We start from the raw sequence: 115,343 nt of genomic DNA on the forward strand, positions 1-115,343 counted from the left end.
ACGGCAAACTCGAGGTACGCTGAGCAGATGCTGTTACTATTGGCAATGCAGGGCGGACCTAACATACACGACGTCTCACCTTTAGGTCCAGACGGCTATTGTTGCAACTTCAACGAGGACCGGGGGTCGATACTGCGCAGTTAGCAGTCTCCATGAAAATCATGCAGGTTGCTTAGGAAATGACGTAAAAGTACTTGGTCGCCAGCCAATTGTGCGTGAATGCGCGACAGGAAGTCCTCTCGATCAACGCGCATTCCCGCTATTTTGCGCTCAATTGCCGCCTCAATTTCCGGGTCATTATGGCGTTCGGTCCGAGCAAAGCTGACAGAGGGCGCACTATCCGCCGCGACTCTTCACGTTCAGATCCGGACTCTTCCAGCAACCGGCCCAGTCTCTCAACGTTTTGCTCATATAGCTCTCTAAAACGAGGGTCTTGTTTTTTAATTTCAATCTCTTTGGTCGATTTGGCGAAATCAAACGCAGCTTCGATGATGGTTCGCTCAGCAAACAAGTCTTTCTCAAGCTCGGACGTCGAAACTTGAAGAGCTTGTGCCCGAGTAACGTAGTCATTCAATTGTGATACACCATCATTGATAGCTTTGAAGAATGATCTAACCGAAAAGCGCTGCTTGTTCGGCATACCGGTCACCTCCTCTGCGAGAGTCGAGTTTGACTGGCTCGCCGAACTTATTGAAGACAACCCTCTCGGAAGGGCCGAGGATGTCTCAGACTTTAGCGCCGAAGTCGCGCTTATCGACCGGGAGGAAGTGGGCGCCGTGCCCCGATCAGTGAGAGTCTTCGAAATTGACGCCCGCTTTCCTGGCTTGTAGGTACAGGTAAAGAAGTTGGAACAGGACCGAAACTCGCCGTACGGCCCTGTTCGCATGACCAGCACTCCTTGCTTGCACCAAGGACAATGCTGTTCCTTAATAGCATTGCCATCCGAGTCTGTGATTGATACGAAGCCTTCATCAGCCAACTCCTGCAAGAAGCTGGAGCGGGAACCGCTGACCGTGAACATCGCGACGCTTCGCCGGGCCCGAGTCAACGCGACGTAAAACAGGCGCCGTTCTTCCCCTTGGTCGCACTCGTCGCCTGTGGGCATGGCAAGCGTCAAAACCGGATCGTCAGCGCGATTGTTAGGAAAACTTCGACTCTTCGCCACGCTTATCATCTCAGGCAAAATGACGTAGTCTGCTTCATTGCCCTTGGACCGGTGAATTGTGAGGAAGGAAAGGTCTACCCAACGCTCGAATCGAGCCTTGCGTGACGGCACGTAATAGCGGTGAACGTTGTAGCGGCCCAGCACGTAAACTGACACCTTCCCTTCACGCCCTGGCGGGATGCTCCCGTCTTTTACTCCCGCTGCCAGACGCATGACAAACTGGTCAATCGCATCGGTTAGTTTGTCTTTATGCGTCACCTGAAACCCCTGAAGCACGTCTCCGACAGCCGGCGTTACTGATTTCACCTGCTTGCGAATCTGAGCTGGATTCTTCAAAATATACCGACTCGACACGTCACAAAGCCCTTGGGGGCAACGAAATGTTTGTTCGAGCTTTAGGACCTGTCCATGACCGAACCAGTCACGAAAACCGGTCATGACTGAAACGTCAGCTCCTGCGAAGCGATTGATGGATTGCCAGTCATCACCGACTGCAAAAAAATATCGGCCAGGCTTCTGAACCAGGGCACGACACAAACGAGCACGGGCTAGAGAGGCATCCTGAAACTCATCGGCCATGACCAGCTCGAACGGCGTCTCGTGGCGCCCGCTCTCCAGAAGCTCGGCGGCCTGGTTGAGCATGTCCTCAAAATCGATGCCTTTCTCAGCCGCCAAAGCAGCATTCCACGCGTCAAGCACTGGCTCCGCGAGAGAAAGGAACTTGTCGTGGCGATAAATGAAGGTATCTACGGGCAGGGATTTCAATCGCGCCCGCATCGCGGAGAATGTTAAACAGTTGCTTTTGACATGACTGATGAACGTTCGCATGAGTCCGACTAGCTCAGCGGACGCCACCGGATTCTGGCCGCCAAAAGGAACCGGACGATCGGGATTGAAATTGAGCTGGATACCTCGGCTACTCAACTCGGCTGCCAGATGATCGAATGCCTCGTCGATAAGCATTTGGTGCGAAGTCGTCTCGATTAGTTCGGTCCCACGCTCCTTGTGCAGTTGGCGCTTCCACTCCACGCCCTCAACATAGTTTTTGAAAAGTGAGCCGGGGCCTTTCCATCGGCGTCCAACGCAAAGTGCTCATGGTAGAGGTCGACATCCGGGTAATAGAAATCCGGTCGATATTGACGGTGGTCCTCGTCGGCGGTTGGGAGACGGTACTGCTCTTCATATCTGTAGTTGACGCCATTAAAGAAAAGCCAGTTCGCGAGGAAAAGCTCCTCTTGGCTGCGCACCCGCTTTCCGTTAATTGTGTCCCAGCGATCATTGCCGTTAAACGTCGATGTTTGCAAATCCCGCGGAGTGACGCATCGGAACATGTCCCAATTGGTCCGAAAGCTCGGGGAGGCGTCTTTGAGCTCGTCGATAATCTGAGTGAGCTTTCGGAATCCCGCGGTCGTGTCAGTGGTCCAATCGGGAATGTCTGGCTTCTGGCCGGTGGCCTTGCCGATGATGCCAAGGCCAAGAGCGTGAAAGGTGGACGCCCTGACCGAGACATGAATCATGCCCAGCCGTTCGAAGGACTTTGTCGTTCGCTCCTCCAACTCCTCGGCCGCGCTTTCGTTGAAGGCCAAGAGGACGATTCGTTCTGGTGCAACAATACCGCGGTCGATTGCATAAGCTGCCTTCGCAACCATTGTGGATGTTTTGCCTGACCCGGCAGAAGCAACAACCTGAACTCTATTATCAAAACAGATCACTGCCCGGGATTGTTCCTCGGTCAGAGGCTTGCTTTCGACTTTATCAAACAAATTTTTGCAGTCAACCAGTTCGCGCTCTGTATGCGCAGCGTTGAGAGAAGCCCAAAATGTGCGATGGTCGACAGCCCATTGATCAAGGGAGCCCTCAATGCCTCCCGCGGCTTCGGCCAGGAATGCTTTGACAGCCGGCTTCTGCATGCGCGCTCGCACGTCCGCCGCGTCGATTGTGGGCCGCGCCTGTATAAGGGCCGTCTGCATTTCACTCGTGAACCACCGTCGATCGGATTTGGCGCTCACCTCCTGCGCGGCTTTGCTATCAAGCCACTGGCTTATGGCCTGTCGAGCGCCTTGTATATGAGCGACGTCTTCCCGCGTTCGCTTATCGAACAAAGCAGTTTCCAGAGCTTCGGACAGAGAGGCTGCCTGAGCATTGGGAAGACCATCAGCCTTAATCTCCCGTCGATGCCCCGGATAGAACGTCACATCCGTCCACAGCAGACCCTGTTTGATGCGGTACGCAGTCTCTTCCTCCACGTTGACTCGATGAGTCTGTCCATTTAGCGCCAGTGACAATTGAAGCCCCGAAAGCTCCAACTGCCAGTCGACCGATCCCGTCAGTTTCCGGCCAAGCATGGATGGAGCCCATTGCTTTGTCATTCTTTTTCCCGTGGTCTCGTCGAGGTCCTCTTCGTTATAACGAGAAGCTCAACTCGGCATGATAGCTTGACAAACTCGCGGACACGGTGCTCGAGGACGCATTTGATGTGATCTGTTTTTTGGACGTCACAACGAACGCAAGCGCACGGGCAAAAACAGCCGGTGCGCTTGCGAGAATATCTAGTTCAGCGGGCACAAAAAGTTGCTAACGCGCCCCGACACAACCATAGCCCTAAAGGTTCAATCTTCAATGGACTGTTCCAGACGCACGTTCAGCTAGAAAATCGGAGGACATTGACACGGACATATGGTGAACGACCTTCTTGATGTGGTTTGTCATCAAGATGTTGACGGCCTCTCGATTGTTCGAAATACCTAGCTGTTCAGCGCCCGCATCTTGCAACGCATTGCCAATCGCGATGATGGCCTTCAGGACGTCCCAGGTATCCGGAGACTTGCCTTCGCGACTTCCAGGCAGCACCGACTTTGGCTCGAACGAGCTTTGTAGCTCGAGCGTTCCAAAAAGACAATTAGATGGCGCACCGTCCGGTAGCCACAAGGCGAACGCTGCCTTACCTGCTCGGTTCCATTCATCCATCGCCAGGCGAAGTTCCCGCGCGCTCGCGTCCGCCAGCCAGTGCACGTTGAGCGCGCCCACTTGAAGAGAGATTTGCAACAAGTTAGCTGACTCGTGCGACACGGCCTCAAACGCGAGAGACCCTGCCCCTTCGCTTTCGGATTCAATTGCACGGTACTCAAAATGACTGAGCGCTGCCGTCAACACTGGGAACGTGGGCGCTACCGTCTGCGCCATTGCGAACCCGCTCCGGAACTGCTTCGCCTCAGCAAGCTCGCCCACCGGAAAAAAGCCGCTATCTTTGTTGTTGCCAAACATCATGTCGACATGCCCTATGTAAGTGTGAACATCGCTTTGGATAGCGACCTTCGATTTGTTCGCAGCAGCACGGGCGTCCAATTGCGATTAACCCATGCTTACCTGTCACATATAGCGATGCTTGCACAACGTGTATTTTCTAAATTTTAGAATCAGACTTTTTCTTCGCGATCCGCCAAAGACTGCCAGATGCCTTTCCTTCTCACTCGCATGTCGGATTCGACGCGAACAGCCCGGACCGAGCGCACTCAAGCGCAGCGGCGTTGGCTCGCAGATAGAGCCGTTGTTGAAAGCAGAACGTAGTTGATCCGTGGATAACGCACAGGCTCACTGAATCGCCAGCGTATGCGCCGCGGAATTTAGGCACTCCGCCGTAGACCATCCGCGTGCCGATCTGTCCTCGACCAACTACGCGACGAATTCATGCCGTGTCGTCCCACGATTCTCCGAATGCCGCGAACTCGACCTGTTTGCCACGGCGATTCGTCGATGGCAGTGAGCCATCTACAAAAGTCAAAATTCCGAAGCCGTTATCTTGACCTCACGAGATGCCGAACACTGATAGATACGATTTTACGGAGGTCATTTGACAGCCTTCCATCACCGTGAGATGACATAGCTCATCACGCTCGATGGCTCCTCTTGACGGCCATCGCCAAGACACACCGATCGCCTCTCTTGCCAGCAGCTTCCGCCACCACTATGTCGCGCGCTGAGAACTTATCAGCAAAACGAGTGGGCTCTCTCCGCAGCTTCTGGCTCGTGCCCAACAGCTATCGTCGCTATCTACCCAGACGGCGAACTAAATCTTCATACGAATTATGCCTAGCGAAGCTCATTCTGCGGGAAATTGGTATCGCCGAGCGGGACGAGGCTAATGCTGCCTACCATCGCTGTATATACTGCCTTTCTCCCACTCCTAAGCACACGACGATGAGACTCCTGGACGGCGCGACCACCGATTTTTTGCTAATCGACGAACGACATACAGGCTTACAAGTCAACGAGTTACTTCGAGCAAGCGGCGCCACAAATGTGGTCGCTCGCGTGAATCAAGAACAAGGCTTATGGTGGCGAGCAGATGAGCTTTCCGAACTACTTTTTTCGGGAGCAAACTCTCCTCTACTTCATGCCCTCAAGCGTCTGTCGACGGGAGCGCCGAATGAAGCCAGCGCGTCTGAAACCCAAGAGGATGTGGAGGATCTGACCGCGTCGTCCTTGCATGTGCTCGTTCCGTTGGTAGATGGTGACCTTCCCATTGACGCTGTCCCAGCGCAATGTATCGCGATCGACGGCGATGTCATCGCGGGTATCTGGGACGCAGACGACCCGGCCTTTGCGGCTCGCCGGCGCGCCGGTGATGTAACTGCCGGTAGCCGACATGTGCGCGGGGAACCGATTAACGTTCCCTTCGCTGACGTACAGTCAGGAGCGTGCGTGCTCAGTGTCGACTTTCCCTCACGGCTCGCGGCTGGCGAACAACGGTCAATGCTTGTAAGGCTGGTTCAATCGACGGTCGAAGACTCGAGCTTCGGGTCGGCGAGCAATGACACGTTTGACGTTGTTGTGCAGCCAATTGCAAACGTAGAAATCGTCGGCTCATGCGAGCTACAGATGCGCGTCGCAACAAGCGACAACTCACCGCCCATTCGCTTTTTGACGTTAGCAAAGAATGCCGGAACTGCCCGAATAAGAGTATTTGTGTTCCGAGGGGGAGAAGCGGTTGCACAGTTGACCGTGGCCGCTCAAGTAACTAACGACGGCCCAACGTCGTCGACACGCACACAGGTAGCGCTGCAAGCTCAGACAGAGCGCGAATTCGGGCATGGAAATGATTTGACGATGCTCGTACTTGAGCAAAAGACACCCCCGTCGTACACCATCTTCCTGAATGCAGCAGATGCCAGCCATAAAGTAAACTTTATGAAGTTCGGGCCGATCCCTGTCGAACAGAATCCTCAACAACTATTCGACGATTTTTTCGCTGATTTTGAGGCCCTCGCGGACGCTTCAACCGGGACGTACTCGCACATTGAACTGCACTTGGCACAACGAGGGAGCTGGCTCCTTGAGACGGTCTTTCCCCGCGACCTACGCGAACTCGTTTGGACCCTTAGGACTCGCATCAAGACGGTTTTGATCCAATCTGACGAACCCTATATCCCTTGGGAGCTATGTAAGCTTCAAGGCCTTGAGGATGGCACGATTGTAGAGGGTCCATTTTTCTGTGAGGCTTTCCAGCTCACTCGATGGATGCCCGGCGTTCCGCGCCGCTCGGTTCTCACGCTTGATTGCATGGCGGTTGTGGCGCCCGTCGATTCGGGGCTTCGAGCCACCGAAGAGGAAACAGAGTTTCTGCGGTCGCAGAATGGCACGCAGCGCAGAGTCGAAGGCCTTAACGCGGATTACGCGAGGATCATCCGCGCGTTCGCAAATGCTCAATATGATGGGTTTCATTTTGCGGGTCATGGCGCGTTTGGTGGAAGCGCGGGGCGCTCAGAGATTGAGCTGGACGCAGGATTGTGTTTGCGCAGCACAGATATCTCAGGATCCGCTCGCAATCTTGGAAAACGGAAACCGCTTATCTTCCTTAATTCGTGTCAGTCAGGACGCGCAGGTTTATCTTTGACCAATGTTGGTGGCTGGTCGGCACAATTTCTTCGAGCTGGCGCAGGCGCTTTCGTCGGCACATATTGGTCAGTCTTCGACGATGGTGCTGCGCTGTTTTCGCGTACGTTCTACCAAGGTCTTTTTGATGGACTGTCAATCAGCGAGTCAACGCAGTTGGCGCGCGCTGCTGTCAAAGCGACCGGGGATCCGAGCTACCTGGCGTACACCGTGTTTGCCGAGCCCGGAGCAACTGTGGATGTCATCAACGATCGCGACGCCGGGCTAAGCAATGACGAGAGTAACTGACAACTTTCTCCTAACCCTACCTAAAACGGCGATAGAAATCGCTGGTGGGGGGGACATCACGCTTGCTCGCGTCCTACTTCAACATTGCCGGGAAGCCGCTGAAGACTCCGGTGACCCGATCTTGATTGAAGAATCTGTTCAGGCTGTCCAAGCGCTCGGCAGCATGATTGACAGCATGGTGGCAGAAGTGAGCGCAAGCAACGATCCTGAACTCGAAAATGCCGATTCCGAGGTGACTGAGCTCCAGGCCCTTCTGATACAGAGCATGGAAGCGCTCAAGCATGCGCAATGGAAGGTTGCCGAGATTGGTTTTTCCGCAGGAAGCGAACGAGCACTCGACCTCGGCGCTTCTTCGGAGCATATGTTTGCCACGGTTGGACTCTTGACGGCATTGTCGGCGCTTAGGAAATCGGCGGTCGCTAGACAAACGGGCCTCGCTGCGTTGGACGAGGTGCTGCGAACACCCGAGCCTTTGGCCCAAGAGCCGCAACTTTCAGATGACACTTCCGAATTTCTAGCGCGACAAAACCTTTATCACCGAGCGCAGCAGGCTTCGAGTGAGGGCAATCTACAGCTTGTTGACGCGACATATACCGAGTTGTTGAAGTCGCTGCAGCGGTTTCCGGAGTCAAGAGATCATATCGTTGAACAAATCAGTGTCCTCATAAATAGAGGCATTCTTCTCGATTCAATGTCGCGTAGCGCCGAAGCCGAAGAATGTTTCAACGACGCTCTCTTACTCATCAGCCGACTTCCCGACGAGTACGTGACCCAGGAATGCCGCGCTTTTGTGCTGATGAACTACGCCGTGACGCTCTCCTCTTCAGGGGACACAGACCGATCAGACGCGTTTGCGCAGGAAGCACAAGATATTTTTGATCACTTTGCACCGTACTCGGCGGATTCGCGTCGAAACGCAGTGACCGTCAGAATCAATCGAGCCAAGTCCTACCAGCAAGCCGGCCGTTCACTAGAGGCGGATACACTGTATGAGCAAGCGTTGTATCTGCTAAATGCATTGCCTTCAGGAGAAAGAGATGCCGCACAATCCGATTTGGCAAGCATAAGCCTAGGGCGGACGAATAGCGCTCTTGATCAAGGCCGCCTTGATGAAGCGGAGCAACTTGCGCAACAGACTGAAAGGTACTACGAGCAGTTGCCTGAAGGCCCAGAAAGGACCTACAAGCTAGTTGGCATCCGCCAGAACCGTGCACTCATTTTGCGGAGACTTGGCCAACTAAAGGATGCCGAAGACCAGTTCAAGTCGTTGCAGGCACTGGCAGATCAACTTCCCGACGGGCCGCCTAAGCTGGAACAGCAGGCATTAATATCCCTAAATCGTGGCGAGAATCTTGACGCGATGGGTCGCTACGACGAAGCCCAGTACTGCCACCAACAATCCAATGCCTTCTATGACCAACTGTCAGGACTTGGTGCGGAATTAGGTGGCATTAGCGCGCGCATTAACTATGCGATGACGCTCAACGCACAGGGGAGATTCGATGACGCTGAACACGCGTTCTGCCTCGTCGATGCTCGGATTGCACCGCTTCCGCAACTAGCCGAAGTTAGAGAAATGCGATTCTTGCTGCGTCTGAATCGGGCCAGAAATTTCCTGCACTTGAAGCAGCTCAATGCAGCAGCAAACGAACTTGACCGTGCCGCTGCTGTCCTTGGGGAGTTTGGGCAGGAAGCAGAATTCCCTTTTGAATATGTCGACGTCCTTGTGAATCAGGGCGTTACTGCGATGCTTGCTCGAAAACATACTGAAGCACGCGAACATCTCAGCCACGCCCTTAGAATCGCAGACCAGCTTCCCGAATCTGATCGCTCATTGTCGCATCGAATCGTAGTGCGGCTCAATCTCATCTCCAACGCTTTGGCCGCCTCCGGCGTGGCTTACGTTGTGACCATGTGGCCAAGATGTTTCGAACTCTTGCAGTCACTTCAAGGTAACGCAGACGCTCAGTTGCCGGAAGTCGCAACCTCGCTAATGCAGGCATTGATTGAGCTTAGTGATGCTTCTGCAATCGGTGTTAGCGAATGCGCCGAGCGCGCCATGATGCTATGCGACTGGTCACTCGATTGGCTCGATATCGTCAATGACCCACTTGATGAGAAGCCCGCTGGAGCCGGACAGATGGCCACCGTCCTCGGACTCGCGTTGGGATGGTTGTGCCAAAACAAAGTCAGACTTGTACCGGCATTGCTGTCGAATCAATTCGGACGCTTCGCGGCAGCTCTTCGAGAAAGTTCAAACTTGCCTTCAGAGAATGGAGCGGGTGTGGCAAGCTCGGTACGAGTGCTCCGGCGAGCAATTCGACAAATCGGTGGAGAGCTTCAATCGCTCGAAGCCCGAGCTCAGGACCTCAGTACGCCAAGCTCTACGCTACGTGAAGCAGAGATCCATATATTCGATTTGCGTGCACGTCGAGAACGCACCATTTCAGAGTTGCGTACCGCCTTGAGGGCTACCCGTGCGGGAGATGAGCAAACGGACGGAATTAACATTGACCGTTTAATGAGGGCAACAGCCTCGCCTAGCACCGACCACCATCGCGCATTTGTAGTTATTTTTCGATTTCTGATGACTGAAGCATCTGGTGGAGATGGTCGCACAATCCTGCGTCCAGCAGCCGGCGCGCTCATCGTTCAGTCGGTCGCTCCCGAAGTCCAAGTGGTAACTCTGCCACCACTCGTGCTGGATGTGGCATTGCACGGAAGAGCAACGCGGGCATGGTCAGACGTGACATTAAGCGGGCTAAGTGCCGGCTTTCTGACGGGGACGCCGTCGCTAAATGGAGCACATGTCGACTCGCACCCTGTGATTGCCGACGGCGAGTTTCTTCGCAAGGCCGTGGAAGCAGGCTGGGCGACGATTCAGCCTTACGTTACCCCCTCTGTAGAAAACATTTTCTTCGCGACGCATCACGAACTCGGACATCTTCCTTGGCAGATCCTGAATGACCGCGCACCGATACGGGTCTTTCACGGCATTCAGTTGGCGACACAAGCCGCCGAGCGTCTGGAAGAGACGCACGTAATTCGTCCTCCGAACCCCGACCGATTGCTCGGAGTGTTGGCTCATTCACCGCGTCACACTGGTGCGCAGCTCGACAATGTCCATCGGGATACTGCGATGGGAGCGATTCCGGGCGTCTACGCAGACTTGCTTGTCACCAGAGAACAGTGGCGCAACTCAAGTGAATTACTTCTCGGCAAAGAAGCATTGCTTCAACGCACACCGACATTGGTCCAACTGTCGTGCCACGGGACTGCGCGGACAGCCGTCACAGGGCTTGAGGATGCTTCGACTTCTGCATATGAGCTTGCGAGAGCCATCGCAACTCGGCCTGAAAGCGGGCGAATTGAAGCGCTAATCACCGTTGCCTGCGCCAGCGCGCAGGCAGGGACTAACGCTTTTGGCGAGGCCGGAGGCTGGTCTGTTGTATTGCACGGCCACGCTGATGTTGTCTTGGGCGCACTTTTCCCTGTCGACGATGTACTGTGTTCTTTGTTCGTGCTTCTGTTACATCGCTCGTGGAAACAATGTGGTGACCTCCGACTTGCCCTCGACGCGACACGCAAGTGTCTCCGCGGCGGTGAATGGGCGAACAGTCTCGAACAGGAAATCGAAATCTACATGCAATGGGCGAAAGCACTCGCCGACGCGCTTACAAGAGCGTTAGCGCCGCCTGCGCACACTGTTGCGGTCATGGAACGCGCGAGAGATCACTTCGAACATCGCAAGTCACTGTATCTCGACGACGAACGGCTGCGCCTCATAGCCGAGGCATTCGTCATCTTAGGATGATTCAGACAAACGCATTAGACGCCTGAGATCACGACGGATCTGTCTCAAAGAGCTCCCGAATGCACAAACCATGTTTATCGGCGCAAGCCGTCCGCCTGTGCCCCACTTTTTGACGGAGACTGCCTTTAGATCAGTGCAATACCTTCAAGACTGCATCCGCCATACCCGCATAGCCTTGTCCATTCGGATGGAACGTGCCATCGATGCCATCTTGACGCCCCGTATCACCTGGCCACTGCGTCAGAAACGAATCGTTCCCGGTACGAATTGCCCTCGTGTTGTTGGCGTAAGGGTGCCATGAATGGGCATCCTTTGGCGATAGCAATGTTTGCGCATCGCCTGTACACCACCCTTTTCGGTTCATAACTCCGTCCATTGAGGCGGCTGTCCAGCGAAGCTCCGCCGCACTATCTTCAATCGCTTTGTTCAAAGCAGGTAGAACTGCGCGGTTCACAGTCTTTGCCTCATCCTCGGTAAGGTTAATTTCCCATTCAACAGGAACCAATGCTCGTGGAATGAGAGTTCGGGCCGCATACCACGCGTTATTATAATTTTTGTGAGGCGGATTGCCACACAACTTCCCACCCATGTCGTGGAGCGAGTTTGGGTATTCGTTTGCCACGATCTTCTCAGGCTCGACCTGCAACAACTTCGTCAACGCCATATCCAGCGCGAAAAGTCGTGTCCGCAATTCTGCGATTCGCTGAATCGCAGTGAGTTTTTTTAGAGAGCTACAGTCATCGGAGGCTCCAGCGTATGGACAAACTACCCCGCCTCCTTTTCTAGCGACGCCTGTAATGAAGTTGCTCCAAACCACCTGTGGAGGAATCCCCAATCTACGACCGGACGGCAGCAAACCCCACGCAATCACGCCGCTAAATCCCAGATCATTACCGCCAATCGAAAGTAAGACTAGGTCAGGGCGGCGAAATTGAGCAGCAGGACACTCGACGAGATCCTTAATCCAAGGCGGCTCATGAGTCGCGTATCTAGTGCCCGTAAATCGCCCAATAAGGCTTCGCTTAAAACCGCTTTCGATCGGGCTGGGACTTCCGGCACACAATGCCTTGACAGTTGCGTTCAACTGAGAGATCGGCACGTCACACTCCGGATCTAATTCGTCGACTGAGGAGCGCTGGAATACCGGTTTGCAATTTCTCGCGGGGTGGCCCGATGGCAAGCTCTGCGGCGCAAGTAAGCCGTCTATGATCTCTGCTCCGGCGCAAGAGAACTGCACTAAAACTGTGGATTCATGGGGATGGCGCGCTGCGACTCTTAACGCGACCAGATTTTGGTAGGAATAAAACGACCGATTGCAACGGGTAGATTGCCACTTTGCAGGACTTTCAACAAATTGATTGATATGCTTCGAATCACCAAGTGGCCACTCATCGAAAGGTATTTCAGCTTTCCAAATCGTTGGTGCGTCTGGTGAACCCTCTCCCGCACCGTAAGAATCCCCTAGCCCAACGATTATGAAACTCGTCGGCCTAACGAGTTCCTCGGCTATCTTACTTCCAGACGCGCGCACCACGAGTAGCCCGAACTTTTTTTGCAAAATTACGTGATTTATGCCTTCTCCACATTGTCCCGTGTGAACAACAAGCCCATCAATGCTCCATTCACATACATCATGCGACGCGTTTGCTTTAAGGCCGGACAATTTTGCGCTTATTGAGATCTGACTTGGCAAATTCACGTAGTTATCGGCATAGCGAGGGTTGATGTTATTGACGTCTTCAATTCAGGGCCCAGTGGAGCTCACATACGGTGACCCACCAGATGCCTCGATTCGGTCTATCCAACCGGAAGGTGTATCGCCATCTCGATACGACAGTTTCTCATAACGCTCGGCGGATTGTTGGGCTGTCGACTCCTGGGACGATTCGAAGTCAAACGCTCTGAAGCGATTGTCCAGCTGCCACTCGATCGTTGCTCCGATTGCACTTGACGCAAGTGCCAACCCGAGAAAAGCCACGCCTACAAACTCAATCACTTTCTTCAGCTTATCTCTTCGCATAGCTTTTTCTCAAGTTTAAAGGGAAATTAAATTCATGTTTAGACGAAGCAACAGGCATCCTACTGAGTCTGCGCAATGCTCGACAATTTCCATCCCGAACGTTAAATAGCGAAGAGTAAAGATATGATATTTGCCTTCGCACTCCTATTCAGGCTTGAGAGAAAAAAAGGATCTGGTTTGGAGAGTCCGGAATGAGTGCGTGAGAGCCTCTTCATGCTCCGGTCGCAAACCGCAGTTTCATAGGGCCACAACGATGGTTATGTGCGGAGGCACACCAATCTACTGAGAATCCACGAGCCTCGTCTGCGGCATGCCTGACTGTCGCAGCACGTTTCACCTTATGACGTTTCCGGAGCGGAGAACGAAATAGGACGAGTGCATCCAAGCGAGTGATTGCAGCGCATGCCGATCGGGCAACAACGCCACCTAAAACATGTAGTGAACTTCGCAATGGTGCTGGCATCAAAAGCACTCAGAAGTGCGTCCAGACGTGGAATGCTGCCAACGAACTCAATCACGCGTTTAAAAAGGCTAACTACACATGCTTCCAATCATCAGGAAACATGTTCCCATGGCAACGACCGCACGTGACCACATCCAAAAAATCTTTGCCGCTAAGCTCTGGTTGCAGCCCTCGCTCGCGACATCCCAATTTTGTACCCTGTTCGGCATGTCACACCGTCGGAGTTCGTTGTTTCTGGAGGCACGCGAGCCCGCGACGTTGCGCCATAGAACGGGACTGCGACATGTCGCGCACTTGAATAAGCCAGAGGTTATCGAAGCCTATCGAGCTTGCTTCCGAGGCGAAGAACCATCACCTGAGCTGTTGAATCTTGTGGACAAGCCGAAAAGGGGTTCGGTGCCACGGGAAAAGCCCGTCGCTAAAGACATCTCACGGCTATTCCAGCGCGCGAAAAGCGGACGACTAGAAGACGTCGTGAGTTTGCGCGCAAAAATCGGGGACTTGCTAAGGAGGCAGCGGCCCACAAGCGGTGCATTCGCACCTGCAGAAAAACTCGATGCACTGTTGTTGCAGCAACTCTCTGAAAAGTTTTCTTACAGCAGAGAAGTCAGTGCGCGACTCACGAGAGAGTTGGCGACGTTGCGGTCGCGCGAAGCAAGCATGCGCGCCAACGCGAAGTGACTCCAACTACCTCCGCGGGGGTGCGGCTAAATTCTTGGATTGATTTATGCCGCGAGTCCGACGATTTGCCGGTATTCGACCGGACTAAGGAAGCTGAGCAAGACCTTGATCCGCGTTGCGTTGTACCACCGGGTGTAGGAGTTGAGGACCTTGGTAAACTGATCAACGGTCGTAGCTCGCCAATCACGATAATAGAACATTTCCGTCTTGGGTCGCCTGAAGACGCCTTCGCTGGCTGCGTTGTCCGGCGAATATCCTTTGCTGGGTCCAGATGACTCCTCGTCCGGCGCCATCCGAGGACAATTCGTTGATAGAAGCCAAAATTAGATAGTTGGGAAGTTTGCGCTAAAGAAAGTCTCTTATCGTCCGTTAGAACACGTTTGGATCATGTTCGATTGTCGATGGCCGTTCGGGACCTGCGACAGACCGAGCTTCGCCTGCGCCGTAGGTTCTGCAGTCAAATAAGCAGGGCGTCCCAGTCCGTGAGACGTTTCGTTTCACGGAATGAGAAGGGCCAACACGAGCCATCATTAGACAGCATTTTCCGATTTACGGCTTCCGATGCCTTTCACGCTTCCTAAGCGACACAGAATCCAAGATGGCTGAAGACTTTTACAATGCCCTCGGCGTGCGTGAGGATGCGTCCACGACCGAAATAGCGGCTGCGTATCGATATGCAGCGTCAAAGCTTCATCCGAGCCACGATGGCAACGCCTTGCCGGACACGGTGAAGCGGTTCTCGCTTCTGGCTGAAGCCTATTCAACTCTCACGGATGACGCAAAACGAGGCGCGTACGACGTGAAGCGCCACGCTCAAGGGCACGGCAGCACCCTTCGCACAAACTCCTTCCAGGATCCTGAGAAGGTATTCGTAGAAGGTATGACCGCGTGGGCGATCGACCTGAAGGTTCAGGGATACACGGCAGACCAGATACGGAGCATGCTGGAATCTCATCAGTGTCCAACGCCAATCGCTGTGGCGGTAAGCGCGATGTTTTCCGGGAATAGCGCTCCACGCGTGAATCCAGCTTCAGCGTCGTCTTCGGGCCAAGCTTCGCCGGCAGCCAAGAAAGGTTCTACGCCAACACGCAGCGTGCTGCGTAAAGTCGTGGGCGCACTCGGAATGGCTGCGATTTTGGCGCTCATTTATCAAGCTTTGCCTAAAAATAAGGCGACAACACATTCCACGCGGCAAATAGCCTCCACTTCGCTGGCGGCGGACGCGCAGCCGCCTCACCCGGTACCGGTCGGGGCTGCCTCCGAAGGGTTGTCGCTCGTTGAGAAGAGTGGCTCAGAAACAGGAGGAGGCGGCGTAGGTCAGTCTGCCTCCGCGCCCATCTCTGTTTTACAATCCGGCCCCCCCCTGCAGCAGCCTTATTCCGTGCTGTCATCACTGGCAGCGTTCCGTACCTTTGATCCTTCTAGTGGCACAGGCACGCGCGACCGAGCCTCTTTTCATGGCCTCGACGGTGTCGGTCCGTCCGACAGTGACAATGGACTTTATGCGGTGAAGGTTGAAGCTCGTCTCAAGCTTCCTAACGAAGAGCGCACCGTATATCTACTCAAATCAACTCCTGTACGGGCGCAAGGTTACGAGTGCCACGCGTGCGCACCAATCGTGTCTGCAGTCGTGACCGTGCAAACATCTCAAGGCGAAGAGCAACTCGATTCTCAATTGGTCGACTTGGGTACGCTTGGCGCTTGGGGCACGTACGATTTCTCGGAGGTCGCCTTAGTCGAACTAGGCCGGAGACATCCGGGCCTCATCTTCCCCTTAAGTTATTCAGGTATGGGCGAGCACACGAGCTCGATCGAGATCTTCAGCGTCGACGCAAAGAGTTTCCGCAAGCTTGCCTCTGTGGAGACCGGCGGAGACAACTCGGGAACATCCCAATGTGATGCGCAGAAATCCGAATGCGAAAACTATTCGGTTTCTGTTCAGTTTCTCAGGGACAACAAGAGTGCCTATTATCCGCTTCAGCTGACGGTCTCTGGTAGAAAGCGAAACGCCAGTGGAACTGTCGTCCCTGTCAGCGTCACCGCTGTGGCGCGCTTTAACGGCTCATCCTATGTCATTGAGCCCGCTTCTCGAGACAACACCTCTTCAAGTCCGTCGAACGCAGTGGCAAGCAGTGTTGGGACCACCTCATGATGTTAGGCAGAGTTGCAGTTTCTCTTCTTCTCATAGTCTTGGGTATCCATTGTCCGCATGCGTCGGCACAGACAGTCGACAATTTGAGCAATTGCCTGTCTGGGCAGTACCCGGCCCTTTGTCGTCACGACCTTCTGACCCCCGACCAGGCGCTGGCGGCCAAAAAAGCAGAGTACGCTCACAATCTGACGCAATGTCTTGACGGCCACTATCCGGCCCTTTGTCGGCATGAATGGCTAACCTCCGACCAAGGAGCTTCGGTCGACTCAGCGGAACGTCGTGCAAACTTCGACACATGCATCCAGGGACGATACGTCGCGCTCTGCAATCATGCAAAGTTGACGCCGGAGCAGCAACAACAGGTGAGTATGGCCGAACATCGCGAAAACCTTCAGGTCTGCCGCACGGGGCAATACGTTGCGCTTTGCCGGCATCAAGATCTCACGGCCGAAGAGGCGAGCGTCGTGCGAAGCGCCGAGCATCGCGTCAATCAGAACAACTGCCGCAACCAGTTTCTGCAGGCACTGTGTCGTCGTGACTGGCTGGCAGAAGATGAGCAGGAAATGCGTGCACAGGCAACTTCCTCGAATCGCGGTTCATCAATGCCCATGCCTCCCACAGCGGCGACCGATCGGACTGCAACGCTTGCCAACCATACGAATTCAACGATGTCGGCGCCTGATCCCAGCTCTCGAGCAGGTGCACCGACACCAGACATGAGCGGGCTTATACGCCCTAACGTGGTTACCTCTCCTGCACCTGCCCGTTGCCAAAACTATTGGTTAGGTTCGATAGCGGCGAGCGGTGAGTATGCCGTTCTCTCCGACTATTCGAGGATCACGCCGGTTGATACATCTGGCAAGACAACACTCAAAGCCTGGCAACGCGGCCAATCTGTTGTGAAATGCGGTGCTAAGCTAACCAACAAAGATGCGCACGATTCCATCGCTGTCAAGCACTAACCGTCCTTGCGCCTCTCTACGGCTCACTTAGATACCGCGAAGTCCAATTCGGCTTGAGCGACTTGAGTTTCTGCATTCACCAACATATCTTGCAGCAGAACGCGTTGTCGTTCGGTTTCTGCCACGACGCGCCTGAGTTGCGCCGGGCCGGAAACGAGTAAAGCTTCGAGTTGCTTGCGAATCAGGGCGTACCGTTGCTGCAGCACGGCCATGTCGGCAGGATCGACACCTTTGCTGGGGTCGAACACGAAGCGTTTCTCAAGACTACGACGCCATTGCACCAATTCCTTGGTCAGGCGCTCCCCAAATCCTTTGATAGAGTGGATCTTGTTCCATTCCACGTCGGCGGCAGTCTCCACGCCGAACGAAGCCAAGGTCGTCTTGCGTGTCGGTCCGATGCCCGGGATGTCGTGGTCGGATAGAAAGAACTTCTCAAGGAAGTTGCGCATCTGCAGCTCACGGATGTTCGCTTGCAGTTTGCTCTTATCGTTCGAGAACCGATTCGACAAATCGTCGTACTCCTGCCGTGCTCGCTTAAACTCTTCCAGCTTGTCATGGAACGCTTTGTCGGTGGCGACCATGTTCCATTGCGACCAAGCAGCAGCCAAAACCCGATTGGCTGTCTCCAGAAGCGTCTTGCGTCGAGTTTGTTCTGGCGAAGGCGCGCCTCCAGCGTAGAACAGCAGCGCGCCAGCAATCAAAATGAAGAACCAGAATGCAGGAAACTTGACCAGTCCGAATACAACCCCAACGACGGCAAGTACGCGACGTGTGCGTTTCAAGAACCGCGCATTCCTCGCATCGGCCGGCAATGGCGTAGCTTTCAGGCTTTGCGGCCTTTTAACATCAGGTTTTGCCGCGATCCCCGGCGAGCGAACGGCCATGATGTCCGACCAGACGCGGGCAACGTCAAACCCCGAGCCTCGAGCGGCGGCCTGAAACCCGGCTGCGCCCAGACTGAAGAAAAAGGCCACTCCTGCAGACCGCTCGAGTTCGCACCATGGGCATGCGCTCCGGCCGCGGTAGTATTTGTGCGAGGTATCAAAGGTACAAGTCTGAATCTGCGCGCGAGCGCGATCAAGAGTCGACATCCACTCGCCGGCGCTCGGTCGTGCATCGTGCTTCTCGCCACTTCTGCCAAAGGCCTTCTCGAACATTGCTGCCGTGTCGTTCGGAAGAATGTCAGTGCCGACCGTATTAGGCGGAGGGTACATCGCTGTGCCTCCTCCTGGAGACGCAAAAGCGTACCGAAACTCCTTGATAGCTTGTTCTAGCGACATGTCGCCTGCCCCGCGATAGACGCCGGCGAACGGATGGCGTCCCATCAGGAGCAGATGGAAGACAAGCAACGCGAGGCCGAAGTTGTCGTGATTCGAGGTTCGGTTGACGTTTCGAAAACTCAGCAGCCCTTGGAGCTCGGGTGGTGTGAACGTCGGCACGCCGACCTCGCACGCGAAAGTGCGGCCACTGTCGACAAATTGGAACGAGTCACAGTCGATCAATCGAACCGTGCTATCCCGACTCACGAAAACGAGGTTCGGATTGACGTCACCGATGACGCTGCCGGATGCATGTACAACAGTAAAAGCCGATGCAACATTGCGTGCCGCGCTTAACAGAAAAGACCAATCAGCCTTGGGAAACTGCTGTTTTCGATGGCCAGGTCCGTAGAGATGATGAAGCGGTTGCGCATCAACTGCCTTTGCCATCAAAAAGCCGTGAACTGATCCATTGACCGATGTATGAACAGTATCAATAGGCCACGCAGCAATGTTGCCCAACGCCTCGGTTTTCCGCGCGGTCATTGCGCGCAGCTTGGCCTGACGATCCTGCGAGACGTTCCCGTGATAAATCTTTGCCACCAGGTTCGAGCCGCGCCCCTGCACGTCGAATACGGCACCCTCACCGCCTTGACCTAACTCCTTACCCAAAACGATTTTTTTGCCCTGACTATCGAAGAAATCCATCTAAACTACTCTGCGGGTTGCCAAGACGAGCGTTTTATCGTCGTCGGTCCGTTCGTTGACTTGTTTGCTGTCGAGAAACTGCGCCAATTGAACCGTTAGCGCCTCGCACTCGCTCAGGCTCTTCCTCCGCAACACGAAAAACATTGGGTCGAAGAAAGGTGAGTATGGTGTCTGGGATTCGTAAGTCAGCGCAAGCCGCTGCAGCCCATCACTAAAAAGCGCCAGCTCTGCAGCGGGGCTCGATGTTACAGCGATCTGAAGATGCATGAGTGAATCATCGTCGGTGACAAAATTTGTCATATTTGCGTAACGACCAGCCTCTGGCCAAAACACAACGCCCTGAACATCCTCGCTTGCCACGACGATAGCTCCATCTCCAATCTGGAAAAATACCGAAGACTCAGGCCCAAGCACCGCACCCAAAAGTGTGCATGCGTAATCGCGACTGGTGGCATCGGACTCGTTCGCGGCCGCCGTCACTGCCGCTCTGACCGCGCAAATCCAACCTTCCACAGCGCTACCGTCAATGTGGTTTGTCGTCTTGAACGTGTGCTCGATTGCCGTCAGGGCTGTCGAGCATGCCAAATCGGCACCCTTCGCCGCAAATCGGGCACTGCCTGCGCCGTCAGACAACAGACAAACCAGACGCTGTTGCTGGTTGCGGTCTATCAACGACTGCACGAGACAGGTGTCTTGGCACTCCCCACCCTGTTGAGTGTGGGACGTGCCTACCACGCTGGCGCTAACGGTTTTCCAGGTCACACTACGGTCCAGCCAGAAGGTGCCGGGAGAGCCACCGCAGTACCCGGCGTCGATTGCGACACCGATTTCATTGAATTAGACAGCCATTGGAAAAGTTCGCGGAATCTCAATCCCTGGAGCCGGACCGGATCGCGTACCGAAATTTGGCGGAGGATGTCGAGATTAGCCCCGTCGACCGCGACGGTGAAAAACGCGAATGACTTATTCGCTTCGCCTTCACGGATAAGTTCTGCTGCCTGTTGCCATGCATCAGTGGGTGCCCCGTCTGTGATCATGAAGACCCACGGACGATAGAACGCGATGCCGTTATTGCGGTACTCGGATTTTCGCTGCTGCAAAAGTTCGAGCCCTCGTTCGATGGCTTCGCCCATCGGGGTCACGCCAGCGGCTTCCAGCCGCGGTGGCTGGAAATGCGGCGCGGTTTGAAATTCATTTTTGACCTCAACCGGTCCAAACGTTACAACCGCAACCTCAACTCGCTTCATTGCCAAACTATCCGCCGCCAACTCATCCTTAAAGCTTGCGATACCCGAATTCAGTTCGGCGATCGGAGCGCCGCGCATCGACGCCGATGTGTCGAGCAAGAGCAGACAAGGACAGCGCGGCTCGGGATTATCGGCGAAGCTTTCCGTACCAAAAGGCAATTGAACAGCGAACTCGTTCTCTTCGATCACATTACCCCCATTAATTGTTGCTTCCCGTAGAAAACTGCCCGCCAGCATAGGCCATAACTTTACATTTTGTAAACTTTTCAGCAACTTACATTGATATGCTCAACACGCTACCTATCGGCCGATGTAAGTGGAACTTTAGGGATTTGCACAATCGAAACTCGTAAGTTTAATCGTTGCCGTATCAAAGAAAGCGAAATGCTACAATGTCTTTTACAGAACCACCAATCATAGCCAAAAAAATGAATGTTGATAGGCAAGTGATAAGGCCCGCAGCCACTTTGCGACAACAAGTTATCAACGGATTGCGATCATGCATCAATGGTTTAACGTTAAAACCTGGTGACCGGTTGGTTGAGCGCGAGTTGTGTGAGATGCTTGGAGTAAGTCGAACGCTGATTCGTGAAGCGCTGAGTCAGCTGGTAGCCGAAGGGCTTGTACAGATCATTCCGCACAAGGGTCCAGTCGTCGCCATCCTAAACTTGAGTGACGCGCGGGGGCTTTATCAAGTGCGCGCTGTGCTTGAAGAATTGGCTGGACAGCGGTTCACGGAGTGGGCGTCTAATGACATGCGGGTCGGACTTTTAAAAGCGCAAAAGACGCTGCTTACAATTCGCGATTTGAGTTCGACCGATAAGGTATTGATGTATCTGAGAAAAAGTCTAAGTTTTACGACGTGCTACTAGAAGGCGCGGATAATCCTGCTCTTTCAGAGTTGCTTCCACGAATACATACACGCTTAACAATGCTGCGGGTGAAAGCAATTATGAAAGAAGGACGCTTTGCCGAAATTTGCGGCGAAATTTCTGCAATCGTTGATGCTGTCATGCGTAACGATGCCATTCAAGCCGCCGCTGCTTGTAAGCGACACGTCGAGCAGTCTGGGCGTCACGCAATCGAAGTTTTCATGGGCGCTGCGTGAATTCCATGCAGGCGCCTTGCAAGAAGCCGTGTCGTGTTGCCTTCGGCGTAGCCGTCAGACACAAAATTTACCCTGCCTCGTAATACACTCGATTAACGTCTGACCGAAAAGCAGCGAAATCAATGCTCACCGTGCGTTAATCCTAAATACCTTCTCTTTCCAAGTTCTACCCCGTTGTGGCGAAGGATTGCATAGCCAGTCGTCACGTGAAAGAAGACATTGGGTAGTGCGATGCTGATTAGGTACTCTTCTTCGCTGACCGTGCCATCAGGCGCCATTGAGTGGGCAATGCGTCGCTGGCTTGCTCCTGCGTATTGCTCCGGGTCTACGCTCTCCGCAAATTTGACGGTCTTGTCGATTCGCGCTCTGAGTTCTTGAAGTGTTCGCTCGTCATCGGTGTGATGAGGCGGCTCTCGACCTGTAAGCCACCCTGCTGCACCTTTCACGTAGTCGCAGGCGCTTCGGACTTGATAAATGAGATTGCCCATGTCTGGCGCAAGACGGCTATTTAGAAGGACATCAACGTCAAAAGATTTAGCCTGCGCGTACGTTGCGGCATCTGACAACCATTCCTCGAAATTCCGTATCATCTGAATACACTCAACGACAATCCTGCCGTAGGACATACACGCCACAGGAGGGCCATCTATTATAGGTAAAGACATAAAATCTTTTTCTGTGCTTGTAAAAGGCCGGACGGCGATCGAGCGAGAGCCGACTCTGACTTTAAGACCGCATTGATTTCATACATGAGGCCGACAGCAAATCACCTACTGCGAGCAACCGTCGATTCGAGATTACTACAGCCAAGCACTTTAACCATCACAGATTCGTCAACCGATTTGAACCAAATATGCAATAAATGTCATCATGGTGATTGCGCCATCCGCCGTCACTGGCACAATGCAGCCGTTGAGATGGAGGGAAGGCAGCTTCGTGCGCATGGAAATCTGGCCTGCATGAATTTTGCGGCGCGCCCGATTGTTCGCAACGTTCTCGAATCGAGTCATCAGGTCACTCTGGATCGCGTGGTTGTTGTGGCAAAAAGACCGGTCGCGCCTTGATTCGGGGATCAAGATTCAGTGCATGTCAACGAGTTCATCTATGTCAGGCAAGTTCGCCGCTAGCGTTATTATGTCGGGCATTATCGAAAGGTGCTTCTCGTTAGTATCCGGCAATCGGATCGCGACGTCCGCCGGGCGGTTTGGGTTGCGGGCATACCCGAAGCGGACGGCTTCGACGATGCTAGCGTCCGACTACCGGCGTTTGTGCCGAACGGCTTATGCAGGCGAGGACGCTTCTGCCGGAGTTTGCTTCCGGAGTCAGGGTCGCCGGTCGATTCCGGGAAGCCGGTCGCTTAGAGATGGGCTGCGGCACGAAGATGGAAATCGCCGTGCCCACATTTCCTGCAAAACGTAGAATACACGTCGTTCCGTCTACAAATATTGAACGACCATGTCTCGCACGGAGAAGTTTGATAGTCCCGCCTCTGAATATCGGGCAACGCAGTAGCTGGTACGCGATGAGAGTGATAAGCGAAAAACCCACGAAGCGGTAATCGAAAGCGAGCGACGATTCCGATTGCTCGTTGACGGCGTCTCTGATTATGCGATTTACATGCTGTCACCCGGCGGACTTGTGACCAACTGGAATAACGGCGCAAGGCGCATCAAAGGTTACACCGCACAGGAGGTGATCGGCTCGCATTTTTCCCGATTCTACACGCCGGAGGACGCTACTTCCGGCTTGCCTCAGCGCGCACTTGAGACCGCAACCCGCGAGGGACGTTTCGAATCAGAAGGATGGCGCGTACGACGAGACGGAACTCGATTCGTTGCCCACGTCATCGTTGATGCCATCCGCGACGACTCCGGCATCCTGCTGGGATTTGCGAAGATTACTCGAGACGTCACTGAAAAGCGCGAAGCCGACAAGCTTCTCGAGGAAACAAAAGCCGCGCTTTTCCGTGCGCAAAAGATGGAGGCAATTGGCAGACTTACGGGAGGCGTGGCCCACGACTTCAACAACGTACTGCAGGTTTTGCGCGGCAACCTCGAACTCTTGCAAACCCGCTGCGCCCGGGATCAGTGGTCAATGGAGCGCGTCGGAAACGCAATTCAGGCAGTCGAACGCGGCGCAACGCTCGCCTCACAACTATTGGCGTTTGGCCGGCGCCAGGCGCTTCGCCCCGAGCCGGTGAACCTCGGCGCCATGGTCCGCGGCACGGATGACTTGCTGCGTCGAGCACTTGGAGAAACCATCGAAGTCGAGACAGTGGTGTCCGGCGGTCTTTGGAATGCTTTCGTTGACGTTCACCAGCTCGAAAATGTTCTCTTAAATCTGGCAATCAACGCGCGTGATGCCATGCCCGATGGCGGCAAACTGACATTGGAGTTGGCAAACGCGATGCTCGATGACAACTATGTGCGCTCGCTCTCGGATGTGCCGGCTGGTCAATACGTGATGCTCGGCGTGACGGATACCGGGTCAGGGATGTCGGCCGATGTGCTCGAGAAGGCGTTTGACCCGTTCTTCACGACAAAGCCTGAAGGTCAGGGAACGGGATTGGGCCTCAGCATGGCTTACGGCTTTATCAAGCAGAGTGGCGGACACATCCGGATCTACAGTGAACCGGGACACGGCACGACAGTACGAATCTATCTTCCGCGAACGTCGGCGGAAGCGAGCGAGCAGGCGACACGGCTCAACGCCCCGACGATGGGCGGCAGTGAGACGGTGTTGGTAGTGGAGGATGATCAGAAGGTACAAGCGACGGTGATCGCGATGCTCACTGATCTTGGATACACCGTGCTTAAAGCGGACAACGCTGACCAGGCCATCGTAGTGCTCAACAGTGGCGTTCATGTCGACCTTCTCTTCACGGACGTAGTCATGCCGGGGACGTTGAAGAGTCCCGAAATGGCCCGACGTGCGGTGCAGCTACAGCCGCATTTGCGCGTCCTCTTTACCTCGGGTTATACACAGAACGCAATTGTTCACGGCGGCCGTCTGGACCCCGGCGTCGAACTGCTCACCAAGCCCTACAGTCGTATGGAACTCGCATACAAAGTCCGACAGGTTCTGGGCTCTGAGGGAAAGCCTCTGTTGGGCGAAGCGGACGCTTTCTCGCCGAATGACCCCGCAGTCGCCGAGCATATCGCTCTCCGGGTTCTCGTCGTCGACGATGACGAGCCGACATGCGACGCAGTGAGTGAACTGCTGCAAATGCTGGGGCACCATCCTATCACCGCGCCCGGCGCCCAAGCCGCTCTGGACGCAGTCGAGAACGCTGCGTTCGATGTACTACTCACCGATGTCCATCTGCCCCACATTTCTGGTGTCGAACTGGCTCGTCGCGTGGCTAAGGTACAAACGGGCATCTCAGTCATCTTCGCATCCGGGGATACAGTTCAAGACATAACCCCGGGCGACTTCCCTTGGCAAAGCCTTCGCAAACCTTACACGATTGACCAGTTAGAGGCAGCGCTTCGCCAAGCGCGGCAGGACGACGCATGACTGGGTATGCTGCCGGGAGGGGCACGCCCGCCGTGAAATTCAATTCCTCTAGCTTGTCCATATACTTTTTTCCGACAGCGCACAGTTGACGGGCCTACCGTCATCGGTTGCCCAGATGGTCTTTACAAGATCGTCGCGGCGTCCCGGGAATGAACACATCGCTGCCAAGCGGATTCTCTTCGAGTGCAGTTTGCACCTTCGCAGCCAGAGCCGGAAAAACACTACGCATCGCGGTTACACCAACCGCAATCCACACGCGCGTAACTGTTGGATCTCCGAGCATGATCGCACGCTCTTCAGAACCGTACGTAGCATTTCGGCATCGACTATGCCATCGACCTTGACCACCGTCCTGCCGTTCCGAACTTCGGTCGTGCCACCGGTCGGGGCGGGCTTCACGATCTCCTGCTCCTGTTCGACCGACGGTGTCGGCGTGATGGTGCCAGGCGCGCCGCTTACGACTGTCACCAGAACAAGCTCGGTTGATCCTGCGAGCAGCTCGGCCCGAGACCGGCGTCGCTACCTAAACGCTGCGCATGCCGGAAGGCTGCGAGTGCGTTGGTCGCCCTCGCCGGCCATGCGCACGTGTAGGTACCAAATATAGGTGTTGCGGATGACTTGCTTGATGGCAGGCTGCCGCCCGCGCAATACTTCGCGGGTCCTACAAGCGGCGGGCGGCGATATCATCACGTGAAACGAAACACGAGTCTTCCACGGCGAACGCCACAACGTCCGACGCGCGGCGGCGCTTTTCGCGATGTCGCGCATCGAGCACAACTTTAATTGGATCGGCACGCGGCGAGGACCCGCGTCATCGCTTGACATCGTCCGGCACGCGGCTGCCGTTTTCTGCGAGCTTTTGCATGACCGCGCGATGCAGCCACGTGTTCATCGCCGCAGGATCCTCCGTGCTGCCGGCGTATTTCAGCTCGTTCGCGAGCTCCTGGCGCGCATCAAGACTGCTGTCAAGGCCAAGAGCTCCATCAGATCGACGATGGAGGTGCCGAGCCGTTCGATGCCTTCGAGCGCATTGCACAATCCTCGGCGGGGCATTGCCGCCGAGTCCATTCAAGCAGCGCATGCGCCCGTGAAGCTAGCGATCCGGGGGAACACATTGGACCGCGGCGTTATAAAGGGGGCCCGTTACCTTCCCCGCTGCCTTCCCCGTTTGCGGGCGCCTGGTCCAATGTGTTGTCGCCCATGCCCAGTTCGCGCGCCAGTTGCTGCTCCGCTATGACCCAGAAATCGGTGGAGCGGCCCTCCGGGCTTCCGGCTTCTTCCCAAAGCCGGTAGGCAAGTGCGCGGATCTGCTCTTCGGTAGCGGAGGTGTTCATGCTCTTTTCCTATGGAGGGATGTTGATTGTCTGACACGCCACGCTCAACGCGAGGCGAGCATGCCCATGACCACGCCGGCCAGTGCGGCCATCGTGATGGCCTTCCAGGGATTCTCGTGCACGAAATCGTCCGTCGTGTCGGCTGCGACCCGGTATTTTCGGCTCATCGCGCCCTGCAGGTCGGCGAGCCTGTTTTTCGCGCTCGCGCGTAGGTCGCTCGATGACGCACCGTCGCTGCTCGTATCCCACGAGTGGGACGCTTCACGAAAACTGCGGTCGTCGTTGTTCGCGAGGGGTTTCTTCTGATCGCCGGATGCCATGCTTGCGCTTGTCGGAAACTCGTAGGTACCATCGGCCCGTTCGGTCTTCAGAGCGTCGACGGGGTTGTGCGCGCGATCGTTGTCAGCCATGCTTGCCTCCCATGGGCATAGTGGAATACGGTGAGGTCGCGGAACGCTTCGAAGGGGGGGTGCATATCGATACTGGGTGCGATCCGTCCATACAACGTGCCAGGTAGCGCAAACGGCGTACCGCCACCGCTGAACAGCGCGGCTATCCAGCGCCTCCATCGCCAACGCACGAGACATGGAAGACGAACAGATGACGGTAGGTCCATCGCTGCATTCGACCGGCGTGATGCGCGCGAAGGGCTTCATACCCCTCTGGACGGCCGGTGCGGTGTCGACCTCCATGATGTGGCTGGAAATGCTGGCCGCCGCGCTGTTCACCTTCAACGCGACGAATTCCGCCGTGGCAGTCGCGATGGTCTCGGCCTGCCGAAGTCTGCCGCTTCTTTTGAGCGGAGCGCTCATGGGTGTGGTCGCCGATGCAGTGAACCGGAAGAAAATTGTGTTCTTCGGTCTGTTGCTCGCGAGCGCCTCGTCCACGACGGTCGCGCTCTTGTCTTTGCTCGGGGCATTGTCTACGTGGCACCTGTGCGCCGCCGCGCTGGTGAGCGGTGTCGTCTATGCCACCGAGATGCCGGCACGACGGCGTATGATCGGCGAGACGGCGGGCGCGTCGCTGGCCTCTCGCGCGGTTGCCGTCGACAGCATGACCAACTACGCGACGCGCTGTATCGGGCCTCTGCTCGGAGGCTGGATTTACGGGGCGCTCGGCGTCGCTACGTCGTATTTTCTCTCGGCGGCGGCGTCTCTTTGCGCCGCCGCGCTCATTTCGCGGCTCGAGTGCATGCAGGCATCGACGGAGCGGCTCTCCTTGTACCGGATTCGCCGTGACCTCAGCGAAGCATGGCGATATGCGCGCGACAGCAGAACGATCATGGCGCTTCTGATTGCGACGATCATCACGAACTTGTGCGGTTACAGCTACAACGTTCTGCTGACGCCTCTGGGAAGAGAGAACTTCAATTTGTCAGCCTTGATGATTGGCGTGCTTTCTTCGGCAGAACCGGCGGGGTCGTTTGTCGCCGGAGCCTTGATAGGAAGCGCTCGCATGCGCGGGCGATCTCTGCGCTGGTTGCTGAGCGGGTCGATCCTGCTTTTCTTGGCGATCGCAATTGCCGGATTCGCAAGCGCGTATCGGTGTTCTCTGGTATTGCTGCTTCTGATTTTCTTTATCGGCGGGCTCGGAAGCGCCGCATATAACATACATCAGACGACCATCGTGATCGAATCCGTGCCCAGTGCCATGCGCAGTCGCGTCTTTGGGCTCGTGACTGTGGGGATCGGATGTTGGCCGATCGGAACGCTGCTGTCGGGCGCGCTTGCAACAGTATTCGGTCCAACTGAAGCGCTGGTAGTCCTGGGTTTGACCGGCATTGCCGGCAATGGCTTTTTGGCATTTCGCGCCGCGCGGGCAAGACTGCGTCGGTAGATCGGCATCGGCGATGCGATGTGGGCGCAATGCCCGCATCCTTAGATCCCGCATGCGCGTCGCGACTCGCTTCAATAATGAGCGAGCGTGTGCTGAGGCTTCGGCACGAACGTGCGAACAGACATATGACACGCTCGCGCTCGACAACAAAATATTGCGGGAAAACGCGCCGCATGCTGTGATTTTGGCCGCAAGATCTTTCCGCGCAGACTCCAGCAGCGGCGGTGAATGTGCTGCCGCCGTATACACCGACAGCAAGGCGGCGCAGACGCCAAGTTAGATAGGCCCGACACGCAAGTGGGCCTCGAACTTCGTACTGAACAGATCATTCTCAGCCACTTCCGAACGCAATTCGCGCTTGTTGTTTGTCAAACGCGGTTTAACTACTCAAAAGATGCCGAAAATCTCGACAGTGGACGAAAAGCCGACATAGGCGCGACGATTGCTAGCGGACCTTAGCCGACGGGTATCACCCGGACCATTCTGCGCTGCACGCCTCTCGATGAAACGACCCATTCTTGTTGTTGAAGACAATGCACACGATCGCGAACTAACGATCGATGCGTTAGAAAAATGCGGGGTGCGCGCTCAGGTGGAAACGGTCGCCGACGGCCTTGAAGCGCAGCAGTATCTGCGACGTGAGGGAAGGTTTGCCGGGCGCCCAGCCGTTCATCCTTCGCTGATCTTGCTGGATATGAAGCTTCCAGCCATTGACCGGGTGGAACTACTCGGTGTTATACGCTCGACGCCTTCAATCCGCTTCGTTCCGGTCGTTGCGTTGGCCACTTCTGCACGTGCAGTGGATATCGCCGAGGCGTACGAACATCGGGTTAATGCGTACGTCGTCAAAGCTTTCGATTTGCAGGCATACGTGGCGTCAATGGCGGTTGTGGTCGGAGCCTGGTCGAGGAATCGAACACCCCATTACTAAAGCCGCATGGAAGCGCAAGCGGCGACGCCTTCGATCGAGGGTGACAGCTGAGTCTGTTCACCAGCACGTCAACAACTATGACGCCATGAGCAAACCGTCAGATTCAGGCAGGACCGTTACTTTCACGGTCCCCAACCACCTGTTCGACGCCTTCAATGAGACGGCCAACGACTTCTTCGCGACGGCGCACGAGGGTACGACACCCGCGCAGCGTGCCGCCGAAATCCGCGCGCAGGACAAGGATGCGGGCGTTGACTCGCTCGCGACGTTGCTCGATGTGGCACAGGGCGACGCGGGTCAAGCGGGGGTGATCGCGCGTTTCCTGGCCGGGCTCTATAACGGAGCAGACTTCCCCTTTGATCTGACCGAACTGCGCGGGCTCGACGACGATCTGTTCGAACATTGCTTGGCGGTGCTTCGGCTGGACCATCGGCCAGCGGTAGAGGTTCACAACTATTTTCCGGGCGGCGCCGTGCGATGGCAGACGATGATCAATCAGTGGGGCATCGGCGCGCGTAACACTGCACCGCCGACAGCGGATGCAGGAATTGGCAGCCAGACCTACGAAGCGGAATACGTGGCCTATAGCGACGCACCGGGCTATCGAGACGTGACGCTTTTTGTTGCACTTCACATTGAGTCGCACACCGAGAAGGCGCTCGGATTCCACCTATCTGCAGACCACTGCGCCAGGCTGGCTGAAGACCTGCTTTCAGTGCATCGCGACGCGTGGGACAGGGAGAGCGGAATGGCCCTCGACGCGAGCGATACCGAGACCCGACCCTCGTGGCTACGGTTGACGCGGATTGCGTAAATGGAACGCCGCTTTAGCTGGAAGTCGCGACTTGTGCAGCGTCAAGTCGACGGCAATCGGGTGTCGCCGCCAGCCGGAGGGTCGCCGTCATGCCTCGCCCGAACGCCGTCACGAGTTCAAGCCTGCCGCCGAGTCCTTCGAGCATCTTTCGCACGGTCCGCAACCCGATATTCTCGCGAAGTTCCCGCGTCGGCGAGCCCTAACCTTTGTCAGAGAGGCTCACCACGTAATCGGCCTCGTCCACAAGTTGCAACGAAATCGCACTCTTGCCGGGGCGACCGGCAAACGCGTGTTCTACCGAGTTTGTGACGAGCTCATTGACGATGATTCCGACGGTAGTGCACGCATCGACGTCGACCTTGATGCCGAATTCGAGATCGATCTTAAGCTAGATCCCGCTCTCCCCGAGGATATAGCTGACCGCGTCGGTGTGCGAAAAGGGAGTCATCTAGCCTGTCATCGTGCGCACGCTCACCGACGGCGGTTTCAGACTCGTCGCTGGCAGCGGCAGATACAAGGCGGCGCTTGCGGGGCACGGCGACGACTATGAGGTTCCGGTCGCAGGAAATAAAAGCCTTCTTGGTATTTGAAATGTGTGGTTAGCCGCATAAGGATGTATGTGACCGGCGAGGTAGAGATCCTGCTTTGAAACGCGATAGATCACTGGGTACACGGGAACTCCGCGCGAAAGGGTTCAAACGTCGGCACTGTCTAAATATACCCCCTGAACCTATGAAGCCGCCGAGTTCTGTTGGAGTACGAGTAGCAGCTGGGCGGCACACTGACTCTCGCTATTCGCTGGTTTATTTCAACTTCGGATGTCTACACCATACGACTACGGCTCCCGAAATCGCCCCGGTATCTTGGGCAGTTAAAGAAAGCCCACGTGATCCAGGCGGTGCCGATCACCAAGCCATGCCGATGGTCTCATTTGGTCATGCCGCTGCTTTAAGCGGTCTTGGCAAACTAGACGGAGGCAGCAACAGGTAGATTGATCTGTGAAGGTCAATTTGAATTCGAAGAGAAGAAGTCAGGTGATTGCGACCTTGAGGCCGTGCGCGTTGATGGATCAACGACAGCAATGGCCGATCAAGTGGCGGCAGACGCGACAGCATGAATGGCCGTTCCATCGTCGAAACGGCCATTGAGGTGGCGCCAAGCCGAACGTCTCTGATGGGTCGCAGGACTAAACCGCTCGCGCTGTAGGGGGCTACGGTCCGACGCTGGTGGTCAGGGAGAGGCCGGTCACCCGGCTTTATGTTGGCGAATGAGGCAATCCGCCTCGTTCCTCAACAGGAGCCGAATCATGACCTCCTTACCGACAAACGCCGGCCCACTGCGCCAGCGCATGATCGACGACATGCGCATGCGCCAACTTGCCCCCAAGACGCAGGACACCTATCTGCACATCGTGCGTGAGTTCGCCAGGTTTCTCGGGCGCTCACCTGACACGGCCACGGTCGAGGACCTGCGCCGCTAACAGCTCTATATGGTCGACCACGGCACTTCGGCCGTGTCGCTGAACCACGCGATTGCCGGCCTGAAGTTCTTCTTCACAGTCACGCTCGACCGCCCCGAGCTGATGGTCAGGATGCAACCGGTGCGCGTGCCCCGCATATTGCCCGTCGTGCTCAGTCCCGATCAAGTGCGGCGACTCATCGAGGCGGCCGGCAACCTGAAGCACCAGACCGCACTGTCGGTCGCGTACGGCGCGGGGCTATCCACGTGATCCAGGTGCTGCTCGGCGATGCAAAACTCGAGAACACCGCGCTCCACGTCCAGGTGGCCACGCATGCGAGGCGCTTGCAATTGGCGCGCGTGCAGCGGTGGCATAAGCACAGCAATCAACTCTGCTGCGGCCAACTTCCAGTCGCACGGCGTGACTCGCGGCAAATGAATACCACGACGCGCATGCGCAACTACTGCCGATTCAAGGGCAGATGATCGAGGTAGGTGTTGATGAAGATGTTTGAGAGCAGCTTCGCGCTCGCATTGCTCTTGGGCAGCGGCGAGGGCTGAGCGCTCGCCGTGACGATGGTCGACTCGCCATCCTTCTTCCCTGCATATTTGAAGCGGTTGTGTTCGATGACAGTGAGTCTTGACGGCTCGTAATGTAGCGTCTCGCTGCGTTTTTCACCGGCGCGCTCAAGCACGCGAACGCGGACGTCTGTTCGTCGCTCAGGTCATATCCGATGCGCATGCGCGGCAGGTTTTTTGGCAACGCGGGGCGAAACCTTGAGACGCCTTAGGAGTCGTATCGCGCAGCCATTGAAGTGTGTCGCGTTCCGCAGTATCTTCGAGCTTTGTCCTTCCGCATCAACCGACTCTCACAATATGGAAGTGTCATCGAGCGTCGCAGACCGTGACCATGAGAGCCCGAAAGTCGGCACGCCGGCGTGGCTCCGATACGAAGTGAAGCGCTACCTCGATAGTGGCGACTACGACAGCAACTTCGCGGGCTGGCCGGGCGACAATTTTATCGACGTCGCGCAACGGGCTACGCACTGCTTGCGAACAGCGCTTGTGGAAGAGACGCTTCGGCGAGCGCATGGCTTGGGCAGCCAGGCGAGCGTGCCAGGCAATCTGAACGCCTGGGCCCGCGACAAGCTTTCGCCGATGGTCAATGGACTGTTTCCCGCCGATGAACACTGCATCATCTTGGACACACTGGCTCGCAGCGTCGTGTTTCTCACCCCGGACAACGTCGCCGCAGTCCTCGCGCGGCAAACGTGGTTGTCGACATCATGGGACGTCGCCAACATCTATCTAGCGAGTGTCGGTGCCCCTGGCCTATCGCAAGAGGCGAACGGCATCGTTGGGCTGAGCGAAGAGACAACTTGTTTTGTCTCTACGATGTACTTTGAGGAAACTGACCCGTTTGCGGATTTCGTCGTCCACGAGGCGGCGCACATCTTCCACAACTGCAAACGAGCGACCGTCGGGCTAAACGAGAAACGTCGCAAGGAATTTTTGTTGAACATCGACTATTCGAAGCGCGAGACTTTTGCTTACGCGTGCGAGGCGTACAGCCGTATCATCTCGCTGGCTGAAGGCACCCGACAACGGCAAGCGGCGCTCGCGCTTCACGCCAAAGCCTCGTTGCCGGCGGATGATCGTGTGGATCACGACGAGTATCTCGACATTCTCGGTGAGGCTGTGCGCGCCCGTAATGGATGGCAAAAAATCCTCAAACGGTGTGCGCCGCGTCAGGAACGATGATACTCACGGAGATGCCGGAAGCGGCACGTGGGTCTACCGGCTCTCCGACGGGGGTTAGTGCAGACCAATGGCCGATCGGCGCTTCTGTTTTCCACAGGCTTGCCCACAAATTCTGTGGATAACCGGATAACCTCAAGGCGGGATGGCGCTACAGCGGACTTTTGATGTGTCGTCCTCGCCGATGAACGGCGGAAAGCACGCGCGCATACCCGTGTTGTTGCACGCATGGCGTCGAATCGCGGCCCTGCACGGCCGGGAGCAATGGCGAGCGTTCTATCAGCACAGTGGCTTAGATTCAAGACTCAAGAGTCACATTGCTACGACCAGGTCGGGGGCGCGTTGCCAAATAGTTCGCGACCAGGCGGTGGGTGTACTGGGTCCGCTTTTCTCCAATGATCAGAACGAGTTTCGCGACATCGTCAACCGTTTCTCCAGTGAGCCTTCGCTCAAGCACCGGTTGCACTTTATCAGTCCCTGGCGCGCATGGCAGACGCTGTCTGTGCCGTTGAGCATCCGTGACGGCGTTGTGATTTTCGATCAGGTGCAACAATTCTCACGGGCCAAGCTCCCGCTGTGATGAAACGTCATCGGTTGGCCCCGCTTCTGCGCAACCGCGCAGCGCGCTTTTATACCCATTTGTCGATCGCATCACTTCACAGACTCCCACACGAAACCCGAATAGCCGTTAATTTCTACCTTCTCGCGCGAGTACCCCGAAACTTTGCAACGGCAACTGTTCAGATGGCCTTGTCTTCGCTCATCTGACATCTACAATTCAAGCTATCGAAGGTACTGTCGCTCTTCATCAAACCCTACGTTAGCATGCGTCAAAGTAGGCCTACAGATGCGGGCTACGAAATGCGTGACATTGATCCTGCTTAGGCTCCGCAAACAACAACGAAAATTGCTTCCAGATCAGCGAGAACCGGCAGGCTATGCTTAATTCGCTCCGAGGCCTCCATCAGGTAGGGTATGTGTTCTAGTCGTTCACGCCCATCATCGGCTCAGCCTGAAGGTTTGGCCGTGCAAACACCGTGAACTTGTTTTCTCAGTTGGCCATGTTGTTCTCAGAAGTTCAGCTCGTCGAGCTCGGCCGCGCTCAAGCCGCTCACTCGGGTTCTTCGTTCACGAGCAGCTTGCGCAAGTAATGCAGGGTCCTTTTGCTCGTAAAGACTCTCGAGCGTGGTTCCCGGCGCGATGGCTTCGAGGTAGCGGAAAATCTGCCCTACCGCGAGACCCGGGTCTCCGTGCTCCAGCCGATAGACGGTGTTGCGCGACAATCCAGCCCGAGCGGCTGCATCAGTTTGCTTGACACCTCGCGCGACGCGCAGGCGGCTTAAAAGCTCGCCGAGTTGTCGGCTTTGCTTGAGCAAGAAGGGCGGAAGGCTAGCTGTCTGGTCAACTTTCATGTTCGTCAAATCGGCCAATAAAGCCGATATGCTCGATTAAACGAGCAATTGGTCGATTGGGTGCAAGCCCGGGTCGCGCGAGTTTTGGCATTAGCACCCAGTCGCCTACAGCCGGGAGTCTGCACACAATGCTTTTTCCGAGACCCTATCCCGACGAGCTTTTGGGAAGTCTATTGATTCGGTCTTCGCGTCGTCTCGGTCTTTCCGTGGAAACGATGGTTCAGATTTCAAGACTTGTGCCCCCAAGATACCCGTCCTTCATTGTGCCAGGCAACCTGTTGCGTTTATCGGACTACACGGCTACATCGGCTGCCGATCTGCTGGAAAAGCACACGCTCTTTGCGTTCGTATGTTTGACCTACGATACGTCGGAGATCGCAGTTCTACGACGGGCAGCAATCCATGGCGATGGACTTCAGTCACGTTCTGCGTACGGGGCGCAATTCACAAATCGAAGTCGACGCGTATCGTTCAGGCGATATTGTTCAGCTTGCGCGGCTCAGGATGAGCGCGAGTTTGGCGAGGCTTATTGGCACAGAACACACGCCGTTCCTGGCGTGCTGACATGTCCGAAGCATAATTCGCGGCTACTAGAAACCTCAGCATATCTTCCTGATGGATTACGGAAAGAAACAGTTTTTCTGCCGAGCGAAACTCATACGTTACGTCCTTGGTTTTGCGCATCCAAAAGCGTTCTACGGCTTCTGTGCGTGCTCGCTTCTGAAGCCCTGCAACTTGAGCCGGGAAGTTGGCGGGACTGTGCCGAAGGATACGTTGCTGCGCTGCGCGCTCGAGGGTACGAAGACCTTCGCGACCGCGAGACCCGCCGGCGGCTGATAACTGAATGTGAGCAATTCTTCGGCAAGCAACTTTTAGATGCGTATGGTTTATCGCTGGCACAGCCGGCTACAACAACTTGGCTTATGCGACTCACATTGGGTGGACGCCCGCACCGACAGCCGACTCTATCCCACGTTTTTCTGCGATGCTTCCTCGAGGCGGCACAAACTTTCCGCCGTTAACAGATCGCGGCCAAGGTCCTCCTTGACGTCTGCTCCTTTCGAGCCGCAACCTTCGAAATTGATTGGCTCCGCCAATGACTGAGCGTGACGCAGACCGATTCACGAGAGACTTCGAATTGCGCTGAGAAAGCGTCGAACCTTTTTTCGCGAGACTGTCGGCCAACTCGTTCATTCGGTGACCGGCGTGGCCACAAACGTAGTGGAAATTGACGATGCGGTGACGGTTGACCGCGTCAGAGAGAAAATCCCAGTGCTCGAGATTCATCCCCTTCCGGAATTGCCCGCGCATGGTCTTCACGACGTAAAGCGAGTGGGTGTGGACGTCGACGATCGAGCCTTGCGGCAAATCGTTCAAACCAGGGTATTCGGATTTTCGTGTGGAAACGGACTCACAAGGTTCGGTTAACTTCACATAGTCCGCCCAGAGCGTAAAGTACTCATTAGACAGCGCTACCTTACAGAGTTCCACACAATCATCCGAACAGCCCAAGAAAACAACGTTGCGCATTCATCTCGTCTCGCCCCTTCCACAATTCGTCGCCCAAGGTGCCGTTGTGCAGTAGCATTCAGGTGAAAGGCGATCATGCGCGGCTGGCTTGCCGCCGGCATGTCGAAGGTCCCAAGCCATCGTCGCGCTCAACTCGCGCTGGAGACTTGTCATGTCCTTTCTGACTCAATTCGAATCTTTGATGCTCCAGCGAGGCGTCGCGCTTGAGACGTTGGCCGAACGCATGAGCATGTCGATGCCTGCTCTGAGTTCCGCCCTAGTGGGGACTGACAGTGAAGCGAACTCAACATTGTCTGCGCTGGCCGCAGCGATGGAGGCCGAGTGGATTCTTGTTCCGAAAGAACATGTCCGAGAGTTACAGCGATTGCTGGAGAGAGACGGAACGGCCCCAGACTATTCCGCGCTTAGCGCCGCTGAACTGTTTCTCCGGTCGATTTCTGACAGGCATTATCCTTAACCTCAGACTCTAGCTCGAGAATTCAATTGCCCATGTCATGCAGGGTTCCGAACCGTCGTCACCGATAACTCGTTGTCACTGCGCCGGTCTCATGCTCGTCTCCACACTTAGCAGTGGGTTCTCGACATGCAGGCTCTGCGTCGGTGAAAGGGATCTCTCGCCGATGCTTGAAGCCGAGCTAGAACATTTCTTTTCCGCAAAAGCGAAGCGACGACAACGAAGCGTGCCTTGGTTGGGGAAAGCAAAAAGCCAAAGCAGCATGTTCAACGTGCATGCCGTCCAGGCGGGCAGAGACTCTCTAGGTTACCAAGAGAGTCTTGAATTTTGGGCAAAACGCCCCCTTAGCCAACCGTGATGAGGTTGGGCCGGGGGAGTTTCGCCCTTTGACGGGCATCACGGTCGGCGTACATCGCCGTGACTCAATCGAATTATTCGAGGGCATGTGCGCCTCGCTGTTCCCCTTCCGACTGTTCCTCCCAGGGTCGCACCCATGAACGTCCGCTTGGTGCACTTCGCTGGCCGCGGCGTATTGAGCCCCCTCCTCCAGCAAAGAAGGTAGGGAAGCCGGTTTATATCGACGAGGAAATCGCGGGTTACGCCGCGCGACGGACCGCGTCACACGGCGTATCTGTTGCGTTCTCGCGAAGCCACGACTGCAGTTGCCGCTGGGTGGTTATCGAACCCAAAGCCACGTCGGCGCGTGTCACGAGGAAGTTTTTCCAGCGGGCAACTGGGACCGCCGACACTGTCACATCAAGCGCAAGCCAGCGACGAACGCCGGTCGTTTGCGCGTGGCGAAGAACGCGCATGACCCTACGTTGACCCTCCTCATAGCCGTCCAGCCCCTCGCTGAATAGCTTGGTACTTCCGACAACCCGCTTTCGCAAGTCCGTTGGGAGAAGGTTCGACGTTAGCGTTTCGCCGAGGGTATCAATCCAGCCGCAACTTAGAACGATCTGCACGGACGGATACGGGCGCAACAAGTCGGCAAGCAACCTCGCATACTCGAAGGTTTGCTGTCCGCCGCGAAGGCGAATGTTTCCCTCTCTGTCCATCGTCGCCGCGCCAACATGGAGAACGCCGCCGAATCCCAAGTAGATAACCGGCTTGCTCCAGTCAACATGGTTCAATGTTGCGTGCATATCGTCGATTCCCAAGTCCCACAGCTTGTCAGCACGGAACGCCGGCAAGCCGTCCGTGGCGGCAAGCACCGGGGTTTCGCGCCCAATACACCCAATTACCACCACATAAAGGAGATTTTAATCCCATATATGAGATTATACGCAACAAGGTGAGCCTTTGCAGGCGTTCGTTGTGCGCAGGTTCAATGTAAGTCTTAGAGGTAAGTCGAAACGGGCGAAGGGTGCTTATGCTGCCCCTGATGGGCCTAACGGCGCCCCGTCTAGCCCGCGTGATGATGGTTCTACCTTACAGGGATCCCGTGCGGCGGCTCGCGAGAAGCGTCTTCGTAACGGTAATGAAGCGCCATCGCTCCTACACGAAAATCTGATCACCCTTTCCCGGGAACGTGTGTCAAATCGAGCTTGACGTCGACTCGCCCGAGGGCCCGCATGCATTGAAGGAAGAACGCGAAGCTAAAGCTTCCGCGAGACAGTTTGTTCGCGATGGCGCGCTCTGTTTCGTCCACACCGATGTCTGTAAGCATCCGCGCTAACTGGCGATAGCTCACGCCTTGCCGAGCAAGCTCTGCACGCAGGACGTTGCCAGCCATCTGATACCAGTCGGTCATCCGCATAGGGGCGTAGGAAAACGCTCATTATTCCCCGCCCTATGCTGCGTCGCCTCTAAAATCCCATATATGGGATTAATACGTCTAAAACGAGATTTTTACGTCGAAGCGTCGCCGTTGACTCTGCTCGATGTTGCGAATCCGTGGTTTCGACGTCTCTCCGAGTCTTCGCGCTGCATCACGCCGACTATCTCCTCCAATACCTCAACGACATTTAGGCGGTCGGCGTTCAGCACCACCCGATAGCGACCTAGAGTTCGCTCGCGAAGATAGACGCTTGCGAAGCAGACCCGACCGAGAACCGCAATGTCGAGCCTTGCGTCAACGAGTTCCTGCGAGCATCCGGCTGATTTGCGGGTGATGAAAGCCGTCGTTCGTGTTGCATACGGATACGGCGCCTCAGGTGCGATGTACCCCCCAGACCCCATAGCGTTAGCTGCTCGGACCCAGACACAGCGCCGAGGATCGACCTCGTCAATAGCCACATACGCTGGCACTTGAACTGGCGCCGTCGAATGGGCACCGAGGTAGACCGTCACTATCGTTCGGACCCATTCCGACGCCCAAGTGCTGGCAATCTCTCGTACCAAGCGAAATTGTGTCTTGTTATGTAACGCCTCGACAGGCGACTTTCCCCGAAGCGCCTCATGGCCTGAGGTTAGAAACGAAAGCCGCGCACCGGGTGGGGCCGGGCGGATAATCCTGCACAGAGAGAAAAGCCGGCGTCGGTCGAGCTGTGGTTCCGACAGGATTACTGGAAAAGACTTTTCATTTCCGCATCCAAGGGAAAAGACGCTGCCCTTGGAAAGAAGCGAGTTGAGCATTTCCTCGCTTAAGCCCAAGCGGGCACGAAACTCGAAGCGCGTGATGACTTCTTCGCTGAGGTTCATCGGCCATATGCCTCGGAGGATGTCGCACACTTCCCCTCCGACGTACCTAGCCGCAGGGTGTAGATGAAGCCAGCCTCGGTCGACCTTGTGCCGCCCAGTCAACCGTCCGCCTCAAGCTGCGAGATGTCGATCAGCGTGCCCGGGCCGAAATCACAACAAGAATTGCAGCGCTCGCCGCGCCATAATCACTGCATCGTCGCCAACCACGTACCGAACGCGAAAATCGAATTCAGTAGCGCCAGACGGTCGAACAGTTACGTCCGCCACGTCGGCATCGCACCTTACGTCAACGCGAGTGACGGCTGGATTGACATCGCGCACAAGCGTGGCACCGACACTTTCGTAGACAAACAACGTCGTCTGCGTTGCTGACGGATAAGGACCGGGCGGCGAAGGTTTCGCCAGCGCATCGAGCGCACGCGCCCAGATCGAGCCTCCCGAAGCATCTGACACGCCATCGCATACCAAGCTGCACGACGGACCTTCGCAGTCGCCCAGATATAACGAAACGTGGGTGAAACGATTGGGATCAGAACAGTTACTTTCGCGGGCGCTGCTCATAAGCATTCGGTACGGTCAGACAGGCGCGCCGAGCTACGCTATCAGTGTTGCCTGCTCACCGTCGTTCATCGGCGCGGTCCTTGCGCGGCGCCGACCAGATCGTCGGAGCGACGGTTGCTGAAACAGCCATTTCAGTGTCCGTCGGATAATGCCGAAGGAGGCCGATTGCAACACTGCGCACCAACCCTGCGATGGATGTCTGCTCGCCCTCGGCCAGCGTCTGCAGAAACCAACGCGTGTCGAGCACCGCACGAGTCCGGTCACTTGGCGAAGTCATGCGGTCCTCCGGCGCGAAAAGGTGCGTCGCATCGAAGTAATCTCCAATGCGGTTTCTAAAACAGTAGATGGACCATACGGATTCAGCGGGCCTGGGCAAACCACTGTCGCCATTAAGCCGATAGAAACGGCCGGAGGTGGTGAGCCCTCTTCTATCCCTACAGTCAAACGATACGATTGGCGAACTTACTCGACCAACGCGCGTCACTTCGTTGAAGCCGACGAAGTGGAAACCGCCGCTTGGCACGATTGCCAACACGCGCCATTCAACCAGTCCGATTTCCAGCTCGACTGAAGCCGAGCAAATATCCGACGTTGACATGAGACTCAAACCGGAAGGAGCAGGCTTGCCTTTCATCTGCGAATTTGCGCTGAATCGTGGGCAACCTGCTGAAGGAGACGCGCGAGCTTGTGTAATTAGACTTATAGCCTGCGACGGAGCGTGTATTTCTACACGTCTCTCGGATTATATACAACGTCGCGAAACTTGCAAGGAATGGAAGTCGACTGGACTTCAGGAGCCCGCCCTGCCCGCTAAGGCAGCGACGTTCAAAGACGAGAAGTCGAGGAACGATCGAACGTCCTCGAACCGGCAAACAGTGGCGCATTGAAAAAACAACGCCGCGGAAAAAATCCCTTCCTCACCTTGTATTCGCAGGTTCTCAGGCTGAATTTCGATGCCGATCTCCGAGAGTCGCCGCGCAAGGAGCCGCCAATCAAGCCATGGCTGTTGCGACATCAAGTAGCTCAGTAGGCTACAAGCGCGGACCTCCCATGTACCAGCCGCCTCCAGCCTCTGCGACCAAGCCTCCGTGCAATCGACCCGCGCCGCCACGAGCGCTTGAAGGAAGAAGGTGAAACGAAAAGTGCCTCGTTGTACTTTTCCCTCAACCGATCGAGCTGACTCCGTGACGCCCATCCGATTAAGCTCTGCGGCAAGCTGTGCATAGCTCACATCTTGACGTGTGAGGGCGACACGGATTGCGCGAGACGCCAGCCTCGCCCATGCCGTCTCAGGCCCATCAGCGTCTTTCGCTTGCATTTGCGTCGACATGTACTACCTTGGTGTGTATATCTGCACGCGCTCTCTAAAAGTCAAAGTCCAATTCAGGGAGCCCTCGACGTCGCTGGTGTACCCACCCCACCCGTTACAAACCTCAGCGCACGTCGCTTCTCAAAAACCGAGCCAAGTCTTTCATGAGCTCCGTCCTATATTTGGGCGTCGAGGGTGTCGTCTTCCCACGACGGACCCGCCCTCAGGTCGCACGCGACTCGTCAGCGTCTCGTAGGCCGCCTACGAATTCCGAACTCTTAGACGAACTTTCAGCCATCGCCGAGGCTGCATCTAACTTGCAAGTGGTTTTGAACGGTTCCTACGTCGTCGACATTGGTTACCGCAGGATTCTGAGCTTGCTACCCCATGGCCTGGCCTCACGGACGGTAGGTGCGACGACTTCGGGAAATCGGCTGCATCGGAAGAACGACCTGCGTAAGCGAGCAGATGTTCTTCGCGCGGACGTCGGCCGTCGAAATCCCCACACATTGACGATCGTCGATGCTTCGCGAAGCGCCATACCCATCGAATACCTGTGCCGCTCAGTGCTTGTTGCCTGCAACAATTCGGCGGCGCTCAGGCAGACGCTCGACCAAATTCAACGTCTTCTGTTACCCGATCACACGGACCTCCCGCCAGAAACCTGACGGCGCCCGGTAATACTCTCACATCTAAAGCGCTCGCGGAACCGCCCACCTAAAACGGTCGTATCCGAGCGGCGGAGTCGCGGCTACGGCTGCGGTTTCCACAGATGTCACCGGATTCGACGGTGCTCAGCCGTAAAGCGGCGCAAACGGCTTTCAATTTTTGGTCATGGAATAGGCATCCGCTGCTGCGTCGAGCAGACACAAGACACTGTTCTAAAACCAATCGTTCGGTCTCAGCTCGTCTAAAACGGCCCGAGTTGCGCCGACCGGCGGCCGGCAGCGCTATACGCTCCAATAACGCGGCGCCGCCGCGTGTCCTTGTGGAGTGAGCGCGATGCCACGTGGTGTCAAGAAGTGGACCGAGGAATTAGTCGCACGACGGATCCGGGAAGGATACGGCGAGGGCGAGGGAGCACAGTACAAGCCGTGGGTCGGCACCGCTGATTTCTCCTCTCTCGGACGTACTCATCGGGCATACAGCCAACGATTTGGCCGCACGATCGAGATGGTGTCCGATGTCGAATGGAACACCTTCGTTTGTCTCGAATTTTGCAGGGACGTAACCGCCGTCTACGAAGGTTTTCCATTGCCTCGGGAGACTACCTTGGAGGTGGCCGCAGCCTTGGGGGTCAAGCACCCCACATACCCAGGCACATCGGTCCCTGCGGTGATGACAGTTGACTTCCTGGTAGCGATTGACCAAGCGGACGGGCCCTGCCTGAAAGCGTTCGACTGCAAGCGCTCCGAAGACGCGGAAAATGAACGCGCCGTCGAAAAGCTACAGATAACGCATGCGTATTTTGCTGGCTGCGACGTGAAGCATCACTTGGTCTTTCATTCGTCGCTTCCAATGCAAAAGGTCCGAAATATCGAGTGGTTTCGCGGAGCGACATGGAAGCCCGGGCAAACCTCTCCATCGTTTGAGCAACTGCACGAGCTGTGCGGGCAGATGAAAAACGAATTCTCTCGTTCGACGCGGCTCGACTCACTAGCCGAATACTGCAATGGTTTTGACCGTCGTCACGGCGTCGCGCCCGGCCTAGGTCTGCGCGTCGCACGCGTGCTCCTCTGGGAGCAAACGCTGCGCTGTGATTTGAATGTCCCGCACCTGGAACAGGCGCCAGTTAGCAGCTTTACGCTGTGCGCTGATGACGAGCAGCCTCCACGCAGAGTCTCAATCGCCTGAACACCGTTTTTCTTTAACGACTCGAAATCAAGCCATGCTGCTCAAGAACGACCTCTTCGATGCTGCCGACCAGACTCGGTACCGCGTTCTCTCCATTGACCTTGAGGGGCACCGCGGCTGGGTCATGCCCGTGAGGGGTCCCGGTCGCTGGCCTGAATATCGAGACTTTGGCGTCTTGACGGGTCACGTATCGGTCAAGGCGCTTCGCGGGTCGGAGGCCGGTCACCAACCTGACCTCGCGTTTTATTCAGAGACGGCGAGGCGGCGTGCATACAAAGCCTATGACGCTATCGAACCGCTCATCAACCATCCTCAGATTTTCGTAGCGTCCGCTCGAGGACCGTTGGTCGAGGCGCGCGCGAGAGAGCTGCGCATATCCGAAACGACGCTCTATCGATACCTGCGCCTGTATTGGCGTAATGGGCAAACGCGGCTTGCGCTCATTCCTGACTTCGACAAGATCGGGCGCTCGAACGAGAAATTGACCGCAGGCCGCGGTCGTCGGCCCAAGGATGGAAAGTATCGCACCTTTCAGATGACGCCCGAAGACGCCAAGAACGTTGGGACAGCAATCCGTAAATACTATCTCGACGGCGAAATTTCGACCCTCGCCGGCGCGCACTTTCGCATGCGAGAAGAGTTCTACTCTTACCTCGACGGTAACGGCACGAGATATCTGCATCCGGACGGAGAATGCCCGTCAATTTTTCAGTTCCGACACATTGCCCGAACGAAGTTCACGCTCACGGAAATCCTCCGGAAAAAGCGTGGGTCGAAAGAATTCGACCGCGAGCATGGCGCTCATCTCGGAAGCGCGCTCGAAGAAGCTGTAGGCGTTGGCCACATCTACGAAATCGATGCAACGATCGGAGACGTCTTCCTTGTTGCGCTGGAAGACCGCTCGACAATTATCGGAAAGCCTACGCTTTATCTCATCTACGACCGCTGGAGCCGACTCGTAGTTGGTTTCTATGTCGGCCTGGAAAACGCCTCGTGGACAGGCGCGATGCTCGCGATCCTGAGCGTCGCAGCGGACAAGCAAGCGTTGTGTGCTAAGTACGGCATCCCGTACGACCCAGAGGATTGGCCCGCCGACGCTACCTTCCCAGAAAAATGGGTCGGCGACCGTGGCGAGATGAACAGCAACAATAGTTATCGGATTTGCGACGGAATGCAGTCGATTGTTGTCAACACCCAGTCCCTTTTGCCGCATCGAAAAGGCACTGTCGAATGCGGGTTTAGGCTGCTTCACGCGTCGATTGCAGATGTGACGCCCGGATACGAGCCGCCTATAAACGCCATCAAGCGCCGACAGAAGCGTTACTATCAAGACGCATCCCTGACTTTGGACGAATTCACGTCGATCGTTATCAAGCACGTCATTGCGCACAATCGAAAAGTTATGAAAGGCTATCGATTGGAGCCGCGACAAGTGCTGTCTGGCACGCCGGCGGTGCCCCTTGATTTGTGGAACGACGACGTCGCACGTCGCAGCGGCGCGCTTGCCAGGTATGACTATGATTTTCTCCGCTTACAACTGCTGCCGAAAGATAAGGCGACAGTTACGCAAGACGGAATTAAATTCAAGCGGCTTGTATTTGATTGCCCGTCAGCAAACGAGCTTGGATGGTACGTACAAGCGGGAAGACGGGGCAACTTTGTTGTCGAAATGTCGTATGACCCTCGCTCAGCTTCCTCCATCATCGTTTATAACCCTGCGGACCGTCGCCAGACGTTTGAGTGCAGGCTCGCGCCTGCGAGCAAGGACTTCGCTGGCTATTCATTCGCCGAAGTGGAATACATTTTCCGTCGAGCCGAACTGAACAATTTTGAGAATAAGGCTAGTGCCGATCAGGCGAAGGCCGAGCTGCGGCAGCACATTCGAGGGTTGAGCGAGGCTGCGGTGGCAGAGCGAAAGATTGCAAGCAAGGGTAAGTCGCGCTCAGGAAGACGAGCGGATACCGCATTCGCTCGTGCATCAGAGCTCGCGTCTCGCCGACGCGAAGATGCGGCCATGCCAACGATTACTGAACCCCTTCCCACAAACGTTATTCCAATGCAAACGGCGCCATCTGCTCGCCCAGCGTCTGATGACGGTAGTAAGAGCGAGCCATCACCACGCCTTGAGTCCAGCGCTGCGGGCGTTCCCGCGAAAGTGACCTCATCGCCCCTGCGAGACATGTTACGCCGAAAGGCACAGGAGAAACTGAATGCACGCGGCTCAGAGTAAGGTCGTTGTGGAGGCACAGTACACGCCGCAACGTATTCCGCGTTACAGTGGAAACCCTCTCATAGAGGCACTGCCTCCCTCGGTCGATGATGACACCCTTATTGACAGAATCATGGTCGCCCCGGACTTCGACGCGGAGCAGCGGGATTGGGAGACGCACGAGAGACTACAAATGGTCGCCGGACTTTCGTCGTTCCTGCGGCCAATGGAGCGACATGTTCAGCTGGCACGTGCCTTTGACACACTCATTCGGTCAGGATACGTGGGAAGGCGTCCGTCATCTGTGGAGCATGTCCGCGTGTTTCAAAACTTGTACGAGGCGATGCAAGCCGGCCGAGCCTTCACCGCCCCGTACCTTCCTCCTACCGAAGAGCAGTTGTCGTCAAGAGTTATCGGGATGTCGGGTACAGGAAAGACCACGACAATCCGCCGAATTTTCTCGTGGTATCCACCTGTCATTTATCACCGCGAGTGGCACTGTTATCAGATACCGTACTTACATATTGAGGCGCCCCATGACGGACTGTCGACGAAGGGACTCGCCGCCTCCATCCTCCGGAAAATTGACCAGCTGGTTCCGGACGCAGACTATTTTGGGATGCACGTCAACAACAATCGCAATAGCGGCGAATTGCTGCTGAATCACGCCGCTCGCGCCATGCATGACCATTTCGTCGGGGTGCTCGTTGTCGACGAGATTCAAAATTTGCGCAACGCGGGCACATCGAAGCAGACGCTCATGTCTGCCCTGGTCACCGCTTCCAATGAACTCGGCGTCCCGATTGTTTTTGTCGGCACGCACAAAGCGTCCGAGTTGCTCGGGCTTGACTTCAGACAAGGCCGGCGTAGCGCGGGGCACGGCTTCCCGACGTGGTCAACATTTCAGTCGAGCGGCGACCTGACGAACCCTGGCGAATGGGAGGACTTCCTACTCGAGTTGTTCGAGTACCAGTGGATTAAGACGCCTGTGATACTAACTCAAGGCATGTCGAACACAATGCTGGCGTGCTCGCAGGCAGTGCCTGACATTGCTATCAAGCTTTTTGCGTGTGCGCAGTGGCGCGCCATGCTTGATCGAAGCGAGACGTTCTCGGCCGCGACGATTACATCGGTCTTCGGCGCCGAACTCGAGCCGGTCAAGCGCATGCTGGATGCGATGCGTACGGGCGACACGCAAGCGTTGCGCGCATATGAAGACATACCACCGCTTTATTTGAGCTCACTCCTCGAAGACAGCCTCGCCAGCTTCGAGGGTTCTCGCCAACGTGGCGCGAGCGTTCGACCTGGAGATGAGGAATTCATTCCGGCCGTTGCAAAGGTGCTTCAGCAAGCAGGCATCGACGACGAGCGAGCGGCGTGGGCCGCGAAGAAGGTCGATACAGCCGGAAAGGTCACAGGGGTCGCGGCCGGAGCAGAAGCGGCGTTAGCGTTGACGAAGCCGCGCTCCCCCGCTAAGAGCAGCAAGAAGAAACCGGCCGAGTCTGTCGTAACACTCGCCCCCGACGACTACCGTCACGCGATTTCACGAGCCAAGGCGGATGGTACGACTGCTTTCAGTCATCTAATAACAATGGGGGCAGCGTGCCAGCTAGACGAAGTTTTGGGCCTCTGAGGCTGCATATCACCTGTCCCGGTTGAACATCTTTGCGGCACCAGGCGAGGCGCGCTGGCGCCCACGCGGACGGGTTTGGCTTCGGTATCAAGAATGAGTGGAAAAAGGCTAAAACGGATCCCTTACACGCCGGGCCAAACCACACTGCAAGGACTCAGAAAGTGAACCAAGCCATCAACCGAAATGCGGTTCGTCAGAACGACGGCATCGTTATCGTCGACAACGTTGCGTTGTTCGACGAACTCGCAGATTGTGCGGAGCACGCTGGTTTGACCGCGTGCGCTGCCGTTGCCAAGGTGTTTCTCCCGAAAGAGTTGCAGCAAGCGATTTCCGAGACGCATGTTTTGTCTTTTGCCATTCCTGCCAATGAAGAGATTGACTGGAACGCACAAGCCGCGAACATTCTCGTCCCGCATAACGAAATCGACTTCGAGCACCGCCAGGCAACATCCTTGTTTCTTCTCGGGAACGGCCCCATCGCGTTTGAGCCGAAGTATGGATTTCAACCTCTTTTTGGCTCCGATGGCTCGCTCTTCGTTTTCTTTTTGCATCGGGCCATAACCTATCTAGTCCGCTACAGCTGGAGCGAGCGTTTCCTCAATACGTGGGAAGCCTTGGATGCGTCGGCCGGAGAGAACTATCAACACGACGACGAAAGAGCGGCCCGAAGCATCATAGTCTTTGGGTCGTCCGTCAGCGGGGCGGCCGATGATATAGCTATCGTACCGGCTGCATATTTTGAAATTGGAAACGATGGACGGCTGTCTCAGTACTTCGCGTCGGCGCGCGTTCGGTCGAGACCGGACCTTTTCGTCCAGCGGTGTCCGGACGCCTGTTCGTGGAACGATTAAGCGTCGCCGGTATACGACGCTCGGTCGGCACGAAGGCCCCCGCTGAACTATCACATCCATTTTCACGACCGTCGCGCCTCGAGCTCGGCGGTCGTTTCTAGCGGCACACCGCCGACGGATCGCCTACGCCCCCCGCCATAGGTTGTTACGTTAGCGACAGCATTCGCCGCTCACTGCACGCGAGTACGTTTCGAAGAAAGGACGGCAGCAATGCAATCACATCAGCGAACCAGCAATAAAGCCGTTAATTCGGCCGACTTGGTAAGCGGCATTACAACGACCAATGCCATTGAGCTCATTCGAGCGACCGGCGAGTCAGGAATACATCGAACTTTCCCACTTGCGGCCCGGGACCTTCCGGTTGGCGTGGGTCGGCAGGACGACAGTTCGCCCTGTGTCGCCGTTCTCGCGGAGTCATCAGACATCGCCAATATCGCGAGTTATTTTGCAATAAAGTGCTTTGGCCCGCCGGAGGAGCCGAACCGTAATGTCCTAATTTTGTTGGGAAACTCGTCAATCGCGATGGATTTTGACTCGCTCGCAGTCAATCTGCTCTCTCGGCAATGCTTTTCGGTCCTCTTCGTGCATGCAGTCGGATGGACGATCGCGCGGTTCAATGTCGCGGACGGTGACCGGCAACGACTGCTCGCAGCCCTGTTCGGGGCATTTGGAGATATCGACTGCAAATCGTTCAGCCAGTCGGAGTTGATGCTCCCGGACAATGTCCGGTTTGGCTCGCTCGACGTTGATTGATTCCTCCCTTGTGCGTCCCGAGGCGCTTGCCGGCTGCGACCCGAGGCAATACCGATCGATCTGGGCCTGAACACCCTCTTTACAACGGACCGGACCAACCGGATCGGCCAGCAGTGAGACTTAAGGCTGGAAAACTAAACGGTCGCGCCGTCCGTCTCACCGCTAGCTTCTGAAGCGCGGCATCTGGCCAAACCAGTCTGAGCGGTACCGCGAGCGCGGGAGCGTGGCGCGCGCCGGCTGGAAAGCGATGCCTGAAGCGGCTGGTCGTCGCACGCGCCCTGCGGGACTCTCGTTGAACGGCTAGATTTTTGCACCCATATCTGAGGGGGCGCGGATAGGCTAATCCCGAACCTAGGACGCAGCGCGATCGAGGCGAAGCTCATTCCGGTCTTGCGCTGGTAAACGTTGCGAAGGCCCCGTCGCGCATCAAAGACCGGGCGGCTCGTTCTCCTCTTTCTGAGAACCAAGCCACTCCTTCGCTTTGGTGAGCTGCTGCTTTCGGTAGGCTAGGACATCTTCGGTTCGCACAAACATCTCAACCCCGTCGCGGTGATGCAGCGGAAGTAATCCCTGCTGAATCAGCTTTATCACATGAGGCCGCGACACGAAAAGCAGGCCTGCGACTTGTGCGACGGAGATTGTACCGTCCCCTGCCTCGTCCAAATTTGACGTCATCTCTCCTCCTTGCCCGTCGACAAAGGCAGTCTGACTTCCGCGCGTTCTTGATACAACGTGCTCCCAAATTAGCACAAACGTCGGCCCGTCCGTTCGCGGGGGGCCAAACGTTCAAACCGAGGCTACGTCGGTTCGGTAGGTGTTTGGCTGCGACGGGCCTCCCCGCAATAGATTCGCTTGCCTTTATAGCTTCCGGTTGCGTGGACATTAGCGGAGTCGTTCGATCGCTCGAATACGCCGTCATCCGCCTCATTTTTGATAAATCATATGGCCATGTGGATGCAATCATTTTAGGTAAGGCGGTCGCTATACGTTCCTTGAACTGAGGAGCGACAGCATGTGGCTGCATTCGATTGAACGCAAGAACGGGCGATTAGAAGGGAAAGTAATTGACAACGACGGTAGCGTAGATTGGATAGAGGCATCTTCGTTATGGCGGGTCAAAATGCGAGAGTCTGGTAAAACCAAGCTCAGATTTACGACAAATTTCGACGATTGGGAAGTCTCGGACTCGGCGGAATATCTAGCCTTGTCAGGCATGCATTACTGCGGCCCGGGTGACTCTCACAAAATCTACGTCGCGCACTATCTAGGCTTGCGCGTGCTGATTCCTGCCCTGGTTGTAGTTAAGGCACTTTTCACGCCAAACTCTATCTTCTTCAATCATCTTTATCGCCCGACAAGCCTCGACCAAATTGTTGCGCCGGTAATGCAGGCAAAAGGCCTTGGCTGTGTACTGATACATCGCGGATTGTCCCGCCGCATATGGGCAACACCGCCTAAACCAGCGCTTCTCCAGTGGATGTATTTCTTTCCGTCGGCACGCGAAGCGTTTGCTTCCATCCGCGCGAACGCTTTGCGTAGAGCTATTGGCCTTGAATTGCCGAAGCTGCTGGCTGATGGCGTGCTCACAGGTTCGCTTCACGGGCGAGTTTTTGTCGCGTCTTCGATGTCTTTGCATCGCTTGAAACCACAAGAGCAGGCTTTCTCCTGGGGTGGAGAACAACCAGTCGAGTTCACACTTCAGTCGAGTCAAGGTGCTCTGGAAAATCTGAATCCCATACTGAAGAACACGAACCTCATTGAAGGACCGAATGGATGGGGTCTCGCCGACACCGAATGGTCACAACTGAAACATATCGTCCGACCCTATCATTTAGAAGCCTCGAACGATGACCGAACGCTAATAGATGCAATTCTTATCAAACTCGCGACCGGGATGGGGTGGCGCAGTGTGAACGGAATGTTGGGAAACGCAACGAAAGTGAGTTCCTTTTACCAACGTCTTCGACAATCCGGTCGATGGGAAGAATTCGAGGCATCGCTACTCCGGCTTCGGCAAGGAGAAGAGCAAGCTTCCTTGGTGCCGCGCCAGGGCGCCGTTCTATTTGCGCACAACCCGAGAATAAGGCTGCGTCCACGCAAGCGCACTTAGTTTGACTGCGAATGCTTGTCGACTTCGGGACTGAAGCGCCCTTCATGGTCGGCGCGCGCAAGCACGCTCGGCAGACAGAGGAGGCTACCAGATCACCATCGACGCGATCTCCCACAGAAAGTCTCCTTCAGCATGCCGCGAAGCGCATCACGGCAAACGCATGAGCAGAAAGTGGATTTTTGTGGCGCCACGCGAAAAAAGACGCGTTTCGAGAACATTGGGTGTTATTTCGCTGCTCCCTGACAAGCAGAGGATGGACGGCAACTTGCCGTTGCCCTGTGCGGCAAATCCGGGCATGCATGACTGCGGTCGGCTGGCGTGCGAATGATGTCGCAGAGGCGAATCGGTAGTCGTGCGCAGAAGTTGATCGGACGTTTGCCACGCGCGTGCACGGTCGGTCGGGTTCGCGTGGAAGCGGTCGGCACGTCCTCAAGCACGCCTGCGCCGAGCAGCGGAGATTAAGCTGTGAACGGGCAGCCTTGATTCCGCAAGAAGAAATGGAGCGCGCAGGCGCCTCCTCGCCACGCGATGAGGCTCGCTGCGACGGAGTGTGAAAGGCACCCATAGCGGTGCTCGTCGCCCCCAAAAAAAGGGGTGGTCTGCTGGCCCGCGAAAACAGAACACAGCCGACTTAGCACCCTCAAATTAACGACGTTGTGCAATCACCAAGCACCCGATTTCGCCTGGATAAAAGCCGCAGCGAACGATCTCTGCGGCATATCGGGTCGATTCAATGCCGGGTGTACGGTGCTTGGCTCGCGTGCAATACGCTTGCAATCGAGCCGGGATGACTCAACTGGTCTTCCATGCTCCCCGCCAACAGCAGGTTGACTGCATGACGCTGAATCGATGCGCCATCGCCTAAGACGCTCGCGCGTTTGAGGCGGTTTCCAACCGCAACCATCGCTGTAATCAGCTCGGGCGAGAACGATGTTGCGGCCTGCGCTTTGTGAGGCTTGAGCGCTGCGGAACTGGACGGGAGGGCAAAGCCCACCTTGCCGAAAAGACAGTTGTACGGGGCAGTGTCGGGTAGCAACAGTGCGAAGGCACTCTCGCCAGCGCTCTTCCAAGTCCTCATTGCGGCCCTGATTTCTGAGGCGTTTGCATCGGATAACCAGTGGACATGGAGGCCCCAGGTCGTAAGCGTGAACTGATGCAGTTGAGCTGAAGCGTGTTGCACCGTCTGGGACGTGAGCGACACGGGGGCGTCTGCCTTCAACGCTACGTCTAAAGCCTCGTAATCGTGATGGTCAAGGGACGCAGTCAAAACAGGGAAGTCAGCAAGTACAGCTCGAGCCAGAGGGAATCCGTCTCTGAATTGCCAGGCTGCGGCGATTCCCCCTAATGCAAACAATCCACTGCTGTCTTCGATTTCGTAGTTCATATTCTACCTTGGGTTTTTCTGGACTTCCGGCTATCCGCCGGCTCTGGGTTTGTCTGGGCAGCTATCGCTGTCGTGAAAGCGACGTTGCTGCCTGAGACATATAGCGATGTACTGTCGGGATCGCGTTTTCTAAAATGAAACACGGTGAACATCTAAAACGGATGCCGTACTGCGAAGCAACCGCTCGTAGCCCTCATCTATCCGATGACGTTTGTCGACCGACGAACCCGTCGGAGAAACGCAACTTATTTACGCGTGGAGGGTGACCGCGCCAGCGGCGCTAATCGACCCATAGACTTGATGTAGCTGAGCCCGGTCCGTCAAGACGTTTGCGCGCTCTCGGTAGGCCGTGTTCTCGGCGACGATAGACGCGTAGAGCCTCGTGGATTGAAGCAGCCCGTCAAGAGACTGGAGAAGCATGGAATTCCACTTGTAGCGAACCGATGCGACGCAATCTGAAAGCACGTAAACAACGGTTAGAGCGCCGTCCACCCGTTCAAGGACCGATGCAGCATCACCGTAGTCGAGCACGATTGACCCGGTACCAAGCCGAAGCATCGTCTGCACTGGCCCACTGCCCCAATCGGTCGTGTTGTAGGGAATGAGCCAATCTGCAGTTCGGGAGGCCCATTCGACTTCCATGTAGGGTGGAACGGTTACAACCATCATGGCGTCACCATCTACCGCCAGACACGGATGCGGTCTCCGCTTCGGTAAAGTCAGTCATCGGCGTCGCTCCGATGCACATCTTCGCTAAAAGCCTCTCGAACAATTTGTTCGATGCGGAGAACGACGCTGTCGGCAGCTTTGCGAACCTTTCGCGTGCCGAGTTGGGTAGCCGAAAGTTGTGCGATGCGAGGGTGCGCACAAGTGCTGACGCGACGAACTGTGGTATGTCGAACTCCGAGTCGATGCGGCGCATCGCTGTCTTCCAACCAGTGCAGGTCATATCACCGCCGCTCAACTTCGCTTGATGCGTTCGCCACTCTTTGCTTGCACTTAGCGTCAATCCGATATGCCGCAAACAGGCGTATATCCGCGTTCAGATGCGGAAGCGTCTCGTGGGTGAAAAGTACACAGCAATTTGCCACGCGATACGGCCCTGGGGGGTGACGGAAAGGCCTGTGCGACCAAAGCGCGCTGCGACTTCGAATCTTCTCAATTGATACGCAATCCGTCGCAGACAGGCTCGACGCTCGGACAGCGACCGTCTCCTAGATACACCGCAACGTCAGTGTGTATCCGGGCTGCATCTCATCTTACAAAAGCCTGCACACCAATTGGCTTGAGCTCGCGACCTAAAACCGGCTGTCGCCGCTATTCAAATGCAAACGCTTTGTTTCGCGTAATACCGCTTCTGCGAGATCCGATGCACGCGCAGGCGTGCACGGCATGTCCTTCTCGAGCCCGAAAAAGCTCCATTTCATAAGTCGGAGGGCAAGGTCAACACCGTCCGGAGGTATGCCAAGCTTTTCTGTCGTTGCCGCAATCAAGTCTGCTACGGCCAAGACAACATCGGAGTTCGCATTTTTGACATCATTTTCCCCTTGCGAACTCAAATCTTTGAAGCGCAGGCAGCACAGGTAAATGGCATCAAAGGCGGCCACTATCCGTGCGGATGGCGGAGTTACTGTCGAGCGGCTGTCCCGCAGGAGCACGCCTGCCCGGGAGAGCCGTGCAGAAGACAGTTGCTCATTTGCTGTAACTTCATCTACTGAGACCAACTGAGTTGACCGACTACACGGATTATCGATGTGCTTGCTCATCTGGCTGTCTACCAGTTTGTCATACGCCTAGGAGCTTTTGACGTGGGGCGGCATCAATGCGCGAGCGCAATAACTTCAGCGAAAAGGACTGCTCGCAAACGCTCCGGTTCCGCCACATGCCGATCATCGTTAAGCTTGGCGACGGCATGTGCAAGTAAAATCGTGGCATCCTGTCGGGATCGCAGCCCCACAGAGACAAGCCAATACGCTCTCTTTCAAATACACGCGAAGCTGCAGACGAAGCGAGGAAGACGGCAGGTATCAATATAATTTTACTTCTAACCCGCGAATAGGCGCGCGTGACTCACCGCGCGACTTGAGTATAGATCAAACTAGCGCAATCACACGATTATCTTGACGTGGATAACCCACCCCAAGACATTGCGCGTTGGTGTCGCCGTCCCGGTCGAGTCTGGCAAATTGCTCTTGACTGTCCAACGCGGTCCTCTCGGCTTCGGCCGCAGCCGTGCAGCGAGGTCTGGCCTGTGAGCCGAGTCATTTCGAAAGTTTGGCTACCAAGAGTTCGATAGCCACCTTACCCTACGACGCTAAGCCTCTTATGCCATCCTGTCTCAGGCAGGGTAAACCGCTACGGTTCCGACGTTGGTAGAACCGAGCCTGCCGGCAGGATCCGGCCTTACACCAAATCGCCGATCGTCCCGTCGAGCCACCGGCAGCACTTCTCTATCTCCATCGGTCGTTCATAAACGACTCGGCACGCAAATTGAACGTCTATCCGAACCACAAGTGCGCCATTGAGATGCCAGAGGGCTCTCGGCTAGCCGAGAGCGGGGTCGGCACGCGTGGCTGAGCCGACTCTATCCTGTACCACATCGCAATGCTGACCGACTTTACGTTTCAGGACGCTGCTTGTGACTGCGAAGTTGGCCAAAGAAGCCTAGACAGAGTCGGTTTTGAGAAGCCATCGCACGAGCAGGCTGTGGCATCGATCCTTTCAGCACCGCCAAGCCTTGTTCGATTTTCTTACTGCGATTGAACGACTTTGACGTCAACGGGCAGACAAACGCGACGAACGTCAAGCCAATGTTGGCGGCGTGTTCCATCACAAAAGGGCCGGCATAGCGCTTGTTTGGAAAAATCAGAACAAGTATTAAAAAATCGCGGCTTATCAAAGCCGCGATTTCTAATCATTCCAGCCTCAGTGCACCGACATTCCCCCGTCTGCCATCACAGGCTTGTCGCGCATCACATTGCCGTGTACATATTGCTGCTGGCGGGGACTCACAAGCAGGTTGACAATGACCCGGTCCAGAGGGGTATCCGGAATGTCGGTAGTAGCCTGGGCCTCGACAAATCCACTGCTCGCAACATCGCTGACCATGTCAAAGAATTCTTGCGAAGGCTCCGAACGAATTTGGTCCCTGAAGCGGTCGAGCGTCATGCTGCCTGCAGCATAGTCTATGACTACATAGGCCATTTGGTCTGAATGGCCAATTGCGATGGGGACCTGCCCGCGCTTTCTCCACGCATCAACTGCGCGCCAAACATCACCGTCAGACATATCTGCGAGCCAATAGAACTGCACGCCACCGACCTGAAAGCGAATGGTCATAATCTGCATCTTGTCACCTGCTCGCGAAAGGCTCGCTATATTTCCGAATCCGAAGCAACTGGGGGCATTTCCGTTCTGATGTGCCTGCATAAAGGTATTGAACTCTGAAGGGTCCACCGTTGCATTCAAGACAGGCAAGTTTCCCGGAAACTGCTTCGCCATTTGGCACGAAGACTTGAACTCGGCGTTCCGACTAAGGCCGCCAATAGCCAGCATAGAGAACGTGGTATCGAAAAGCGTATTTTTAGGCATGGTTGGATTTCCCGTGTGTCCTGTCAGGTGAAGCAGCTATCGAAGTGCTGCTGTGACATATAGCGAACGCATGGAAAACTGCAGAAATCTAAAACGGTGTCGCGTTGACTGAAGGCGACAAAAGCGGTTTTAGGTGGTGTCGCCCTCCGTGGGCAGAGATTGAATGAGCGTTTGCCACGCGCCGGTACGGCAATCTTGTTCCGGCGCGAAGCGGTCGCCACACCCTTGGGCTACGTCGCAATCGCAGTTCTAAAGCGAAAAACAATGGTCATCCAAAATGGATGGGGTGCCGCGAATCAGCGCCACGCGCGATTCATGCCTTTGCAACACGTTTTAGGTGGAGGCGAAGCCGCCCCTAACCGCGCAACTTGCCTAGATTGAACGTCACAGCACCGGCAGCGCTGATGAGGCCGTAGACCAGGCGCTCGTGGCCGCGGTCCGGCGATAGCTTTGTGCGCGCTCGATCCGTCATGCTCTCCGCAACGATAGACGCGTAAAACTTCGTCGCCTCGAACAGTCCTTCGAGGGAGTCCAGCAAGGGACTCGACCGGTGCAGTACCGACGCAATGCTATCTGAAGCGCATAAACAACGACTAGAGCGCCGTCCACCTGCTCAAGGACCAGTGCCGCCTCGACGTAGTCGAGCGCGATTGAGCCGGCTCACATCGCCACTCGACGTCGAAGCCGTAAGCGCAGTGCCTAACACTGCTGCGCGGCCCGCGTTTCTCTAATTCTCACAGTGAAAACCTAAAACCAGCAGCACGCCGACGACTTGGAGCGTTTAAACACCGCTCCCTTAACTGGACACCTCCCCAACTTGGAAATACGGTGTCTTCAGTTAATACTTCGATTCATCTCAATACGATGGAACTCTTTGCCGGTGTCGGCGGCTTTAGACTTGGTCTCGAACGGGTCCACGGAAGCCCATTTCACGTCAATCTCAGCAATCAGTTTGAACCGAGCCGCAAGGTACAGCACGCAAGCAACGTGTACAAAGCCCGGTGGTCGGGTGATATTCACCTGAACGAGGACATTGCGGCCGTCTTGAATTCAGATGCAGGACGCGATGCTATCCGCGCTGCCGACCCGGATGTCGTGGTCGGCGGCTTCCCCTGCCAAGACTATTCTGTTGCCAAACCGCTGTCGAAATCGGCAGGCATCGCGGGTAAGAAGGGCGTTCTCTGGTGGTCGATTGCAGAGTTGCTCAAGCAGCGACTTGCCGACGGAAAGCCCGTCAAATATCTTATTCTTGAAAACGTGGACCGGTTGATTTCGTCGCCCGCTCTGTGCCGGGGCCGAGACTTCTCCATGGTCTTGTCCACGCTGTTCCAGCTTGGGTACGCGGCCGAATGGCGCGTAGTTAACGCCGCAGACTACGGGTTCTCGCAACGCCGACGCCGTACCTTCATCGTTGCGTATCACGAGAATACCGACGTCTTTCAAAAAGCGAAGCGAGATATGGCTACGAACTCGGCTGACTGGTTTATGCGGTCTACCCTAACTCGCGCCCTGCCGGCCAAGCCTGCAAATCAATACGATGGTGGGGCCCCAGCTTTCCGCGTACGGAACGACCCGTTTCAGGAACAAATGTCCTATCGCGCACTTTCAAATGGCAAAACCCGTTTCGAAAACGCCGGATTGATGCTCGACGGTTACGTATGGACTTCGCAGGTTACACCTGCCGCGCTAAGTGATTTCTCGGACTTTACCGGTAGTGTAGGCGCGTTGACGTTAGGAGACGTCGTTCGTAAGACCGGCCCGGTCCCGACAAATTTCTACGTATCGGACGCTGACAAGCCAAAGTGGGCGGCAGCAAAAGCGGCGAAGAAAGCTCTCCGATTCAAGGATGGGTTCGAGTATGAATACTCGGAAGGGGCAATGGCGTTCCCAGACCCACTCGACCGACCTTCCAGAACCATTATTACTTCCGAAGGGGGGACCAGCGCGACGCGGACCAAGCATGTTGTGGCCAGCCATTCAGGGAGACTCCGGCGGCTAACTCCGGAAGAGCTAGAAGAACTCAACGGTTTCCCGCGTGGGTTTACGGACGTCTCCGGTGTTAGCGACGTCGCTCGTGCGATGTTAATGGGCAACGCCCTGGTAGTGGGGCTTGTTACACGGATTGGAGAAGCTCTTTTTAACGCGCACGTCAGCGCTGCCAAAACTACAAGTCCGTGCCCTACCCGCTGATTTCTCGCAATTTCGCCCGATTGATTGAGTAAACGTCCGAGAAAACTCTTATCCAGACTTCAGATCGAAGTCTGGAGGTTTGCCAGTAGGGCTAGGCGTTGACTCCATCTGCCTACACTTTTAGAACCATTACTATGAACACGTCCATCTTTGCAGACGATACCCGCACTCTTCGAACCTCTCAGTCTTTTGGCATGCTGGTTCCTGCGCAAGTTTTCTTCAGCGAGCTTCCCCAAGATGCAAACGCGTTGGTTGCATTTATCGATTCTCGTGAAGTAACACGCGCTCATCAAAAAGGCCTCTTCAGCGCAAGCGCTTTTCAAGAAGAGGACCTCCTTTTTGTCGACGTGTGTGTCGAACTCTGCAATTTCAAGGTCGATTGGCTGGCAGACGCGCGTGACGTCGCTATCCGCGAAAACTTCGCGACATGGAAACGACTTGGAAGTGTTCCTCTCGTTCTCGCCAGCAAAGAAGTGTCGCGTTGTTTTCAGCTTCCGTTCGCGAACGTAGCAGACATCCCTTGGCCGCAGGTTGCTGAAAGTCCAGAGCAAGCAAGGGCTGAGGCTCAGCAATTTGTCGAAGTCGCTACTGAGTTAGTAGATGCTCAGTTGCTTCAAAACTTTCCTTGGACCCCTAGTCCTGAATCGTTGCAATACGTGTCTGTCAACGCCCTGTTGACCAAGACATCATCTAAATTTGTGCAGCCCGGTGCATTGTTTCAACACCACAGCACGCTCGCCGACAAACTGATTTGACCTTCGTCATTGAATCAACAGTTCCTCTCGGATCATCATCGATGACGCGGCAACTCATTTCCCTATCAGTGAACACGGTAGCGAAACGGTAGTTTCACGAGAAAAAGGCTGCCCAATGTCGAATCTTTTATGGTGAAGGACCGCGCTGTACGTGAACGGCATGCCCATGGATGGCAGCTCAGTGCCCATCAATGGTAAAACTTCAGGAAAGCAAGCCATGTTGGATTTCCCATTTCTTCCTCGTCGAGGCCGCAGAATTCTTGCTCACCAAAACGATCACGCCATCCGACCGCTTCATTCGCGTACGCACTTTTTCATTTCAGCCGGTTACATAAGCGTCTTTAACAGACATGTAAATGTATTCGAAGAGCGAGGCAGTCAGCAGTGACTGCCCTTTAAGAAAGTCTCGTTGCCTTTCATCTTCAATAGCAAACCCCACAAAAATTGTCTTCTTATCTGCCATCACTGCTCTACTCTCAGGGCACGGTACAACCGCAGGTTTCTGTGGACGGCACCTGCCGGGGCTGTCGCGGACAAGGATTTATAGCACAACGCCGACACTCGGAAACCGAGCGTAACTTTTCATCTTCAATGAAAAATCTTACTCGCATGGCGCTGCAAATATTTGACTTCATGTCACGCGAAACTGACCACAGGATAGGCCCTAGCGACGTCTTAGCATGCAACAATACAAATTCGCAGGCAGTTCTCTTGACTCCAAAGATAGTGTCAGGACGATGGAGAAGTTCTGGGTCGATACCACAATGCGACGGGCGAGCACCGCCATGCACACTCGGTTTTTTGCATCATCTCGATTTTGCAGTCCGACACCCGACTACTCTGCGCCGATGGCGGTCTGCCTTAGTTGGCGTCGTGACCGCGATCGGGGCGTGTAAACTGCTCGTTACTGTGTGTTTACGACTACAGGCGCGATCCCGCTAGCGTAGAGCAGCACCTTCCGGATTGCGGTCGCTATATAATGTGTTCGTACATGAAATGGAGCGCATGATGAGCCAATCTGACCGCAGAAATACACCGGCCAAGCCGACCGCACAGGACACACTCGCCTTCAAGTACATTGATTCACTGGTTGAAAAACAGGGCTCGAACGCCACAGGAAATCGTCGTCTTGAGTTGCGCCTGAAACAGGACGCAACCTTTACGGCCATTGATTTCACTCTTGCGAAACGCAGGTAATTTTTACCGATTTCGAGGAACCGGGCTCTTTGCCCGGTTTTTTTATGCCCGATTTCTATACATCTGACGATATTAGGCGCCAAAACGGTGACCAAGGCGTAGACCCTACGCGCGAAATCGGCCGCACGGCTTTTCGCAAAGACTACGCGCGTTTGCTTCATGCGCCGTCATTTCGCCGCCTTCAAGGCAAAACCCAACTGTTTCCCGGCGCTGAGTCCGACTTCTTCAGAAACCGTCTGACGCACTCCCTCGAGGTCGCCCAGATCGCCAGCGGCATCGCAGCCCGGTTGAACCATTTGCCGGATGCGCGCAATTTTGGCGACGGCATCGACCTCGATCTTGTAGAGTTTGCTTCGCTCGCCCACGATCTGGGACATCCGCCCTTTGGCCATAACGGCGAGGCTGCGCTGGACGAATTGATGGTCGCGCACGGTGGCTTCGAAGGTAACGCGCAGACGCTGCGGATCGTTTCAGCGACCGAGCAAAAGCTGGTTAGCGATTCGACAGGCGCTCCGTCAAACGCCTTCGGACTCAATTTGACCATGCGAGCGCTCGCGTCGGTTCTCAAATACGACCGGCTCATCCCGCTCGAACGGCGGGATGGCTCCGCTCTGGTCAAGGGATACTACGACAGCGAGAAGGAACTCGTTTCGAATATCAAAGACGCGATCGCTCCAGGCCATGTAGGTGAGTTCAAGACGATCGAGTGCTCTATCATGGACCTCGCTGACGACATCGCCTACTCGACCTACGACCTCGAGGACTCCTTGCACGCCGGCTTTGTAACGCCGTACTCGTTGTTCGACGCACTTGCGAACCAAAGTCCGATCGCGGACGCCGTCTTGGAAAAGACGAACAAGGCGTTGGCTGACTCGGGTTACGAGCCGCTCGACAACTCGGGGCAGCTTACTGACTGTATTGAAGATGTGTTCAAGGGTCTACAACCGCAGAATGGCGTCTCCACCAACACAGGTGTGGCCAACAAGTTCCGCGCTGGTGCCAACGCTTGGTTGCGCGACAGGCAACTGGCAAGCAACTCTCTTGCACGCAATCAGTTCACTGCCGAGCGTGTCGGTTCTCTTATCGATTCCGTCGAGGTAAAGATCAACGACGCGTATCCGCAACTATCGAAGGTCATCTTGAGTCGCGAGGCCCTCCTCCGGATTGAAGTTCTGAAGCATCTGAATTTCGAACTTGTGATTCGCTCATCCCGGCTTGCGGTTGTCGAGCATCGAGGCAAAGACGTTGTGCGTGACCTGTTCGTGGCCTTCAGTGATACCGAAGGTCGCTTGCTGCCTGATGACTGGCAACAGGAATACCGCGACGCTGATACTGCGGCCGGCAAGGCGCGCGTCGTGTGCGACTTCGTCGCTGGCATGACTGACCGTTATGCCGCTGAGATGCATGATCGCCTGTTTGGCAAAGGCATGTCCATCTTCAAGCCTCTTTGAAGCTCGACGTCCATTAACGGGACATTCATTGTGCGGCAGCCGGCGGCTGACGGCGCTTACTACCGACATTGCATCAGGTTAGTGCCGTCAGCCAGCCATGCCGCCCCGGTCGCGCGATGCTGAACGCACATCGTGCGTCCCGAGAGGCATCAAGCCAACGCATCAGCCAAAACAACGGTTTCGAACCTCGGCGTCATAGTCGGATTCCTTCGGCTTATCGAGCCCGTAGGCTCTCCACTGCTGCAGCCCGTGATTTGTGATGGCATCGTAGTCATTTTGCTCATCAACCATTTTCTGGAAGTCTTGTTTCACCATCCCCACGATTTCCTCACAGCTAATGTTTGGCGAGGATCTGATCTTGGCTTGCAGCGCCTGCATATCGTGTATGGCGATTTGAACGTGCCATTCCTCATGGTCGGAGAGAGATCGATCATAGAACGCCCAACATTCCTGGCCTTGCTTTAAATTTCGGGTCGTCAATCTTGGCACCTTGACCACCAGGTTGACGGCGATGGCAGCCGTTTTTGAGGAACACGTATTGTTCGCGACGAGAGCTTCAGGCTCCAGTTTGATGGAATACGATGTGAGTCCCTCATATCTTCCCTGAAGGTCCTTCTCTCGTTTAAGACCCGCCTGAATTGAACTCCACACCTCAGGCCAAGTTTCACCGGCCACATCGTAGTAGTCCATTTTGAAAGCAACCTGGACTTGCTCGTCGTGAGGTGAAGCAAAACCAAGCACGGCCGACAAGGCAATGGCCGCCGCGCCTAAGCTGGTCACTTTTCGCAGGACGGAGTTCACAAAATTCTCCGGAGAATGCAAGGTTAACTTGATTCTTTCGACGCCCCGCACGATAAATAGAAAGCGTCGACGAGGAGACTGTGCGGAAAATGCGATACCTCTCACAATTAAGTTTCGGTTTTATGTTGTTTGCCCTCCTCGTCAATCTTACAGAGGCGAAACCTTTTGCAAACACTTACATCAGTTTCGACATCCCAGACGATTGGCAATGTAATCTCGAAGTGACGGAGTTTGTCTGCAGACCACCTGCCGACTCTAATGGCAAGTACAGCATGATCGCGATTCTTACCGCCAAGGAAGTTGGCGAGACGGATAGCCCGCAACTCTATATTCAACATCTTCAGGATGACGTCGGCTCGACGGCTGGTGTCGAAACCGTCCGAGCTCCAACAAGCACACTCTTAGGCCAAGCCATCTGGCTTGACGCGACTTACTTGAACTCAGAAGTCAAAAATTATCAAACCCGCTATCTGGCTCGTACCGAAGGCAATCTTGGCGTCCTCGTGACTTTCTCCGCTCATCGGAGTGTGGTCGATCAAGCCCAATCTATCTCTGACGGCATTGCGAAGTCTGTCCAGGTCAATAGTTATCTCGCGCGACCGGAGCTAAACCAGGACAGACGCTGAGTTTTAAGAGCATTAACTCTTGGCATGCGCGCCCTTGAATCCCGGCATTAGCACGTCGAGAATACCGTTGAAGGCCGGGATGGTTCCAAATACATAGTAGCGTGCTTTGTCGTGCCAGTTGGGCGTTACGTAGACGGTCTGCGTGGCGAGCGGATTGCTCATCTGCTCGATCGCCCGGGTCAGCCAAGTCGGATAATCGTCGTCAGGAGCTTGCGACAAGTCGTACAGCACCATTGACCCGCTAACCCTTTTTGCTGTCAAAATGAAGGGGCCGTTACGCAGGGCATCAATATCTCGGCCACCATGGGCTCCGATCGTCTGTTGTGCTTGTTTAAAAAACGTCCGGGCTCCTGAGATGTCGTAGCGGTCGCCAAGTGTCTTGCAGTCGGCCGTGTCATTCGCAGACCAGCTAGTCACTGGCCAGACAAATGGGACAATCTGCTTTTCCTGCCCGTAGGAATTAATTCGCATCGGCGCGCCCTTGTTTAGGGCACCACTGATACTCATTCGATCAAGGAACAAGGGGCAGAAACGATCGATCTCTTGGCGACTTGTGAATATTGGAACGGCGTATCCGATTGCGCCGTCTGGTACCTGATCGTTACGCGCCAAAACATAGCCGCGAACTTCGATCAACTCTTGGCCAGCGGGGACCGGCGAATTATTCCACCCTATGGGCGGAGGGGCTCCGAGCAGGCCGCCGCCCGACGCCGGGTTCTTGTCCGGGAGGGCTCCGCAAGCCGCGGTCAAAGCCAAAGCAATGCTTACAATCCAGCATCGTAGCCGCAGAGCTTTTATATGAGTCATTTTTCGCCCGCCGCCGGTTTCTCGCTCCCTGGAGGCGTGCGAGGCTTTGAAAGTCTGAAGATCAACTCTGACCCGCCAGCACCGATTACGAAAGCGATGAGGGCGACCGAAGCGCCAAAGCCATTGAGTGGCCAGAGAAACACCAAGGCGCAAACGCTCAGGACTACGCCGATTGCGACGGCCTTTGCGGACAATTCCTTGATCAGCATGACATCTCCCCCTGTCGCCAAAGGGTTCATAGATAGGCAAACCGGATCTTGTATTGCGCGAGCGTTACTGCGTCTCAGCTGCTTGCACCTCAACAGCTTTACCGCCTGCACGGAGTGTAACGAATTTCGCCTCCATGAGCCACATGCAAACGACGTCTCGGTCAAGCTATGACAAACTACAAGAGCGCGGCAACGACGACGGGGAGCACTTCTCACAGCTTCGTAAAGCGAGGACTCACCGATGCGATCTCAGCGGAGCATACTATGCTTTGATAGGCGTGCACGGCATGTCTTTCTCAAACCCGAAGAAGCTCCATTGCATAAGCCGAAGGGCTAGGTCGGTATTTTCCTCCGACATGCCAAGTTTTGCCGTAGGTGCCGCGATTAAGTCAGCCACGGCCAAGACAACGTCGGAATTCGAAGCTACCTCGCTATTCTCCGGATGGCAACTCATTGCTTCGCAGTGGAGTGCACAAGTAAATTGCATCGAAAGCAGCCACTACTCGCGTCGATGCTGGCCTTAACACCACGCGACTATCACACACAAGCACATCAATCCGCGCAAGCGGTGTTAAGGAATAGTGCTTTTTCGCAATCATCTCGCCCCTCAATGCAGTGGAGTTAGCAGGTCCGTCAGTTTATGTGTTTGCTCATATTGCCATGTGTAACTTTATCGTACATATATCGGCTTAAAAGACGATCGGATGGCTGCAATAACTGGCACATCCTCCCTACCGCATCCATCCAAGCCCCGCGCCTAGCTTGCTCATACCGTCAACCGCGTCTCCCACTTCCTCTTCGACGTGCTCGACTGAGCGCGCACCCGGGTAGCGAATCAGGAAAATCGTCAGGTCGAACTGATCAGAGACGATAAGCGATTCTTCCGCCTCCAAAGAGGGATGCCATACACCCGGGGCAACACGGAGAACGATATCGCCCGAATGATTCGCAGCTCCCTGAGCTCTCGCTACAGCCGACTCGGGAACCGGCGTTCCCGGAGCTAGGTATGCGCTTGAGACTGACTTACTTGGATAAGACCAACAAACAAATTCGTCTCGCGCAACCACCAGCATGGCAGCTTCATCAGTAAGCTCAAGCCACTTCAATGCAGTCGCCGTAAATGAAGTCTCATATCGAGCCGCAATCATGCCGAGATGAGATAGCGACACCGTTGCTCCGGCAATTTGTTGGCGAAAGTCTGTAGCAGGCATCAGCAAGTACGACGCAAAAACATTCGCCTCGCGCTCCATCTTGCGCGACGAGCCGCTGCTGTAGTCAAGAATGTCGGACTGTCCGCAACGAAAACGCTTCTGCTCCGTTCGATGACACAGATAGTGTCCGAGTTCGTGAGCCAAAGTGAAGTTGACTCGACCGGGAATCGAGACCGTCTCATCGTAGGAAATCACCCAGTAGTCCTTCTTTGCTCTCAACGACAACATCCCATCAATTCCTGGCACACCATGCGGCACAACGGAGCCAATCGGGTCCTCAAATCGCTGCTTTGTCACTTCAAGTGCCAAAACTTTGACGTCTACGGGAAATGTCTGTCCTGATGCTAACCACAGTTTGGACAGTTGAATGCCCCAAGCGGCGGGGGTCGTAGGCTCAGTCATCGTCGATCGCTTTGAGGAATTTCTCAAGCTGAGCTCGCTTGGTCGCGTCAAGACGACCAATCCTTCGAAAGAACGCTTGATCGGCATCTGACTTGGATGGGTCCTGCTTTTCGTCGTCAAGCAAGAACTCTACGGTGACACCAAATACGTCAGCGATTTTTCTAATCTTGTCCGCAGAAGGCCTCACCACTGGACGATTTTCCAATTCCCAGATGTAGCTCTTGCTTGACTCCGTCCTTTGAGCCAAGTCATCTAAAGTCAATTTCAAACGTTTCCTTTCAGCGCGAATCTTGTCGCCGAGGGGGGTAGACAACAGGCTTCTCCAAGAGAGTAATGAGGGCGCCGCACACAAACAATCCCGCATCGGGGCTTCAGGACTTCCGTCGTCATGTTATGAACCGCGGCAAACGACGGACGAAAGGTACCCGAGATTAACATCTCAAAAGTTCAGAGTAGACGCATTTTTCATACTTGACAAGAGGGTTCTTGAAACCGATACTGAAAATATGCCTACACCGAACAAATTGTGGGCGCTAACCTTCATTTTTTGGGTTCAACAATGACGACAACGATCAGATGTGTGGCCAAACGCATGGGCGGTGGCCAAGGGCATGAGCACATCACGCATTTGTGGTGGGTTCAAGTAACTGATGGCAAAGACGGCGAAAGCGGCTCCAGTTCGAGGGAGCAGATGGTTGCCTTCATTGAGAAGAATGGAAACACCTCGGTCTGGTGCCCCGACCGGAATCCGCAGCTCAAAGGAGCGTGGGTGCACGTGCACACCAACGGCCGGGTCAAATACGTGCAAACCGTCGCTGATAGCCGCAAGACGGACAATCTTCTTGCCCTTCCCAATCGCTAAGGACTGGAAATGACTGAGAAAATCTTCGTCGAACGTCGCCCGAAAGGCGACTACGCCGTTCGTCGCCCCACTGCCGGCCGCGCGAGCGGCGTTGCGCAAACGCAAGCGGAAGCGATTGACTTGGCTCGCAAGCTAAATCCAGATGGGCCGGTGCTCGTGGAACGCGTCCGTTACACCTCGGGCGGCAAGCCCGATAAGTGGCGCAAGCCATAACGTTAGATGGTGCGGTGGCTCACCTCGGTTCAGTCACCGCATCGCATCAACTAAGTGTTTGCAGCACCAAAACCGCCGCGACGGACAGCCCTTCCAATTCGAAGTAGGAGCATCTTGATGCCAGATCTCATTTCGTCGATTCAGCTTTCGATTGACATTGCAAAAAAACTGCGTGACGTCAACGAACAGGTCAAGAACGTTGATTTCAAAAGCCTGCTTGCGGACTTGCAGGAGAAACTGGCCGACTCCAAGCTCGAGGTCGTGGCCCTGAAGGAGCAGCTCGCGGACCTGTCGCGGAAGAACGTCGAACTGTCAGCGATTGTCGAAGCGCGCTCTTCTGAGCAACCCGAACCGATGACGGGCGGCTACAGACTTGGCGACAAAGGTCCCTTTTGCGTGGCGTGCTTCGAGACGCAAGGCAAGAAAGTACTCCTACCACCTGCCTCGGGCATTCACGCTCACTTCGGACAATGGTACTGCCCGGTCTGCAAGAATCATAGCTAACCCGTTCGTCCGACCGCCTGTCTGTCAACGCGCCACTGAAAGCGCTGCAACCATAGATGACTAGGCGACCTCGGGGACGACCCACGGGTTCTCAGCTTCCAAGATAAAAGAGACCACCGAAGTTTTTCACCTCTTTCCCCTTTCGGGTCGACCAATTACGAATGGTGACTCGTGTTCTGTCGGATGAAATCAGTTCACTCTTCCTTGGGCGCGGCAACCAAGCCAAGAGCTCCATAACCTTCATCAGATGGCATCGCCAATCGGCAAGTGGGAGAGCTTCATAAGCAATCGAGAACACATTGGAGGGGCTTCGCCGAGAACCAAAACAGGTTTCATTTGCGAATCTCTCCCACATCAGGTGACAAACCAATCCAGATTTATTTCCTTGCCCTGTCCAATAGAAAAATTTTTACCTTTAAAAATCAATTACTTAAATTTCGTCCCGGAACAGGTTTCGTTTGCGAAGAACCATCGACTTTCTCGCTCGCGAACGTGCGCTCGATCAGCAAGCGCAAGCCATTCGATGCGCCGGGCGCGACGAGTTTCACGCCCGCGAGCTTCGCAAGCGGACATGTCGATGCGCGCGGCGAGATGCCGCCGCCCGGCTCGCCCGCAAGATAAAGCGTTTCGTCGAGCACGGGCAACGCGGTGATGCCGGGTGTATCCGATTCACGAAACAGAATCGCGAGGTCGAGCCGGCCATTGGCAAGCAACTCGTTCAGATAGCCGCTCATGCTTTCGAAGAACTGCAGGCGTATGCCGGGATACCGGTCCTGAATGCGCTCGAACAGGGGCACGGCGAGAACGGATGCCATCGTCGTCGGCAGGCCGACCGCCACGGTGCCGGATTCCGCGCCCGCGCCCTTCGTCACTTCCTGTTTGAGCTGCTCCATTTGCCGCAGCACGACTCGTGCATGCCGATAGAGCGCGTCGCCCTCGGCCGTGGGGGTGACGCCATGATTGCTGCGCAGAAGGAGCGTGACGCCGAGTTCCTCTTCGAGCCGCGCCATTTGCTGGCTGAGCGAAGGCTGTGCCACGTAGAGCTTTTCCGCTGCTTTGCCGAGACTGCCGTAATCGACGATGCTGACGAAGTAGCGAAGCTGGCGAACATCCATATGAGGGTGCGAGGATCGAAGTCAGGGCGCGCTCGTGAGCGTCTGGCGCCGGTCGCCTATTCTATAGCTCGCATCGTCATACGAATCGATTCGCTTCGCTCAGGGCGCATCAATGCCCCGGTCCGTTCGGTTCGATGCAGCTCGACACGAGCGTGCTGTTTGTGCCGGCTTCCGATGCCCGCTATCGCGCACGCCGCTTTAAGCTCATGGCTTGCGTAGCCGCCCTGTTCCTGCCCATGGCGTCCTCCTTCTGCGTTATTCGAAAACGCACGCCGGATAACTTCGATAGCACGCCCGCGACGATTTTAGCCCGGCGATCGCTTGAGACGCATCGACACCGAAAAGCGCTCTGCGGGATGCACCGTCACCGATATCTCGAACGTCGCGCCGCTCGCGTCGAGATAGCGGCGCACGATTTCCAGCGCCGCCGTTCCCGCCTCGACGCGCAGGCGTCTCGCCATCTCCGCCGATACGGCAATGGCACGCACGTCCTGCTGAATCTCGTCGCCTCCGCGAAGCTCGCGAAGGTTTCGATGTGCTGCGTCGACTGCACGACGCGCGATCTCGTTTCGGAAGTGCTGTTCTCGTTCATCAAGCTCGTGATGAAGCTCGCGCCGCTCGGCACGTTCGGCGCGGTCGCGTATTCGGTGGGCAGCAACGGCACGGCAGTGCTGATCGCGCTGGCGCAGCTCGTCGTGAGTTTCTATGCGGTGGTCGTACTCTTCATCGTCGTCGTCATGGGCATCATCGCGAAGCTCGCGGGCTTCAGCCTGTGGCGCTTTCTGCGCTACATCAGAGACGAGATCTTCATCGTGCTCGGTACTGCGTCGTCGGAAAGCGCACTGCCGCGTCTTCTGATCAAGCTCGAACGGCTCGGCTGCGCGAAGCAGACGGTCGGACTCGTGCTGCCCACAGGCTATGCGTTCAATCTCGATGGCACGTCGATCTTCATGTCGATGGGCGTCATGTTCATCGCGCATGCTTATGGCGTGCCGATCACGCTGGAACATCAGATCGGCATTCTGCTGCTGATGCTGCTGACGTCCAAAGGCGCAGCCACGGTTTCCGGCGGATCGTTCGTGGTGTTCGCAGCGACCGTCACGTCGACGGGCATCCTTCCCGTCGAAGGACTCGCGTTGATCTTTGGCGTGTACCGCTTCATGTCGATGGCAATCGCGACGTGCAACACCATCGGCAACAGCCTTGCGACGGTCGTCATCGCGAAGTGGTCGCGCACGTTCGATGCGGCCGTCAGCGAACGGCATCTTTATCCGGAGCGCTATCCGGAGATCGCCGAAGCAGACCGGCGGCTCGCGGACGGCAATCTTCTCCCCGAAGACATGAACGACGCGAATCCTCATCCGGACGGTATCCCGCTAAAAACGGCGCGATGATTCTCGCAGCGCGGCAATCGCCGCGCTTTTTTTCACTTCGCTTATCATCGGAAAACCGCGCATCGAACGTGCTGGATGAGCAACCGCAACGGAGGTCGCATGCCACCGCTACGCGCAATCCATCTGCTGCAAACGAAGGAAGGCTCCCGTCTGCATGGCGCCGGGCTCGACCGGTGGCGCCGCTGGGGCCCGTATCTGAGCGAGCGTCAATGGGGCACCGTTCGCGAGGATTACAGCGAATACGGCACGGCGTGGGACTACTTTCCGCACGACCATGCGCGCAGCCGCATGTATCGATGGGGCGAGGACGGTATCGCGGGATTCGGCAACGACCCGCTCGACTGGTGCGTGTCGCTCGCGTTGTGGAACGGCCGCGATCCGATCATCAAGGAGCGGCTTTTCGGTCTCACGAACGAGCAAGGCAATCACGGCGAAGACGTAAAGGAACTGTACTTCTATCTCGACGGCACGCCGACGCATTCGTACATGAAGATGCTGTACAAGTATCCGCACGATGCGTATCCGTATCAGCAACTCATCGACGAGAACAAACGGCGCGGTCCCGATCAGCCCGAATACGAACTGCCCGACACGGGCGTATTCGATTGCGACCGTTACTTCGATGTCTATGTCGAATACGCGAAGCACGCGCCCGATGACATCGTGATGCGCGTGACCGTCGAGAATCGCGCGGACGAAGCCGCGACGCTTCATCTCTTGCCGCAATTCTGGGCGCGCAACCGGTGGGCGTGGTCGAGCAAATGGGGCAAGCCGTCGCTGAAGCTCGAACACGATGCGCGCGAAGGTGCCCGCGTCATCGCGCACAATCCGTCGCATGGCGAGATGGATGTCACGGCTTCTGCGCAAGCGCCGGTCGAATGGATTTTCTGCGAGAACGAGACGAACGTTCGTCGCATATACGGCATCGAAGGCGCGGGGCCGTTCAAGGATGGCTTCAACGACTATCTCGTCGAAGGCGACGAACAGGCGATACGCCGCGATCGCGGCACGCGTTGCGCCGCGCATGTGCATCTGCAACTCTCACCGCATGAAAGTTCCGTGATGTACTTGCGCTGGCGTCCGGCATCGGTTTCGAACGATCCGCCGCTCGACCTGGCCCAGCTTTTCGCGCGTCGCGAAGCGGAAGCCGACGAGTTCTATGCGACGCTGCAACACGATATCGACGATGCCGACGCGCGTCTCGTGCAACGCCAGGCGCTCGCCGGCATGCTATGGACGAAGCAGTATTATCAGTTCGACGTCACGCGCTGGCACGACGGCGATCCGGGCCAGCCCACGCCGCCGAAAGAACGGCGGCATGGCCGCAATGCTGACTGGCGGCACATGTGCAACGGCGACATCGTATCGATGCCGGACAAGTGGGAGTATCCGTGGTACGCATCGTGGGACCTTGCGTTCCATGCGGTCGCGTTCGCGACGATCGATCCCGACTTCGCGAAGAAGCAATTGCTGTTGCTCGTGAAAGAACGCTACATGCATCCGAACGGGCAATTGCCCGCTTATGAATGGGCATTCGGCGATGCGAACCCACCCGTTCACGCATGGGCGACATGGCGCGTGTTCGAGCTCGATCGCGAGATGACCGGCATCGGCGATCACGCGTTCCTCGAGGTCATGTTCCACAAGCTGCTGCTCAACTTCGCGTGGTGGGTGAACCGCAAGGACGCCGACGACCGCAATATCTTTCAGGGCGGATTTCTCGGCCTCGACAACATCGGCATCTTCGATCGCTCGCAGCCGCTGCCGACCGGCGGACGTATCGATCAGGCCGACGGCACCGCATGGATGGCATCCTACGCGCTCGACCTCATGCAGATCGGCCTCGAACTCGCGATGACGAACGAATCGTATGTCGAGATCGCGGTGAAGTTCTTCGAGCACTTCCTGTACATCGCGGAAGCCGTGAGCTGCGGCGAAGTCTGCAATACCGGCCTATGGGACGGCAGCGACGAATTCTTCTACGACGTACTGCATCTGCCGAACGGCGCGCGCGTGCCCATGCGCATTCGATCGATCGTCGGACTGATTCCGCTCTTCGCCGTTCATGTGCTCGAGGAAAGCGTGTACGGCGACTTGCCCGGACTGCGTGAACGCCTCGTATGGTTTCTCGATCATCGGCCGAACCTTGCGAAGCTCGTATCGCGCTGGACCGAGCCTGGCAAAGGCAACACGACTTTGCTTTCGCTCTTGCGCGGACATCGCATGAAAGCGCTGTTGCGCCGCACGCTCGATCAAGCGGAGTTCCTGTCGGACTATGGCGTACGCGCGTTATCCCGCGTGCATTGCGACAAGCCTTATGTGTTCGATCATGATGGCGTGAACGTCTGCATCCGGTACTTGCCCGCGGAATCGGATTCGCGCGTATTCGGCGGCAATTCGAACTGGCGCGGGCCGATCTGGATGCCGGTCAATTACTTGTTGATCGAATCGCTTTACGAGTTTCATCGCTACTACGGCGATGATTTTCGCGTCGAGCATCCGACGGGATCGGGCAAGTTTCATTCGCTGAACGAAATCGCCGACGATCTCTCACGGCGCATCAGCATGCTCTTTTTGAAAGACGAAGAAGGCAAGCGTCCTGTGATGGCCGCGTATCCGATGCTGCAAGCCGATCCGCGCTCGCAGGATCTCATTCTCTTTCACGAGTACTTTCATGGCGACAACGGGCGCGGTGTCGGTGCGTCGCATCAGACTGGATGGAGCGGGCTCGTTGCGCTGCTGCTGCAACCGCGTCTGATGAAGTTATCGCACGTGGGGCCGGAAGCGCCCGTCATGGCCGTGCGTCTGCATGAAGAAGCGAGCGCCGAGATGGGACGCTAGCGCGTCATGAAGCAATCGACTTCGAATGCGTAGCTGCCGAAACAGAAGCCGCCTGTCCCTCGCTTTCGATGACACATTTTTCTGATGCGCGGGGTACCGCCGGAACGTTTGTACCATGCGGATGCGGACGATGAAAACATTCTCGCGGATCTGATTTTCGCGCTGGAAATTCTGGCGCTCGCCTATACTTGAATCGTCGGTTCGCGTGTTTCTTTCATGTCCCCAGAGAACCGGAGGACGTCATCATGTTCAACCATCTGCTGGTTCCCACTGACGGGTCCGCGCTCTCCGAAGCGGCTGTCCGCATGGCGGTCTCGCTCGCCAAAGAGAACAGTGCGCGCATCACCGGTCTTTATATGGTGCGGCCATTTCATATGACCGTTTATAGCGCCGAGATGGTCGGCGCAAGTCAGGATGAGGCGCACGCCGCAGATCAGGCCCGCGCGCGGCAATATCTCGAGAATCTGCGAAGTATCGCCGCCCAGGCCGGCGTCGCTTGCGATACGGAAGCGCCGACGGGCGCGCATCCGTATGAGGCGATTCTCGATACGGCGAAAGCGCGGCACTGCGATCTCATCGTGATGGCGTCGCATGGGCACGGCGGAATTCGCGGGCTATTGCTCGGGAGTGAAACGCAGAAAGTGCTTACACATAGTCATTTGCCGATTCTGGTGGTGAGGCCGCCGGAGTGATGCGTCCGCCGTCCTACCGCTCCAGATTCCCGAAACAGACATACTTCGCTTCGAGATACTCCTCGACTCCCGACGATGCCCCTTCGCGCCCCATGCCCGATTCCTTGATCCCGCCGAAGGGCGCAACTTCGTTGAACACGAGGCTGTCATTCACGCCGACGACGCCGCATTCGAGCGCTTCCATGACGCGGAATGCGCGGCTGATATCGGCGGTATAGAAGTACGCCGCGAGCCCCGTGCGCGTATCGTTCGCGAGCGTGACGACGTCGTCCTCGTCCCTGAACGGCAGCACGCTCGCAATCGGGCCGAGCACTTCGTCGCCGCATACGCTCATCGACGGATCGACGTTCGTCAGCACCGTCGGCCTGAAGAAGTTCGATCCCGGCGCGACGCGCGAGCCGCCCGCTGCGATCTTCGCGCCGAGCCTGACCGCTTCGTCGACGAGACTTTCGATGCGCGTCACCGCCGCATCGCCGATAAGCGGGCCGATCTGCGCGCCCTCGTCCAGCCCGTCGCTCACCTTCAGCAACGCGACCTTGGACACGAGCTTGGCGACGAAAGTCTCGTACACGTCCTCATGCACGAAGAAGCGGTTCGCGCACATCGCCGCCTGGCCCGAATGACGAAACCGCGCATCGAGCGCGCCCTTCACGGCGAGGTCGATGTCCGCGTCGTCGAACACGATGAAAGGACAGTTCGCCCCCAGTTCGAGCGACATCTTCTTCACGGTAGGCGCGCATAAAGTCATCAGCCGCTTGCCTTCCTCGATGGAACCGGTGAACGATACTTTCCTCACGTCGGGGCTCGCAAGCAGCGTGCTGCGAACCGGTTCGCCCTCGCCCGTCAACACGGAGAGCACGCCGCGCGGCAAGCCCGCGTTCTCGCCGAGCACGCACAGCGCGAGCGCGGAGAATGGCGTCTGCGGATCGGGGTGATGGATGACCGTGCAGCCCGCCGCGAGCGCAGCGCCGACGCGTCGCGCAACCATCGACGAAGGAAAGGTCCATGACGTGATCGCGCCGCACACGCCAATCGGCTGATGCAGCACACGTATGCGTTGATTGCGTCGCGGCGCGGGAATGTTGTCGCCGTAAATGCGGCGCGCTTCCTCGGCGAACCAGTCGAGATAATTCGCGGCCTGCGTGATTTCGGAGCGCGCTTCGTGCAGCGGCTTGCCTTGTTCGCGGCAGAGGATGATGGCGAGATCGTCGCGATGATGTTCGACGAGGCGCGCCCACTCTCTCAGCACCGACGCGCGCTCGCGACTGCTCCAGCTGCGCCAGTCCTGCAGCGCCGCGTGCGCGCACTGGATGGCCTCCGTCACCTGCTCGTCCGTGACCTGCGGCACCGAGCCGATGATTTCTTTAGTGGATGGATTGATGACAGACACGCGCGGCAGCGAAGTATTGTCGATCCACGCGCCGCCGATATACGCCGATTGTTCGAAAAGACTGGGGCACTGCAGTTCCATGGCTCGCTCCAATGCGTTGGCGCTTCGTGCAATCAGGTGCATCGAGCTTAACGCATTTTCCACTCGCCATTCGGACGCGCGCGGCATCCCGGGTATACGAATACTGCGCGCGCCGCTCACTCAACATCACATCAATGGCTCGCGCCCTCCACCGCGCCGATGCCCGTTTCGGAGCGCACGGTCTGCGCTTCGAAGCCTGCTTTATCGACACGCGCACGCGCCGATTGATCGGTTACGGAGAAGAGCCAGATGCCGATGAAACCGATCGCCATCGAGAACAGCGCAGGCGATGCATACGGGAACGGCGCATCCGCGTAGTGGAACACATCGACCCATACCGCTTTGGAGAGGACCGTCATCACGACCGCCGAAAGCAGGCCGAGAAAGCCGCCGATTGCCGCGCCGCGCGTCGTGCAGCCGCGCCACAGGACCGACATGAAGAGCACCGGAAAGTTGGCGGACGCCGCGACCGCGAACGCGAGCGACACCATGAACGCGATGTTCTGCTTCTCGAACACGATGCCGAGCACGACCGCGACGATGCCGAGCACGATCGTCGTGATGCGCGACACCTTCAGTTCGCTCTTGCTGGACGCCTTGCCCTTCTTGAACACGGTCGCATAGAGATCGTGCGACACCGCCGATGCACCCGCGAGCGTCAGGCCCGCCACCACTGCGAGGATAGTTGCAAACGCAACTGCCGAGATGAAGCCGAGGAACACGTTGCCGCCGACCGCGCTCGCGAGATGCACCGCCGCCATGTTCGTGCCGCCGAGCAGCTTGCCGCCCGCATCCTTGAACATCGGATTGGTGCTCACCAGCACGATCGCGCCGAAGCCGATGATGAACGTGAGTATGTAGAAGTAGCCGATCCACGTCGTCGCCCAGAACACCGACTTGCGCGCTTCCTTCGCGTTGGGCACGGTGAAGAAACGCATCAGGATATGCGGCAGACCGGCCGTACCGAACATGAGCGCGATGCCGAACGAGATCGCCGAAATCGGATCCTTGATGAAGTTGCCCGGACCCATGATCGACGCCTTCTTCTCGTGCACGTCGACGGCCTTCGCGAAGAGCGCCTCGGGGCTGAAGTGGAATTGCCACAGCACCATGAACGCCATGAACGAAGCACCCGCAAGCAGCAAACACGCCTTGATGATCTGCACCCACGTCGTCGCGGTCATGCCGCCGAAGAGCACGTACACCATCATCAGCGCGCCGACGATCACGACCGCGATCCAGTATTCGAGCCCGAACAGCAGCTTGATGAGCTGTCCCGCGCCGACCATCTGCGCGATCAGATAGAACGCGACGACCACGAGCGTGCCCGATGCAGCGAACGCGCGAATCGGCGTCTGCTTGAAGCGATACGCGGCGACATCGGCGAATGTGAAGCGGCCGAGATTGCGCAGACGCTCCGCCATCAGGAACGTGATGATCGGCCAGCCGACGAGAAAGCCGATCGAATAGATCAGCCCGTCATAGCCATTGCTATAAACCGCCGCCGAAATGCCGAGAAACGACGCCGCCGACATGAAGTCGCCCGCGATCGCAAGACCGTTTTGAAAGCCCGTGATGCCGCCGCCCGCCGTGTAGAACTCGGCCGCGGAACGCGTCTTCTTCGCGGCCCATTTGGTGATGAAGAGCGTCGCGATCACGAACGCGATGAACATGCAGATCGCGGTCCAGTTGGTCGCCTGCTTGACCGCCTGACCGAGATCGCCGCCTGCTGCAAATGAACTCGCGGACGCCGCGAAAAGCGCGCCCGCCGTGACGATGCGTTGCGGCTTCATGCGGCCTCCCGCTTGATCTTGTCGGTGAGTTCGTCGTACGTGCTGTTGGCGTGGCGCACATACAGCCCCGTGATGACGACCGTGAACACGATCACGAACAGGCCGATCGGCATGCCCCATGTCATGACGCCCGCGCCCATCTTCGCGGCGAGCAGATCCTTGTTGAATGCGATGAGCAGCACATAGCCGTAATAGACGACCAGCACGAGTGCCGTCAGCGTCCAGCCGAGCTTCGAGCGCTTTCGCACCAGTTCGCCGTAAGCGGCGCTCGACTTTATTTTCTCTACGATCTTCAGATCCATTTCCGTCGTCTCCTGCATGAATGCCTCGTTTACGATGCGCTGGAGACTAAGGTAAAAGCGTCCGCTTACCCGTTTCTTACGTGAAGCGTTTTCTTTCGACGGGGTTTACGCGAAGCATCGTCCATTGCTATGCACCCGATAGGCGATCCATCGTTCGCCCGGGCAGCGTCGTCGCGCTGTCGTCTTTGAGGCTCACGCCCGTCAGCTTGCGCGTGCGCGCTTCGTTCAGCAGCCACGCGAGCTTGAACGCGGCCGCGTCGTAAGCAAGTCCTTCAGGACGCACGTTCGATATGCAGTTGCGCTCCGCATCGCTGCGGCCCTGCACGGGATCGTAAGTCACATACACGCCGAGGCTCGCGGGCGAACTGAGCCCCGGCCTCTCACCGATCAGCACCGCGACGATGCGCGCCCTCAATATCGCGCCGATGCAATCGCCGAGCGCGACGCGCGCCTGAGTCGCGACGACGACCGGACCGATGCGCCATCCGTCGAGCCGCGCGATCGTTCTTTCGATGAGCGGTATCGCGTGCGTCGCCGCTGCTTTCGACGACAGTCCATCGGCGATGACGAACACGACATCCGCGTCCGTCGCGTGGGTCGCGAGACTCGCGGCGCTGTCGTCGCTCAGCATGCGGCCAAGATCCGGACGACGGAGATAAACATCGCGTGCCGATGCGGCGCTGCATACCGAAGCACATGCGAATCGCCTCGAGGCCAGTTCTTCCAGCAACGACGAGACATCGAGCGGCCGATGCACCGCATCGCGCGCCTGCGCATGCGCGAGATTGAACGCGAGCAGCGGCGCGGTCGGCACGCTGTTGCCCGCGCGTCCCAGCGCGATGCGCGCATCGGTGAAACGGCGCAGCGCTTTCCACGGATTCCGGCTGACGCTCATCACGCCCTCATCCAGTCGTTCAGCGCGGGCCACTCGGCGCGCGTCTGAAGCATGCCGCGCGCATTCGTGATCTGAATCGCGCGCAGCCACGCTTCGAACTCCGGCGCGCGTTTCAGACCGAGCACGTCGCGCACATACAGCGCGTCATGAAACGACGTGCTCTGATAGTTCAGCATGACATCGTCTGCGCCGGGCACGCCCATGATGAAGTTCACGTTGGCCGCGCCGAGCAGCGTGAGCAGATTGTCCATGTCGTCCTGATCGGCTTCGGCGTGATTCGTGTAGCAGATGTCGCAACCCATCGGCACGCCGAGCAGCTTCGCGCAGAAATGATCTTCGAGTCCGGCGCGAGTGATCTGCTTGCCGTCGTAGAGGTATTCCGGACCGATGAAGCCGACCACGGTATTCACGAGAAACGGATCGAACTTGCGCGCGACCGCATGGGCGCGCGCTTCGCAAGTCTGCTGATCGACGCCATGATGCGCGTTCGCCGACAACGCGCTGCCCTGTCCCGTCTCGAAGTACATCAGGTTCTCGCCGACCGTCCCGCGCTTCAGCGACAAACCCGCTTCATACGCTTCCTGCAACAACGCGAGCGAGATGCCGAACGACGCATTCGCCTTTTGGGTGCCCGCGATCGACTGGAACACGAGATCGACCTGTGCGCCGTGTTCGATCGCCGCAAGCGTGTTGGTCACGTGTGTCAGCACGCAGGTTTGCGTCGGCACGTCGTAGCGTTCGCGGAACGCATCCATCATCGCGAGCAATTTGCCGATGGCCTGCGGCGAGTCGGATGCGGGATTGATGCCGATCATCGCGTCGCCGCAGCCGTACATGAGGCCATCGATCATCGAAGCGGCGATGCCTTGCACATCGTCGGTCGGATGATTCGGCTGCAGGCGCACCGACATGTGCCCCGGCAATCCCACGGTATTCCTGAAACGCGTGACGACCGGACGTTTCTTCGCCGCGAGAATGAGATCCTGATTGCGCATCAGCTTCGATACGGCCGCGACCATCTCGGGCGTCAATCCTTGCGATACGGCGACGAGCGCGGCGGTATCGGTCGTATCGGCGAGCAGCCATTCGCGGAACTCGCCGACCGTCAGATGCGACACGACGGCGAACGCCTCCCGCGAATGTTCATCGATGATGAGGCGCGTCACTTCATCGTCCTCGTACGGAATCAACGCTTCTTCGATGAACGCGCGCAACGGCACCCTCGACAGCGCCAACTTCGCCGCCGCGCGCTCTTCTTCCGTCGCGGCGGCGATGCCCGCGAGTTCGTCGCCGGAACGTCGCGAACTCGCTTTCGCCAATAGCGTCTTGAGATCGTCGAAACGATACGTCCGAACGCCTACGGTTTCGCTGAAGCTCATACGCCGCTTCCGCCGACCGTCCTCAAACTCTTCCATTGCCCTTGCTCGACCTGAAAGAGCGTGTATGGAGGCTTGATGAGATCGCCATATGGATCGAACGAAATCTTGCCGGTCACGCCAGTGACGTTGACCTTCGCGAGCGCATCCACGATCTTGCCGCGATCGAGCGAGTTCGCATCGTGAATGGCCTTGATCATCGCGAGCGCAGCATCGTAGGCGAATGGCGCATATAGTTCGACATCCTGATTGAAGCGTGCCTTGTAGCGCTTGCCGAACTCCTGCGCGGAAGGCAGCTTGTCGAGCGCGGGACCGGGCTCGAGGTCCTGCGTGCCGTTGCCCGATGTGCCCGCGATCTGCAGGAACGCGTTGCTCTTCAGTGCGCCCGCGCCGAAGAGCTGCGTCGTCATGCCGAGCGAGCGCATCTGCTTGACGAGCATCGCGCCTTGTTCATCGAGTCCGCCGAAGAAGATCAGATCGACGTTCTGGCTCTTCATCGTCGTGAGAATCGCGCGGAAATCGACGGCCTTGTCGTTCGTGTATTCGCGCGCGACGACCTTGCCGTTGGCTTCCTTCACGCCCTTCTCGAAGGCATCGGCGAGACCTTGCCCGAACGCCGTGCGATCGTCGATGATGCCGATGCGCTTCGGCTTCATCTGCTCGACGACGAAGCGCCCCGCCACCACGCCGCCCACGCCATCGTGGCCCATCGTGCGGAACACGTTCTTGAAGCCCTGTTTCGTGAGTTGCGGATTCGTCGAGCCGGGCGTGATCATCGCGACATTCGCCTGGTGATAGACGGTCGATGCCGGAATGCTGCATCCCGAGTTGTAATGCCCGATCACGCCGACGATGCCGCTATCCACCGCTTTCTGCGCGACCTGAATCGCGACGCGCGGATCGGCCTGATCGTCGTACACCTCCAGTTCGAACTTGACGGGCTTGCCGCCGACGATGGGATGCTTCGCGTTCTCTTCGTCGATCGCGAGTTGCGCGCCGTACTGCAAGTCCTTGCCGACGCGCGCAACCGGCCCGGTCAACGGTCCGACGAACGCGATCTTCACGACCTCGGGATCGGCGGCCCACGACATCGGCATGTACGCGGCAAGCACGCCCGCGGTCACGCCCGAAAGAAAGATACGGCGATTCATGTTCATGCTCCTCAGTGAAAACGCGACGCGCGATAACTCGCGAGATCGAGTGGCGGCGAACGTCGCGCGATGAGATCGGCGACGATGCGTCCGCTCACGCCCGCGAGCGTCAAGCCAAGATGCTGATGCCCGAACGCATACACGACGCGCTCGCTCGCCTTCGATGCGCCGATGACCGGCACGCCGTCCGGCAGCGTCGGACGAAAGCCCAGCCATTCGCGATCGGGCGTGCCGAGCGCGGGCAACGCGCGCTTCGACGATACGGTGACGAGATCGAGCAGCGCGCGATTGCGCTCCTCGATGAAACCCGCGAGTTCGACGGTGCCCGCGACGCGAATGCCATCGCTCATCGGCGTCATGTAGAAGCCGCGCTCCGCCCAGCCGCACGGCCGCGATATGAGGTTCGATGCCGACGCATAACGGATGTGGTAGCCGCGCTCGGTATCGAGCGGCACGCGATCGCCACATTGCTGCGCGAATTCGCGCGAACGCGCGCCCGTCGCGACGACGACATGATCGAAGCGGCGCGCATCGCCCTCGACGCGCAACGCGACGTCCTGCACGCCCGGCTCGATCGCGTCGACCTTCTTGCGTTCGAGTTGCGCGCCGCGCGCGGCGAGCCGCTCGTGCAAGGCCTGAAGAAAGCCCGCCGGATCGCTGAAATGCCAGCTATCGCGAAACAGCACGCCGCGCGCGAAAATCGGCGCGAGGTGCGGTTCGAGTTCGCGGATCGCGCCGCTGTCGAGCACATCGAAGCCGACGCCAAGCCTCTCGCGCAATGCCAGCGAATCGCGCGACGCGTCGAACGAAGCCGCGCTCGAATACAGATAAAGGCATTCGCGCGGCTTGACGAAGCGCTTCAAGGCATCGTCGTCGAGCAAGAGTGCATAGCCTTCCTGCGCACGCGACAACAACGCGGCCAGCGCCTGCGCGCTCGCTTCGAAATTCTTTTGTCGCGAGCTCATCAGAAAGCGCGCGAGCCACGGCGCGAGTTGCGGCAGATAACGCCAGCGCAATCTGAACGGACTATCGTTCGAGAAGAGAAAGCGCGGAATATCGCGGAATACGGACGGATTGTTCACCGGCACGCATCCGTATGGCGCGAACGTGCCCGCGTTGCCGAACGACGCGCCCTGCGCCACGCCCGACGGATCGAACAGCGTCACGCTGTGACCGTCGCGCGTAAGCCAGGCCGCGCTCGCCATGCCGATGAACCCCGCGCCGATGATCGCCACGTTCGACATCAGTCCTGCCCCTTCCATGCGAGCCGATTGTCTTGCGACAGGAAGCCCGTCGCCGATTCGCTCTCTTCATGACGATGATGATGCTTCGCGGCGAAGAAGTACGCCGCCGATGCGGCCGCGAGGCTCGCGAGACTCGCCATCAGTTGCGGACGCAGTTCGTGGTCCGCGCCCATGGCCGCAAGCACACCGACGATCGCGATCACGACGGCATACGACAGCCACGGGAAGAGCCACATCTTCAGCGTGAGACGCTCGGGCGCTTCGCGTTGAATGCGTCGGCGAATGCGGATTTGCGCCAGCGCCGTCGCGAGATAGACGAACAGCATCACCGCGCCCGATGCGTTCACGAGAAACAGGAACACGCCCTGCGGCGACACGATCGCGGCGACGATCGCCACATAACCGACGACGCTCGACAGCACCACCGCGAGACGCGGCACCTTGTTCGGCGTGAGCTCGAGCAGCGACTTCGGCGCATCGCCGCGTTCGGCGAGACGGAACAGAATGCGCGACGACACGTACAGGCCCGAGTTCAGCGCGGACAGCACGGCGACGAGCACGATCGCGTTCATGATGTCGGCGGCGTAGGGAATGCGCATCGTCTCCAGCGCGGCGACGAACGGCGAGTGGCCCGTCACGATGCTGCCCCACGGCACGATGCACGCGATCAGGAACAGCGAGCCGACATAGAACGTGATGACGCGCAGGATGACCGAGCGCGTCATCGCGGCGACGCTTTTCGCGGGATCGTCGGATTCGGCCGCGGCGATGGTCGCGATTTCCGCGCCGCCGACCGCGAAGATGACGGTCGGCACGGCGGCGAACACGGACATCGCGCCGAACGGCAGGAAGCCGCGATTGCCGGTGAGATGCGCCACGGCGCTGCCCGCGTGCCCGAAGCCGAGCAGATAGCCCGCGCCGATGGCGAGGAACACGATGATCGCCGCGACTTTGATCGACGCGAACCAGAACTCGAATTCGCCGTACGACTTGACCGAAAGCAGATTGATGACGGTCATCACGGACAGCAGCACGAGGCCGATGACCCAAACCGGCGCGGGTATCCAGCGCTGCAATATCGCCGCGCCGGCGACCGCTTCGACCGCGACGACGATCACCCAGAAATACCAGTACAGCCAGCCGCTCGTGAAGCCGGCCCAGTTGCCGAGGCCGATGCGCGCATATTCGGTGAACGAGCCGACGCCGGGCACGGCGAGCGCCATTTCGCCGAGCATGCGCATGACCATCAGCACCACGATGCCGGCGACGAGATACGACACGCACGCCGCCGGACCGACGGTCGCGAGCGTCGCGCTGCTGCCGACGAACAGCCCCGCGCCGATGATGCCGCCGAGCGCGATCATCGTGACGTGCCGCTGACGCAGCGCGGAGCCTAGCTTCGGTTGCGAGGTTTCAGGCAAGGACATCGGGGAATCTCCTGCGGACAAAGATCGGATGAATCGGGAAGCGCGGGATGAGACACGCACCAGACAAACTCTGATCCTAGAATCACACAATATTTTTTTGTGTGCAATTAAAAGCGCGGTTGTGTGGTGCCGGTATTTTCCCTGAGGGGAGGATGGAGCGGCTCTTGCAGAGGCGTTTCAGTCCTTATACGGACACTGCGTCGGCCATGCGCTGGGTTAGAATCGGCAGACTTCCGCACAAATCGCGGACAAAGCAATGTTTGTATGGAGACACAGATTCATGGCTTCCGACAAGGATCAGGCGCTGAGCGCAAACGGCGAAGCCGACGGCACGACGAGGCGATCGACCTATATCGAGGTGTCGAGCTCCATCGAGAAGGAAATCCGCAGCGGCATGTATCCGCCGGGCAGCCGTCTGCCGCCGCAACGGCAACTGGCGAGCGAACTGGGCATCAACGTGTCGACGGTGTCGCGCGCGTACAAGGAGTTGCAGCTGCGCGGCCTCGTGATCGGCAGCAAGCGGCGCGGCTCGCTCGTCACGGGCGGCGCGATGCCGAGCGTCGAGATGCCGCCTGCGAGCACGGGCAGCTCGGTCATCGATCTGACGGTGAACCGGCCCGCGACCGGGGAATTCCTCGCGTGCCTCGCGCGCACGATGGGCGAACTGCCGCGCGATCCGCGCTTTGCGCAATTGCAGGAATATCAGCCGCCGCAGGGGCCGTCATGGGCGCGCGCGGCCGGTGCGCGCTGGATGAGCGCGCCGGGTTTCGCGCCGACGGCGGATCAGGTCGTCGTGACGAGCGGCGCGCAGCACGGGCTGTATGCGGTCCTCAACAGTCTGATCGGCACGGACGGCGTGATTCTCGCGGATCAACTCACGTATTACGGGCTGAAGGCGCTCGCGCCCGTCTTCCAGTTCGAGATCGTGGGCATTCCGAGCGACCGCGACGGCTTGCTGATCGACGAGGTCGAGCGCGTGTGCAGGCGCGTGCCGGCGAAGGCGATTTTCACGGTGCCGAATCTGCAGAATCCCACGGTCACGACGATGAGCCTGGAACGGCGCATGGCGCTCGTCGATGTCGCGCGGCGGCATGGCGTCGCGATCATCGAGGACGACGTGTACGGGCCGCTCGTCGCGCAGCGTCTGCCGACGCTCGCGAGTCTGTGCCCCGAACTGACGTATCACATCTCGGCGACGTCGAAGATCCTAGCGCCCGGCTTGCGGCTCGGTTATCTGCTAAGCCCGCAGGACAACGCCGCGCTATGTGCGGAGGCCGTGCGTACGACGGCGTGGATGCCCGCGCCGCTGTCGATGCTGATCGCGACCGTCTGGATCGAGGACGGCACCGCGCAGCACATCATGAATGCGCAGCTCGCGGAAATCCGCGCGCGGCATGATCTCGCGCGCGAACTGCTGCCGCAGGAATTCCTGCAATCGGATCCGGCGTGCATGTTCGTGTGGTTGAAGCTGCCGCTGCCGTGGCGCGCGGACGATTTCGCCGCGAATGCGAAGGCGCGCGGCGTCGTGGTGATGCCCTCGTCGGCGTTCGCGGTCGACCGGTCGGAAATCGAGCATGGGGTGCGCGTGAATCTCGCGTGCGCGGAAAGCCGCGATCAGCTCGTCAGCGGATTGCGGATGCTGGCGGGAACGTTGAGAGACCGGCCGCGGGCGCTGTTCGGGCATTTGTGATTCCGACTCGCCGCCGGAAAGCGCACGGCGGCGGCGTCACGGCGCCCAAGTCAGGATATCGACATTTCGGTTCGGCGTTGCATTTATCGTCACGATGAATCCGACGGCTCGCTAAGCCATCCATACCTTCCCCGCCGATTCAGCACGCCAGTTCAGTAATTGCTGCGCATCCCGATCCACACCATTCAGTCAAAATGCCGATAAACGCTATGGCGTTTTCATCCGAGTTCAGCTATTAGTAGACTCGTCACGCACGTCACGCCACTCGGTGGCGAACCAAGAGCATCTCTCTGGCTATAACTCGACCGTCAAAACCGGAGGCAGCTACGCCACATTACAAGCATCAGGCTCGCGCTCGCTGACGTCGCCCTAAGTCCTGTCCCGCGCGATTTCATCGCATGGCGCAGGCGCACCGGAAATGCGCACGCTTTGCGGGCGCATCCGCCTAAACGCACACCGCGAGCATTGTCGTGGCGAGGCGCTCTGTTGGCGCGTTCGCTCATCAACGATCGGCCATCCCAACGGGGGAGGCGCCCATGGCGTTCGTGTCGGAACACGTACTGGACTGCTGCTCGTTCGCTCCACCTTCGCGCTCCATGCGCGCGCTGCGCGTGGGCGCGATCGCCGCGCTCGCGTCGCTCTCGCTCGCGGCGTGCAAGAAGCCGGCGCCGCCAGCGCAGAAGCCCGCCGTCGATGTCACCGCCGTGACTGTCACGGCGCAATCGACGCCCGTCGACTTCGAATTCACCGCGCAGACGCAAAGCTCGCGCGAGGTCGAAATCCGCGCGCGCGTCGACGGCTTCCTCGAAAAGCGCATGTACACCGAAGGCGCGCTCGTCTCGGCCAACCAGGTCATGTTCCTCATGGACAAACGGCCGTTCGAGGCCGCGCTGCAGACGGCCAAAGGCTCGCTCGCGCAACAGCAGGCGCGGCTGCTCGTCACGCAGCAGAATCTCGCGCGCGTGAAACCGCTCGCCGCGATGAACGCATTGAGCAAGAAGGATTTCGATGACGCCATCGGCAACGAAAAGAGCGCCGAGGCCGCCGTCATCGCCGCGAAAGGCGAAGTGCAGACCGCCGAACTGAATCTCAGCTACACGACGATCCGCTCGCCGCTCAAGGGCCTGTCCAGTTTCGCGCGCATCCAGGAAGGCAGTTACGTGACGCCGACGCAGGGCGGCCTGCTCACCTACGTCTACCAGCTCGATCCGATGTGGGTGAACTTCAGCATCTCGGAGAACGAACTGCTGGGCTATCGCGAGCAGATCAAGAAAGGCGAACTGCGCTTTCCGCCCGACAACAAGTTCGATGTGACCGTCATCCAGGCCGACGGCTCCGTCTTTCCGCAAACCGGTCGCATCGACTTCACGAATCCGGCGTTCAGCACGGAGACGGGCACGTTCCTCGTGCGCGCGGTGTTCGCGAATCCGCAAGGCACGTTGCGACCGGGACAGTTCGTCAAGGCGCGCGTGGCGGGCGCGGTGCGACCCAACGCGATTCTCGTGCCGCAACGCGCCGTGCTGCAGGGCGCGAAGAGTCACTTCGTGTGGGTGCTCGACGAACAGTCGAAGCCGCATCAGCGCGTCGTCGAAGTCGGCGAATGGCACGGCGACGACTGGTTCATCACGAACGGCCTGAAGGCGGGCGAACGCGTCATCGTCGATGGCGCGATACGCGTCGGCGCGGATACGCAGGTTCGCGTCGTCGCCGCACCGGCCGCGGGCGGCGCGGCGGCATCGGGCGCGCAGGAGGCGTCGCTCGGAGACGCGAAGAACGCAAGCGGCGGGACCGAAAAGTGAAGTGATTTGATCTGACGACAAGCACGTCGCGCGGAAGAGGCCAATGAACATTTCACATTTCTGCATTGACCGTCCGATTTTCGCGTCGGTCATTTCGATCATCATCACGCTGGGCGGCGCGCTGACCATGCTCGCGCTGCCCACCGCGCAGTATCCAGACATCACGCCGCCGCAGATCACGATCTCCGCGACTTATCCGGGCGCGAGCGCGGATGTGGTCGCGAACAACGTCGCCGCGCCGATCGAGCAGCAGGTCAACGGCGCGGACAACATGATCTACATGAGCTCGTCCAGCTCGTCGACGGGCAATCTCACGATCAACGCGTACTTCCAGATCGGCACGAATCCGGAACTCGCACAGGTCGACGTGCAGAACCGCGTGAACCTCGCGCTGCCGCAACTGCCGCAGTCGGTGACGGCGCAGGGCGTGCAGGTGCAGAAGAAGTCGCAGGCGTTCATGATGGTCATCGCCATCTATTCGCCCGACGAGCGCTATGACGCGACGTATATCGCGAACTACGCGAACGTGTACGTCCTCGACGCGTTGAAGCGCATTCCGGGCGCGAACCAGAGCGCGATCTTCGGCACGCCCGATTACGCGATGCGCATCTGGCTCAAGCCCGACCGCATGGCGCAGCTCGGCATCACCGCCGCCGACGTGCAACGCGCCGTCGCCAATCAGAACCAGCAGTTCGCGGTCGGCCGTCTCGGGCAATCGCCGACTGGCGCGCCCGTCGAACAGTCCTTCGCGGTGACGACGACGGGCCGCCTCACCGAGCCTGCCGAGTTCGAGAACATCATCATCCGCGCGCAATCGGGCGGCGCGGCGATCGTGCGTCTGAAAGACGTGGGACGCGCGGAGCTGGGACAAAAAGACTATTCGATCCGCAGCCGCTTTCAGGGCAAATCGGCGACGGTGCTCGCGGTGTATCAGCAGCCTGGCGCGAACGCGCTCGATGTGTCCAAGCAGGTGCGCGCGTCGCTCGCGGAAATGAAGAAGACGTTCCCGCAGGGCATCGACTACGAAATCGCGATGGACACGACGGAGTTCACGCGCGCGTCCATCTCCGATGTGGTGCATACGTTCTTCGAAGCGGTCGTGCTGGTCGTGATCGTCGTGTTCGTGTTCCTGCAAAGCCTGCGCGCGACGCTCATTCCGGTGCTCGCGGTGCCGGTGTCGATTGTCGGCACGTTCATGGGCATGGAAGCGCTCGGCTTCTCCATCAACATGTTGACGCTGTTCGGCATGGTGCTTGCCATCGGCATTGTCGTGGACGATGCGATCGTCGTGATCGAGAACGTCGAGCGCAACATGACGGTGCACAAGCTCGATCCGAAGACCGCCGCGAAGAAGGCGATGGACGAAGTGGCCGGGCCGGTCGTCGCCATCGTGCTCGTGCTGTGCGCGGTGTTCGTGCCGGTGGCGTTCCTCTCCGGCATCACGGGGCAGATGTACAAGCAGTTCGCCATCACGATCGCGATATCGGTGGTGATATCGGGCCTCGTCGCGCTGACCTTGTCGCCCGCCCTCGCCTCCTTGCTGCTCAAGCCGGGACATCACGAGAAAAAGGGCTTTTTCCGCTGGTTCGACAATCAATTCGCGCGCATGACGCGGGGCTACACGCACCTCGTGCGGCTCGTCATCAAGCGTTTCGCGATCGCGCTGCTGCTCTTTGTCGGCATGATCGCGCTCGCCGTCATGATGATGCGCGACATTCCGACGGCGTTCCTGCCGCCCGAGGATCAGGGCTATCTGCTCGGCGCCGTCATCATGCCCGATGCCGCGTCGCTCGACCGCACCGGCGCCGTGTCCGACCGCGTGACCGAATACTTCATGAAACAGCCGGCGGTCGGCAGCATCACGACGGTCGATGGCTTCTCCATTCTCGACAGCCAGAACAAGAACAATTCGTCGACGTTCTTCGTCGGCTTCAAGAGTTTCGAGGATCGCTATACGTCGGCGAATATCCGCACGCAGAACGCGCGCGCCGTGCTCGTCGATGCTTACAAGCATCTCTCGCAGATTCGGGAGGGCATCGTCGTGCCGCTGAATCCGCCGTCGATTCCGGGCCTCGGCACGACGGGCGGCACCGAAATGTGGATTCAGAGCAAGGGCGACGCGACCATCGCGCAGTTCGCCGGAATCGTCGACGATTTCGTCGCGAAGGCGAAAGCGCGGCCGGAACTGACGGGCGTGACGAGCACGTTCAACGCGTCGTCGCAGCAACTGCTCGCCAACGTCGACCGCGACAAGGCCGAAACGCTCGGCGTGCCCGTCGAGGACGTCTACAGCGCGATGCAGACGATGTTCGGCTCGCTGTACGTGTCGCAGTTCAATCGATCGAGCCGCCTGTGGCAGGTGATTCTCCAAGCGGAGCCGCAGTATCGGCTGAAGCCCGACGATCTCACGCAGATTTTCGTGAAGAGCAAGAGCGGCGAGATGGTGCCGCTCAAGTCCGTGGTCAATACGAAGTACGTGACCGGTCCCGATCTCATCACGCGCTTCAACAACTTCCCCGCGGTGAAGATCACGGCGAACGCCGCGCCGGGCTACGCGTCGGGGCAAGTGATCGCGGCGCTGGAAGACATCGCGAAGGACTTGCCGAGCGATTACGGCATCGGCTGGAGCGGCGAGGCTTACGAGGCGAAACAGTCGGGCAGTTCGTCGGCGCTCGTGTTCATATTCGGCCTCATCATGGTCTTCCTGATTCTCGCCGCGCAGTACGAAAAGTGGAGCCTGCCGTTCGGCGTGCTGATGGCGGTGCCGTTCGCGATCTTCGGCGCGCTGCTCGCGATCCTCTTGCGCGGCCTGAACAACGACGTGTACTTCCAGATCGGTTTGACGATGCTCGTCGCACTCGCCGCGAAGAACGCGATTCTCATCTTCGAGTTCGCCGTGCTGAATCGCGAGGCGGGCGCGTCGGTCTACGACGCCGCGATGACCGCCGCCGAAGAGCGCCTGCGCCCGATCGTGATGACTTCGCTCGCGTTCATTCTCGGCTGCGTGCCGCTCGCGATCGCGACGGGCGCATCGGCGAACAGCCGGCACTCGATCGGTACGGGCGTGATCGGCGGGATGCTCGGCGCGACGGTCATCGCCGTGTTCTTCATCCCGATGTTCTTCTGGGGACTCGAAACGATGTCCTCCCGCTCGAAGAAGAAGAAAGGCGCCGAAGCGAGCGCGCCGGATGCCAAGCAGACGCACGGCGGAAGCGGCCCGAACGCGTCGCCGTCCGCTCCGGACAAGGGAGACTGACATGCGGCGCGCCAGCCTCGTTCACTCGTTTTCGGGCATCGCCGCGGCGCTGTCGCTGTCCGGCTGCCTGCTCGGCCCGAACTACTCGCGTCAGCCGGTCGAAACCCCGGCGACGTACCGCTTCGCCGCGCCCGAAGTCGCCGACGCCGCGAACTCGGAATGGTGGCGTCAGTTTCAGGATCCGGTTCTCGACGAGCTGATCTCGACGGCGCTCGCGAACAACAAGGACGTCAAGATCGCGGCGGCGCGCGTCGATCAGTTCATGGGCCAGTTCGTCACGACGCGTTCCTTGCTGTTCCCGCAGATATCGGCGGGCGCGACGGCCTCGCGGCAGCGCGCGTCGGCGGCGGGACCGCAACCGCTCAACGGCTTCGGGCCGGTCTACAACGACTTCCAGGCGTCGATCGCCGCGTCGTGGGAGCTCGATCTCTTCGGCCGCACCCGGCGTCTGACCGAAGCCGCGCGTGCGAATCTGCTGTCGAGCGAAGAAGGACGGCGCGCGACGATCCTGTCGCTGGTGGCGTCGGTGGCGTCGTCGTATCTGAATTTGCGCAGTCTCGACAAGCAGCTCGAAATCGCGAAGGCGACGACGCAAAGCCGCGCCGAATCGGTGCATGTGTTCACGCTGCGCTTCGAAGGCGGCGAAGTCTCGCAGATGGAACTCGCGCAAAGCCAGTCCGAATACGAAGCCTCGCTCGCGACGATTCCGCAGCTCGAAACGCAGATCGCGCAGCAGGAAGACGCGCTGTCTATCCTGCTCGGCGCGAATCCCGGGCCGATCGTGCGCGGCCGAACGCTCGGCGAGATGGCGACGCCCGTCATCCCCGCCGGCCTGCCTTCGGACTTGCTGGAGCGCCGGCCCGATCTGCTGCAGGCGGAACAGGATTTGATCGCGGCGAACGCGCTGATCGGCGCGGCGCGCGCGCTCTATTTCCCGCAGATTTCGCTGACGGGCCTGCTCGGCACCGCGAGCGGCCAGTTCTCGTCGCTGTTCACGGGGCCGTCGCGCATCTGGTCGTTCGCGGGACAGGTCACGCAGCCGATCTTCACGGCGGGCAACATCTCGGGTCAGGTGCAGTCCGCCGAAGCGCAGCAGCAGGCGGCGCTGCTCACGTATCAGAAGGCGATCCAGGTCGCGTTCCAGGAAGTCGACGACGCGCTCATCGCCTCGCAGAAACTGCACGAACAGCTCGAAGTGCAGGGCCGCCAGGTCACGGCGCTCGCGACCTACTCGCGCCTTGCGCGGGCGCGCTACGAAGGCGGTTATACGAGTTACATCGAAGTGCTCGACGCCGAGCGCAGCCTCTTCAACGCGCAGTTGTCGGCGACGCAGACGCAGGCCGCCGCGCTCGTGTCGTTCGTCACGCTCTACAAGGTGATGGGCGGCGGCTGGGTTGTCGCAGCCGACAAGATGACGACGCAACAGCAGTCGGCCACGCCTTCCGCCGATTCGCCCAAACCGGGCCAGCCCGCTTCGCAGACGGTGCAATGAACACGGTCACATCGGAGGATCGCGACGCGCGGCCGCTGATCGCGTGTCACGAATGCGATCTGATGCAGCGCGAGTGCGACGTGCCGCCCGGCGGCACGCTGCGCTGCTGCCGCTGCCGCGCCGTGCTGTACCGGCGCCGCGGGCGCGGCTTCGATCGCGCGCTCGCGTACGCGCTCGCCGCCTGCGTGCTGTGGCTGATCTCGAACGCGTTTCCGATCGTCGGTCTCGCGGTGAACGGCGATCTCGTCGAGACGACGCTCTTCGGCGCCGTGCGCGTGCTCTATCGCGACGGCATGTGGCCGCTCGCCGCCCTCATCTTCTTCACGACGATCCTGATGCCCGCCGTGCAGGCGCTCGGCATGGTGTGGCTGCTGCTGCCGCTTTATCTGGAGCGCCGGCCGTGGCGCGCCGACACCGTGTATCGCCTGCTGCGCGTCGCGCGCAACTGGGGCATGACCGAAGTGCTGATGCTCGGCTTGCTCGTCGCGGTCGTGAAGCTCGCGCATATCGCATCGGTGGTGACGGGGCCGGCGCTGTGGTCGCTCGCCGCGCTGATGCTGCTGCTCGTCGCGGCGTCATCGTCGTTCGATGAACGCGCCATGTGGCAGCGCGTCGAAGGCGCGCCGCCCGGCATGCCCGCCGACACGCCGCTCAAAGGGCGCACGGCGGCGGAAAGCGGCATCTGCGTATGTCACGATTGCGGCCTTTCCACGCGCGGCATGCAGCACCGCGGCCATCTGTGCTGTCCGCGCTGCGGCGCGCATTTGCATCTGCGCAAGCCCGCGAGCCTTTCGCGAACCTGGGCGTATCTGATTTCGGCGGCGATCCTGTATATCCCGGCGAACATCCTGCCGGTGATGAACACGAGCTCGCTCTTCGGCGCGCAGAAAGACACGATCATGAGCGGCGTCGCGTATCTGTGGACGTCCGGCTCGCCGCCGCTCGCGGTGCTCGTGTTCATCGCGAGCATCGCCGTGCCGATGCTGAAGATTCTCGCCATCGGTTATCTCGCCACGAGCGCGAATCTGCGCATGACGCAGCAGAGCGCGTTTCGCGCGCGCGTCTACCGTATCGTCGAATTCGTGGGACGCTGGTCGATGCTCGATATCTACGTGATCGCCGTGCTCGTCGCGCTCGTGCAGTTCAGCGCGATGGCGACGATCGAGGCCGGGCCGGCGGCGATCGCGTTCGGCGCGGTCGTCGTGCTGACGATGTTCGCGGCGATGTCGTTCGATCCGCGCCTGATCTGGGATTTCTCGCCGACTCGGGAAGGTACGCGATGAACACGCCCGATGCCGAAGTCGTGCCGAAGAGGCGCTGGCGCATTCCGTGGGTCTGGATCGTGCCGCTGGTCGCCGTGGCGATCGGCATCTGGCTCGCGGCGCAGGCCGTGCTGGAGAAAGGGCCGACCGTCACCATCAGCTTCAAGACCGGCGAAGGCCTCGAAGCCGGCAAGACGAAGATCAAGTTCAAGAACGTCGACATCGGCCTCGTCAAGACGGTCGCGCTGTCGAAGGATTACACGCGCGTGATCGCGACGGCCGAGCTGACGCGCGACGCGACCAACATGCTCGTCGACGACACGCGCTTCTGGGTCGTGCGGCCGCGCGTGGCGGGCGGCTCGGTGTCGGGCATCAGTACGCTGCTGTCGGGCGCGTATATCGGCATGGACATCGGCCGCTCGAAGCAGGACCGGCGCGATTACACCGGCCTCGAAACGCCGCCGATCTTCGCGAGCGACGTGCCGGGGCGGCAGTTCATCCTGAAGGCGACCGATCTCGGCTCGGTCGATGTCGGCACGCCGATATATTTCCGCCGTCTGCAAGTGGGCCAGGTGACGGCGTTCGAACTCGACAAGGACGGCAGCGGCGTCACGCTGCACGTATTCGTCAACGCGCCCTACGACCGTTACGTGAACGCTGATTCGCGCTTCTGGCAGGCGGGCGGCATCGACGTGACGCTCGGCACCGACGGGCTCAAGGTCAACACGCAGTCGCTCGTGTCGATCCTCATCGGCGGACTCGCGTTCGAGACGCCCGCCGTGTCGCTCAGTTGGGCGGAAGCGCCGCGCGACACCGTGTTCACGCTGCATCCGACACGCGCCGATGCGCTGCGCGTGCGCGAAAGCATCGTCGATAAATATGTCTTCGCGTTCGATGGTTCCGTGCGCGGCCTCGCGGTCGGCGCGCCGGTCGAGTTCCGCGGCATTCAGATCGGCGAGGTGTCGGCGATTTATACGCGCTTCGATCCGGTGACGAAGCGCATCAGCATACCGGTCGAGGTGAATCTGTATCCGGAGCGTTTCACGTCGCGCTTCGCCAACGTGCCGAAGGGCGGCCGCCTCACGAACGACCGCAAGGAACTCGCGGACGTGCTCGTCGCGCGCGGCATGCGCGGGCAGCTGCGCACCGGGAGCCTGCTGACGGGCCAGTTATATGTGTCGATCGACTTCTTCCCGGCTGCGAAGAAAGCGAGCATCGACTGGAGCCGCACGCCGCCCGAAATGCCGACGACGCCAAGCGGCCTCGACTCGTTGCAGGATTCGGTCAACCGCATCATGACGCGCATCGACAAGCTGCCGATCGAGGAGCTGACCGCGAGCGCGCGGCAGACGCTCGACAGCACTACGCGGCTGATGCAGGGCCTCAACACGGAAGTCGTGCCGCAGGCCGCGACGACGCTCGCCGCGGCGCGCGCCGCGCTCGATGCCGCGCATTCCACGCTGATGCCGGATTCCGGGCTGCAGCAGGACACGGCCGAAGCGATCCGCGAACTGACGCGCACGGCGGTCTCGTTCCGCAGTCTCGCGGATTATCTGCAGCAGCATCCGGAAGCGTTGCTGCGCGGCAAGCCGGAGGACAAGAAGTGATGCGGCCCGTACTCGTCTCTCTCGTTCTTTCGATGGCGATGCTCGCCGGATGCGCCTCGCCGAGCGCGAGCTTTTATCGCTTGAGCGCCGATCCGTCGCTGACCGCGGCGACCGCGCGCGCCGCATCGAGGCCGGTGATCGTCGGACCGGTGACGGTGCCCGATCTCGTCGACCGGCCGCAGATCGTCACGCGCAGCACCGACAACGAAGTTACGTTGAACGAATACGCGCGCTGGGGCGAGCCGCTCAAGAGCAGCATCGCGGATGCCATCGCGGGCGATCTCGCGCTGCTGCTCGCATCGGATCAGGTCGCGCCTGCATCGCGCGCCATCGCGGATGCGAACGCGTGGCGCGTGCGCGTCGATATCCAGCAGTTCGAATCCGTTCCCGGCGATGCCGTCGCGATCGACGCGCACTGGTCCGTGCGCCGCTTCGGCGACGACAACGCGCTGACCGGCCGTTCGCTCGTGCGCGAGCCGGTCAGCGGAAGCGGCTGGGATGCGCTCGTGGCCGCGCACAGCCGCGCGCTCGCGAGCGTGAGCAGGGATATCGCGGGGGCGATCGGGGGTAGTGGGCTCAAGTAGAAGCGCCCCTCACAGCACCAGCTTCGCCGCCTCATCGAACGCCGCGCCCGCGGGCGGCACATCGCGCCGCGCGATCCGCACGATCTCCACCGCGCGCGTCTGCGGCGGCTGCGTCGGCAAGTGCGCAAGCTCGATCGCGATGTCGGCGTGCGGCTCGTCGCAGCGCGTTTCCATCACCAGGTTCATCTGATTCAGACACAGCTCGCGATGCGTGACGGAAATCAGCGCCGCCGGCTCGGCGAGCAATTCGACGATGGTCTGAAGCTGCATCTCGATGGAATCGGCGAGCGAGCCGAGTGCCGAGAGCGCGGCTTCGTTCTCCTCGAAATCGCGCTGCAGCCGCGTGGCGTCGCCGGCCAGATCCGTCGATGCAATCAGGCCGCTCATGCCCGCGCCGCGCCGGCCGAGCATCTGCATGCGCGCGGTCAGCAACGCGCGATGTTCCTGCAGCGCGTCGCGCCGCGCGTCGTTTTGCGCGACGCGCGACATCGCTTCCAGCACGAACTGCTCGACGATCCGCTGCACGAGATCCTGTCTGAGCGCTTCGTCCGTTCCGTTGCAAAAGCGCATGCGCTTGTCGTCGAAGCTGACCGCCGTGCGCGCGACGTCCGAACGCAACGCGCCGCCCTCCACCGCCGCGACGAGCACCTTCCGCTCGACGAGCGTCGCGCCCAGCACCGCGAACCCATGATCGGCGGCAATGTTGCCGTCGAACCAGCCGCGCACATCGTGCGATTCGCCGATCACGCGCGCGACGTCGTCCGGCGTCGCGAACTTCGCGCGCAGATACGGGTCGTCCGCCCATGCCGCCGGTGTCGCGTCGCGCGGCGCGGGCAGCGCCGCGACGAGTTCCCGCGCGTGATCCAGCGTCTTGCCGACGGCCGGCGCGAGCCGCGACTCGTAACGGCTCGCGAGGCGCACCTGAGGCGCGACCGCGACGATGCGGCCGAGCGCTTCCTTGACATCCTCGCGCGAGCTCGCGTTATCGCGCCGGAACAGCCAGTTGAACATGCTTATCCCATGATATGCACGCCGCCGTCCACGTACAGCGTCTCGCCGGACATGCGCCGGGCGAAAGGCGTCGCGAGGAACGCGCAGGTAAAGCCGACGTCCATGATGTCGACCAGCTCGCCGAGCGGCGCGCGCTGTGCGGCTTCGGTCAGGAGCAGGTCGAAGTCCTTGAGTCCCGATGCCGCGCGCGTCTTGAGCGGCCCCGGCGAAATAGCATGCACGCGAATGCCCTGCGGACCGAGCTCGTAGGCGAGATAGCGCGCGCACGCTTCGAGCGCGGCCTTCACCGGGCCCATTACGTTGTAGTTCGCGACGACCTTGTTCGCGCCGTGATAGCTCATCGTGAACATCGCGCCGCCGTCTTTCATCAGCGGCGCCGCGAGCCGCGCCATGCGGACGAACGAATGGCAGGAAATGTCCATCGCCTTCGCGAAGCCTTCGGCGGAACAGTTCAGCAGGCCGCCCTGCAGATCGTCCTTCGGCGCCCACGCGATCGAGTGCACGAGAATATCGAGCTTGCCCCACTCGCTCGCGATACGCTCGAACACCGATTCCAGTTCCTCCTGGCTCGACGCGTTCAGCGGCATGAAGATCGGCGCTTCGAGGGCTTGCGCGTGCGGCTCGACGTAAGGCCGCGCTTTCTCGTCGGCATACGTGATGGCGAGATCGGCGCCCAGTTCGCGGAACGCTTTCGCGCAACCATAGGCGATCGAATGCTCGTTGGCGATGCCGGTGACGAGCGCCTTCGCGCCCTTCAGCACGGGCTGCGGGACATTCAATGTCATGCGGATGCTCCTTCGCGTTTGTCATCGATCAGCGCGAGCGTGTGGCGCGCGATCATGAGTTCTTCGTTGGTCGGAATCACCCATGCGCTCACCTTGCTCGACGCCGTGCTGATGCGCGGGCCGCCGCTCGCATTGGCTTCTGTATCAAGTTCGATGCCCCACCACGCCGCTTCTTCGCACACGCGTTGTCGTATCTCCTTCGAATGCTCGCCGATGCCCGCCGTGAACACGATTGCGTCGAGCCCGTGCAGCGCCGCGCTCATCGAGCCGAGCTCCCGGCCGATGCGATGCACGTAAAGATCGATCGCGAAGCGCGCGCGTTCGTCGCTGCTCGCGAGCAGCGCGCGCATGTCGCCCGACACGCCCGACACGCCGAGCAATCCCGACTGGCGATACAGCATGTCTTCGATCTCGCGCGCGTTCATGCCGAGCTCGTCGAGCATGTAAAGAACCACGCCCGGATCGAGATTGCCGCAGCGCGTGCCCATCATGAGACCGTCGACGGCGGTGAAACCCATCGTGCTGGCGACGCTCTTGCCCGCGTGCATCGCGCACAGGCTCGCGCCGTTGCCCAGATGCGCGACGACCGTGCGCCCGCGCGCGGCATCGGGTGCAACATCCGGCAGGGCACTCGCGATGTATTCGTACGAGAGACCATGAAAGCCGTAGCGCCGCACGCCGTTCTTCGTGATCGATTCGGGCAGCGCGAACGCCTGCGCGAGCGGCGCCTGCGTCGAATGAAAGGCCGTGTCGAAGCACGCGACCTGCGGCAGGCCCGGATTGCGCTCGGCGACGATGCGTATCGGCCTCAAGTTATGCGGCTGATGCAGCGGCGCGAGCGGTGTGAGCTTGTCGAGTTCGTCGAGCACTTCGGGGCTCGTCAGTACGGGCTTCGTGAAACGCGCGCCGCCGTGCACCACGCGATGCCCCACGCCGACCAGACGATGCCCCGCGCCATGCCCGCGCAGATACGCGCCCAGATGCGCGATCGCTTCGGCATGTTGCAGCTTCGCGCCCTCGCCCCATGAATGCTCCGCGGACTTCTCGCCTCGCCTGTCGTAAGCGACGAAATGCGGCGCGCTGAACAGCGCTTCAACCTGTCCGTGCGTGACGAGTTCGAGCGCGTCGCCTTCGACATCGAACGCGCTGAACTTGATGCTCGACGAGCCCGCATTGAGAACCAGAATCACATCGGCCATGAAATCACCCCACTACTTGCGCTTCTTCGCGGCGCTTCGACGCCACGAGCGATGCGATCGCGCACGATGCGAGCCGCGATTGCAGCGAATCGGCGCGGCTCGTCAGAATGATCGGCACGCGCGCGCCGAGCACGATGCCGGCCGCATCCGCATTCGCGAGAAAAGACAGACTCTTCGCGAGCATGTTGCCCGCTTCGAGGTCCGGCACGATCAGCACGTTCGCGCGCCCCGCGACGGGCGAATCGATCTTCTTCGTATGCGCCGCTTCGAGGTCGATGGCATTGTCGAGCGCGAGCGGCCCGTCGACGAGCGCGCCCGTGATCTGATGACGATCGACCATCTTGCAGAGCGCGGCGGCCTCCAGCGTCGACGGCACTTTCGGGTTCACCGTTTCCATCGCCGAGAGAATCGCGACGCGCACTTCCGCGAAACGCAGCGCGTGGCCGAGATCGATCGCGTTTTGCAGGATGTCGACTTTATCGGCGAGCGTCGGCGCGATGTTGATGGCCGCGTCGCTGATGATGAGCACGTCGTCGTGCCCCGGCACATCCATGATGAAGCAATGCGACACGCGCCGCGACGTGCGCAGTCCGCCTTCGCGCTTCACGACCGCGGCCATGACTTCGTCGGTGTGCAGGCTGCCTTTCATGAGCGCTTCGGCCTTCGCCTCGCGCACGAGTTCCACCGCCTTTTCGGCAGCGGCGTGGCTGTGCGGCGCATCGACGATCGGAAAGCCCGCGATGTTGAGGCCGCATTCTTCCGCCACCTCGCGAATGCGATCGCGTGGCCCGACGAGTTGCGGCGCGATCAGACCCATCTCGTGCGCCTTCACCGCGCTTTCGAGCGATGTCCGGTCGCAGGGATGCACGACCGCCACCGCGAGCGGCGGCAACGCCTGGCAAACCTCGATGAGCCGTACATATTTTTCGCGCGGCTGATTCATTTCACCCTCCGTAGTTACGTGTGATGCAACGCCCGAACATCAGTGCGCGGGCGCGGAACGTCTTGGCGCGCGTGCAGCCTTGACCGGCAGCGCCGCGCGGATGCGCGCGAGCATGTCGTGCTGCGCGGCCGTCGGCTCGAAGCCCTGCATGCGGCTGTCGTCGTGCAGCTTGTCGAAGAGCGTGAGGAGCTTCTTGCGGTCGTCGCTGTCGTCGAGCAGACCGGGCAACGACGCGAGCGCCTGCTCGGGCTCGTAGCGCACGATGATTTCCTGTTCGCCGCGAACGCGCCGCCATTCGTCGCGCGGCATCTGCGGCAAATACTCCGCATAGTCGGCCGCGAGTTCCTGACGCAGCACCATGCGCGTGAGCGGCAACGGCTCGTCGTGACGCATGAGCAGGCACGCGACGCGCGCGACGGCTTCCGCGTATCCGCCGTGCGCAACCGACGCGAGCGCTTCCTGAACGAACGGCAGATCGCGCGGATCGGTCCGATTTTCTTGCGTCTCGCGTTCCTGCACGCGCTGTGCCGGCAGCAGGTTGCCGTACACGGAGAAGAACATCGCTTCGGTCGTGGCGTCGCGCATCGCACGATAGAAGTCGAGGCTCGCGCTGATCATGTCGGAGCCGCAATGCTCCGCACGGCGCAACACGTCGCGTTCGGTGTCGGGCTTGCGCGTGGCCTTCACCGCTTCCGCCGCCGGGCCGAGCCATGCAAGCCACGGATTCAGATCGGAGAACATCCAGCGCTGCGCGCGCAACGGATGGAACGCGCGCAGCATCGTCGCGGTCGCGTCGTTGGCCATTGCCTGAACGAAGGGTTGCGCGAACAGTTCGTACGCACGCTGATTGAAATCCGATACCTGTTTCACCGCTTCGAACGGCAGTTCGTCGATACGCTCGAAACGGTTGAAGCGCGCGGTCACGTCTTCGAGACGTCGCTCGTGAAAGCTCACGTCGTATTCGGTCTTGCCGTTCGCGTTCTTGCGTTCGGCGATCTCCATGCCGTACAGCCCCGGCGGAAACGATTCGATCGCTTCCAGCACCGATGCGATCTGCGTGTATTCCTTCTTCGCGACCTTGCCGCTCACGAAGATGCCGAGATGCCCGATGCTCTTGTGCATCAGTCCGACGATCACTTGCCCGCGTGCCTTGATCTCGTCGGTGCTGCCGTAGATATCCGCGACCCAGTTGAAGGCCTGTTGCGGCGGCGTGATGTTGTCGCCCATCGAAGCGAAGAGAATGATCGGCGATTTGATCGCGCGCAGATCGAACGATGCGCCCGACGCGCCGCGCACTTCGCCCGACCACAGCTTGTTGCCGACGAAAAGATTGCGCGTGATCCATTCGATCTCTTCGCGGTTCATCAGGTAATAGCCGCCCCACCAGCGCTCGAAGTCGAGAAAGCGCGGCGGTTCGGTGTCGATCTTGTCGAACAGCGTGTAGTACTTGTCCCAGAAACTGTTCGCCGGATTCAGGTTCTCGAAGTTCTCGACGAGATACGCGCCGTCGAACTTGCCGTTGCCGAGATCGGCCGTCAGCGAGGCGAGCCACGTCCCGCCGAGCATGCCGCCCGAGTAGCGCATCGGGTTGTCGCCCTCCCCTTCGCTCCACGCGCCGCTCCAGTAGGACATCGGCGCGCCGTTGATGACGAGCGGACCGGTATCGTCGGGCTGCGAGCTCGCGAGCATCATCGCGGCCCAGCCGCCCTGGCAATTGCCGACGATAGCGGGCTTCGGGCTGTCCGGATGCATCTCGCGCACATGCTTCACGAACTGCTGCTCGGCCGCGCATACGTCGAGCAGCGTCTGGCCGGGCTGCGGGTCGCGAAAGAACGTGACGAAGTACACCGGATGACCCGCGCGCAACGCGACGCCGACTTGCGAATCGTCCTTGAATCCGCCGATGCCCGGACCATGCCCCGCACGCGGATCGATGATGAGATACGGCCGCTTCAGCGGATCGATGACTACGCCTTCGGGCGGCACGATACGCAACAGCGCATAGTTCACCGGCCGCGCGAACGTGCGTCCGTCGAGCAGCATTTCATGCGCGAAATGCAGCACCGGTTCGAGACCGCGCTTCGCCTGCTCGATGAAGTTGTTGCCGCGCTGACGCAGCGTGTCCCAGAAGAGCACCGTGCGCTGCATGACATCGACCGCATAGTCGAAGCCGTTGAAACGATCAGCCTCGCCGTTGCCGAGGACACGCACGCCTGCTTCGCGCGCGCGCTCGCTGAATTGATGCTGCGCAAGCTCCGCGCGCTTCTGATAAACGCGTGTGACCTTTTCCGCGATTTTCTGGCTGCGCGCCAGTTGATCTGCATACGTCATGACGTGATCTCCGCGAGGGAACGTGCAAGGGACAACGCAGGAAGCAGATGCATCGGCGGCCATGATGAACGCATGGTCCGATGACTTGGATACCATCATCAAAATATATGCGCAATGTGCGACAAGCAGGTGGCAAAAATTCGCGACTCAACGACGCGCGACTTCATCGCCATTGCGCGAAACAATCTCCTGATACTTCGCGACGACATGTTCGAGGTTGTAGAACATGCGCGCTTCGCCGAGCAGCGCGCCGAGCGGCGAGCGCCGCACCGCCGCGAGCACGCCCGGATTCAGGCCCGCGAGCCAGAGCGTGGTGCCGTTCGCGGCGAGGCGCGCTTCGGCTTCGATCATCATCTTGAGCGCGGTGTATTCGACATCGAAGACGCGGCTCAGATCCAGCACGACGATCTTCGCGTCGGAATCGCGCACGAGCGGGCGGATCTTTTCGGCGACACGTTGCGCATTCGCGAAGAATATCCGCCCTTCGGGACGCAGCAGCAATAAGCCGGGAAACGCTTCGTCGTCCGGATGCCGCGACGAAGCGCGCCGGAACACGTTGGTTCCCGGTATCCGCTTCAATGCGTACACAGGCGGATTGGACACCTGATGCGCGAGCGCGAAGAGCGACACGACGATCGCCACCACGATGCCTTCCAGCGTTCCGAACAACACGACGCCCGCGCATGCCGTGAGCGCCCACACGAATTCGGTGCGGCGAATCTTCAGGATCGCGCGGAATTCGGCGGGGCTGAAAAGCCCGATCGAATAGAACACGACGACGGCCGCGAGCGTCGCGTGCGGCATCAGCGCCATGAGCGGCGCGAACAGCAGCATGACGGCGAGCGCGAGCGCCGCCGTCACGAGTCCCGCGAGTTGCGTGCGCGCGCCCGCCTGCCGGTTGACGGCCGTCTGGCTCGTTCCGCCGCCTGAGACCATCGCGCCGAAAAGCGCGCCGGCCGCGTTCGCGAGGCCGGTCGCGAGCAGTTCGCGGTTCGCATCGGGCGCGGGTTCGTCGTTGCGTGCGAACGCCCGCGCCGCCGCGATGCTTTCGGTGAAGCTCATCAACGCGATGCCGAGCGCGTCCGGCCACAGCTTCAATGCAAGCGACAGATCCGGCCGTGTCCACGACGGCAATCCCGCCGGCACCGCGCCGACCGTTTCGACGCCGTGCGCGCGCAGACCGAACGCGGCCACCGCGACGATCGCCGCCGCGACGACGAACAACGGCGCGGGCGCGCGCGGTGCGAAGCGTTCGAGCGCGATGAGCGCGGCGAGCGTCGCCAACGCGAGCGCGAGCGTGCTCGCCGACAGATGCGGCAAGCCCGCGACGAACGCGCCGACGTTGTGAAAGAACGATCCCTTCGGATAGTGAATGCCGAAGAGCTTCGGCAACTGATCCACGACGATGACGATCGCCACGCCCGCCTTGAAACCGACGAGCACCGGCTCGGAAATGAAGTTCGCGACGAACCCGAGACGCAGGCACGCCCCCGCGACGAGCATGATGCCGACGAGCATCGTCAGCGTCGCGTTGGCGACGGCGAGCGCGTGCGGATCGCCATTCGCGACGGTCGCGCCGAGCGCGTTCGCCGCGAGAATCGCGAGCGTGGTCGTCGTGCTGACGGACAGCGCGCGCGACGTGCCGACGAACGCGTACACGATCATCGGCACGCAGGCCGTGTAGAGGCCGACCTGAACCGGCAGGCCCGCGATGGTCGCGTACGCGAGCGCCTTCGGTATGACGACCGCCCCCGCCGTCAGGCCCGCGACGATATCGGCGCGCGCCCACGGCTTCTCGTAACGAAACAGCCATTCGGGCGCGATGGACGCGCGATGCGGCATGACGATCCCGCGTTCCGAAGTCGCGCTAAAAACGCTCGGGCACGTAGCGCAGCGGCCGATCGCTTTCGCGATAACCCTCCGCCTTCTGGCGCTTCGGCAACTTCACCTTTTCGCGCGGCACGGCCTTGTACGGGATATTCGCGAGCAGATGGCTGATGAGATTCAGGCGCGCGCGGCGCTTGTCGTCGGAACGCACGACGTACCACGGCGCCTGTTCCGTGTCGGTGGCCTCGAACATGTCGTCGCGAGCGCGCGAGTAGTCGTACCAGCGGCTGTAGGAACGCAGGTCCATCGGCGAGAGCTTCCAGATCTTGCGTTCGTCGTGGATGCGTTCCTCGAGACGCCGCGTCTGCTCTTCCTGACCGACCTCGAGCCAGTACTTGAGCAGAATCACGCCCGAATCGATGATCGCGCGCTCCACGAGCGGCACGCCTTTCAGAAAGGTTTTCGCCTGGTCCTCGGTACAGAAGCCCATCACGCGTTCGACGCCCGCGCGGTTGTACCAGCTTCGGTCGAAAAGCGTGATCTCGCCCGCGGCGGGCAGATGCGGCAGATAGCGCTGCACGTACATCTGCGTCTTTTCGCGCTCGGTGGGCGCGGGCAGCGCAACCACGCGGAAGATGCGCGGGCTCACCCGCTCGGTAATCGCCTTGATCGTGCCGCCCTTGCCCGCGCCGTCGCGTCCCTCGAACACGACGCAGACTTTCGCGCCCGTGTAGACGGCCCATTCCTGCAGCTTCACGAGTTCCACATGCAGGCGCGCAAGCTCTTTTTCGTACTGTTTCCTGTTCAGGCGCTCATGCACGCCCGCGCCTTCACGCACGCCTCTCGATTCGCCGACAGCCCTCTCTTCGTTCATTGCTGTCTCCCGATATTTTTGGATGCCATCCGCGCGGACGAACCGAGTCCGCCGTCGCGACGATGCGCGCGGCACATGGTCGCGGACCCGTCATGACGCCGTCAGGTTTCGTTGCGCTCGGGCACGACCTGCACCACGAGCGTGCGGTTCTTCCAGAACATGTTGTGGATGCGCGGCTGAAAGGTGCGCAGCACGTGCGGCTCGATCGAATCGAAGGTGACGACCGCGGCCGGATGCTCGCCGGTGCCCGTCACGCGCTGAATCGAATCGTAGGGTGGAAAGCCGTAGCGGCAGAGAAATTCCCTGATTTCGTCGTCGGTCGTGGACTCTTCCACGTTGCCTATCCAGAGATCGCCCATTGCAAGATTCTCCGTTGAGTTGTGCGACGTTTCTTCGACTAATACACCAACGGACGGCTCAGGTCGACCCATCTCGCTTGGCCGATTTGCGCTGCGCGAGCGGATTCAGCGCGACGACGAAAGTCACGATCCCGATGCCGAGCGCCCACATGCCGTAACGGAATTCGAGTTTCATGTCGTACAGAAGGCCGTGGATCGTGAAATACAGCCCGGCGAGCCAGATGAACACGCCAATCGAGGCAACCACCATGCGCGGCTCGTTCAGTCTCATCGATGTCTCCCGGAAGCGGTGCGCGAGATAGCTTCAGTTTAGGAAAACTTCCGTCGTCCTGTGAACACACTCGTGTGCAATGACCTTGGCGCGCCGCGATCGTTAGGCTACATTTCCCGCGTATGGCGGAGCAGCAAATGCAACGCATGACCAACTAAACCAATTAACGTTCTGACGCGCCCCGCAGATGCGAAAGCCAACCCCTTTCCCGACCAGGTTGCGAAATTTCGTGATGCTCTTCGTCCTCGCTGCCGCGCCCTGCGCCGCGCTGGCGCAGGGCGCGCCGGACCGCGCGGTCGTCGGCGCAAACGTCAAGCAGTATGCGAATTCCGTGCTCGCGATCATGTCGTACACCGCGGTGCCGGATGTCACGACAAGTTCACTGTCGATCAATAGCGGCACGACCGGCAATCCGGGCTTCGGTCAGACGCAACTCGGCGGCGGCTTTACCCTCAGCAATTCGTTTCCGCTCTACCTCGAAGGCACGCTCGCGTACAGCCGCTACGATCCGACCTTCATCGCGACCGACGGCGACCAGCAGCGCGCGGTGCCTGCGAAATGGAACACGTTCAGCACGACGGTTGGCGTCGGCTGGGACTTCCCGATCACGAGCGAGCTGAAATTTCGCCCGATCATCAACGGCATGATCGGCCGCGTCGCGAGCGATGCGCGCATCGCGCAGACGGTGTTCAATCACGTCGCCAACACCAATCTGCAGTTCCTCGAGGACGGCGCGCTCAATGCGTACGGCGTCGGCGGCTCGCTGATGCTCGATCTCGAGCATTATCGCGAGCACTACGAGGTCGATGTCGAACTGCGCGCAACCGATATTTATCTACGCAGCTTCGGCAGTTCCTCGGAAGCGGTGCAAGGCTCCGCGACCGCGCAGCAGTTCAGCCTGTGGGCGCGCTGGCGTGCGCCCACAGGCTTCGCCGCGCTCGACAGGCCGGTGCGCTACGTGCTCGAAACCGCGTACTCGCATTACTTCGGCGACAGCGCGGGCGTGCTCGGCTTCAACGATCTGACATCGCTCGGCGTCGGGCTCGAACTGGACAGCAGCAAATATCCTGTCGTCATCACGCGCACGCGCGCGATGGTGCGCTACGTATTCGGCCACAACGTGCACGGCGTGTCGTTCGGCCTCGCCGTCAGCTTCTAGCGCGCGCCGTTCAAAGCACGTTGCGCTGGCTCGGATCGTATTTCGGATCGGGCTGCTTCTGCGTCTGCCGGAGCACGCCCTGAGCGTCGAAATAGAAATGGAACAGCATGTGGTCGATGTTGTTCTCCAGGTATCGATACGTCCACACCTCGCGATCCATCCGCTTGAAATAGGCCGTCTCGAACGGGCGTCCGAACGCGATCATCACGTCGTTGCGCGTCCACTTGTTGACCTCGGCGCGGTAGAACTCGTTTTCCTGAAGCACTTGCCGAACACTGACCGTATTGCCCGACGCATCGAGATCGACGGCCGTGGTCGTCGATCCCATCGGCTGCGTGGGCCACATCAGACGCTTGCCGCCGTTCGGCAGGTCGTAGGTTTCCTTCGGCGGCCCGAGCCTGGCGACGATCGCCTGCTGATCCATGCCGGGCTGCACGCGCTGTTCCGGCTGCGCGCAACCGGCGAGCGCGAGCGCGACGGCGCACGCGCCGTGCGTCAGCGCGAATGCAAAGCGTTTTTTCATGGGTCTCTCCCGCGTCCGCCACGGTTCGTGGCGCCTTATTTTGTCATGGCGGGTTCCACGGATATGGCGAACGCTTCCGTATAAACGGCCTTCACCTGATCGCCCTTCTTGACGCGCTTCAGGCGCTCGGGATCCTGAACGTGCAGATCGACCGTCTCGCCGCGCGGCCCGCGCAGCGTCACGGTTTTCGCATGACGATCGACGGCGATCACATCGGCGATGATCGTCACTTCGCGCCCGACCTCGCCGCCCGGCTTCGCGCCCGGCGCCGCGCGCTCGGCCGAGTCGCTCTCGGAACGCGACGGCTGCGTCTTCTTGTCGAGCAGGCTCAGCGTCAACGACTCGCGGTACTGCGCGGTGACGACATCGCCGACTGCGAGCTGATCGAAGTTGCGCGCTTCGTTCGTGACTTCCAGTTCCATCACCTTGCCGGCGTTCGTTTTCAGCGTGACGGTGCGCGTCGCCGGATCGATGCCGACGATCGTCGCCGTCACCTTCGCGACGCCCTGCACCGTCGCGCCGTCCGGGTTTCGCACGACGCTGACGTCGGCCTGAGGATCGGCGGTGGGATCGGCTGCAAAGGCGCTTGCGGATAGCGCAAGGCATGACAAGACAACGAGGCTGACGCGTTTCATGTTCGCGCTCCTTTTGTTCTATCGATACCGCGATGACGTTACTGGATCGTGTAACCGCGTCCCTGCATGCACGCCGACCACGCGCGATAGTACGTCTGCATCGCGCCCTGGCTCTGCGCCTGCGCGTTGGATTCCTGCGCCCGCTTGTTCTGCCGTGCGCGCATGCCGCCGGCCATCGTGCCCGTCGCCGCGCCGATGGCCGCGCCCTTGCCCGCATCGCCCGCGATCGCACCGATCACCGCGCCGCCCGCCGCGCCGCGCGCCGCGCCGCCGACGCGCTCGCCGCCGCCCACAGCCGGTCCGCCTTGCGGTGGCGGCGCCGCCGATGCCGTCGCCGGGTCGATGCCCGTGTTGCTCTTCGCCCAGCTGTAGCACGCGCCGTCGTCGCTTTGCTGCTTCTGCGCGCTCTGTCCCTTGGCCGGATAAGCGATCGGCTTGCTCTGCGCAATGGCGTCGAGCGCCATCACGGCGATCACGATGGCGCAGCCGGCACGCAATCTCGTTGCATTCATGGCGACTCCTTGCCTGATTTCCAGAGTTGGCGATTCAAGATTCTTTTGATACACGACGCCGTCGTTATTGACAATGAAAGTCATCGCGCCGCTTGCGCCGGATTGCACGCGATAGTCTGCAATACAGACCACACCGGATTCAGGAAGCGAACGCGTGAAGAACCTCTGACCAGAACAGCAAATTTGTATTCTCGTGTTGCCGTTTGTAGCTTGATGCGCGCCGGACGCAGCGCCGCGAAAAACATGCATATTCGAAGATATGCGAACGTCCTGGCGAATTCAAGAATCGCCGCATAGGTGTTTGTTCGCTGATTTGTCGAACGACTCGGGCTTTTAATTACCCGCCTAAAGCGATGATCGCCATCGTCAGAAGCACGCCGAGCGCCATCATCGCGAGACCGGCCTTCCAGCCGCGCCAACCCGCATAACCGCCCAGCGCGAAGCCGCAGCAAAACAGCATCGCGAGCGTGAGCACGCGCGATATGAAGAGCGCGGTCGGAACGTGCTTGACGAGAACAAAAGGCGCGGCGACCGGAAAGGTCGACAGTACGATGATGATGAAGATGCCCAGCGCCGCGAGAAAATCGTCGCGCACGAAGCGCGCGCGTTCCGGCAGGCTGTCGCTCGCGGCGATGCGCTTGCGGATGGATTCGAGATCGTCGTCGGAGATGAACGGATCGAGCGTCGCGGATACTCTCTCGCGCAACATGCGCACGCCCGCCGCCGCATCGCGCTCGCGCTGGATCGCAAGCGCGAGCGCGTGCCTGCGCGCGCGGTCCGCGATCGTGCGAACGAGATACATGACGGCATCGGCGAGACCCCACGCGAGATTGCAGCCGAGCGCCGTGTAGAGCATCTTGTGTCCCGCCGCCTCGCCGCCCGTCGCCGCCGATACCGTGCCGACAAACGTCAGCGCCATGAAGAGGCCGAAGCACAGCTCCGACACGCGATCGACGGTGTCGAGCACCGGCGCTCGCGTGCGTTTGCCCGGCGAAGTCTCCTCGTGCATGAGCGCGCGGCTATCCGACCTTCACCTCGTTTTCCAGGGGTTGATTGTTCTCGAAAGCCGTGATGCTCTGCAGCGTGGTTTCGCAGATCGTTGTCAACGCTTCGCGCGTCAGATAAGCCTGATGCCCCGTCACGATCACATTCGGAAACGACACGAGCCGCTGGAAAACGTCGTCGGTGATGATTTCGCTCGAGAGATCGCGGAAGAAGAGATCGGCTTCCTGTTCGTAGACGTCGATTGCGAGGCCGCCCAGTTGTCCCGTCTTCAGCGCTTCGATCACCGCTTCGGTGTCGATCAGTCCGCCGCGGCTCGTATTGACGAGCAACGCGCCGTGCTTCGAACGCTTGAGCGATTCCGCGTTGATGATGTGATGCGTCTCTGGCGTCAGCGGGCAAAAGAGCGCGACGATGTCCGCCTTCTCGCCGATCTCGCCGGACGTCGCGTAACGCAACCCGAGCGCCTCGAACTGTTTCGACGGATACGGATCGTAGCCGATCACGTTGCAGCCGAAGCCCTGCATGATCTTCGCGAACACGCAGCCGATCTTGCCCGTTCCCACGACCGCGACGGTTTTGCCGTACAGATCGAAACCGATGAGGCCGTCGAGCGAGAAGTTCGAATCGCGCGTGCGGTTGTATGCGCGATGCACTTTGCGATTGATCGCGAGCAAGAGCGCGACCGCGTGCTCCGCGACCGAGTTCGGCGAATAGTTGACGACGCGAACCACCTTGATGCCGAGCTTCGCGGCGGCCGCGAGATCGACGTTGTTGAAGCCGGTGCAGCGCAGCGCCACGAGACGCGTGCCGCCTTTGTGCAGCGCTTCGAGCACTTCGGCATTCGCCGTATCGTTGACGAAGATGCAGACCGCGCCGTAGCCCGCCGCGAGCTCGACGGTGTCCATGTCGAGCGACATGTCGTGGTACCGGAGCTTGTGGTTTTCCTTCTTGTTCGCCTGGTCGATGTACTGACGCTCGTAAGGGGTCGAACTATAGATCGCCACTTCCATGATGCACTCCTTGAAAATTGTATTGACGGGCCGGTCAAGAGCCTAACCCGCGGCCAGCGATATGGCGATCTGCACGAATAACACCTTGACGATGGTCATCGACGGAAAAATCATCGCGTACATGATGTCCGGCTGATCCGTCGGCGCGACGCGGTTCGCGAACGCGAGGATCGCCGGATTGCCGGTCGCGCCGCAGATCACGCCGATCGACGTGTCGAACGGCAGCCTGAAAATCCACAGGCAGCATATCGCCGTGACCGCCACGAGCACGAATACCGTGATGATGCTGAAGACGAGCAGAATCGGCCCGGCGGTGCCAACGGTGTCGACGAACTTCGGCCCGCACGAAATGCCCACTTGCGCGAGAAAAATCGTGAGGCCGAGATTGCGCAAGACGAGATTCGCGGACAGCGGCATCACCCAGACGAACGGCCCGTTGCGGCGCGCCTTGCCGAGACACAGCGCGACCAGGAGCAGCGCGGCGAGACCCAGACTGAACGCGCCGAGGCCGGGAATCGGCAGCGGAATCGCGCCGGCCAGCAAGCCCAGCGCCGCGCCGATGCCGAGGCAGATGAAGCTCAGGTCCGCCGTGCCCTTGATCGAATCGCCGAAGAACGTCCGCATGGTCGCCTGATGCGCGCGATTGACGAGCAGCCCGACGCGATCGCCCGCTTCGAGGATGAGATCGGGCGTCGAGAGCATGTCCGCGTCGCCGCGCCGCACGTGCGCAATGGCGCAGTTCACGCCATCGGGAAAGCGGATGTCGCCGAGCGCCATGCCGACGACCGCCGGATTCGACGCGAACACGCGCATGTAGTCGAGGTCCTCGCGATGGCTCGTCATGCGGCCCGGCTGCATTTCGCCGCAGAGCGCGGCGGCTTCTTCGAGCAGACGGCGATCGGTGCTCGTGGCGAGCAGCACGTCGTCAGCGCGCAGCGTGAGGTCGGCGGCGGGCAACTGATTGTGATGCGCGCGCCGCACCGCCGCGATCGCCACGCCCGAGGGCAGCCGGCTCGACAGCTCCGACAACCTGAGGCCGACGAGGCCCGCGTTTCGCAGCGCGATTTCGGCCGTTTCGAGTATCTTCGCGGGCGGCTTCTGAATCTTTACCTTCAGCGCAACGTTGAGCAGATAGATGAGCAGGATCGGCCCGGCGACGCCGAACGGATAGGAAATGCTGTACGCGACGGCCGCATCGTTGCTTTTCATCGATGCGATCGCGACCTGCAGGCTCGCCGTGCTGGTTCCGCTGCCGGCGAACATGCCGAGCGCATCGGCGAGCTTGATGCCGAAGTGGATGAAGCCGCACGCCACGAGGCCCGCGACGATCACGCCGACGCACGCGGCGATGTTCGCCTTCATGCCCTCGCGGCTCGTTAGTCCGCGAAAGAACTGCGCGCCGTACTGAATGCCGATGCCGTATAAAAACAGCAGCAGCCCCAGCGTGCCGAGCAACGGCGGCGGTGCGGACTTCGGCGCGAACGCGCCGATCGCGAGCCCGACGAACAGCACCGCGCCGGAGCCGAGGGCCACGCCTTTGATGTTGATTTCACCGATCAGATAGCCCAGCGCGATCGTCAGAAAAAGCGCGAACAACGACTGATTCTCGAGGAAGGTTCTGACTGCATCCATGCCGCCTCCTGTGGGTGGACAAAGCAACTCGGCAGTACACGAACATTAAAGGCGCTTTGCGTCGCACAGTCCAGCACCGCCGTGCGCATTCAACGGGACTGAAGCACGACGACGCTGCGCGCCTCGACGCGGCACGCACCGCGCTCGACGAGCGCCGTTTCGACATTCGGAACAATGTCGTTCGGCGATTCGGCAGATGTATCGACGACGCGCAGCCAGCTCGAATTGTCCACCGCCGGCAGCGCGGCCTCGCGCGCATCGTCGTTCATGTTGAGGACGATGTGCAGCATCGGCTCGCCCGGCGCGTGGCCCGCGAGCGTGAACGCCACGAAGCGCGCGCCGGGGTCGTGCCACGCGGGCGCATCGAGACGTTCGCCGTGCCATGCGACATCGGGATGCGTCTGTCCGTTCGCCGGACGTCCCGTCAGAAAGCGTCGGCGGCGCAGGCTCGCGTGACGCTTGCGCAGCGCGATCATCTCGCGCGTGAAACGCAACATGTCGCGCGCGTCGTCGGAAAGTTGCCAGTCCATCCACGAAAGCGCGTTGTCCTGACAGAACGCGTTGTTGTTGCCGCGCTGGCTGCGCAGGAGCTCGTCGCCGGCGAGAAGCATCGGCACACCTTGGCTCAGCAGCAGGATCGCGATGAAGTTGCGCGCCTGCCGAAGCCGCAGTTGGATGATCGCGGGATCGTCCGTCTCGCCTTCCGCGCCGCAATTCCACGACAGATTGTCGTTGCTGCCGTCTCGGTTGTCCTCGCCGTTCGCCTCGTTGTGCTTCGCGTCGTAGCTGACGAGATCGGCGAGCGTAAAGCCGTCATGGCACGTCACGAAGTTGATGCTGTTCGCGGGCAGCCGGCCATCGTCCTCGTAGAGGTCCGCGCTGCCCGCGATGCGCGTGCACACTTCGCCGACGACGCCCGGCTCGCCGCGCACGAAGCGCCGGATCGCGTCGCGATAACGCCCGTTCCACTCGGACCAGTCCATGCCGGGGAACGTGCCGACGTGATAAAGGCCGCCCGCATCCCAGGCTTCGGCGATCAACGGCACGCGCGCGAGGATCGGCGATGCTTCCATCGCCCAGGGTAACGGCGGCGTGCGCAGCAATTCGCCGTGCTCGCCGCGAGCAAAGACGCTCGCGAGATCGAAGCGGAAGCCGTCGACGCCGAGTTCGCGCACCCAGTATTCGAGGCAACGCATGATGAACGCCGACACCAGCGGATGATTGCAATTGACCGTATTGCCGCAGCCCGTGTAATCGAGGTATCGCCGCGAATCGTTCGGGTCGGACTGATAGAAGGCGTCGTTGGCGAAGACCTTGAAGTGGATCAGCGGGCCGTTGTTGCCCGCCTCCGACGTGTGATTGAACACGACATCGAGCAGCACGCGAATGTCAGCCGCGTGCAATGCGTCGACGAGTTCGCGGAATTCCTGCGGCGCCCGCGCGGGCTCGACGCAATAGCGCGGATGCGGGCTATAGAAGCCATATGTGCTGTAGCCCCAATAGTTGCGAAGTCCGCGCTCGGCGGCGAAGGCGGGAAGGTCCTGTTCGTCGAAGGCCATCACGGGAAGCAGTTCGACATGCGTGACGCCGAGCGCCTTCAGATAGGGAATCTTTTCGATGAGACCTGCGAACGTGCCCGGATGACGCACGCCGCTCGACGCATGCCGCGTGAAGCCGCCGACATGCAGTTCGTAGATGATCGCGTCGTCGAGCGTGCGGATGTCCACGTCGTCGACGGGCCGATTCAACGGCTCCGTCACGATGCCTCTGAGCGACGCGTGTTCGGCGGCGTGCACAGCGGCGGCCTGCGCGCGATCGTAGAAGCGGTCGCTCACGCCGCGCGCTTGCGGATCGAGCAGTTCCTTCCGGCTCGCGGCTTCGTCGCTCATCTGGGGCACGTCGAGCGGGCCGTATGCGCGCCACGTATAGCAGCAACGCAGCGGCAGATCTTCGACGAACACATGCCAGAAGAAATACGTGCGGTTCGTTTCGCTCGTGAGCGCGATGACCTGAAACGGTTCGACGCTCTCTTCCGATGCGTACAGCAATAGTTCGACGCGCGTCGCGCGGCGGCAGAACGCGCAGAAGTTGACGCCGCCCGGCATGACCGTCGCGCCGAGCGGGAAGCGCGAGCCGGTCCGCGTGCGATAGCCCGCGTGATCGTGCGCGACTGCAGGAACATCGCTCATGGTCGTCTCCCGCTTCGCTTCGTCACACTGAGCAAGGATATGTGAGGCGTCGCGGATTACAAGTGGACGGCTCGGGCGCACGTCGCATCGGCGGGTGTTAAGCGTTTCAATATTTCTGTCGGATCGTTTCATCCGCTTGACCCCATTCGGATTCCGGCTACAACGGAATCAGTGCACACGTTGCGTGGAATCGGTCATGCCATCCGAACAAACGTTACAAGAAGGCTCGAGCGGCGGCGGCGTGCAAGGCTGGTCGCGTCATGTGCCGTTGATCGCGTTGCTGCGCGACTATCGCGTGGGGTGGCTGAAGAACGACATCATCGCCGGACTCGTGCTGACGACGATGCTCGTGCCCGTCGGCGTCGCATATGCGCAGGCGTCGGGCGTGCCGGGCGTGTGCGGCCTCTATGCGACGATCGTCCCGCTACTCGCCTACGCGATCTTCGGCCCGAGCCGCATTCTCGTGCTCGGCCCCGATTCCGCGCTCGCCGCGCCCGTGCTCGCGGTCGTCGTGCTGAGCGCATCCGGCGATCCGTCGCGCGCGATCGCCGTCGCGGGCATGATGGCGATCGTCTCCGGTTTGGTGTGCGTCGTTTTCGGCTTGCTCAAGCTCGGCTTCGTCACCGAGTTGCTCTCGAAGCCGATTCGCTACGGCTATATGAACGGCATCGCGCTGACCGTGCTGATCAGCCAGTTGCCGAAGCTCTTTGCGATATCCATCGAAGATCACGGGCCGTTGCGCGATCTCGCGACTCTCGCCAAAGGCATCGCCGCTGGCCAGTCGAACTGGTACAGCTTCGCCGTCGGCGCGGCGAGCCTCGCGCTCATTCTCCTGCTCAAGCGCTTCGACAAGGTGCCGGGCATTCTCATCGCCGTCGTGCTCGCGACGCTATGCGTGAGCGTGTTCCATCTCGACCAGCGCGGCGTGAAAGTGCTCGGGACCATCCCGCAAGGACTGCCCGCGTTCTCGCTGCCGTGGCTGAGCGATGCCGATTTCGTGCGCATCGTGCTCGGCGGCTGCGCGGTCGCGCTCATCGCTTTCGCCGATACCAGCGTGCTGTCGCGCACCTTCGCGGCGCGCGCCAATACGCGCGTCGATCCGAATCAGGAGATGATCGCGCTCGGCGTCGCCAATCTCGCGACCGGTCTGTTTCAGGGCTTCCCGGTCAGCAGCAGTTCGTCGCGCACGCCTGTCGCGGAAGCGGCGGGCGCGCGCACGCAGATGACGGGCATCGTCGGCGCGGTGGCGGTGGCGGCCGTGCTGCTCGCCGGGCCGAATCTGCTGCGTCATCTGCCGAGCAGCGCGCTCGCGGCCGTCGTGATTGCCGCGGCCATCGGACTATTCGAGTTCAGGGATCTGAAGCGCATCTATCGCATTCAGCAATGGGAGTTCTGGCTGTCGATCTGCTGCTTCGCCGGCGTGGCGGTGTTCGGTGCGATTCCCGGCATCTGCATCGCCGTGGTGATCGCGGTCATAGAATTCCTATGGGATGGATGGCGGCCGCATTACGCCGTGCTCGGGCGCGTGGAAGGACTGCGCGGTTATCACGACACGATGCGATACCCGCAAGCGGAACAGGTTCCGGGCCTGCTGCTGTTCCGCTGGGACGCGCCGCTTTTCTTCGCGAACGCCGAGCTGTTCCAGCAGCGCGTGCTCGAAGCGGTGAAGCAGGCGCCGACGCAAGTCAAACGCGTCGTCGTGACGGCCGAGCCGGTCACGAGCGTCGATGTCACGTCCGCCGACATGCTGCGCGAACTGCATCGCGCGTTGCAGGAACGCGGCATCGCGCTGCATTTCGCCGAGATGAAAGACCCGGTTCGCGACAAGCTCAGGCGCTTCGAACTGACGCCGATCTTTCCCGATGCGTGCTTTCATCCGACGATAGGCAGCGCCGTCGACGCCTGGCTCGCCTGTCAGACGCCCGCCGCCTGAATGTCGGCGAAGCGCGCCCGGAGCGTCTTCTTGTCGATCTTGCCGACGCTCGTCTTGCTGATCGCGTCGATGAAGCGCACGTCGCGCGGCACCGCATAGCGCGAGATGCGTCCGGTTTCGGCGATGCCGCGCAGATATCGCGTGATCATTTCCTCCGTGATCGGCGCCGCGCAATCCGGCTTCTGCACGACGAGCGCGAGCGGGCGTTCGCCCCACTTCGCATCGGGCACGCCGATCACCGCGACCTCGGCCACGCCCGGCAACTGCGAGATCAGGCTTTCGACTTCGAGCGACGACACCCATTCCCCGCCCGACTTGATGACGTCCTTCGCGCGATCGGTGATGCGCAGATAGCCGTCGGCATCGACGTTGCCGATGTCCTGCGTATGCAGCGCGCCGCCTTCCCACAACGTCGCGGATGCCTCGCGATTCTTCAGATAGCCTTGCGTGAGCCACGGCGCGCGCGCGACGATCTCGCCGCACGTGCGGCCATCGCGCGGCGCTTCGCGCAGTTCGTCGTCGACGATGCGCAAGTCGACGAGCGGAATCGCGCGGCCCGTCGTGCAACGCAGGCGCACTTGCTCGTCGGCGTGGAGCGTGTCCGCGTGCGGGGGCAATTGCGCGAGACTCAGCAGCGGACCGCTCTCCGACATGCCGTATCCCGAGAACACGTCGATGCCGCGTCCGAGCGCCGCGCGCGCGAGTCCTTCGGTCAGCGCGCCGCCGCCGATCACGACCTTCCATCGGCGCAAATCGACGGCGTCGGCATCCGGGCATGTCAGAAGCATATGCAGGATCGTGCCGACGCAATGCGAGAACGTCACGC

The 115,343-nt window shown here is 59.0% G+C and carries 97 protein-coding genes and 7 pseudogenes (1 of these 104 running past the window's edge); 44 read left to right on the top strand and 60 right to left on the bottom strand.

All coding sequences use genetic code 11. The features are described from left to right. Positions 1-259 precede the first annotated feature (259 nt). The 3 genes from BG60_RS39585 to BG60_RS20005 all read right to left on the bottom strand — a co-directional run bounded on the left by BG60_RS39585 (position 260) and on the right by BG60_RS20005 (position 4,432). Positions 260-2,128 carry a UvrD-helicase domain-containing protein gene (locus BG60_RS39585; protein ID WP_052131864.1) on the bottom strand — a complete coding sequence of 623 codons (1,869 nt, stop codon included), beginning with the start codon at positions 2,126-2,128 and terminating at the stop codon, positions 260-262. A gap of 20 nt (positions 2,129-2,148) precedes the next feature. Beyond that, positions 2,149-3,534 carry a UvrD-helicase domain-containing protein gene (locus BG60_RS39590; protein WP_063607025.1) on the bottom strand — a complete coding sequence of 462 codons (1,386 nt, stop codon included), beginning with the start codon at positions 3,532-3,534 and terminating at the stop codon, positions 2,149-2,151. 247 nt (positions 3,535-3,781) lie between these two features. Continuing rightward, entirely contained in the window at positions 3,782-4,432 is a 651-nt protein-coding gene (locus BG60_RS20005) for a hypothetical protein (RefSeq protein WP_140401903.1), read from the bottom strand. Positions 4,433-5,362: 930 nt separating this feature from the next. On the opposite strand from BG60_RS20005, the gene BG60_RS37875 reads away from it, so the two are divergent. Both BG60_RS37875 and BG60_RS20020 read left to right on the top strand, forming a co-directional pair. After that, complete coding sequence (locus BG60_RS37875) at positions 5,363-7,345, top strand: CHAT domain-containing protein (RefSeq protein WP_160172903.1); 1,983 nt, start codon at positions 5,363-5,365, stop codon at positions 7,343-7,345. Between the two features lie 121 nt (positions 7,346-7,466). Then, positions 7,467-11,159 (top strand): tetratricopeptide repeat protein, encoded by a 3,693-nt coding sequence (locus tag BG60_RS20020; RefSeq protein WP_144403620.1) that lies wholly within the window; start codon positions 7,467-7,469, stop codon positions 11,157-11,159. A gap of 130 nt (positions 11,160-11,289) precedes the next feature. Here BG60_RS20020 and BG60_RS38280 read toward each other — a convergent pair whose 3' ends face one another. Then, positions 11,290-12,858 carry an SGNH/GDSL hydrolase family protein gene (locus BG60_RS38280; protein WP_140401901.1) on the bottom strand — a complete coding sequence of 523 codons (1,569 nt, stop codon included), beginning with the start codon at positions 12,856-12,858 and terminating at the stop codon, positions 11,290-11,292. 862 nt (positions 12,859-13,720) lie between these two features. Here BG60_RS38280 and BG60_RS20030 point away from each other — a divergent pair. Continuing rightward, positions 13,721-14,323: a hypothetical protein gene (locus BG60_RS20030; protein ID WP_035508183.1), complete on the top strand. Its 603-nt coding sequence runs from the start codon at positions 13,721-13,723 to the stop codon at positions 14,321-14,323. Positions 14,324-14,367: 44 nt separating this feature from the next. Here BG60_RS20030 and BG60_RS20035 read toward each other — a convergent pair. Further along, a pseudogene (locus BG60_RS20035) lies at positions 14,368-14,583 on the bottom strand (IS3 family transposase); the annotation flags it as partial. A gap of 338 nt (positions 14,584-14,921) precedes the next feature. Here BG60_RS20035 and BG60_RS36970 point away from each other — a divergent pair. Next, the gene (locus tag BG60_RS36970; RefSeq protein WP_075583519.1) at positions 14,922-16,475 is read left to right on the top strand and encodes a J domain-containing protein; all 1,554 of its coding nucleotides are present in this window, start codon (positions 14,922-14,924) and stop codon (positions 16,473-16,475) included. After that, a complete protein-coding gene (locus tag BG60_RS38285) occupies positions 16,472-17,437 on the top strand; it encodes a hypothetical protein (protein ID WP_140401900.1) in 966 nt (321 codons plus the stop codon). Before BG60_RS36970 ends, BG60_RS38285 begins: the two co-directional genes overlap by 4 nt. Before the next feature lie 23 nt (positions 17,438-17,460). On the opposite strand, the gene BG60_RS20050 is transcribed toward BG60_RS38285, so the two are convergent. From BG60_RS20050 to BG60_RS20060, 3 genes are read right to left on the bottom strand one after another with little or no spacing between them, the layout of a single operon-like run. After that, positions 17,461-19,404: a helix-hairpin-helix domain-containing protein gene (locus BG60_RS20050; RefSeq protein ID WP_034472481.1), complete on the bottom strand. Its 1,944-nt coding sequence runs from the start codon at positions 19,402-19,404 to the stop codon at positions 17,461-17,463. After that, positions 19,405-20,166 carry a PP2C family serine/threonine-protein phosphatase gene (locus tag BG60_RS20055; protein ID WP_034472484.1) on the bottom strand — a complete coding sequence of 254 codons (762 nt, stop codon included), beginning with the start codon at positions 20,164-20,166 and terminating at the stop codon, positions 19,405-19,407. Next, the gene (locus BG60_RS20060; RefSeq protein ID WP_080443072.1) at positions 20,163-20,888 is read right to left on the bottom strand and encodes a vWA domain-containing protein; all 726 of its coding nucleotides are present in this window, start codon (positions 20,886-20,888) and stop codon (positions 20,163-20,165) included. The genes BG60_RS20055 and BG60_RS20060 overlap by 4 nt, the downstream gene beginning before the upstream one ends. Before the next feature lie 155 nt (positions 20,889-21,043). Here BG60_RS20060 and BG60_RS39595 point away from each other — a divergent pair, with 155 nt between their 5' ends. Both BG60_RS39595 and BG60_RS39600 read left to right on the top strand, forming a co-directional pair. Beyond that, complete coding sequence (locus BG60_RS39595; protein WP_235590072.1) at positions 21,044-21,523, top strand: GntR family transcriptional regulator; 480 nt, start codon at positions 21,044-21,046, stop codon at positions 21,521-21,523. Continuing rightward, on the top strand, positions 21,514-21,759 hold the full coding sequence (locus BG60_RS39600; protein ID WP_235590071.1) for an FCD domain-containing protein: 246 nt from the start codon (positions 21,514-21,516) through the stop codon (positions 21,757-21,759). The genes BG60_RS39595 and BG60_RS39600 overlap by 10 nt, the downstream gene beginning before the upstream one ends. A gap of 119 nt (positions 21,760-21,878) precedes the next feature. Here BG60_RS39600 and BG60_RS20070 read toward each other — a convergent pair whose 3' ends face one another. After that, positions 21,879-22,385 carry a DUF1993 domain-containing protein gene (locus BG60_RS20070; RefSeq protein ID WP_034472486.1) on the bottom strand — a complete coding sequence of 169 codons (507 nt, stop codon included), beginning with the start codon at positions 22,383-22,385 and terminating at the stop codon, positions 21,879-21,881. Positions 22,386-22,592: 207 nt separating this feature from the next. Then, positions 22,593-22,769: a hypothetical protein gene (locus tag BG60_RS38785; protein WP_160172904.1), complete on the bottom strand. Its 177-nt coding sequence runs from the start codon at positions 22,767-22,769 to the stop codon at positions 22,593-22,595. A 502-nt stretch (positions 22,770-23,271) separates the two neighbouring features. Between BG60_RS38785 and BG60_RS20075 the strand changes: the two are divergent. Continuing rightward, positions 23,272-25,275: pseudogene (locus BG60_RS20075) on the top strand (response regulator); the annotation flags it as partial. Positions 25,276-26,086: 811 nt separating this feature from the next. Here BG60_RS20075 and BG60_RS39605 read toward each other — a convergent pair. From BG60_RS39605 to BG60_RS38290, 3 genes and pseudogenes are all read right to left on the bottom strand, one after another. Continuing rightward, positions 26,087-26,277 (bottom strand): annotated as a pseudogene (locus tag BG60_RS39605) (DUF3597 domain-containing protein); the annotation flags it as partial. Positions 26,278-26,402: 125 nt separating this feature from the next. Then, positions 26,403-26,609: a DUF2934 domain-containing protein gene (locus tag BG60_RS20090; RefSeq protein WP_034472488.1), complete on the bottom strand. Its 207-nt coding sequence runs from the start codon at positions 26,607-26,609 to the stop codon at positions 26,403-26,405. 44 nt (positions 26,610-26,653) lie between these two features. Continuing rightward, positions 26,654-27,019, bottom strand: a complete 366-nt coding sequence (locus tag BG60_RS38290) for an ElaB/YgaM/YqjD family protein (protein ID WP_051627146.1) — start codon at positions 27,017-27,019, stop codon at positions 26,654-26,656. Positions 27,020-27,194: 175 nt separating this feature from the next. Between BG60_RS38290 and BG60_RS20100 the strand changes: the two genes are divergently transcribed. The 4 genes and pseudogenes from BG60_RS20100 to BG60_RS20110 form a co-directional block, all read left to right on the top strand. After that, positions 27,195-28,445 (top strand): MFS transporter, encoded by a 1,251-nt coding sequence (locus tag BG60_RS20100; RefSeq protein WP_034472490.1) that lies wholly within the window; start codon positions 27,195-27,197, stop codon positions 28,443-28,445. Between the two features lie 502 nt (positions 28,446-28,947). Then, on the top strand, positions 28,948-29,376 hold the full coding sequence (locus BG60_RS36980) for a response regulator (RefSeq protein ID WP_035508179.1): 429 nt from the start codon (positions 28,948-28,950) through the stop codon (positions 29,374-29,376). Between the two features lie 85 nt (positions 29,377-29,461). Beyond that, positions 29,462-30,190 carry a DUF7673 family protein gene (locus BG60_RS20105; RefSeq protein WP_034472492.1) on the top strand — a complete coding sequence of 243 codons (729 nt, stop codon included), beginning with the start codon at positions 29,462-29,464 and terminating at the stop codon, positions 30,188-30,190. A gap of 1,306 nt (positions 30,191-31,496) precedes the next feature. Beyond that, a pseudogene (locus tag BG60_RS20110) lies at positions 31,497-31,910 on the top strand (site-specific integrase); the annotation flags it as partial. Between the two features lie 199 nt (positions 31,911-32,109). On the opposite strand, the gene BG60_RS20115 reads toward BG60_RS20110, so the two are convergent. After that, positions 32,110-32,343: a hypothetical protein gene (locus tag BG60_RS20115; protein WP_034472494.1), complete on the bottom strand. Its 234-nt coding sequence runs from the start codon at positions 32,341-32,343 to the stop codon at positions 32,110-32,112. A gap of 181 nt (positions 32,344-32,524) precedes the next feature. Here BG60_RS20115 and BG60_RS20120 point away from each other — a divergent pair, with 181 nt between their 5' ends. Then, positions 32,525-33,409: a hypothetical protein gene (locus BG60_RS20120; protein WP_034472496.1), complete on the top strand. Its 885-nt coding sequence runs from the start codon at positions 32,525-32,527 to the stop codon at positions 33,407-33,409. A gap of 142 nt (positions 33,410-33,551) precedes the next feature. Continuing rightward, positions 33,552-33,986 carry a hypothetical protein gene (locus tag BG60_RS20125; RefSeq protein ID WP_152563222.1) on the top strand — a complete coding sequence of 145 codons (435 nt, stop codon included), beginning with the start codon at positions 33,552-33,554 and terminating at the stop codon, positions 33,984-33,986. A gap of 490 nt (positions 33,987-34,476) precedes the next feature. Here the strand turns inward: BG60_RS20125 and BG60_RS20130 are convergent, their stop codons facing one another. Beyond that, the gene (locus BG60_RS20130) at positions 34,477-34,818 is read right to left on the bottom strand and encodes a helix-turn-helix domain-containing protein (protein ID WP_034472607.1); all 342 of its coding nucleotides are present in this window, start codon (positions 34,816-34,818) and stop codon (positions 34,477-34,479) included. 128 nt (positions 34,819-34,946) lie between these two features. Between BG60_RS20130 and BG60_RS40160 the strand changes: the two genes are divergently transcribed. Beyond that, the gene (locus tag BG60_RS40160; protein WP_075583521.1) at positions 34,947-35,840 is read left to right on the top strand and encodes a TnsD family Tn7-like transposition protein; all 894 of its coding nucleotides are present in this window, start codon (positions 34,947-34,949) and stop codon (positions 35,838-35,840) included. Here the strand turns inward: BG60_RS40160 and BG60_RS36990 are convergent. Then, on the bottom strand, positions 35,749-36,348 hold the full coding sequence (locus BG60_RS36990) for a ribonuclease HI (protein WP_075583522.1): 600 nt from the start codon (positions 36,346-36,348) through the stop codon (positions 35,749-35,751). The two genes, BG60_RS40160 and BG60_RS36990, sit on opposite strands and share 92 nt — an antisense overlap. A gap of 151 nt (positions 36,349-36,499) precedes the next feature. Here BG60_RS36990 and BG60_RS20140 point away from each other — a divergent pair, with 151 nt between their 5' ends. Further along, positions 36,500-36,805: a hypothetical protein gene (locus BG60_RS20140; RefSeq protein ID WP_051627145.1), complete on the top strand. Its 306-nt coding sequence runs from the start codon at positions 36,500-36,502 to the stop codon at positions 36,803-36,805. A gap of 593 nt (positions 36,806-37,398) precedes the next feature. Here BG60_RS20140 and BG60_RS36350 read toward each other — a convergent pair. The 3 genes from BG60_RS36350 to BG60_RS20155 form a co-directional block, all read right to left on the bottom strand. Next, the gene (locus BG60_RS36350; RefSeq protein ID WP_051627144.1) at positions 37,399-38,016 is read right to left on the bottom strand and encodes an HAD domain-containing protein; all 618 of its coding nucleotides are present in this window, start codon (positions 38,014-38,016) and stop codon (positions 37,399-37,401) included. A 299-nt stretch (positions 38,017-38,315) separates the two neighbouring features. Further along, complete coding sequence (locus tag BG60_RS20150; protein ID WP_034472615.1) at positions 38,316-38,555, bottom strand: DUF6471 domain-containing protein; 240 nt, start codon at positions 38,553-38,555, stop codon at positions 38,316-38,318. Between the two features lie 98 nt (positions 38,556-38,653). Further along, positions 38,654-39,445 (bottom strand): hypothetical protein, encoded by a 792-nt coding sequence (locus BG60_RS20155; protein WP_140401897.1) that lies wholly within the window; start codon positions 39,443-39,445, stop codon positions 38,654-38,656. Positions 39,446-39,568: 123 nt separating this feature from the next. Between BG60_RS20155 and BG60_RS20160 the strand changes: the two genes are divergently transcribed. Further along, positions 39,569-39,817 carry a hypothetical protein gene (locus tag BG60_RS20160; protein ID WP_034472504.1) on the top strand — a complete coding sequence of 83 codons (249 nt, stop codon included), beginning with the start codon at positions 39,569-39,571 and terminating at the stop codon, positions 39,815-39,817. A 244-nt stretch (positions 39,818-40,061) separates the two neighbouring features. Here BG60_RS20160 and BG60_RS39610 read toward each other — a convergent pair whose 3' ends face one another. Further along, positions 40,062-40,640 carry a BPSL0761 family protein gene (locus BG60_RS39610; protein ID WP_235590068.1) on the bottom strand — a complete coding sequence of 193 codons (579 nt, stop codon included), beginning with the start codon at positions 40,638-40,640 and terminating at the stop codon, positions 40,062-40,064. 156 nt (positions 40,641-40,796) lie between these two features. Then, positions 40,797-41,336, bottom strand: coding sequence for a DUF6471 domain-containing protein (locus BG60_RS39615; RefSeq protein ID WP_034472510.1), 540 nt, complete (start codon positions 41,334-41,336; stop codon positions 40,797-40,799). Positions 41,337-41,479: 143 nt separating this feature from the next. Here BG60_RS39615 and BG60_RS40165 point away from each other — a divergent pair, with 143 nt between their 5' ends. The 6 genes from BG60_RS40165 (at position 41,480) to BG60_RS20195 (ending at position 48,615) form a co-directional block, all read left to right on the top strand. After that, positions 41,480-41,983 carry an HAD domain-containing protein gene (locus BG60_RS40165; protein WP_075583523.1) on the top strand — a complete coding sequence of 168 codons (504 nt, stop codon included), beginning with the start codon at positions 41,480-41,482 and terminating at the stop codon, positions 41,981-41,983. A gap of 334 nt (positions 41,984-42,317) precedes the next feature. Next, on the top strand, positions 42,318-43,169 hold the full coding sequence (locus BG60_RS20175; RefSeq protein WP_034472513.1) for a heteromeric transposase endonuclease subunit TnsA: 852 nt from the start codon (positions 42,318-42,320) through the stop codon (positions 43,167-43,169). Between the two features lie 34 nt (positions 43,170-43,203). Continuing rightward, complete coding sequence (locus BG60_RS20180) at positions 43,204-45,399, top strand: Mu transposase C-terminal domain-containing protein (protein WP_034472516.1); 2,196 nt, start codon at positions 43,204-43,206, stop codon at positions 45,397-45,399. Next, complete coding sequence (locus BG60_RS20185) at positions 45,380-47,011, top strand: ATP-binding protein (protein ID WP_034472517.1); 1,632 nt, start codon at positions 45,380-45,382, stop codon at positions 47,009-47,011. Before BG60_RS20180 ends, BG60_RS20185 begins: the two co-directional genes overlap by 20 nt. A gap of 161 nt (positions 47,012-47,172) precedes the next feature. Further along, positions 47,173-47,862, top strand: coding sequence for a hypothetical protein (locus BG60_RS20190; protein ID WP_140401895.1), 690 nt, complete (start codon positions 47,173-47,175; stop codon positions 47,860-47,862). A 210-nt stretch (positions 47,863-48,072) separates the two neighbouring features. Next, complete coding sequence (locus BG60_RS20195; protein ID WP_034472520.1) at positions 48,073-48,615, top strand: hypothetical protein; 543 nt, start codon at positions 48,073-48,075, stop codon at positions 48,613-48,615. 426 nt (positions 48,616-49,041) lie between these two features. Here the strand turns inward: BG60_RS20195 and BG60_RS20200 are convergent, their stop codons facing one another. Continuing rightward, complete coding sequence (locus tag BG60_RS20200) at positions 49,042-49,290, bottom strand: helix-turn-helix domain-containing protein (protein WP_034472522.1); 249 nt, start codon at positions 49,288-49,290, stop codon at positions 49,042-49,044. Positions 49,291-49,627: 337 nt separating this feature from the next. Between BG60_RS20200 and BG60_RS37000 the strand changes: the two genes are divergently transcribed. Beyond that, positions 49,628-50,725 carry a transposase gene (locus tag BG60_RS37000; RefSeq protein ID WP_080443070.1) on the top strand — a complete coding sequence of 366 codons (1,098 nt, stop codon included), beginning with the start codon at positions 49,628-49,630 and terminating at the stop codon, positions 50,723-50,725. 730 nt (positions 50,726-51,455) lie between these two features. Here the strand turns inward: BG60_RS37000 and BG60_RS20205 are convergent. The 3 genes from BG60_RS20205 to BG60_RS20225 form a co-directional block, all read right to left on the bottom strand. Beyond that, complete coding sequence (locus BG60_RS20205) at positions 51,456-52,109, bottom strand: hypothetical protein (RefSeq protein ID WP_140401894.1); 654 nt, start codon at positions 52,107-52,109, stop codon at positions 51,456-51,458. A 1,298-nt stretch (positions 52,110-53,407) separates the two neighbouring features. Beyond that, positions 53,408-53,875, bottom strand: a complete 468-nt coding sequence (locus BG60_RS20220) for a hypothetical protein (protein WP_140401893.1) — start codon at positions 53,873-53,875, stop codon at positions 53,408-53,410. A gap of 1,159 nt (positions 53,876-55,034) precedes the next feature. Next, complete coding sequence (locus BG60_RS20225) at positions 55,035-55,700, bottom strand: hypothetical protein (protein ID WP_140401892.1); 666 nt, start codon at positions 55,698-55,700, stop codon at positions 55,035-55,037. A gap of 828 nt (positions 55,701-56,528) precedes the next feature. Here BG60_RS20225 and dcm point away from each other — a divergent pair. Beyond that, positions 56,529-57,890 carry a DNA (cytosine-5-)-methyltransferase gene (dcm, locus tag BG60_RS20235; protein WP_235590067.1) on the top strand — a complete coding sequence of 454 codons (1,362 nt, stop codon included), beginning with the start codon at positions 56,529-56,531 and terminating at the stop codon, positions 57,888-57,890. 134 nt (positions 57,891-58,024) lie between these two features. After that, complete coding sequence (locus BG60_RS20240) at positions 58,025-58,645, top strand: hypothetical protein (protein WP_140401891.1); 621 nt, start codon at positions 58,025-58,027, stop codon at positions 58,643-58,645. A 202-nt stretch (positions 58,646-58,847) separates the two neighbouring features. Here BG60_RS20240 and BG60_RS40170 read toward each other — a convergent pair whose 3' ends face one another. Then, on the bottom strand, positions 58,848-58,955 hold the full coding sequence (locus BG60_RS40170) for a TIR domain-containing protein (RefSeq protein WP_414590651.1): 108 nt from the start codon (positions 58,953-58,955) through the stop codon (positions 58,848-58,850). 9 nt (positions 58,956-58,964) lie between these two features. Beyond that, on the bottom strand, positions 58,965-59,108 hold the full coding sequence (locus BG60_RS39340; protein ID WP_201027297.1) for a hypothetical protein: 144 nt from the start codon (positions 59,106-59,108) through the stop codon (positions 58,965-58,967). Positions 59,109-59,653: 545 nt separating this feature from the next. Between BG60_RS39340 and BG60_RS20245 the strand changes: the two genes are divergently transcribed. Beyond that, positions 59,654-59,842, top strand: coding sequence for a hypothetical protein (locus BG60_RS20245; protein WP_140401890.1), 189 nt, complete (start codon positions 59,654-59,656; stop codon positions 59,840-59,842). A gap of 44 nt (positions 59,843-59,886) precedes the next feature. Beyond that, positions 59,887-61,293, top strand: coding sequence for a dGTP triphosphohydrolase (dgt, locus tag BG60_RS20250; protein ID WP_034472549.1), 1,407 nt, complete (start codon positions 59,887-59,889; stop codon positions 61,291-61,293). Between the two features lie 162 nt (positions 61,294-61,455). Here the strand turns inward: dgt and BG60_RS20255 are convergent, their stop codons facing one another. Continuing rightward, on the bottom strand, positions 61,456-62,094 hold the full coding sequence (locus BG60_RS20255) for a DUF922 domain-containing protein (RefSeq protein ID WP_034472552.1): 639 nt from the start codon (positions 62,092-62,094) through the stop codon (positions 61,456-61,458). A gap of 89 nt (positions 62,095-62,183) precedes the next feature. On the opposite strand from BG60_RS20255, the gene BG60_RS20260 reads away from it, so the two are divergent. Beyond that, entirely contained in the window at positions 62,184-62,720 is a 537-nt protein-coding gene (locus BG60_RS20260) for a hypothetical protein (RefSeq protein ID WP_140401889.1), read from the top strand. Positions 62,721-62,732: 12 nt separating this feature from the next. Here the strand turns inward: BG60_RS20260 and BG60_RS20265 are convergent, their stop codons facing one another. From BG60_RS20265 to BG60_RS20285, 4 genes are all read right to left on the bottom strand, one after another. Next, positions 62,733-63,356, bottom strand: a complete 624-nt coding sequence (locus tag BG60_RS20265; protein WP_087124885.1) for a hypothetical protein — start codon at positions 63,354-63,356, stop codon at positions 62,733-62,735. A gap of 167 nt (positions 63,357-63,523) precedes the next feature. Continuing rightward, entirely contained in the window at positions 63,524-63,736 is a 213-nt protein-coding gene (locus BG60_RS20270) for a hypothetical protein (RefSeq protein ID WP_034472558.1), read from the bottom strand. Between the two features lie 731 nt (positions 63,737-64,467). Further along, a complete protein-coding gene (locus tag BG60_RS20280; RefSeq protein ID WP_034472564.1) occupies positions 64,468-65,349 on the bottom strand; it encodes an ImmA/IrrE family metallo-endopeptidase in 882 nt (293 codons plus the stop codon). Then, on the bottom strand, positions 65,342-65,662 hold the full coding sequence (locus tag BG60_RS20285) for a helix-turn-helix domain-containing protein (RefSeq protein WP_034472622.1): 321 nt from the start codon (positions 65,660-65,662) through the stop codon (positions 65,342-65,344). The genes BG60_RS20280 and BG60_RS20285 overlap by 8 nt, the downstream gene beginning before the upstream one ends. A 267-nt stretch (positions 65,663-65,929) precedes the next feature. Between BG60_RS20285 and BG60_RS20290 the strand changes: the two genes are divergently transcribed. The 3 genes from BG60_RS20290 (at position 65,930) to BG60_RS20300 (ending at position 66,928) form a co-directional block, all read left to right on the top strand. Beyond that, positions 65,930-66,211, top strand: coding sequence for a DUF3892 domain-containing protein (locus BG60_RS20290; protein WP_235590066.1), 282 nt, complete (start codon positions 65,930-65,932; stop codon positions 66,209-66,211). 9 nt (positions 66,212-66,220) lie between these two features. Further along, positions 66,221-66,424: a DUF2188 domain-containing protein gene (locus tag BG60_RS20295; RefSeq protein WP_034472568.1), complete on the top strand. Its 204-nt coding sequence runs from the start codon at positions 66,221-66,223 to the stop codon at positions 66,422-66,424. Positions 66,425-66,541: 117 nt separating this feature from the next. Beyond that, positions 66,542-66,928, top strand: a complete 387-nt coding sequence (locus BG60_RS20300; RefSeq protein ID WP_034472570.1) for a hypothetical protein — start codon at positions 66,542-66,544, stop codon at positions 66,926-66,928. Positions 66,929-67,401: 473 nt separating this feature from the next. Here the strand turns inward: BG60_RS20300 and BG60_RS20305 are convergent. Beyond that, a pseudogene (locus BG60_RS20305) lies at positions 67,402-68,043 on the bottom strand (LysR family transcriptional regulator); the annotation flags it as partial. A gap of 305 nt (positions 68,044-68,348) precedes the next feature. Beyond that, positions 68,349-68,687 carry a UTRA domain-containing protein gene (locus tag BG60_RS40175; protein WP_404989961.1) on the bottom strand — a complete coding sequence of 113 codons (339 nt, stop codon included), beginning with the start codon at positions 68,685-68,687 and terminating at the stop codon, positions 68,349-68,351. On the opposite strand from BG60_RS40175, the pseudogene BG60_RS20315 reads away from it, so the two are divergent. From BG60_RS20315 to BG60_RS20325, 3 genes and pseudogenes are all read left to right on the top strand, one after another. Further along, positions 68,604-69,437, top strand: a pseudogene (locus BG60_RS20315) (cation:dicarboxylate symporter family transporter); the annotation flags it as partial. The gene BG60_RS40175 and the pseudogene BG60_RS20315 sit on opposite strands and share 84 nt — an antisense overlap. A gap of 99 nt (positions 69,438-69,536) precedes the next feature. Beyond that, the gene (locus tag BG60_RS20320) at positions 69,537-72,278 is read left to right on the top strand and encodes an MGH1-like glycoside hydrolase domain-containing protein (protein WP_033536231.1); all 2,742 of its coding nucleotides are present in this window, start codon (positions 69,537-69,539) and stop codon (positions 72,276-72,278) included. A 245-nt stretch (positions 72,279-72,523) separates the two neighbouring features. Further along, complete coding sequence (locus tag BG60_RS20325) at positions 72,524-72,970, top strand: universal stress protein (RefSeq protein WP_008348456.1); 447 nt, start codon at positions 72,524-72,526, stop codon at positions 72,968-72,970. 13 nt (positions 72,971-72,983) lie between these two features. On the opposite strand, the gene BG60_RS20330 is transcribed toward BG60_RS20325, so the two are convergent. The 8 genes from BG60_RS20330 to BG60_RS20365 form a co-directional block, all read right to left on the bottom strand. Beyond that, positions 72,984-74,441 carry an NAD-dependent succinate-semialdehyde dehydrogenase gene (locus BG60_RS20330; protein WP_008348458.1) on the bottom strand — a complete coding sequence of 486 codons (1,458 nt, stop codon included), beginning with the start codon at positions 74,439-74,441 and terminating at the stop codon, positions 72,984-72,986. Between the two features lie 131 nt (positions 74,442-74,572). Beyond that, the gene (locus BG60_RS20335; RefSeq protein ID WP_008348460.1) at positions 74,573-76,234 is read right to left on the bottom strand and encodes a cation acetate symporter; all 1,662 of its coding nucleotides are present in this window, start codon (positions 76,232-76,234) and stop codon (positions 74,573-74,575) included. Continuing rightward, the gene (locus tag BG60_RS20340) at positions 76,231-76,536 is read right to left on the bottom strand and encodes a DUF485 domain-containing protein (protein ID WP_008348462.1); all 306 of its coding nucleotides are present in this window, start codon (positions 76,534-76,536) and stop codon (positions 76,231-76,233) included. The genes BG60_RS20335 and BG60_RS20340 overlap by 4 nt, the downstream gene beginning before the upstream one ends. A gap of 127 nt (positions 76,537-76,663) precedes the next feature. Then, complete coding sequence (eutC, locus tag BG60_RS20345) at positions 76,664-77,431, bottom strand: ethanolamine ammonia-lyase subunit EutC (protein WP_008348463.1); 768 nt, start codon at positions 77,429-77,431, stop codon at positions 76,664-76,666. Continuing rightward, positions 77,431-78,810 (bottom strand): ethanolamine ammonia-lyase subunit EutB, encoded by a 1,380-nt coding sequence (locus BG60_RS20350; protein WP_008348465.1) that lies wholly within the window; start codon positions 78,808-78,810, stop codon positions 77,431-77,433. The genes eutC and BG60_RS20350 overlap by 1 nt, the downstream gene beginning before the upstream one ends. Continuing rightward, a complete protein-coding gene (locus tag BG60_RS20355; protein ID WP_008348467.1) occupies positions 78,807-79,958 on the bottom strand; it encodes a branched-chain amino acid ABC transporter substrate-binding protein in 1,152 nt (383 codons plus the stop codon). Before BG60_RS20355 ends, BG60_RS20350 begins: the two co-directional genes overlap by 4 nt. A gap of 11 nt (positions 79,959-79,969) precedes the next feature. Next, positions 79,970-81,202, bottom strand: coding sequence for an NAD(P)/FAD-dependent oxidoreductase (locus tag BG60_RS20360; protein WP_008348469.1), 1,233 nt, complete (start codon positions 81,200-81,202; stop codon positions 79,970-79,972). Next, positions 81,202-82,629 carry an amino acid permease gene (locus BG60_RS20365; protein WP_008348471.1) on the bottom strand — a complete coding sequence of 476 codons (1,428 nt, stop codon included), beginning with the start codon at positions 82,627-82,629 and terminating at the stop codon, positions 81,202-81,204. The genes BG60_RS20360 and BG60_RS20365 overlap by 1 nt, the downstream gene beginning before the upstream one ends. Before the next feature lie 280 nt (positions 82,630-82,909). Here BG60_RS20365 and BG60_RS20370 point away from each other — a divergent pair, with 280 nt between their 5' ends. The 7 genes from BG60_RS20370 (at position 82,910) to BG60_RS20400 (ending at position 94,319) form a co-directional block, all read left to right on the top strand. Continuing rightward, positions 82,910-84,319 carry an aminotransferase-like domain-containing protein gene (locus BG60_RS20370; RefSeq protein ID WP_008348472.1) on the top strand — a complete coding sequence of 470 codons (1,410 nt, stop codon included), beginning with the start codon at positions 82,910-82,912 and terminating at the stop codon, positions 84,317-84,319. A gap of 536 nt (positions 84,320-84,855) precedes the next feature. Continuing rightward, on the top strand, positions 84,856-86,118 hold the full coding sequence (locus BG60_RS20375) for an efflux RND transporter periplasmic adaptor subunit (RefSeq protein ID WP_034472572.1): 1,263 nt from the start codon (positions 84,856-84,858) through the stop codon (positions 86,116-86,118). 43 nt (positions 86,119-86,161) lie between these two features. Next, entirely contained in the window at positions 86,162-89,374 is a 3,213-nt protein-coding gene (locus BG60_RS20380) for an efflux RND transporter permease subunit (protein WP_008348476.1), read from the top strand. 1 nt (position 89,375) lies between these two features. Further along, the gene (locus tag BG60_RS20385) at positions 89,376-90,866 is read left to right on the top strand and encodes an efflux transporter outer membrane subunit (protein WP_008348477.1); all 1,491 of its coding nucleotides are present in this window, start codon (positions 89,376-89,378) and stop codon (positions 90,864-90,866) included. Continuing rightward, positions 90,863-92,149 carry a paraquat-inducible protein A gene (locus BG60_RS20390; protein ID WP_008348479.1) on the top strand — a complete coding sequence of 429 codons (1,287 nt, stop codon included), beginning with the start codon at positions 90,863-90,865 and terminating at the stop codon, positions 92,147-92,149. The genes BG60_RS20385 and BG60_RS20390 overlap by 4 nt, the downstream gene beginning before the upstream one ends. After that, positions 92,146-93,735, top strand: a complete 1,590-nt coding sequence (locus BG60_RS20395) for a PqiB family protein (protein ID WP_008348480.1) — start codon at positions 92,146-92,148, stop codon at positions 93,733-93,735. Before BG60_RS20390 ends, BG60_RS20395 begins: the two co-directional genes overlap by 4 nt. Continuing rightward, complete coding sequence (locus tag BG60_RS20400) at positions 93,735-94,319, top strand: PqiC family protein (RefSeq protein ID WP_008348482.1); 585 nt, start codon at positions 93,735-93,737, stop codon at positions 94,317-94,319. Before BG60_RS20395 ends, BG60_RS20400 begins: the two co-directional genes overlap by 1 nt. Positions 94,320-94,328: 9 nt before the next feature. Here the strand turns inward: BG60_RS20400 and BG60_RS20405 are convergent, their stop codons facing one another. The 9 genes from BG60_RS20405 to BG60_RS20445 all read right to left on the bottom strand — a co-directional run bounded on the left by BG60_RS20405 (position 94,329) and on the right by BG60_RS20445 (position 103,919). After that, entirely contained in the window at positions 94,329-95,330 is a 1,002-nt protein-coding gene (locus BG60_RS20405) for a hypothetical protein (protein ID WP_008348484.1), read from the bottom strand. Between the two features lie 2 nt (positions 95,331-95,332). Further along, positions 95,333-96,115, bottom strand: a complete 783-nt coding sequence (fabI, locus tag BG60_RS20410) for an enoyl-ACP reductase FabI (protein WP_008348485.1) — start codon at positions 96,113-96,115, stop codon at positions 95,333-95,335. Next, positions 96,112-97,314 carry an acetate/propionate family kinase gene (locus BG60_RS20415; RefSeq protein WP_008348486.1) on the bottom strand — a complete coding sequence of 401 codons (1,203 nt, stop codon included), beginning with the start codon at positions 97,312-97,314 and terminating at the stop codon, positions 96,112-96,114. The genes fabI and BG60_RS20415 overlap by 4 nt, the downstream gene beginning before the upstream one ends. A 4-nt stretch (positions 97,315-97,318) precedes the next feature. Next, positions 97,319-98,257 carry a phosphate acetyltransferase gene (locus tag BG60_RS20420; protein WP_008348487.1) on the bottom strand — a complete coding sequence of 313 codons (939 nt, stop codon included), beginning with the start codon at positions 98,255-98,257 and terminating at the stop codon, positions 97,319-97,321. 39 nt (positions 98,258-98,296) lie between these two features. After that, positions 98,297-100,588, bottom strand: coding sequence for a DUF3141 domain-containing protein (locus BG60_RS20425; protein WP_008348489.1), 2,292 nt, complete (start codon positions 100,586-100,588; stop codon positions 98,297-98,299). A 147-nt stretch (positions 100,589-100,735) separates the two neighbouring features. After that, entirely contained in the window at positions 100,736-102,430 is a 1,695-nt protein-coding gene (locus tag BG60_RS20430; RefSeq protein ID WP_008348493.1) for a SulP family inorganic anion transporter, read from the bottom strand. A 25-nt stretch (positions 102,431-102,455) separates the two neighbouring features. Then, a complete protein-coding gene (gene ppk2, locus BG60_RS20435; protein ID WP_008348496.1) occupies positions 102,456-103,289 on the bottom strand; it encodes a polyphosphate kinase 2 in 834 nt (277 codons plus the stop codon). Between the two features lie 101 nt (positions 103,290-103,390). Beyond that, complete coding sequence (locus tag BG60_RS20440) at positions 103,391-103,648, bottom strand: RNA recognition motif domain-containing protein (protein WP_008348497.1); 258 nt, start codon at positions 103,646-103,648, stop codon at positions 103,391-103,393. A gap of 58 nt (positions 103,649-103,706) precedes the next feature. Beyond that, complete coding sequence (locus BG60_RS20445; RefSeq protein WP_033536232.1) at positions 103,707-103,919, bottom strand: DUF2964 family protein; 213 nt, start codon at positions 103,917-103,919, stop codon at positions 103,707-103,709. 232 nt (positions 103,920-104,151) lie between these two features. Here BG60_RS20445 and BG60_RS20450 point away from each other — a divergent pair, with 232 nt between their 5' ends. Beyond that, a complete protein-coding gene (locus BG60_RS20450) occupies positions 104,152-105,078 on the top strand; it encodes a hypothetical protein (protein WP_008348502.1) in 927 nt (308 codons plus the stop codon). Between the two features lie 10 nt (positions 105,079-105,088). Here the strand turns inward: BG60_RS20450 and BG60_RS20455 are convergent, their stop codons facing one another. From BG60_RS20455 to glgX, 8 genes and pseudogenes are all read right to left on the bottom strand, one after another. Further along, positions 105,089-105,601 (bottom strand): hypothetical protein, encoded by a 513-nt coding sequence (locus BG60_RS20455; protein ID WP_008348503.1) that lies wholly within the window; start codon positions 105,599-105,601, stop codon positions 105,089-105,091. A 35-nt stretch (positions 105,602-105,636) separates the two neighbouring features. Further along, the gene (locus BG60_RS20460) at positions 105,637-106,236 is read right to left on the bottom strand and encodes a hypothetical protein (RefSeq protein WP_008348505.1); all 600 of its coding nucleotides are present in this window, start codon (positions 106,234-106,236) and stop codon (positions 105,637-105,639) included. Positions 106,237-106,274: 38 nt separating this feature from the next. Continuing rightward, a complete protein-coding gene (locus BG60_RS20465; protein WP_033536292.1) occupies positions 106,275-106,748 on the bottom strand; it encodes a glycine zipper family protein in 474 nt (157 codons plus the stop codon). Positions 106,749-106,769: 21 nt separating this feature from the next. Then, positions 106,770-106,997 (bottom strand): annotated as a pseudogene (locus BG60_RS40180) (DUF2950 family protein); the annotation flags it as partial. 88 nt (positions 106,998-107,085) lie between these two features. Then, positions 107,086-107,757, bottom strand: a complete 672-nt coding sequence (locus BG60_RS20470) for a VIT1/CCC1 transporter family protein (protein WP_008348510.1) — start codon at positions 107,755-107,757, stop codon at positions 107,086-107,088. A gap of 10 nt (positions 107,758-107,767) precedes the next feature. Next, a complete protein-coding gene (locus BG60_RS20475) occupies positions 107,768-108,763 on the bottom strand; it encodes a 2-hydroxyacid dehydrogenase (protein ID WP_008348512.1) in 996 nt (331 codons plus the stop codon). A gap of 42 nt (positions 108,764-108,805) precedes the next feature. Continuing rightward, positions 108,806-110,395, bottom strand: coding sequence for an aspartate-alanine antiporter-like transporter (locus tag BG60_RS20480; RefSeq protein WP_008348513.1), 1,590 nt, complete (start codon positions 110,393-110,395; stop codon positions 108,806-108,808). Positions 110,396-110,484: 89 nt separating this feature from the next. Then, the gene (glgX, locus tag BG60_RS20485; protein ID WP_008348515.1) at positions 110,485-112,584 is read right to left on the bottom strand and encodes a glycogen debranching protein GlgX; all 2,100 of its coding nucleotides are present in this window, start codon (positions 112,582-112,584) and stop codon (positions 110,485-110,487) included. Between the two features lie 196 nt (positions 112,585-112,780). On the opposite strand from glgX, the gene BG60_RS20490 reads away from it, so the two are divergent. Further along, entirely contained in the window at positions 112,781-114,517 is a 1,737-nt protein-coding gene (locus BG60_RS20490) for a SulP family inorganic anion transporter (RefSeq protein WP_033536293.1), read from the top strand. On the opposite strand, the gene BG60_RS20495 is transcribed toward BG60_RS20490, so the two are convergent. Continuing rightward, positions 114,499-115,343, bottom strand: the 3' portion of a protein-coding gene (locus BG60_RS20495; RefSeq protein ID WP_008348519.1) for a fatty acid--CoA ligase. 832 nt of this gene lie beyond the right edge of the window; the window shows 845 of its 1,677 coding nt (coding positions 833-1,677); its start codon lies off the right edge, out of view; the stop codon is at positions 114,499-114,501. The two genes, BG60_RS20490 and BG60_RS20495, sit on opposite strands and share 19 nt — an antisense overlap.

The organism is Caballeronia zhejiangensis, assembly GCF_000698575.1.
In the GTDB taxonomy this organism is placed as follows: domain Bacteria; phylum Pseudomonadota; class Gammaproteobacteria; order Burkholderiales; family Burkholderiaceae; genus Caballeronia; species Caballeronia zhejiangensis.

Bases quoted from the DNA above. Each gene is read 5' to 3' on its own strand.
- BG60_RS20335 (WP_008348460.1), bottom strand. From the start codon at position 76,234: ATGAAGCCGCAACGCATCGTCACGGCGGGCGCGCTTTTCGCGGCGTCC.
- BG60_RS36990 (WP_075583522.1), bottom strand. From the start codon at position 36,348: ATGCGCAACGTTGTTTTCTTGGGCTGTTCGGATGATTGTGTGGAACTC.
- BG60_RS38285 (WP_140401900.1), top strand. From the start codon at position 16,472: ATGATGTTAGGCAGAGTTGCAGTTTCTCTTCTTCTCATAGTCTTGGGT.
- BG60_RS20490 (WP_033536293.1), top strand. From the start codon at position 112,781: ATGCCATCCGAACAAACGTTACAAGAAGGCTCGAGCGGCGGCGGCGTG.
- BG60_RS20375 (WP_034472572.1), top strand. From the start codon at position 84,856: ATGGCGTTCGTGTCGGAACACGTACTGGACTGCTGCTCGTTCGCTCCA.
- BG60_RS20180 (WP_034472516.1), top strand. From the start codon at position 43,204: ATGCTGCTCAAGAACGACCTCTTCGATGCTGCCGACCAGACTCGGTAC.
- BG60_RS20480 (WP_008348513.1), bottom strand. From the start codon at position 110,395: ATGGATGCAGTCAGAACCTTCCTCGAGAATCAGTCGTTGTTCGCGCTT.
- BG60_RS37000 (WP_080443070.1), top strand. From the start codon at position 49,628: ATGTGGCTGCATTCGATTGAACGCAAGAACGGGCGATTAGAAGGGAAA.
- BG60_RS20340 (WP_008348462.1), bottom strand. From the start codon at position 76,536: ATGGATCTGAAGATCGTAGAGAAAATAAAGTCGAGCGCCGCTTACGGC.
- BG60_RS20380 (WP_008348476.1), top strand. From the start codon at position 86,162: ATGAACATTTCACATTTCTGCATTGACCGTCCGATTTTCGCGTCGGTC.
- BG60_RS20360 (WP_008348469.1), bottom strand. From the start codon at position 81,202: ATGTCGAACGTGGCGATCATCGGCGCGGGGTTCATCGGCATGGCGAGC.
- BG60_RS40165 (WP_075583523.1), top strand. From the start codon at position 41,480: ATGAGCTCCGTCCTATATTTGGGCGTCGAGGGTGTCGTCTTCCCACGA.
- glgX (WP_008348515.1), bottom strand. From the start codon at position 112,584: ATGAGCGATGTTCCTGCAGTCGCGCACGATCACGCGGGCTATCGCACG.
- BG60_RS20390 (WP_008348479.1), top strand. From the start codon at position 90,863: ATGAACACGGTCACATCGGAGGATCGCGACGCGCGGCCGCTGATCGCG.
- BG60_RS20185 (WP_034472517.1), top strand. From the start codon at position 45,380: ATGCACGCGGCTCAGAGTAAGGTCGTTGTGGAGGCACAGTACACGCCG.
- BG60_RS20300 (WP_034472570.1), top strand. From the start codon at position 66,542: ATGCCAGATCTCATTTCGTCGATTCAGCTTTCGATTGACATTGCAAAA.
- BG60_RS20240 (WP_140401891.1), top strand. From the start codon at position 58,025: ATGAACACGTCCATCTTTGCAGACGATACCCGCACTCTTCGAACCTCT.
- fabI (WP_008348485.1), bottom strand. From the start codon at position 96,115: ATGACATTGAATGTCCCGCAGCCCGTGCTGAAGGGCGCGAAGGCGCTC.
- BG60_RS20330 (WP_008348458.1), bottom strand. From the start codon at position 74,441: ATGGAACTGCAGTGCCCCAGTCTTTTCGAACAATCGGCGTATATCGGC.
- BG60_RS20425 (WP_008348489.1), bottom strand. From the start codon at position 100,588: ATGACGTATGCAGATCAACTGGCGCGCAGCCAGAAAATCGCGGAAAAG.
- BG60_RS20200 (WP_034472522.1), bottom strand. From the start codon at position 49,290: ATGACGTCAAATTTGGACGAGGCAGGGGACGGTACAATCTCCGTCGCA.
- BG60_RS20225 (WP_140401892.1), bottom strand. From the start codon at position 55,700: ATGCCTAAAAATACGCTTTTCGATACCACGTTCTCTATGCTGGCTATT.
- BG60_RS20440 (WP_008348497.1), bottom strand. From the start codon at position 103,648: ATGGGCGATCTCTGGATAGGCAACGTGGAAGAGTCCACGACCGACGAC.
- BG60_RS20125 (WP_152563222.1), top strand. From the start codon at position 33,552: ATGGCGCTACAGCGGACTTTTGATGTGTCGTCCTCGCCGATGAACGGC.
- BG60_RS20220 (WP_140401893.1), bottom strand. From the start codon at position 53,875: ATGAGCAAGCACATCGATAATCCGTGTAGTCGGTCAACTCAGTTGGTC.
- ppk2 (WP_008348496.1), bottom strand. From the start codon at position 103,289: ATGAACGAAGAGAGGGCTGTCGGCGAATCGAGAGGCGTGCGTGAAGGC.
- BG60_RS39340 (WP_201027297.1), bottom strand. From the start codon at position 59,108: ATGGCAGATAAGAAGACAATTTTTGTGGGGTTTGCTATTGAAGATGAA.
- BG60_RS20130 (WP_034472607.1), bottom strand. From the start codon at position 34,818: ATGAAAGTTGACCAGACAGCTAGCCTTCCGCCCTTCTTGCTCAAGCAA.
- BG60_RS20245 (WP_140401890.1), top strand. From the start codon at position 59,654: ATGAGCCAATCTGACCGCAGAAATACACCGGCCAAGCCGACCGCACAG.
- BG60_RS20370 (WP_008348472.1), top strand. From the start codon at position 82,910: ATGGCTTCCGACAAGGATCAGGCGCTGAGCGCAAACGGCGAAGCCGAC.
- BG60_RS37875 (WP_160172903.1), top strand. From the start codon at position 5,363: ATGAGACTCCTGGACGGCGCGACCACCGATTTTTTGCTAATCGACGAA.
- BG60_RS20205 (WP_140401894.1), bottom strand. From the start codon at position 52,109: ATGAACTACGAAATCGAAGACAGCAGTGGATTGTTTGCATTAGGGGGA.
- BG60_RS20455 (WP_008348503.1), bottom strand. From the start codon at position 105,601: ATGAAAAAACGCTTTGCATTCGCGCTGACGCACGGCGCGTGCGCCGTC.
- BG60_RS20325 (WP_008348456.1), top strand. From the start codon at position 72,524: ATGTTCAACCATCTGCTGGTTCCCACTGACGGGTCCGCGCTCTCCGAA.
- BG60_RS36980 (WP_035508179.1), top strand. From the start codon at position 28,948: ATGAAACGACCCATTCTTGTTGTTGAAGACAATGCACACGATCGCGAA.
- BG60_RS20005 (WP_140401903.1), bottom strand. From the start codon at position 4,432: ATGATGTTTGGCAACAACAAAGATAGCGGCTTTTTTCCGGTGGGCGAG.
- BG60_RS20175 (WP_034472513.1), top strand. From the start codon at position 42,318: ATGCCACGTGGTGTCAAGAAGTGGACCGAGGAATTAGTCGCACGACGG.
- BG60_RS20160 (WP_034472504.1), top strand. From the start codon at position 39,569: ATGTCGATCAGCGTGCCCGGGCCGAAATCACAACAAGAATTGCAGCGC.
- BG60_RS36970 (WP_075583519.1), top strand. From the start codon at position 14,922: ATGGCTGAAGACTTTTACAATGCCCTCGGCGTGCGTGAGGATGCGTCC.
- BG60_RS20280 (WP_034472564.1), bottom strand. From the start codon at position 65,349: ATGACTGAGCCTACGACCCCCGCCGCTTGGGGCATTCAACTGTCCAAA.
- BG60_RS20140 (WP_051627145.1), top strand. From the start codon at position 36,500: ATGTCCTTTCTGACTCAATTCGAATCTTTGATGCTCCAGCGAGGCGTC.
- BG60_RS20030 (WP_035508183.1), top strand. From the start codon at position 13,721: ATGCTTCCAATCATCAGGAAACATGTTCCCATGGCAACGACCGCACGT.
- BG60_RS20420 (WP_008348487.1), bottom strand. From the start codon at position 98,257: ATGAATCAGCCGCGCGAAAAATATGTACGGCTCATCGAGGTTTGCCAG.
- BG60_RS20395 (WP_008348480.1), top strand. From the start codon at position 92,146: ATGAACACGCCCGATGCCGAAGTCGTGCCGAAGAGGCGCTGGCGCATT.
- BG60_RS20465 (WP_033536292.1), bottom strand. From the start codon at position 106,748: ATGAATGCAACGAGATTGCGTGCCGGCTGCGCCATCGTGATCGCCGTG.
- BG60_RS20355 (WP_008348467.1), bottom strand. From the start codon at position 79,958: ATGAATCGCCGTATCTTTCTTTCGGGCGTGACCGCGGGCGTGCTTGCC.
- BG60_RS39590 (WP_063607025.1), bottom strand. From the start codon at position 3,534: ATGACAAAGCAATGGGCTCCATCCATGCTTGGCCGGAAACTGACGGGA.
- BG60_RS20385 (WP_008348477.1), top strand. From the start codon at position 89,376: ATGCGGCGCGCCAGCCTCGTTCACTCGTTTTCGGGCATCGCCGCGGCG.
- BG60_RS20120 (WP_034472496.1), top strand. From the start codon at position 32,525: ATGGAAGTGTCATCGAGCGTCGCAGACCGTGACCATGAGAGCCCGAAA.
- BG60_RS20155 (WP_140401897.1), bottom strand. From the start codon at position 39,445: ATGAACCTCAGCGAAGAAGTCATCACGCGCTTCGAGTTTCGTGCCCGC.
- BG60_RS20445 (WP_033536232.1), bottom strand. From the start codon at position 103,919: ATGAGACTGAACGAGCCGCGCATGGTGGTTGCCTCGATTGGCGTGTTC.
- BG60_RS20090 (WP_034472488.1), bottom strand. From the start codon at position 26,609: ATGAACACCTCCGCTACCGAAGAGCAGATCCGCGCACTTGCCTACCGG.
- BG60_RS20320 (WP_033536231.1), top strand. From the start codon at position 69,537: ATGCCACCGCTACGCGCAATCCATCTGCTGCAAACGAAGGAAGGCTCC.
- BG60_RS20415 (WP_008348486.1), bottom strand. From the start codon at position 97,314: ATGGCCGATGTGATTCTGGTTCTCAATGCGGGCTCGTCGAGCATCAAG.
- BG60_RS20150 (WP_034472615.1), bottom strand. From the start codon at position 38,555: ATGACCGACTGGTATCAGATGGCTGGCAACGTCCTGCGTGCAGAGCTT.
- BG60_RS20195 (WP_034472520.1), top strand. From the start codon at position 48,073: ATGCAATCACATCAGCGAACCAGCAATAAAGCCGTTAATTCGGCCGAC.
- BG60_RS20100 (WP_034472490.1), top strand. From the start codon at position 27,195: ATGGAAGACGAACAGATGACGGTAGGTCCATCGCTGCATTCGACCGGC.
- BG60_RS38290 (WP_051627146.1), bottom strand. From the start codon at position 27,019: ATGGCTGACAACGATCGCGCGCACAACCCCGTCGACGCTCTGAAGACC.
- BG60_RS39595 (WP_235590072.1), top strand. From the start codon at position 21,044: ATGTCTTTTACAGAACCACCAATCATAGCCAAAAAAATGAATGTTGAT.
- BG60_RS20070 (WP_034472486.1), bottom strand. From the start codon at position 22,385: ATGTCCTACGGCAGGATTGTCGTTGAGTGTATTCAGATGATACGGAAT.
- BG60_RS20365 (WP_008348471.1), bottom strand. From the start codon at position 82,629: ATGTCCTTGCCTGAAACCTCGCAACCGAAGCTAGGCTCCGCGCTGCGT.
- BG60_RS20475 (WP_008348512.1), bottom strand. From the start codon at position 108,763: ATGGAAGTGGCGATCTATAGTTCGACCCCTTACGAGCGTCAGTACATC.
- BG60_RS20260 (WP_140401889.1), top strand. From the start codon at position 62,184: ATGCGATACCTCTCACAATTAAGTTTCGGTTTTATGTTGTTTGCCCTC.
- BG60_RS39585 (WP_052131864.1), bottom strand. From the start codon at position 2,128: ATGCTTATCGACGAGGCATTCGATCATCTGGCAGCCGAGTTGAGTAGC.
- BG60_RS20405 (WP_008348484.1), bottom strand. From the start codon at position 95,330: ATGTTCAACTGGCTGTTCCGGCGCGATAACGCGAGCTCGCGCGAGGAT.
- BG60_RS20400 (WP_008348482.1), top strand. From the start codon at position 93,735: ATGCGGCCCGTACTCGTCTCTCTCGTTCTTTCGATGGCGATGCTCGCC.
- BG60_RS20060 (WP_080443072.1), bottom strand. From the start codon at position 20,888: ATGCTGGCGGGCAGTTTTCTACGGGAAGCAACAATTAATGGGGGTAAT.
- BG60_RS20450 (WP_008348502.1), top strand. From the start codon at position 104,152: ATGCTCTTCGTCCTCGCTGCCGCGCCCTGCGCCGCGCTGGCGCAGGGC.
- BG60_RS20350 (WP_008348465.1), bottom strand. From the start codon at position 78,810: ATGAGCTTCAGCGAAACCGTAGGCGTTCGGACGTATCGTTTCGACGAT.
- BG60_RS20430 (WP_008348493.1), bottom strand. From the start codon at position 102,430: ATGCCGCATCGCGCGTCCATCGCGCCCGAATGGCTGTTTCGTTACGAG.
- BG60_RS20050 (WP_034472481.1), bottom strand. From the start codon at position 19,404: ATGGATTTCTTCGATAGTCAGGGCAAAAAAATCGTTTTGGGTAAGGAG.
- BG60_RS20270 (WP_034472558.1), bottom strand. From the start codon at position 63,736: ATGCTGATCAAGGAATTGTCCGCAAAGGCCGTCGCAATCGGCGTAGTC.
- BG60_RS20105 (WP_034472492.1), top strand. From the start codon at position 29,462: ATGAGCAAACCGTCAGATTCAGGCAGGACCGTTACTTTCACGGTCCCC.
- BG60_RS20295 (WP_034472568.1), top strand. From the start codon at position 66,221: ATGACTGAGAAAATCTTCGTCGAACGTCGCCCGAAAGGCGACTACGCC.
- eutC (WP_008348463.1), bottom strand. From the start codon at position 77,431: ATGAGCGTCAGCCGGAATCCGTGGAAAGCGCTGCGCCGTTTCACCGAT.
- BG60_RS39615 (WP_034472510.1), bottom strand. From the start codon at position 41,336: ATGTCGACGCAAATGCAAGCGAAAGACGCTGATGGGCCTGAGACGGCA.
- BG60_RS39610 (WP_235590068.1), bottom strand. From the start codon at position 40,640: ATGAAAGGCAAGCCTGCTCCTTCCGGTTTGAGTCTCATGTCAACGTCG.
- BG60_RS20460 (WP_008348505.1), bottom strand. From the start codon at position 106,236: ATGAAACGCGTCAGCCTCGTTGTCTTGTCATGCCTTGCGCTATCCGCA.
- BG60_RS20470 (WP_008348510.1), bottom strand. From the start codon at position 107,757: ATGCACGAGGAGACTTCGCCGGGCAAACGCACGCGAGCGCCGGTGCTC.
- dgt (WP_034472549.1), top strand. From the start codon at position 59,887: ATGCCCGATTTCTATACATCTGACGATATTAGGCGCCAAAACGGTGAC.
- BG60_RS38785 (WP_160172904.1), bottom strand. From the start codon at position 22,769: ATGACTCGATTCGAGAACGTTGCGAACAATCGGGCGCGCCGCAAAATT.
- BG60_RS40160 (WP_075583521.1), top strand. From the start codon at position 34,947: ATGCTTTTTCCGAGACCCTATCCCGACGAGCTTTTGGGAAGTCTATTG.